This window comes from Telluria sp. LT2P80 (genome assembly GCF_059685955.1).
Genome location: NZ_JCASIO010000010.1, coordinates 1 through 115,343 on the forward strand (window position 1 = coordinate 1; position 115,343 = coordinate 115,343).

General features: G+C 63.5%; 102 protein-coding genes, 1 tRNA gene and 1 pseudogene (1 of these 104 running past the window's edge). 72 read left to right on the forward strand and 32 right to left on the reverse strand.

From position 1 onward, the window contains the following. Positions 1-192: pseudogene (locus AC56LW_RS20955) on the reverse strand (IS1595 family transposase); the annotation flags it as partial. A gap of 178 nt (positions 193-370) precedes the next feature. Here AC56LW_RS20955 and AC56LW_RS20960 point away from each other — a divergent pair. Continuing rightward, on the forward strand, positions 371-898 hold the full coding sequence (locus AC56LW_RS20960) for a hypothetical protein (protein ID WP_499637293.1): 528 nt from the start codon (positions 371-373) through the stop codon (positions 896-898). A gap of 20 nt (positions 899-918) precedes the next feature. On the opposite strand, the gene AC56LW_RS20965 is transcribed toward AC56LW_RS20960, so the two are convergent. Next, positions 919-2,136, reverse strand: a complete 1,218-nt coding sequence (locus AC56LW_RS20965) for an MFS transporter (protein WP_499637295.1) — start codon at positions 2,134-2,136, stop codon at positions 919-921. Continuing rightward, a complete protein-coding gene (locus tag AC56LW_RS20970) occupies positions 2,133-3,452 on the reverse strand; it encodes an ATP-binding protein (RefSeq protein WP_499637297.1) in 1,320 nt (439 codons plus the stop codon). Before AC56LW_RS20970 ends, AC56LW_RS20965 begins: the two co-directional genes overlap by 4 nt. 351 nt (positions 3,453-3,803) lie before the next feature. Here AC56LW_RS20970 and AC56LW_RS20975 point away from each other — a divergent pair, with 351 nt between their 5' ends. Then, positions 3,804-4,643 carry a MipA/OmpV family protein gene (locus AC56LW_RS20975; RefSeq protein WP_499637299.1) on the forward strand — a complete coding sequence of 280 codons (840 nt, stop codon included), beginning with the start codon at positions 3,804-3,806 and terminating at the stop codon, positions 4,641-4,643. Continuing rightward, entirely contained in the window at positions 4,643-5,338 is a 696-nt protein-coding gene (locus AC56LW_RS20980; RefSeq protein ID WP_499637301.1) for a hypothetical protein, read from the forward strand. Before AC56LW_RS20975 ends, AC56LW_RS20980 begins: the two co-directional genes overlap by 1 nt. A 194-nt stretch (positions 5,339-5,532) precedes the next feature. Here the strand turns inward: AC56LW_RS20980 and AC56LW_RS20985 are convergent, their stop codons facing one another. Next, positions 5,533-6,219, reverse strand: a complete 687-nt coding sequence (locus AC56LW_RS20985) for a response regulator (protein WP_332533397.1) — start codon at positions 6,217-6,219, stop codon at positions 5,533-5,535. Positions 6,220-6,363: 144 nt separating this feature from the next. After that, complete coding sequence (locus AC56LW_RS20990; protein ID WP_499637303.1) at positions 6,364-7,932, reverse strand: alpha-amylase; 1,569 nt, start codon at positions 7,930-7,932, stop codon at positions 6,364-6,366. Positions 7,933-8,184: 252 nt separating this feature from the next. On the opposite strand from AC56LW_RS20990, the gene AC56LW_RS20995 reads away from it, so the two are divergent. Beyond that, positions 8,185-9,003 carry a UCP032817 domain-containing protein gene (locus AC56LW_RS20995; RefSeq protein WP_499637305.1) on the forward strand — a complete coding sequence of 273 codons (819 nt, stop codon included), beginning with the start codon at positions 8,185-8,187 and terminating at the stop codon, positions 9,001-9,003. Between the two features lie 85 nt (positions 9,004-9,088). Here AC56LW_RS20995 and AC56LW_RS21000 read toward each other — a convergent pair whose 3' ends face one another. Further along, positions 9,089-9,664, reverse strand: coding sequence for a superoxide dismutase (locus AC56LW_RS21000; RefSeq protein WP_499637307.1), 576 nt, complete (start codon positions 9,662-9,664; stop codon positions 9,089-9,091). A gap of 110 nt (positions 9,665-9,774) precedes the next feature. Next, on the reverse strand, positions 9,775-11,136 hold the full coding sequence (xseA, locus tag AC56LW_RS21005; RefSeq protein WP_499637309.1) for an exodeoxyribonuclease VII large subunit: 1,362 nt from the start codon (positions 11,134-11,136) through the stop codon (positions 9,775-9,777). A 1,064-nt stretch (positions 11,137-12,200) separates the two neighbouring features. On the opposite strand from xseA, the gene AC56LW_RS21010 reads away from it, so the two are divergent. The 14 genes from AC56LW_RS21010 (at position 12,201) to AC56LW_RS21075 (ending at position 27,788) form a co-directional block, all read left to right on the forward strand. Continuing rightward, positions 12,201-12,809 carry a MotA/TolQ/ExbB proton channel family protein gene (locus tag AC56LW_RS21010; protein ID WP_183550160.1) on the forward strand — a complete coding sequence of 203 codons (609 nt, stop codon included), beginning with the start codon at positions 12,201-12,203 and terminating at the stop codon, positions 12,807-12,809. Then, positions 12,809-13,246 carry an ExbD/TolR family protein gene (locus tag AC56LW_RS21015; protein ID WP_332533441.1) on the forward strand — a complete coding sequence of 146 codons (438 nt, stop codon included), beginning with the start codon at positions 12,809-12,811 and terminating at the stop codon, positions 13,244-13,246. Before AC56LW_RS21010 ends, AC56LW_RS21015 begins: the two co-directional genes overlap by 1 nt. 39 nt (positions 13,247-13,285) lie before the next feature. Beyond that, positions 13,286-14,320 (forward strand): tetraacyldisaccharide 4'-kinase, encoded by a 1,035-nt coding sequence (gene lpxK, locus AC56LW_RS21020; RefSeq protein ID WP_499637310.1) that lies wholly within the window; start codon positions 13,286-13,288, stop codon positions 14,318-14,320. Continuing rightward, a complete protein-coding gene (locus AC56LW_RS21025) occupies positions 14,301-14,471 on the forward strand; it encodes a Trm112 family protein (RefSeq protein WP_332533402.1) in 171 nt (56 codons plus the stop codon). Before lpxK ends, AC56LW_RS21025 begins: the two co-directional genes overlap by 20 nt. A 9-nt stretch (positions 14,472-14,480) precedes the next feature. Further along, positions 14,481-15,233: a 3-deoxy-manno-octulosonate cytidylyltransferase gene (kdsB, locus tag AC56LW_RS21030; RefSeq protein WP_183550167.1), complete on the forward strand. Its 753-nt coding sequence runs from the start codon at positions 14,481-14,483 to the stop codon at positions 15,231-15,233. Between the two features lie 186 nt (positions 15,234-15,419). After that, entirely contained in the window at positions 15,420-16,076 is a 657-nt protein-coding gene (adk, locus tag AC56LW_RS21035; protein WP_258836150.1) for an adenylate kinase, read from the forward strand. Positions 16,077-16,255: 179 nt separating this feature from the next. After that, positions 16,256-16,825, forward strand: coding sequence for a hypothetical protein (locus AC56LW_RS21040; RefSeq protein ID WP_499637313.1), 570 nt, complete (start codon positions 16,256-16,258; stop codon positions 16,823-16,825). Between the two features lie 108 nt (positions 16,826-16,933). Next, positions 16,934-17,692, forward strand: a complete 759-nt coding sequence (locus AC56LW_RS21045; RefSeq protein ID WP_499637315.1) for a 3-hydroxyacyl-CoA dehydrogenase — start codon at positions 16,934-16,936, stop codon at positions 17,690-17,692. A gap of 107 nt (positions 17,693-17,799) precedes the next feature. After that, positions 17,800-19,572 (forward strand): gamma-glutamyltransferase, encoded by a 1,773-nt coding sequence (gene ggt, locus AC56LW_RS21050; RefSeq protein ID WP_499637316.1) that lies wholly within the window; start codon positions 17,800-17,802, stop codon positions 19,570-19,572. A gap of 24 nt (positions 19,573-19,596) precedes the next feature. Beyond that, positions 19,597-19,944, forward strand: coding sequence for a hypothetical protein (locus AC56LW_RS21055; RefSeq protein ID WP_499637318.1), 348 nt, complete (start codon positions 19,597-19,599; stop codon positions 19,942-19,944). A gap of 542 nt (positions 19,945-20,486) precedes the next feature. Beyond that, entirely contained in the window at positions 20,487-24,785 is a 4,299-nt protein-coding gene (locus tag AC56LW_RS21060; RefSeq protein WP_499637320.1) for a hybrid sensor histidine kinase/response regulator, read from the forward strand. Between the two features lie 44 nt (positions 24,786-24,829). Next, positions 24,830-25,492 (forward strand): response regulator, encoded by a 663-nt coding sequence (locus AC56LW_RS21065; protein WP_499637321.1) that lies wholly within the window; start codon positions 24,830-24,832, stop codon positions 25,490-25,492. Between the two features lie 126 nt (positions 25,493-25,618). After that, a complete protein-coding gene (locus AC56LW_RS21070) occupies positions 25,619-27,256 on the forward strand; it encodes an AMP-binding protein (protein WP_499637323.1) in 1,638 nt (545 codons plus the stop codon). Positions 27,257-27,263: 7 nt separating this feature from the next. Continuing rightward, on the forward strand, positions 27,264-27,788 hold the full coding sequence (locus AC56LW_RS21075; protein WP_332533409.1) for a MarR family winged helix-turn-helix transcriptional regulator: 525 nt from the start codon (positions 27,264-27,266) through the stop codon (positions 27,786-27,788). A gap of 1 nt (position 27,789) precedes the next feature. On the opposite strand, the gene AC56LW_RS21080 is transcribed toward AC56LW_RS21075, so the two are convergent. Further along, a tRNA-Arg gene (locus AC56LW_RS21080) sits at positions 27,790-27,864 on the reverse strand. 228 nt (positions 27,865-28,092) lie between these two features. Between AC56LW_RS21080 and AC56LW_RS21085 the strand changes: the two genes are divergently transcribed. The 14 genes from AC56LW_RS21085 (at position 28,093) to AC56LW_RS21150 (ending at position 46,297) form a co-directional block, all read left to right on the forward strand. After that, positions 28,093-29,994 (forward strand): ATP-binding cassette domain-containing protein, encoded by a 1,902-nt coding sequence (locus AC56LW_RS21085; RefSeq protein ID WP_499637325.1) that lies wholly within the window; start codon positions 28,093-28,095, stop codon positions 29,992-29,994. 39 nt (positions 29,995-30,033) lie between these two features. Then, positions 30,034-30,771, forward strand: a complete 738-nt coding sequence (locus AC56LW_RS21090; RefSeq protein WP_499637327.1) for a CAAX prenyl protease-related protein — start codon at positions 30,034-30,036, stop codon at positions 30,769-30,771. Positions 30,772-30,807: 36 nt separating this feature from the next. After that, entirely contained in the window at positions 30,808-32,022 is a 1,215-nt protein-coding gene (gene epsL, locus AC56LW_RS21095) for an XrtB/PEP-CTERM-associated polysaccharide biosynthesis outer membrane protein EpsL (protein ID WP_499637329.1), read from the forward strand. 185 nt (positions 32,023-32,207) lie between these two features. Then, positions 32,208-33,008, forward strand: a complete 801-nt coding sequence (gene epsE / locus AC56LW_RS21100; RefSeq protein WP_332533413.1) for a polysaccharide export protein EpsE — start codon at positions 32,208-32,210, stop codon at positions 33,006-33,008. 119 nt (positions 33,009-33,127) lie between these two features. Continuing rightward, the gene (locus AC56LW_RS21105) at positions 33,128-33,610 is read left to right on the forward strand and encodes an MgtC/SapB family protein (RefSeq protein WP_332533442.1); all 483 of its coding nucleotides are present in this window, start codon (positions 33,128-33,130) and stop codon (positions 33,608-33,610) included. A gap of 482 nt (positions 33,611-34,092) precedes the next feature. Next, positions 34,093-36,087 carry a heparinase II/III family protein gene (locus tag AC56LW_RS21110; protein ID WP_332533414.1) on the forward strand — a complete coding sequence of 665 codons (1,995 nt, stop codon included), beginning with the start codon at positions 34,093-34,095 and terminating at the stop codon, positions 36,085-36,087. Between the two features lie 604 nt (positions 36,088-36,691). Then, entirely contained in the window at positions 36,692-37,690 is a 999-nt protein-coding gene (gene galE / locus AC56LW_RS21115) for a UDP-glucose 4-epimerase GalE (protein WP_499637332.1), read from the forward strand. Positions 37,691-37,706: 16 nt separating this feature from the next. Continuing rightward, a complete protein-coding gene (locus tag AC56LW_RS21120; protein ID WP_499637334.1) occupies positions 37,707-38,873 on the forward strand; it encodes a nucleotidyltransferase family protein in 1,167 nt (388 codons plus the stop codon). Then, positions 38,870-40,288: a mannose-1-phosphate guanylyltransferase/mannose-6-phosphate isomerase gene (locus tag AC56LW_RS21125; protein ID WP_499637336.1), complete on the forward strand. Its 1,419-nt coding sequence runs from the start codon at positions 38,870-38,872 to the stop codon at positions 40,286-40,288. Before AC56LW_RS21120 ends, AC56LW_RS21125 begins: the two co-directional genes overlap by 4 nt. Positions 40,289-40,638: 350 nt before the next feature. Beyond that, positions 40,639-43,617 (forward strand): ExeM/NucH family extracellular endonuclease, encoded by a 2,979-nt coding sequence (locus tag AC56LW_RS21130; RefSeq protein WP_499637338.1) that lies wholly within the window; start codon positions 40,639-40,641, stop codon positions 43,615-43,617. A 12-nt stretch (positions 43,618-43,629) separates the two neighbouring features. Further along, entirely contained in the window at positions 43,630-44,232 is a 603-nt protein-coding gene (locus tag AC56LW_RS21135) for an NF038129 family PEP-CTERM protein (protein WP_499637340.1), read from the forward strand. A gap of 158 nt (positions 44,233-44,390) precedes the next feature. After that, positions 44,391-45,098, forward strand: a complete 708-nt coding sequence (locus AC56LW_RS21140; protein WP_332533443.1) for a winged helix-turn-helix domain-containing protein — start codon at positions 44,391-44,393, stop codon at positions 45,096-45,098. Further along, complete coding sequence (locus AC56LW_RS21145; RefSeq protein WP_499637342.1) at positions 45,095-45,805, forward strand: LuxR C-terminal-related transcriptional regulator; 711 nt, start codon at positions 45,095-45,097, stop codon at positions 45,803-45,805. The genes AC56LW_RS21140 and AC56LW_RS21145 overlap by 4 nt, the downstream gene beginning before the upstream one ends. A gap of 81 nt (positions 45,806-45,886) precedes the next feature. Next, positions 45,887-46,297: a hypothetical protein gene (locus AC56LW_RS21150; protein ID WP_332533421.1), complete on the forward strand. Its 411-nt coding sequence runs from the start codon at positions 45,887-45,889 to the stop codon at positions 46,295-46,297. Between the two features lie 81 nt (positions 46,298-46,378). Here AC56LW_RS21150 and AC56LW_RS21155 read toward each other — a convergent pair whose 3' ends face one another. Together AC56LW_RS21155 and AC56LW_RS21160 are read right to left on the reverse strand one after the other, a co-directional pair. Then, entirely contained in the window at positions 46,379-49,519 is a 3,141-nt protein-coding gene (locus tag AC56LW_RS21155) for a S8 family serine peptidase (protein WP_499637344.1), read from the reverse strand. Between the two features lie 31 nt (positions 49,520-49,550). Further along, positions 49,551-50,276, reverse strand: coding sequence for an NF038120 family PEP-CTERM protein (locus AC56LW_RS21160; RefSeq protein WP_332533423.1), 726 nt, complete (start codon positions 50,274-50,276; stop codon positions 49,551-49,553). 427 nt (positions 50,277-50,703) lie between these two features. Between AC56LW_RS21160 and gspG the strand changes: the two genes are divergently transcribed. Genes gspG through AC56LW_RS21215 form a run of 11 tightly spaced genes read left to right on the forward strand, consistent with a single transcriptional unit; the run spans position 50,704 to position 60,222 of the window. Beyond that, positions 50,704-51,141 carry a type II secretion system major pseudopilin GspG gene (gene gspG, locus AC56LW_RS21165; protein ID WP_258836125.1) on the forward strand — a complete coding sequence of 146 codons (438 nt, stop codon included), beginning with the start codon at positions 50,704-50,706 and terminating at the stop codon, positions 51,139-51,141. Positions 51,142-51,191: 50 nt separating this feature from the next. Continuing rightward, entirely contained in the window at positions 51,192-52,379 is a 1,188-nt protein-coding gene (locus AC56LW_RS21170) for a type II secretion system F family protein (protein WP_499637346.1), read from the forward strand. Next, on the forward strand, positions 52,376-54,061 hold the full coding sequence (locus AC56LW_RS21175) for a GspE/PulE family protein (protein WP_499637347.1): 1,686 nt from the start codon (positions 52,376-52,378) through the stop codon (positions 54,059-54,061). The genes AC56LW_RS21170 and AC56LW_RS21175 overlap by 4 nt, the downstream gene beginning before the upstream one ends. After that, positions 54,054-54,875: a hypothetical protein gene (locus AC56LW_RS21180; RefSeq protein WP_499637349.1), complete on the forward strand. Its 822-nt coding sequence runs from the start codon at positions 54,054-54,056 to the stop codon at positions 54,873-54,875. Before AC56LW_RS21175 ends, AC56LW_RS21180 begins: the two co-directional genes overlap by 8 nt. Then, positions 54,872-55,417: a PilN domain-containing protein gene (locus AC56LW_RS21185; RefSeq protein ID WP_499637351.1), complete on the forward strand. Its 546-nt coding sequence runs from the start codon at positions 54,872-54,874 to the stop codon at positions 55,415-55,417. The genes AC56LW_RS21180 and AC56LW_RS21185 overlap by 4 nt, the downstream gene beginning before the upstream one ends. Beyond that, the gene (locus AC56LW_RS21190; RefSeq protein ID WP_499637353.1) at positions 55,414-55,989 is read left to right on the forward strand and encodes a hypothetical protein; all 576 of its coding nucleotides are present in this window, start codon (positions 55,414-55,416) and stop codon (positions 55,987-55,989) included. The genes AC56LW_RS21185 and AC56LW_RS21190 overlap by 4 nt, the downstream gene beginning before the upstream one ends. Beyond that, the gene (locus AC56LW_RS21195; RefSeq protein WP_499637355.1) at positions 55,986-56,528 is read left to right on the forward strand and encodes a hypothetical protein; all 543 of its coding nucleotides are present in this window, start codon (positions 55,986-55,988) and stop codon (positions 56,526-56,528) included. Before AC56LW_RS21190 ends, AC56LW_RS21195 begins: the two co-directional genes overlap by 4 nt. Beyond that, on the forward strand, positions 56,528-58,597 hold the full coding sequence (locus AC56LW_RS21200) for a secretin GspD/PilQ domain-containing protein (RefSeq protein WP_499637357.1): 2,070 nt from the start codon (positions 56,528-56,530) through the stop codon (positions 58,595-58,597). The genes AC56LW_RS21195 and AC56LW_RS21200 overlap by 1 nt, the downstream gene beginning before the upstream one ends. 11 nt (positions 58,598-58,608) lie before the next feature. Continuing rightward, entirely contained in the window at positions 58,609-59,082 is a 474-nt protein-coding gene (locus AC56LW_RS21205; RefSeq protein ID WP_499637359.1) for a type II secretion system protein, read from the forward strand. 7 nt (positions 59,083-59,089) lie between these two features. Continuing rightward, positions 59,090-59,488 (forward strand): type II secretion system protein, encoded by a 399-nt coding sequence (locus AC56LW_RS21210; RefSeq protein ID WP_499637361.1) that lies wholly within the window; start codon positions 59,090-59,092, stop codon positions 59,486-59,488. Next, a complete protein-coding gene (locus tag AC56LW_RS21215) occupies positions 59,482-60,222 on the forward strand; it encodes a type II secretion system protein (protein ID WP_499637363.1) in 741 nt (246 codons plus the stop codon). The genes AC56LW_RS21210 and AC56LW_RS21215 overlap by 7 nt, the downstream gene beginning before the upstream one ends. A gap of 177 nt (positions 60,223-60,399) precedes the next feature. Here AC56LW_RS21215 and AC56LW_RS21220 read toward each other — a convergent pair whose 3' ends face one another. After that, the gene (locus AC56LW_RS21220; protein ID WP_499637365.1) at positions 60,400-60,627 is read right to left on the reverse strand and encodes a hypothetical protein; all 228 of its coding nucleotides are present in this window, start codon (positions 60,625-60,627) and stop codon (positions 60,400-60,402) included. A gap of 298 nt (positions 60,628-60,925) precedes the next feature. Next, positions 60,926-61,477 carry a GNAT family N-acetyltransferase gene (locus AC56LW_RS21225; RefSeq protein ID WP_499637367.1) on the reverse strand — a complete coding sequence of 184 codons (552 nt, stop codon included), beginning with the start codon at positions 61,475-61,477 and terminating at the stop codon, positions 60,926-60,928. 339 nt (positions 61,478-61,816) lie between these two features. Between AC56LW_RS21225 and AC56LW_RS21230 the strand changes: the two genes are divergently transcribed. Together AC56LW_RS21230 and AC56LW_RS21235 are read left to right on the forward strand one after the other, a co-directional pair. After that, the gene (locus tag AC56LW_RS21230; RefSeq protein WP_499637369.1) at positions 61,817-62,296 is read left to right on the forward strand and encodes a nuclear transport factor 2 family protein; all 480 of its coding nucleotides are present in this window, start codon (positions 61,817-61,819) and stop codon (positions 62,294-62,296) included. 31 nt (positions 62,297-62,327) lie between these two features. Beyond that, a complete protein-coding gene (locus AC56LW_RS21235) occupies positions 62,328-63,863 on the forward strand; it encodes a dienelactone hydrolase family protein (RefSeq protein ID WP_499637371.1) in 1,536 nt (511 codons plus the stop codon). Between the two features lie 7 nt (positions 63,864-63,870). Here the strand turns inward: AC56LW_RS21235 and murJ are convergent, their stop codons facing one another. Further along, positions 63,871-65,421, reverse strand: coding sequence for a murein biosynthesis integral membrane protein MurJ (gene murJ / locus AC56LW_RS21240; RefSeq protein ID WP_499637373.1), 1,551 nt, complete (start codon positions 65,419-65,421; stop codon positions 63,871-63,873). 209 nt (positions 65,422-65,630) lie between these two features. Between murJ and rpsT the strand changes: the two genes are divergently transcribed. Next, on the forward strand, positions 65,631-65,897 hold the full coding sequence (gene rpsT, locus AC56LW_RS21245; RefSeq protein ID WP_183550274.1) for a 30S ribosomal protein S20: 267 nt from the start codon (positions 65,631-65,633) through the stop codon (positions 65,895-65,897). Positions 65,898-66,311: 414 nt separating this feature from the next. Next, positions 66,312-68,543, forward strand: coding sequence for an NADP-dependent isocitrate dehydrogenase (locus AC56LW_RS21250; protein ID WP_499637374.1), 2,232 nt, complete (start codon positions 66,312-66,314; stop codon positions 68,541-68,543). A gap of 52 nt (positions 68,544-68,595) precedes the next feature. Here AC56LW_RS21250 and AC56LW_RS21255 read toward each other — a convergent pair whose 3' ends face one another. Further along, positions 68,596-69,162 carry a pseudouridine synthase gene (locus AC56LW_RS21255; protein ID WP_499637375.1) on the reverse strand — a complete coding sequence of 189 codons (567 nt, stop codon included), beginning with the start codon at positions 69,160-69,162 and terminating at the stop codon, positions 68,596-68,598. Positions 69,163-69,355: 193 nt separating this feature from the next. On the opposite strand from AC56LW_RS21255, the gene icd reads away from it, so the two are divergent. Next, on the forward strand, positions 69,356-70,609 hold the full coding sequence (gene icd / locus AC56LW_RS21260; RefSeq protein WP_499637376.1) for an NADP-dependent isocitrate dehydrogenase: 1,254 nt from the start codon (positions 69,356-69,358) through the stop codon (positions 70,607-70,609). An 84-nt stretch (positions 70,610-70,693) separates the two neighbouring features. Here icd and AC56LW_RS21265 read toward each other — a convergent pair whose 3' ends face one another. Further along, entirely contained in the window at positions 70,694-70,897 is a 204-nt protein-coding gene (locus AC56LW_RS21265; protein WP_171084635.1) for a cold-shock protein, read from the reverse strand. A 317-nt stretch (positions 70,898-71,214) separates the two neighbouring features. Between AC56LW_RS21265 and clpS the strand changes: the two genes are divergently transcribed. The 3 genes from clpS to AC56LW_RS21280 all read left to right on the forward strand — a co-directional run bounded on the left by clpS (position 71,215) and on the right by AC56LW_RS21280 (position 75,573). Beyond that, positions 71,215-71,517 (forward strand): ATP-dependent Clp protease adapter ClpS, encoded by a 303-nt coding sequence (gene clpS / locus AC56LW_RS21270; RefSeq protein WP_137175749.1) that lies wholly within the window; start codon positions 71,215-71,217, stop codon positions 71,515-71,517. Continuing rightward, entirely contained in the window at positions 71,514-73,814 is a 2,301-nt protein-coding gene (gene clpA / locus AC56LW_RS21275; protein ID WP_258836105.1) for an ATP-dependent Clp protease ATP-binding subunit ClpA, read from the forward strand. Before clpS ends, clpA begins: the two co-directional genes overlap by 4 nt. Before the next feature lie 193 nt (positions 73,815-74,007). Beyond that, complete coding sequence (locus tag AC56LW_RS21280) at positions 74,008-75,573, forward strand: methyl-accepting chemotaxis protein (protein WP_499637378.1); 1,566 nt, start codon at positions 74,008-74,010, stop codon at positions 75,571-75,573. Between the two features lie 27 nt (positions 75,574-75,600). Here the strand turns inward: AC56LW_RS21280 and AC56LW_RS21285 are convergent, their stop codons facing one another. From AC56LW_RS21285 to prpR, 3 genes are all read right to left on the reverse strand, one after another. Continuing rightward, positions 75,601-76,800 carry a trans-sulfuration enzyme family protein gene (locus tag AC56LW_RS21285; RefSeq protein WP_499637380.1) on the reverse strand — a complete coding sequence of 400 codons (1,200 nt, stop codon included), beginning with the start codon at positions 76,798-76,800 and terminating at the stop codon, positions 75,601-75,603. Further along, entirely contained in the window at positions 76,797-78,176 is a 1,380-nt protein-coding gene (locus AC56LW_RS21290) for a pyridoxal-phosphate dependent enzyme (protein WP_499637382.1), read from the reverse strand. The genes AC56LW_RS21285 and AC56LW_RS21290 overlap by 4 nt, the downstream gene beginning before the upstream one ends. A gap of 163 nt (positions 78,177-78,339) precedes the next feature. After that, a complete protein-coding gene (gene prpR / locus AC56LW_RS21295) occupies positions 78,340-79,962 on the reverse strand; it encodes a propionate catabolism operon regulatory protein PrpR (RefSeq protein WP_499637384.1) in 1,623 nt (540 codons plus the stop codon). 174 nt (positions 79,963-80,136) lie between these two features. On the opposite strand from prpR, the gene AC56LW_RS21300 reads away from it, so the two are divergent. From AC56LW_RS21300 to AC56LW_RS21330, 7 genes are all read left to right on the forward strand, one after another. Beyond that, positions 80,137-80,445: a DUF485 domain-containing protein gene (locus AC56LW_RS21300; protein WP_499501538.1), complete on the forward strand. Its 309-nt coding sequence runs from the start codon at positions 80,137-80,139 to the stop codon at positions 80,443-80,445. Further along, the gene (locus AC56LW_RS21305; RefSeq protein WP_499637386.1) at positions 80,442-82,109 is read left to right on the forward strand and encodes a cation acetate symporter; all 1,668 of its coding nucleotides are present in this window, start codon (positions 80,442-80,444) and stop codon (positions 82,107-82,109) included. Before AC56LW_RS21300 ends, AC56LW_RS21305 begins: the two co-directional genes overlap by 4 nt. A gap of 235 nt (positions 82,110-82,344) precedes the next feature. Further along, positions 82,345-83,235 carry a methylisocitrate lyase gene (gene prpB, locus AC56LW_RS21310; RefSeq protein WP_332533780.1) on the forward strand — a complete coding sequence of 297 codons (891 nt, stop codon included), beginning with the start codon at positions 82,345-82,347 and terminating at the stop codon, positions 83,233-83,235. An 11-nt stretch (positions 83,236-83,246) separates the two neighbouring features. After that, positions 83,247-84,407 carry a bifunctional 2-methylcitrate synthase/citrate synthase gene (gene prpC, locus AC56LW_RS21315; RefSeq protein ID WP_499637388.1) on the forward strand — a complete coding sequence of 387 codons (1,161 nt, stop codon included), beginning with the start codon at positions 83,247-83,249 and terminating at the stop codon, positions 84,405-84,407. 4 nt (positions 84,408-84,411) lie between these two features. After that, positions 84,412-87,012 carry a Fe/S-dependent 2-methylisocitrate dehydratase AcnD gene (gene acnD, locus AC56LW_RS21320; protein WP_499637390.1) on the forward strand — a complete coding sequence of 867 codons (2,601 nt, stop codon included), beginning with the start codon at positions 84,412-84,414 and terminating at the stop codon, positions 87,010-87,012. Continuing rightward, positions 87,009-88,202 (forward strand): 2-methylaconitate cis-trans isomerase PrpF, encoded by a 1,194-nt coding sequence (gene prpF / locus AC56LW_RS21325; RefSeq protein ID WP_499637392.1) that lies wholly within the window; start codon positions 87,009-87,011, stop codon positions 88,200-88,202. The genes acnD and prpF overlap by 4 nt, the downstream gene beginning before the upstream one ends. 74 nt (positions 88,203-88,276) lie before the next feature. Next, positions 88,277-90,925: a bifunctional diguanylate cyclase/phosphodiesterase gene (locus AC56LW_RS21330; protein WP_499637394.1), complete on the forward strand. Its 2,649-nt coding sequence runs from the start codon at positions 88,277-88,279 to the stop codon at positions 90,923-90,925. Here AC56LW_RS21330 and xth read toward each other — a convergent pair. Beyond that, positions 90,922-91,689, reverse strand: coding sequence for an exodeoxyribonuclease III (gene xth / locus AC56LW_RS21335; RefSeq protein WP_499637396.1), 768 nt, complete (start codon positions 91,687-91,689; stop codon positions 90,922-90,924). The genes AC56LW_RS21330 and xth overlap by 4 nt on opposite strands. A 457-nt stretch (positions 91,690-92,146) precedes the next feature. On the opposite strand from xth, the gene AC56LW_RS21340 reads away from it, so the two are divergent. The 3 genes from AC56LW_RS21340 (at position 92,147) to AC56LW_RS21350 (ending at position 93,207) form a co-directional block, all read left to right on the forward strand. Further along, entirely contained in the window at positions 92,147-92,494 is a 348-nt protein-coding gene (locus AC56LW_RS21340; RefSeq protein ID WP_183550317.1) for a phiTE_015 family protein, read from the forward strand. 13 nt (positions 92,495-92,507) lie between these two features. Beyond that, entirely contained in the window at positions 92,508-92,696 is a 189-nt protein-coding gene (locus AC56LW_RS21345) for a DUF1653 domain-containing protein (RefSeq protein ID WP_499637398.1), read from the forward strand. Positions 92,697-92,820: 124 nt separating this feature from the next. Continuing rightward, positions 92,821-93,207: a hypothetical protein gene (locus AC56LW_RS21350; protein ID WP_499501548.1), complete on the forward strand. Its 387-nt coding sequence runs from the start codon at positions 92,821-92,823 to the stop codon at positions 93,205-93,207. A 345-nt stretch (positions 93,208-93,552) separates the two neighbouring features. On the opposite strand, the gene AC56LW_RS21355 is transcribed toward AC56LW_RS21350, so the two are convergent. After that, the gene (locus AC56LW_RS21355; RefSeq protein WP_499555434.1) at positions 93,553-95,046 is read right to left on the reverse strand and encodes a leucyl aminopeptidase; all 1,494 of its coding nucleotides are present in this window, start codon (positions 95,044-95,046) and stop codon (positions 93,553-93,555) included. A 63-nt stretch (positions 95,047-95,109) separates the two neighbouring features. Here AC56LW_RS21355 and lptF point away from each other — a divergent pair, with 63 nt between their 5' ends. The 3 genes from lptF to AC56LW_RS21370 are packed head-to-tail and all read left to right on the forward strand — an operon-like array spanning position 95,110 to position 97,846. Continuing rightward, positions 95,110-96,264, forward strand: coding sequence for an LPS export ABC transporter permease LptF (gene lptF / locus AC56LW_RS21360; RefSeq protein ID WP_332533537.1), 1,155 nt, complete (start codon positions 95,110-95,112; stop codon positions 96,262-96,264). Next, complete coding sequence (gene lptG / locus AC56LW_RS21365; protein ID WP_258836089.1) at positions 96,261-97,445, forward strand: LPS export ABC transporter permease LptG; 1,185 nt, start codon at positions 96,261-96,263, stop codon at positions 97,443-97,445. Before lptF ends, lptG begins: the two co-directional genes overlap by 4 nt. Before the next feature lie 11 nt (positions 97,446-97,456). Then, entirely contained in the window at positions 97,457-97,846 is a 390-nt protein-coding gene (locus AC56LW_RS21370) for a sirohydrochlorin chelatase (protein WP_258836088.1), read from the forward strand. A 47-nt stretch (positions 97,847-97,893) separates the two neighbouring features. Here AC56LW_RS21370 and cobA read toward each other — a convergent pair whose 3' ends face one another. Genes cobA through AC56LW_RS21400 form a run of 6 tightly spaced genes read right to left on the reverse strand, consistent with a single transcriptional unit; the run spans position 97,894 to position 103,870 of the window. Next, the gene (gene cobA / locus AC56LW_RS21375) at positions 97,894-98,613 is read right to left on the reverse strand and encodes a uroporphyrinogen-III C-methyltransferase (RefSeq protein ID WP_258836087.1); all 720 of its coding nucleotides are present in this window, start codon (positions 98,611-98,613) and stop codon (positions 97,894-97,896) included. A 16-nt stretch (positions 98,614-98,629) separates the two neighbouring features. Further along, positions 98,630-99,955, reverse strand: a complete 1,326-nt coding sequence (locus AC56LW_RS21380) for a sulfate adenylyltransferase subunit 1 (protein WP_499637401.1) — start codon at positions 99,953-99,955, stop codon at positions 98,630-98,632. Continuing rightward, a complete protein-coding gene (gene cysD / locus AC56LW_RS21385) occupies positions 99,955-100,887 on the reverse strand; it encodes a sulfate adenylyltransferase subunit CysD (protein WP_499637403.1) in 933 nt (310 codons plus the stop codon). Before cysD ends, AC56LW_RS21380 begins: the two co-directional genes overlap by 1 nt. Positions 100,888-100,911: 24 nt before the next feature. Next, positions 100,912-101,628, reverse strand: a complete 717-nt coding sequence (locus tag AC56LW_RS21390) for a phosphoadenylyl-sulfate reductase (RefSeq protein ID WP_499637405.1) — start codon at positions 101,626-101,628, stop codon at positions 100,912-100,914. A gap of 9 nt (positions 101,629-101,637) precedes the next feature. Next, positions 101,638-102,189, reverse strand: coding sequence for a DUF934 domain-containing protein (locus tag AC56LW_RS21395; protein WP_499637407.1), 552 nt, complete (start codon positions 102,187-102,189; stop codon positions 101,638-101,640). Then, positions 102,182-103,870 (reverse strand): nitrite/sulfite reductase, encoded by a 1,689-nt coding sequence (locus tag AC56LW_RS21400; protein WP_499573543.1) that lies wholly within the window; start codon positions 103,868-103,870, stop codon positions 102,182-102,184. Before AC56LW_RS21400 ends, AC56LW_RS21395 begins: the two co-directional genes overlap by 8 nt. 165 nt (positions 103,871-104,035) lie before the next feature. Here AC56LW_RS21400 and AC56LW_RS21405 point away from each other — a divergent pair, with 165 nt between their 5' ends. From AC56LW_RS21405 to AC56LW_RS21430, 6 genes are all read left to right on the forward strand, one after another. After that, positions 104,036-104,974 (forward strand): CysB family HTH-type transcriptional regulator, encoded by a 939-nt coding sequence (locus tag AC56LW_RS21405; RefSeq protein WP_499637409.1) that lies wholly within the window; start codon positions 104,036-104,038, stop codon positions 104,972-104,974. Positions 104,975-105,003: 29 nt separating this feature from the next. After that, complete coding sequence (locus AC56LW_RS21410; protein WP_499637411.1) at positions 105,004-105,672, forward strand: class I SAM-dependent methyltransferase; 669 nt, start codon at positions 105,004-105,006, stop codon at positions 105,670-105,672. After that, positions 105,669-106,193 carry a GNAT family N-acetyltransferase gene (locus AC56LW_RS21415; protein WP_499637413.1) on the forward strand — a complete coding sequence of 175 codons (525 nt, stop codon included), beginning with the start codon at positions 105,669-105,671 and terminating at the stop codon, positions 106,191-106,193. The genes AC56LW_RS21410 and AC56LW_RS21415 overlap by 4 nt, the downstream gene beginning before the upstream one ends. A gap of 30 nt (positions 106,194-106,223) precedes the next feature. Beyond that, complete coding sequence (locus AC56LW_RS21420; RefSeq protein ID WP_499637414.1) at positions 106,224-106,670, forward strand: YaiI/YqxD family protein; 447 nt, start codon at positions 106,224-106,226, stop codon at positions 106,668-106,670. Positions 106,671-106,820: 150 nt separating this feature from the next. Further along, a complete protein-coding gene (locus AC56LW_RS21425) occupies positions 106,821-107,390 on the forward strand; it encodes a hypothetical protein (RefSeq protein ID WP_499637416.1) in 570 nt (189 codons plus the stop codon). 133 nt (positions 107,391-107,523) lie between these two features. After that, a complete protein-coding gene (locus AC56LW_RS21430) occupies positions 107,524-107,814 on the forward strand; it encodes a hypothetical protein (RefSeq protein ID WP_499637417.1) in 291 nt (96 codons plus the stop codon). 117 nt (positions 107,815-107,931) lie between these two features. Here AC56LW_RS21430 and AC56LW_RS21435 read toward each other — a convergent pair whose 3' ends face one another. Beyond that, the gene (locus AC56LW_RS21435; RefSeq protein ID WP_499637419.1) at positions 107,932-108,825 is read right to left on the reverse strand and encodes a LysR family transcriptional regulator; all 894 of its coding nucleotides are present in this window, start codon (positions 108,823-108,825) and stop codon (positions 107,932-107,934) included. 145 nt (positions 108,826-108,970) lie between these two features. Here AC56LW_RS21435 and AC56LW_RS21440 point away from each other — a divergent pair, with 145 nt between their 5' ends. Next, a complete protein-coding gene (locus tag AC56LW_RS21440; protein ID WP_332533550.1) occupies positions 108,971-109,408 on the forward strand; it encodes a PACE efflux transporter in 438 nt (145 codons plus the stop codon). 116 nt (positions 109,409-109,524) lie between these two features. Here AC56LW_RS21440 and AC56LW_RS21445 read toward each other — a convergent pair whose 3' ends face one another. The 5 genes from AC56LW_RS21445 to AC56LW_RS21465 form a co-directional block, all read right to left on the reverse strand. Further along, positions 109,525-110,979, reverse strand: a complete 1,455-nt coding sequence (locus AC56LW_RS21445) for an ATPase domain-containing protein (RefSeq protein WP_499637422.1) — start codon at positions 110,977-110,979, stop codon at positions 109,525-109,527. Continuing rightward, positions 110,976-111,386, reverse strand: a complete 411-nt coding sequence (locus tag AC56LW_RS21450) for a hypothetical protein (RefSeq protein ID WP_499637424.1) — start codon at positions 111,384-111,386, stop codon at positions 110,976-110,978. Before AC56LW_RS21450 ends, AC56LW_RS21445 begins: the two co-directional genes overlap by 4 nt. Positions 111,387-111,495: 109 nt before the next feature. Next, positions 111,496-112,731: a hybrid sensor histidine kinase/response regulator gene (locus tag AC56LW_RS21455; protein ID WP_499637426.1), complete on the reverse strand. Its 1,236-nt coding sequence runs from the start codon at positions 112,729-112,731 to the stop codon at positions 111,496-111,498. A 256-nt stretch (positions 112,732-112,987) separates the two neighbouring features. Further along, entirely contained in the window at positions 112,988-113,578 is a 591-nt protein-coding gene (locus tag AC56LW_RS21460; protein ID WP_499637428.1) for a class I SAM-dependent methyltransferase, read from the reverse strand. A gap of 374 nt (positions 113,579-113,952) precedes the next feature. After that, the gene (locus AC56LW_RS21465; protein WP_332533555.1) at positions 113,953-114,375 is read right to left on the reverse strand and encodes a hypothetical protein; all 423 of its coding nucleotides are present in this window, start codon (positions 114,373-114,375) and stop codon (positions 113,953-113,955) included. 413 nt (positions 114,376-114,788) lie between these two features. On the opposite strand from AC56LW_RS21465, the gene AC56LW_RS21470 reads away from it, so the two are divergent. Beyond that, on the forward strand, positions 114,789-115,343 hold the 5' portion of the coding sequence (locus tag AC56LW_RS21470; protein WP_332533556.1) for an IS1595 family transposase. Its footprint extends 414 nt past the window's final position; the window shows 555 of its 969 coding nt (coding positions 1-555); its start codon is at positions 114,789-114,791; its stop codon lies off the right edge, out of view.

A 115,343-nucleotide genomic window follows, 5' to 3' on the forward strand; every position in this document is an offset into this window, starting at 1 on the left:
GAACCCATGCCGGTAGCAGTGCCCGTTGCCGCATCTGGGGCAACAACGGCCTGGCGCTCTGACCTCAGTGATGAGCGCAACCACCTGATCGAGCCCGGCTGCAGGATGCAGGGCATCCAGCACTTGCCGGCGCTGCGGCTGGTTCAGCGAAGGCAGTTTTGCGAACCAGCCTTTGAAACGTGGCGCTTTCATGATCGACTCCTGACGTTGGGGACAGGGGTTGGACTACTGGACTACTCGTCAGTTCAAAGCTAGTCTCTATTTAACGTTGACTGCGCCTTTTTCATGGCATGCCCATAAGATCGGAGCACGTGTGACACCAGTAGGTAAATGTCCGATGCGATTGACACGACGGTGCGACAGGTTATTCATGGCAATCATGCTGCTGGCAAGCATGTCCCCTGCGCTGGCATTTCCGCCACCGCCGGACAAACCACCCTTGCTGCGCCAGGCCAGCATGACGGTCACCGTGACATTGATCGAGGCAGCCAACGGGCAAGTCTTCAGGATCACCGAGCTTTGCAAGGTCAGCGGCAAGATTCCCGTGTACGCCGACGGCGGCAACGCTGCTTCCTGGCACCTCGCGCAGATTCACGGCTGTCACATGTTAAAAAAGGGCAAAAAGCTCCCTGTAGCGGTATCAGGCGTCATGGCAGTGTCGAAAAAGACCGGCACGTATGCCCGCGCCTTTGTGCAAGTCGTCCCGCCCGATGCGGTTTCTCTGTGCCCCGACCTGTGCGGGCCACAACCGCTGGCTGATTCCGACGCCGAGATACGCGTCTCCGGTTCGCCCAGGTCATTGAAGTTCAAGTTGGACGTGAACCCCGTGTCGATGCTGAACGCGAAGCCAACGGTCTGGCTCGACGCCGAGGTGGAGATGGTCGACACAGTCAGGTAGCCTGGTGTGATGGCGCTTTATTATTCCACCGGCGATACCGCGGGCATGGTCCGGGCGCTGGCACTCCAGCGCCGCAGCGCCACCGAGGCGCACGCCGCCAGGACACCCCCGACGACCAGCACCAGTCGCGTGTCGATCAGCGTCAGCACGGCGCCCAACAGCGCCATCAGGATATTGGCCAGGCAGAAAATGGTCGACAGCAGCGCCATGACCGAACCCTGGCCGTACTCCGCAAACGTATCGGCCGACCAGGTTTGCAACGCCGTGTTGTAGAACGCATGCGGCACGCCGAACAGGACGATGCCGGCGATCCCGAGCCCCAGGTTGCCAAAGCCCACGCACAGGATCGCCGTGGCGCCCACCGCTGCAAACCAGCCGGCGCGCAGGCGGCCCTCGACGAGGCTGGCGTGGCCGGCAAACAGCGCGGCAGTGGTCATCAACGCGCACATGCCCATGTTCACCAGCGAAATCTGGCGCGCATCGTAGCCGCCGATATCGACCAGCCACAACGGGAAGTACTCGTACAGCGACGCGACGCCGCAGCAATAGCCCAGATGGATGATGAACAGCGTGCGCAGCGGCCCGTGGCGCAGCAGCGTCAGCGCATGGCGTTCACGCGCCACGGTCCACCAGCGCAGGCCGTGCGTGGCCGGTGGCGTCGCCGGGATCGTCAGGAACACGCCGAGCGTACCCAGCAGCAGCGCGACCGCGGCGATGCCGAACGGGACTTCTGCGCCATAGGCCATCGTGAAACCGCCCAGCAGCGGCCCGACGAGCCAGCCCAGATTAAAGGCACCATTGAGCCAGGACAGCGCGTGATTGCGCAGCGGCCCCTTGACGCGTTCGATCACGAGGGCGCGCATGACGGCGCCATTGCCTTCGAGCAGGCCGGTGAAGAAGCGCGCTGCGAGGAACAGCAGATACGATTCCATGACCATCGCGGCGGCCGTGAGCAAGTGGCCGAACGCTGCGCCCACGGTCGTCAGCAGCAGCGCGCGGCGCCGGCCGAAGCCATCCGACAGGGGCCCCAGCACCGCGCTGCCGATCAGCAGGCCCAGCGGATTGATCATCAGCGCAATACCCAGCAACAGCTTGGGCGGCAAGCCAAGGAAGCTGTTCAGGCCGTGGATGCTGCCGTCGGCAAACAGCGGCGCCAGCATCGGGTAGGGCAGGGATGCGCCGACGGTCGACAGCAAGGCCAGCGCGCACAGGGTCGTGATGAGGAAGCGTTCGTTCATGCGGGAGCCTCGATGGACAGCGGCAGCCGCATGACGAAGCGCGCGCCGCCAAGACCGGACGTCGCCACCTCCAGCGTCCCGCCGTGCAACAGCACCGCCTTGCGCGCGATCGACAAGCCGAGGCCGAAGCCGCCGGTGGCGCGGTCGCGGCTGCGGTCGAGCCGGTAGAACGGCTCGAACACCTTGTCGCGCTCGGCGTCGGGGATGCCGGGGCCGTCGTCGTCGACGGTCATCTCGATGCCGGTTGGTCCCCGTGTGGCCGACAGCACGACCCGGCTGCTGGCATATTTCTGGGCGTTGCGCAGCAGGTTGCCGATGGCGCGCGCCAGCAGGCGGGCGTCGCCGTCGATCGTACCGAGCCCGTCCGCGAGCTGACAACTGACGTCCTGGGGCGACGGCGGCAGCGTGGCGCAGCAGTCGCGCAGCAGCGCGGCCAGATCCACCGTGGCGCCCTGCAGCGTGCCGGCGCTGTCGAGTTTGCTCATATCGAGCAGCTCTCTCACCAGGTCGTTCAGTTCGCGCACGTCGCCCTCCATCGCGGCGATGCGGCGGCGCAGGTCCGGATCGTTGGCGCGCGCGTCCAGCAATTCAAGGCCGAATTCGAGGCGCGCAATCGGCGTACGCAATTCGTGCGAGACCGAATGCAGCAGGCTGCGCTGCGCGCCCATCAGCGCTTCGATGCGCCCGGCCATATCGTTGATGCGTTCGGCCAGCGGATAGACGATCTCGGAAGGGGCGAGCTGGGCGCGTGCCGACAGCTTGCCAGCGCCAAACTCGTCGGCCATCCGTGACAGCGATTGCAGTGCGCGCCAGTGCGAACGCGACCACAGGGCAATCGGCAGCAGCAGGGCGAGGGCGACGATGACGAAGCGCAGCAGCTCCTTCTTGAGCTCCTTGCCGATATCGATCGGCAGGTTTTGCGCATGCAGCACGTCATCGTTGCTGCCGATATAGCGTTCGCCCGCCAGGTCGACGCGCCGATACAGGGCGCGTTCGCCGATATCCAGGACAATCGCGCCGCGATCGAGCGCCGCACGCCGGGCGCCATCGAAGCGGGCGCGCGCGGCGGCCAGCGGCAGCAGGTCATAGCGCACCGGCGAGACTTCACGCACATTGTTCAGACGCGTGAGCCACTCGTCGCCGGGCGCTTCGTCCACATAGTGTTCGATCAGGAAAATCTGGCCCGCCGCCTGGCGCCGTGCAATGTCTTCCAGCGGATCGCCGAACAGGCGCGCAAAGGCGAAGTAGATGAGGAAGGTCGCGGCCGTGATCGCCAGCATGACGACCACGAAAAACCGGAAAAATAGCCGGTTCACGGGTGCATCCCGGGTGACTGTCGGTGATGAAGCGCGGCCAAAAGCATGGTTTCTCCTGAGCCGGAGATTGTACAGCGGCAAGGGCGCAACCGTCAGCATCCACGCCGGCGCACGGGCATCGCCTTACAAATTGACGACAATTGGTGGACATCTGAAGGGTGATTCACAGCGGCGCAACGCTTACCATCAGTCGCATCATCAGGGTTTCCGTTTGCCCACTGATGCGCAAGTGTCAGTGGGTTTTTTTATTTGTGCCAGAGCGAAAGCGTCTGCGTTGCCATCATGCGATTGGGAGAGCGAAGCTTGCTCGACGTAAAATATCAGCACACGAACTCCCGGAACGCCATCACGATGAAACAGTTCTTCGCCCTGGCCCTCGCTGCAGCAAGTGGTGTTGCGAGCGCGCAGACGCCGGCCACCAACCCGATGCCCGACGGCAGCCACGATATGTATGCGGGGCTGGGCGCTGTGTCACGGGCGCGCTATGAGGGCGCGGCAAATACGAAGACATCGGTCCTGCCAGTGCTGCAGGTGCAGTGGAGCAATGGGATATTCATTTCCGGCATGAGCGCCGGGATGCACATGTCGACCGATCCCACGCTTGAATTCGGGCCATTGATATCGCTCCACGCCAGCCGCGACGAGTCCGGCTCGGGCGGCATCGTCGATGGCGTCGGCGTTGCGACCATGATGCCGCTCGCGGCGCGCATGCGGCGCGACAACCCGCTGGCCGGCATGCCGGACGTGGATGCACGTATCGAAGGCGGCGCGTTCCTCAACTATTACCTGAATCCCGCGTGGCGTCTCACCAGCAGTGTGCTGATCGGCTCCGGTAGCGAGCGCGATGGTGCGCGCATGACGGTGGGCGTGCAGCGCCTGGCCGTGGCCATTGCGCCACAGCACACGGTCTCGTTCAATGCGGGGCTCACGCTGGTCAACCGCGACTATAACCAGAGTTATTTTGGCGTGAGCGAGAACGACGCCTGGACCAGCGACAATCCCGTGTACCGCCCTGGAGGCGGCCTGAAGGATGTGCACGCCGGCGCGCGCTGGAACTGGGCGCTCGGTCCGTCCTGGATGCTCACCACCAACGTGCAAGCGACGCGCCTGACCGGCAGCGTTCGCCATAGCCCGCTCGTCGAGCGGCCCACCAACGTGACGGTTTCGACCGCCTTCGCTTTCCGCTTCTGATGATGCAACGCGTACACCTCTCCGCCTGCGTGACCCTGCTGCTGACGGCAGGCGTTGCCGTCGCGCAGGTGCGTGCCGACGAATGGGTGAGCTATCGGGACGCCTACCGCGCGATGGTGGTATTCGACAAATATGGCGGCCCCAAGCATCTGCTGCAGAATCAGCTGCAGGTACGCCCGCGTGCCAAAGGGATGCTGGAAGATGGCGCGAGCCTGCTGATCAAGGGCCGCACGCTGCAGACCAGCCTGGCACTCGATCCACTTGGCCGCACGACGCTGCCGCTGCTCAAGGCCGCCTACGACGAGAACGCCGTGCTGGCACCCAACCGGCCGCTGGGCGGCTTCACGGTGCGCCCGCGCATCTCGCTGGCACTGCGCGCCGATGGCTCGTACGACGCGACCGAACTGCGCGCCGCCTGCGAGCAGGCGCTGGGCTTTGCCCGCCACGTCGACGCCTCGGCGCGCAGCCAGGCGTGCGTGGGCGTGCGGCTCGTGTTTCCCAAGACAAGTACCGATGCCGGCGCCCGGGTGCGGTCCGGTAGCGCCGAGACCGTCCTGCCAGTCACACGCGCGCCAGCGTTCACCGGCGACATCGATGACGATTTCCCGGCCGTCACCTACCGCTTCGCGCCAACAGACGCGACCCAGCTCGTCACGTACCACGCGCCGCTAGCGATCGTGCCGGTGTTCGAATAAGTAAAAAAGCGGGGGTCAGGTCTGACATTCGGACACGAGCTCGACAATCAGGTAGTCGGAACTAGCTGGTGCCGGGCCATGCGAATACTGGGCAAGGGACTATAAGAAATGGCTAAGGCTGAGGCCGTGTCTGAATGTCAGACCTGACCCCAGCTTTTTACGGGTGCGTAATCGCGTTGCGGGCTGAAGCGCCGTCAATTCCAGGCCGATGGCGAAAACAGGTAGCCTTCGCCCCACACCGTCTTGATCTTTTCTGAATCGGCATCGTCGAACTTGCGGCGCAGCTTCGAGATGCAGTTGTCGATACTGCGGTCGAGGCCATCGAACTCGATCCCGCGCATCTTCTTGAGCAGGGCGTCGCGCGAGAGCACGCGGCCGGCCGCCTCGGCCAGTACCAGCAGCAATTTGTATTCGGTATTCGACAGGATGCACGGCTGACCGCGCCAGACGACGCTGCGGTCGCTCGTGACGATGCGCAGCGCGCCAAATTGCAGGATGCGCGAATCGACACCTGACTTGGCCTGGGCGCGCCGCATCAGCGCGCGCAGGCGTGCCAGCAGCACGCGCGGCTGGACCGGCTTGTTGACGAAATCGTCAGCGCCTTGCTCCAGGCCCGAGACTTCATCGTACGAATCTTCGCGCGCGGTCAGGATCAGGATCGGGACGTCCGAATGCTCGCGGATCTGGCGGCATACCACCATGCCGTCCAGGCCCGGCAACATCAGGTCAAGGATCACGACGTCGGGCGACAGTTCCTTGAAACGCTCGAGCGCGATGTCGCCGCGGGTGACGAGGTCAACCGCGAACTCGTAACTGGACAGGTATTCGGAGACGAGCTCGGCCAGGCGCGCATCGTCTTCCACCAACATTACACGGTGCATTCAATTTCTCCTCGATCGGCCATTGTAGCGGCCAGTGCGCCGGAATGGCAGATCCTGCGAGAAGCGAGACAAGTCATTACAGTTTGACGACAACCGGGCGCATCAGATGCGCCCGGTTGTCCGATCAAGGCGCGCACACGATCCTCAGTTGGCACCATTCGTGCTGCGTGACGCGCTGGCGCCGACCTTCTGGTTGGCGTGCAGTGCCAGCGCCGGCACGGCCGCCCCATGTACGCTGCCCAGCGTGAACTTGATGACGCCATTGGCCGGGACCACCACGGCGTCGCCGCTGCAACCAGTTTTGGCGGCATTGAGCTGGCCATTGATGACGTTGCAATAGGTGCCAGGCGGCAGGCCGGTCGCATGCGTCGTGGTCCAGGCCGCTGAGTCGTTATTGATCGCGACAAAGCCCTTGCTGCCACGCGAAAAGGCGATCTGGTTGCGCGTGCCGGTGACAAAATTATCGACGCCCTGGCCCGATGTGGCCGCGCGAAACCCGACCATGTTCGAGATCTCGGGCCAGCGGTGGATGAAGTCCCATGCCTGGTTGATCAGCGGCTTGCCATTCGCGTCGAACGGGCTGGTGGCTGGTGGCGGCTGTTCGGTCCGGGTAAAGCGAAAGCCCGAATGCACTTGCGCCGCGCCGTAGGGCCAGGCCAGCATCAGGACATTGGCCAGCTGGTAGCGCTTGGTGCCTTGCGTGTCGTTGGGAACGCCCGTGAAGTTGCTGGCCACGAGCGAACTCGGGGCATGTTCGCCGCGTTCCGAATCCCAGTTGTTGATGAACACGGTCGCCTTGTCGCTGGGGATGAAGCCCCAGGTCCCGCCCCAGCCGGCGCTTGGCGAACCCATCAACCTGGGCAGGTCCGCCACGGCGGCGCCATTCACATTCTGGAACATTTCCTTCATCGCATAGACGTAATGGAACTCGTTGACCGAGCCAGTGGCCAGATAGGCATTTGCCTTGACGCCACTGTCCGGGATCACCTCCTGTGTGAACCACAGGGGCTCACCGGCCTTGGTCGTCCGGGATACGCCATTGAGGAAGCCGGCAATGTCGCCCGGCGCCATGTGCTTGGCGGCGTCCAGCCGCACACCGTCCACGCCCATGGCCACGAGCTTGTTCAGATAGTTGCGGATCTGGCCCTGCACATAACTGGCGCCGGTATTCAGGTCAGGCAGGTTGTTGAGGCGGCAGCTCGTCACCTTGGTGCGGTCGGCCAGGCTGTAGTCACCGCCCTGGATAACGCATGCGGCATGGAAGTCGGGTGCGCTGAAATGGGGGTAGCTTTGCGTGGCGGCATTCCAGCTGCTGCCATCGGTGGCCGTGCCGGTGCCGGCGCCGTCGGCCATCTGATTGACGACCACGTCGGCGTAGATGCGCACCTTGGCCGCATGGCAGGTGTTGATCATGGCCTGCAACTCGGCTTCCGTGCCCATCCGGCTGTCGAGCCTGGTGTAATTGACGGCCTGATAGACGTCGTACCAGAAGTCCAGCTTGCGCGATGCATGCGGTGGCGAGATCTGCACCGCGCCGTAGCCCTGTGGCCCGAGCCAGTTCGTGCACTCCCTGGCGATGTCGTTCCACTTCCAGCGGAACATTTGTACCGAGGTATCGGCAGGGTTGAAGTCGGCTGCGGCCGCTGGCGTGCTGAACGCCATGGCGATGCAGGCGATGCTGCAGAGACGCGCTGCGCGGGGCAGACGGTGCACCAATTGCCTGGTTCGGATGAATTCCACGTTGATTCCCGGGTTGTGACGCGTTGACGATAGATGACCGCACGGTGGACGCATTGCATGACCAATGTTGCTACGACGGAAATTATCACGGAACGTCAGGGCGTAGATTCAGACTTGCTTCAGAACCAGGCAGGCTGGTCATGAGGGTTTCCGACTTGACGAACAGGGATCCGTCGTCGAAGATTCCGGTCATCCAACCACGTCCTGACACCCTTGGAAAACGCCATGAACCTGGTCGTCAAAGTACGCGTGCTGCGGCACATCCGGCAGTCCGGCTATCGGCCGCAGCTGGAGGATCTCTCGCCTGGGCTGTTTCCGTTCTGGCAGCGCACTAGCGGGAAAGAATTTCCCGGCATACCGGACAACGCACTCTTTTTCATGCATGCAGCGACCGGACTGATGCGCTTTTTCGAGGTCGCGGCAGACCGGCGCGAGCCGTGCGCGTTGCCATCGCTGGCCGCCGACTCGGTCTGGCATGCGTGGATGGCATGGGATCCCGTGAATCTGGCGCACTTCTGCCGCCGCCACTTCGGCAAGCCGATCGACCATCTTCCCCACACCATGCTCGATGCGCTGGCATTGCCGCGTGTGCTCGTTGGTTGTCGTGAACACGAAGACGCGCGCTCGCGGGTACGGGGCTTGCCCGCATTGTTCCGCCTTGATGCCACGTTGCGCATGCCATATGGTCATGGCTACGCGTTGCAAGATGAGGACATCGTGTACAGCCGCCTGGATGCGAACGGCAGGATGGCCGGACGCGCACGGCCGCATCCCGAGCTGACACTGCGGGCGCTGCTGCTGGCAAACCTGATCAGCCAGGCAGACTATGCCGCGGCCCTGCGGGAAAAACGGGGGCTGGATACGGGGTCAGGCACCTATTACGTCGGTGATGGTGGCAGTGACAACGCGATGCGCGACTGTGACGCCGACCTCAACTGCCACGGCGGCGGAAGCGATGGTGGCGATAGTGGTGGCAGCAGCAGCAGCAGCAGCAGTTGTGGCGGTGGCAGCAGTTGCGGCGGCGGTGGCGGCGGGGGAGACTGAGCGCCAGCATGCAAACGGCCCGCTTGCGCGGGCCGTTGCACATCGTCACGCCGGACAGCGCGTGACCTTCAGTGACTCATTTACTTCAAGCCATGTTCTGGTTGACGAAGTCCCAGTTGGCCACGTTCCAGAACGCTTCCAGGAACTTTGCGCGCGCGTTGCGGTAGTCGATGTAGTACGCGTGTTCCCAGACATCGGCCGTCAGCAGCGGCTTGTCGGTCGTGGTCAGTGGCGTGGCGGCGTTCGACGTATTAACGATGTCGACGCTGCCGTCGGCCTTTTGCACCAGCCAGGTCCAGCCCGAACCGAAGTTACTCAGTGCCGATTTGTTGAACTCTTCCTTGAACTTTTCGACCGAACCCCATTTGGCATTGATTGCGTCCAGCCCCTTGCCGCTCGGTGCGGCGCCGTTCGGGGTCATGCAGTGCCAGAAGAAGGTGTGGTTCCAGACCTGTGCCGAATTGTTGAACACGCCGCCCGACGACTTCTTGACGATCTCTTCCAGTGGCATCTCTTCGAACTCGGTGCCCTTGATCAGGTTATTCAAGTTGGTCACGTAGGTCTGGTGATGCTTGCCGTGGTGGTATTCCAGGGTCTCGGCCGAGATATGCGGTTGCAGGGCGTCCTTGGCATACGGCAGTGCTGGCAGGGTGTGTTCCATGATAAATCCTTGTTGGGTTGGAAAGGTTGCAGTTCTGATAGCGGCGCTATTCTAAACCGGCTGCAGCAATATTGCATGACTGCATTCTCTTTCCTTTCGGACAGGATTCGTTACTCGAGCACGCTCTGCACCTGCGCTACACCAACCTCGGCGCTGCCATCGGCCAGGCGGATGTGCAGCGTGTCGCGTGCGTGGATCTGCGCCGGGTCGCGCACAATCTGGCCTTTGCCATCGCGCACGATGGCGTAGCCGCGCTCGAGGGTGCGCTGCGGGTTGAGCAGTTCGAGCTGCGCCGCCAGGCCCATCAACGCATCGCGACGGCCCTTGAGGTTGTTGCGCAGGCTGGTGTGCAGGTGACGCCCGTCCGAGGCGAGTTGCGCCCGCAGTGCGCGCATGTCGGGCCGGTGCCGGCTCCAGCGCTGCTGCAATTGCGCCAGCACGAGTCCCTGGCGGTTGATGGGCAGCTTGACCGCATGCGTTATGGCCGTGGCCAATGCCAGTAACTTCAGGCGCTGGTGGCCGATCTGCGCTGACGGGCTCAGCAGGCGGCGGCTCAGGTTATCCAGGCCCTGGCTGGCGTCGGACAAGCGGCGGTCCATCGCGCGCTGCAGGTCGAGCGCGTCGCCATGGAGCGATGCGAGCCAGTCGGCGCGGGGCGTGGCGGCCAGTTCGGCGGCGGCAGTTGGCGTCGCGGCGCGCACGTCGGCAGCGAAGTCGGCGATGGTCACGTCGGTTTCGTGGCCCACGCCCGAGACCACGGGAATGGCGCAGGCATCGATCGCGCGCGCCACGCATTCTTCGTTAAAACTCCACAGGTCTTCGATCGAGCCGCCGCCGCGGCACACCAGCAACACGTCGACTTCGCCACGGCGCGAAGCCGTCATGATCGCCTCGGCAATCTTGTCCGCAGCGAACTGGCCCTGGACCGGGGTGGGGTAGAGCACCACGTGTACGTGGGGCGCGCGTCGGCGCAGCGCCGTGAGCACATCGCGCAGCGCCGCGGCGCCCGGGCTCGTGACGATGCCGATGCTGCGCGGGAACAGCGGCAGCGGCCGCTTGCGGTCGGCGTCGAACATGCCTTGCGCCGCCAGCTTTTCCTTCAGGCGCAGGAATGCCTCGTACAACTGGCCAACGCCGGCGCGCCTGATCGCCTCGACATTGATCTGGTAGTCGCCGCGCGCGCCGTACAGCGTCACGAGGGCGCGGACCTCGACCTTGTCGCCTTCGCGCGGGATGAAGCCGGCCGACTGTGCGCGGCCACGGAACATCACGGCGCGCACCTGGGCCGCATCGTCCTTGAGCGTGAAATACCAGTGGCCCGACGCCGCACGCGTGAAATTGGAAATTTCGCCGCCGATCCAAGTCAGTGGAAAAGTACGCTCGAGCAGGCGCGTCACTTGCTGGTTCAGCGCAGTAACGCTCAGAACGGCAGAGGGCGTGTAGGCGGAGTCGGCGTCGCTGGTCGGGAACATGGTCGGTCGCGAAAAATCGGAGAGGACGATTATAGCCGCCCTGGCGATGTGTCCGGGTTCGATGGCAATCCGGTCGCTGAAGCCGATTATTGCTGCTTTTCAATGCAATCTATTGAAATGGGTTTGAAATCAAGAGGTTGCAGGGTCAGTAATGTCGTTTGAGAGCGGTTTATCCACACAAACTGTGGGGAACTCATTCATAGGACATGACGCTGCGCGCGGATTGAGCAGGAGAGGTGGATTTATTACAAAACAATGACTTAGGGCCATTACAGCAGGCTTGATCACAAAGTTGTCCACAGAATCTGTGCACACCTTTTGTTTGTGGCTGGACGGCTTTTTACGCCGGAAAGTTGTATTGCGAATCCACCCGATCGATACCAACCAAGCTGCTTAATTTTAAAGCAGTACGATTGGTTGTTAATGAAATCAATGACTTACACTCCTAACTTTATGCTTCCTCACACTCTTATCCACATAAAGTGTGCACAGGGCGAATATTCTGTGAACAACGGGCGCTAAGGCCGAATAAACATGGCAATGGTAGGGAATACGACGTGTTTCAGGCGTGATTCAGGCCATATGCTCAAATTTTAAGCGCTACGTGTTTGCTGATTAAAATCAATAGCTTAGTGTCATAAACGACGTCTTGCGCACACTTTTGTCCACAATAAGTGTGTGGAACTACACAGCTATACGTGTTGAGCAAACTGATGCAACACTGCCTCCAAAACAGGCGCGTAAACGAAATCCTTTGAAATCAACAGCTTAGATGTTGTTCAGGGGCCTTGCGCACAATTTTGTCCACAGAATGTGTTCGCAACTACACGTGCCCGCAGAAGCGTTGTCGAAAAAACCATGGTGTCATTGCATAACGGCACCGAGTCATGAGACTGCCATTTTCTTGCGCAGGCGCAGAAAGCCCTTTGAAATCAACGTGCTTGGGTGGTGTCACGCGCCTTGCGCACAATTTTATCCACAGAAGGTGTGCAGAACTCTACTTGCCGCTTCGCTGCCAACTTGCTACATTGCCGGATTGACTTTTATCCTCTCAGGAGTATCTCTTGCTCGCCATTTTTCAAGCCGCAGGCTGGCCTATCTGGTTCCTGCTGTTCGCGTCGATCGTTGCCGTCGCCCTCATCGTCGAACGCCTGATCACGCTGCGCCGCGAGAAAATCCTCCCACGCAACCTTCTCGACGAAGTCATCCGTGTACACCATACGGGCAAGGCCACGCCGGACGTCATCAACAAGCTGGAACAGAATTCGCCGCTGGGCACCGTGCTGGCGGCTGCGCTGCGTAACGTCGACGCGCCACGCGACGTCATGAAGGAGTCGATCGAGGAAGCCGGCCGCGGTGTGGCCCAGAACCTCGAACGTTTCCTGACCACGCTCGGCACCATCGCGTCGCTCGCGCCGCTGATGGGCCTGTTCGGCACGGTGGTCGGCATGATCGAGATCTTCGGCGCCTCGGCCCCGACCGGCGGCAACAACCCGGCGCAACTGGCGCATGGCATCTCGGTGGCGCTGTACAACACCGGTTTCGGCCTGGCCATCGCCATGCCGGCCCTGGTCGCCTACCGTCACTTCCGCAATCTGGTCGACACCTATATCGTCGACATGGAACTGCAGGCCGTGAAATTTGTCGACGTCGTCCACGGTGCCCGCAAATGATGGACTTTCGCCGTGGCCGCAAGCGTGAGGATCCGGAGATCAACCTGATCCCGTTCATCGACGTGCTGCTCGTGGTCCTGATCTTTTTGATGGTCTCGACCACCTACAGCAAGTTCACCGAGCTGCAGATCACCTTACCGACGGCCGAGGCCGAGAAGCAGGCGCAAAAGCCGTTCGAGATCAATGTCACGGTCGACGCCAAGGGCAACTACACGGTCAATAACACGCCCGTGGCGTTCACCAGCGTGGCAGGCCTGGCGCAGGACATGCGCACGGCGGCGCGCACGCCGGACGGCCAGGTGGTCGCCAGCCCGGTCGTCATCGTCAATGCCGACCAGTTCGCCATGCACCAGATGGTGATCAATGTGCTGGAAGCAGCGCGTGTGGCCGGCTACGACAAGCTGACCTTCGCTGCCCAGACCGGCACCGGCAAGTAACCTCACCGGCCCGCGTCAAGCGGGCCGGCATCCTCCCGCATGGCATCTTCCCTCGAAACAACCCTGACCCGTGCGTGGTTGCGGCGCGGCCCGCTTGCCGTCGCGCTGTTGCCGGTGGCGCTGCTATTCGGGGCGCTGGCCGCCCTGCGCCGCCGGCTGTTCCAGTCCGGCATCAAGGCGTCAGAGCGCTTGCCCGTGCCCGTCATCGTCGTTGGCAACATCTTCATTGGTGGCACTGGCAAGACCCCGCTGACGATCTGGCTGGCCGAGGCCCTGCGCGCGGCCGGCATGCGGCCGGGCATCATCTCGCGCGGTCACGGTGGCGATGCTGGCAAGGATGGCGCGCCGCGCGCCGTCACGCCAGGGTCCGATCCGCGCGTCGTGGGCGACGAGCCGCTCCTGATCGCCCAGCGCACCGGCTGCCCGGTCGTCATTGGCCGCGAGCGCGCCGAGGCGGGCAGGGCGCTGCTGGCGGCGCACCCGGACGTGGACGTGCTCATCACCGACGATGGCCTGCAGCACTATGCGCTGGCGCGCGACATCGAGATCGTCCTGTTCGACGGGCGTGGCGTGGGCAATGGCTGGCTGCTGCCGGCCGGGCCGCTGCGCGAGCCGCCGTCGCGCCGCCGTGATTTCACCGTGGTCAATGTCCCCGAGATCACGCCGGCGCTGGCCCGGGCCGTCGGCGGCGCCCCGTACCGCATGCTGCTGTCGGGCCAGTACGCCGAGCCATTGAACGGTGGCGAACGCGTGCCGCTGGCCGAACTGCGCGCCAAACGCATCGTCGCCGCAGCCGGCATCGGCAATCCGGGGCGCTTCTTCACGATGCTGCGCGCGGCGGGCCTGGCGCCTGGCGAACTGGCCTTGCCCGACCATCACGACTTCCTGGACGACCCGTTCGCCGCTCTGGACGCCGAGATCATTCTGATCACGGAGAAGGATGCAGTAAAATGTCGGAAAATTGAACATCTGAAGGACGATCCGCGCTTGTGGGTCGTGCCTGTGACGGCGCAGCTCGACCCTGCGCTGGCTGAACAAATCGTGGAGAAATGTCGTGGACGCTCGCCTGCTTGATATCCTGGTCTGCCCGTTGTGCAAGGGTCCGCTCGAACTCGACAAGAAGGCGCAGGAGCTGACCTGCCGCGCCGACCGTCTCGCCTATCCGATCCGCGACGGCATCCCGATCATGTGGGCCGACCAGGCGCGCAAGATCGCGCCTGTCTGATCGGCCTGCATGAACTTTACCGTCATCATCCCGGCGCGCCTGGCGTCGACCCGCCTGCCGAACAAGCCGCTGGCCGATCTGGGCGGCAAGCCGATGGTGGTGCGCGTGGCCGAACGGGCGCGTGAATCAGGCGCAACCCGGATCATCGTCGCCACCGACCACGCGGACATTGCCGCCGCCTGCGCCGAGCATGGCGTGAGCGCCGTGCTCACGCGCGCCGATCACCCGTCGGGCACCGACCGCATCGCCGAAGTGGCGCACGTGCTGGGCCTGGCGCCGGATGACGTCGTCGTCAACCTGCAGGGTGACGAACCATTGATCGACCCGCGCCTGTTGGCGGCCTGTGCCGCCCGGATCAGCGCCGACGTCCCGATGGCCACCTGCGCGCATCCGATTCTCGATGCGGCCGACGTGTTCAACCCGAACGTCGTCAAGGTCGTGCTCGACAAGAACGGGCGCGCACTGTATTTCTCGCGCGCCACGATTCCCTGGCACCGCGATGCGTTCGCCCAGACGCTCGAGTCGCTGCCTGCCGGCTATGCGCCGCTGCGTCACATTGGCCTGTATGCCTACAGCAATGCGTTCTTGCAGGCGTATCCCGCCATGGCAGTGTCGCCGCTCGAGTCGATCGAGGCGCTGGAGCAGCTGCGCGTGCTGTGGCACGGTGTGCCGATCGCCGTGCATATCACGGATAGCGCACCGCCAGCGGGCGTCGACACCCCCGACGATCTGGCGCGCGTACGCCTGCATTACACGTCTTGACGCACGTCGCAAGGGTATAGCCGGGCCGTCTGCGCAGGATCAAATATCCTCACTGCAACGGCTTGCGGCTGGCTTTTACGCCAACTTTTGTGGTAACTTCCGTGTCAACGAAGTCTGCGCCATATCAAAAAGATCACCGTATTCGCCATTTTACTTTTCTCTATTTTCTAGAATCTCAGGAAACTCATGCGTCTCATTCTGTTAGGAGCACCCGGTGCCGGCAAGGGCACCCAGGCCAACTTCATCAAGGAAAAGTTCGGCATCCCCCAAATCTCGACCGGCGACATGCTGCGCGCGGCGATCAAGGCAGGGACTGAACTGGGCCTGGCCGCCAAAAAAGTGATGGATGCCGGCCAGCTCGTGTCGGACGACATCATCATCGGCCTGGTCAAAGAGCGCCTGAAGGACGCAGACTGCCAGAACGGCTATCTGTTCGACGGCTTCCCGCGCACCATCGCGCAAGCCGAAGCGATGAAGGACAGCGGCGTGAACATCGATTACGTTCTCGAGATCGATGTCCCGGATGACATGATCCTTGAACGCATGACCGGCCGCCGCTCGCACGCTGCGTCGGGCCGCGTGTACCACGTCAAGTTCAATCCGCCAAAAGTCGACGATACCGATGACATCACGGGCGAGCCGCTGATCCAGCGCGACGACGACAAGGCAGAAACCGTCTCGAAGCGCCTCGAGGTATACCACAACCAGACCAAGGTGCTGCTTGGCTACTACGGCAAGTGGGCCGAGTCGGGCCTGCCAGGCGCGCCAAAATACCGCCGCATCTCGGGCGTCGGCCCGGTCGAGCAGGTGCGTGACAACGCGTTTGCCGCGCTGGCCGAATAAGTCGTCCGTCCAGTACCACCCCAGCGATCCCGCGCCGGCCCTGCCTGCGCGGGATCGCTGCATTTCAGGCCTGTGATTGTCATTACGCCGTACAATTGTGAGCAATTGTTTCCCGTGCGCCGTGTGCGGGTTGGCAAGACGATAATAAGTTATCTGTCTACAACCCTGAGAGGTCTCCCATGAACAAGAACAACACCATCCTCGCCATGCTGCTGGCGCTTGCCGCTGCCAGCGCCGGCGCCCAGACGACAGGTGCTACCCAGGGTCAGCCCGCCACGGGCGAGACATACCGTCCATCCCTCGACGGCCAGCAAACCTCGACGCCGGCCGCGCCGATCGACATGCAGCCGAAAACCCAGGAAGAAAAAGCCACGGGCCGCCAGGAGCCATCGCGCCTGAAGGACATCGACCCGGCCACGCATCCGGCGCCGCAGAACGTGCGTCCACAGCCAACGCCAGCACCGAAGACCCAGCAGGAGCAGGGCGTGCAACCGGTCGCCCGTCGTTCGGTCCAGCAGCAGATCGATAGTGCGGGGCGCCTGGCGTCGCCGAATGCCCCGACGGTTGTCGCTCCGGCCACGGGCGCGCCGACGCCGGTCGTGCCAACGACCAGCCAGGTCGCCCCGTGCATCGGCGCAACCTGCACCGACACCACCGGCGCCACCACGGCAGGTGCTGTCGGCAGCTCGAGCGTGAACAGCGCCGGTCGCCTGTGCAACCGCAGTGGCACCACGGTGCAGTGCTTCTGAACTGACTGCACTCGTCGTCCCGAACGTTCTTGATGTGCCCACTTTACGTTTACGTAAACGTTAAAGCCGGGCAAAATAGCGGTACAAGAATTTTCACAAGGGACAACCATGCACATCCAGGATAACGTTTTCATTGTCACCGGCGGCGCGTCCGGTCTTGGCGCGGCCACCGCGCGCATGCTCGCCGCGAATGGCGCGACCGTCGTCATCGCTGACGTCCAGGCCGAAGCTGGCCAGGCACTGGCCGACGAGTTGAAGGGGCAGTTCGTTCGCTGTGACGTCACCCAGGAAGCCGATGCCCAGGCTGTCGTAGATGCGGCCGTTGGGCTGGGCGTGCTGCGCGGCCTGGTCAACTGCGCCGGCGTCGCGCCGGCCGTCAAGACCGTCGGCAAGGATGGCGCGCACCCGCTGGACGTGTTCCAGCGCGCCGTGAACATCAATCTGGTCGGTACCTTCAATATGGCGCGCCTGGCTGCCGAGGCCATGGGCAAGACCGAGCCGGCCGAGTACGGCGAGCGCGGCATCATCATCAACACCGCATCGGTTGCCGCCTTTGACGGCCAGATGGGGCAGGCAGCCTACGCGTCGTCCAAAGCGGCCGTGGCCGGTCTGACGCTGCCGATGGCGCGCGACCTGTCGCGCAACGGCATCCGCGTGATGACGATCGCGCCGGGCATTTTCGAGACGCCAATGCTGATGAACATGCCGCAAGAGGTCCGTGATTCGCTGGGCAAGATGGTGCCGTTCCCGCAGCGCCTGGGCCTGCCAACGGAGTTTGCCCACCTGGCCCGCGCCATCATCGAAAACGTGATGCTCAACGGCGAGACGATCCGTCTGGACGGCGCGATTCGCATGCAGCCAAAGTAGTTCTTCGGGGACGTGTCCTGAAAGCATGTCGAAGATGCTGTAGCATGTCTTCGATGTCGGGCGCCTGGCCTAAGGTCACGCGCCCGTTTGCTATTTTGGAGAACCGTTTGAACACACTCAGCAAGCTTGCGCTCGCCCTGGCATTGGCCGGTGCGACGACGCCCCTGTGGGCCCAGGATTCACTGCAGGCCGCGCCCGAAGCGGCGACCGGCTACACCGAGAAAAATGGCTGGCAGGCCAAGAAGTACATGGTCACCGCCGCCAATCCGCTGGCGGTCGAAGCCGGCTACCAGATCCTGCGCCAGGGCGGGGCCGCCATCGATGCCGCGATTGCCACGCAACTGGTGCTGACGCTGGTCGAGCCGCAATCGTCCGGCATCGGCGGCGGCGCGTTCATGGTCCATTACGACGGCAAGCAGACTCAGGCGTTCGACGGCCGCGAAACCGCGCCAAGCAAGGCCGACGAGCACCTGTTCGAACGGCCCGACGGGACGCCGCTGTCGCGCACCGAAGGCGTGGTCGGTGGCCGCTCGGTCGGCGCGCCGGGCGTGCTGCGCATGCTGGAACTGGCGCACCGCCAGCACGGCAAGCTGCCGTGGAAGGCGCTGTTCGCCCCAGCGATCCGCTTGTCGGAGCAGGGCTTCAAGGTCAGCCCGCGCATGCACAAGATGCTCGCTGGCGAGACCTTCCTGATCAAGGACCCGGTTGCCGCTGCCTATTTTTATGACGCGGCCGGCAAACCATGGCCGGTTGGCCACGTCCTGAAGAACCCGGCGCTGGCCGCTACGCTGCGCGAGATCGCCGCCGGCGGCGCCGACGTGTTCTACACGGGCCGCTTCGCGCGCGACATTGCAGCCAAAGTGGCCGCGCACCCGACCAATCCGGGGCTGCTGACGGCCAAGGACATCGCCGATTACCGCCCCAAGGTCCGCAAGCCCGTCTGCAGCGACTACCGCGCCTACACCGTGTGCGGCATGCCGCCGCCATCGTCGGGCGGGATCGCCGTGGCGCAGATGCTGGGCATGTTCGAGACCTTCGACATGAAGGCGCTTGCGCCGAAAGACGGCGTGCCGGGCGCGGACGCTGTGCACGTGTTCTCGGAAGTAGGACGCCTGGCCTATGCCGACCGCAACCGCTACGCCGCCGACGCCGACTTCGTGCCGCTGCCGGGCCGTGGCATCCCGAGCCTGATCGACAAGGGCTACCTGACGGCGCGCGCCGGGATGGTGGGCGCACGCTCGATGGGCGAGGCCAAGGCCGGCAAGCCGCCCGGGATGGAAGTAGCGTGGGGCACCGACAACGCGATCGAGACGCCGTCGACCTCGCACGTCTCGGTCGTCGACGGCAATGGCGCCGGCCTGGCCATGACGACGACGATCGAAGACGCGTTCGGCTCACGCCAGATGGTCGACGGCTTCATGCTGAATAACCAGTTGACCGACTTCTCGTTCAGCGCGCGCGACGCCGATGGCCCGGTGGCCAACCGCGTCGAAGCGAACAAGCGGCCGCGCAGTGCGATGTCGCCGACGATCGTGTTCGACCGCGCCAGCGGCAAGCTGGTGCTCGCCATCGGCTCGCCGGGCGGCCCGGCCATCATCAATTATGTGGCCAAGGTGCTGGTGGGTACGCTCGACTGGGACCTGAACGTGCAGCAGGCGATCGCGCTGCCGAACTTCGGCAGCCGCAACGGTCCTACCGAACTGGAGCGGGGCCGCTTCCCCGACGCCACGCTCGACGTGCTGCGCGCACGTGGCCACGCGATCCGGGTCAGCGAGCAGACGTCGGGCCTGCACGGCATCGAGCGTGTGATGGTAAAAGGCGTGCCGATGTGGTTCGGCGGTGCCGATCCGCGCCGCGAAGGTGTTGCCAGGGGCGAATGACGTAGCGCTCGAGAGGGAGCCGGCTTGAATGTGCCGGCTTTTTTATTTTGTGAGACGCAGAGTTCTGAATGCGTAGCGAAGCACTTGCGGCAGCGTATCCAGATCGACGTATTGGTTCAGGAGTTCGATCCGGAGCTTCTTTTTGCCGCCGAAGGCCGCGGAAAGCCGGGCGGCGAAGTCGATTGCCAGCCTCTGATGTATATCCTGGGGATATTCGTCATTGAAAACCGGACTCCTGAATGTTTCTCTGGCATCGTTATCGATGATCAGGCATTCCGGACCCCGGACCATCACGATCAATCCATGGCCACCAGTCGAATACTTGGGGAAATGAGGAGGCTCGGGGTTGTTCCGGATTTCGTACCCATGTAGCAGATAAAAGATTCGGCACGCATTGTCGCTTGTCCAGTTCAAGGAGCGGGTCGTGAAGGATTCCTGGCAGCGACTGTGCAAGTAGAATACCGCTCGTGCTGCTGAGCAATGCGACGGCGATGAGTTGCTGAAGGACGGTAGAACGCATGAGGTGGCCTCTTGATGCGGTAAATTGGACCTGACCAGAAGTCGCGTTGCTTGAAGTCCGAGATCCAGATTCGTCCATCCCACTCCAAGGTTGGATGAAAGACGGGATTCTCGGCCGGTACAAGCGTCACGATATTGGCGTTTCGCAAGACCAGGCGTCAGGTGGCAGCGATCCAGCGCGGTTGGGGCACACAAGCGACAATCTGCGATAAATTCTTGCCATTTCTATCCCATATTTGCCTCAAGACAAGCAGAATTTGCTAACCTGCTGGCGTGACGAACAAACAGAAAACCAGACCGGGCGTGACAGAAGAAGGTGCGCGCGACGCCTGCCGGGGCGGGATTCTGCACGCCGCGCGGCGCGGCGATGTGCTGGCCTTGTTTGCGGCGTGACGATGCTGCGCACGTTCCTGCTCCTGGCGCTGCTGGCGCTGACCGCGCTGTGCGCACCCCTCACGCGCGCTGCGGCTCCCGAACCGACGCTGCGTTTCGAGCACCTGTCGGTGCAGCACGGTCTGGCGCAGGAGTCGGTGCTGTCGATCCTGCAGGATGCGGACGGCTTCATGTGGTTCGGCACCCAGTCCGGCCTGTCGCGCTATGACGGTTACCGCTTCGTCAACTACCGCACCGAGATCGGCAACCCGCGCAGCCTGGCCAGCAACTGGGTGCGCGCGATGCTGCTCGATCGCCACGGACGCATGTGGGTGGGCACCGACGGCGGCCTGAATCGCTACGATCCGGCTACCCGCAGCTTCACGCTGTATGCGCCCAACGAGCCGGCGCGGCGCGGGGCCGGCAACCGCCAGATCAAGACGATGATCAGCGATGGCCAGGACGGTCTGTGGATCGGCACCGCCGACGGGTTGCAGTATTTCGACATCGACACCGGCAAGTTCACCGTCTGGCACCATGTCCCGAACGATCCGCGCACGCTGCGCGGCGACGGGATCCAGGCGCTGGCGCTGGGCGGCGACGGGCGCCTCTGGATCGGCAGCGCAGCAGGCCTGGACAGTTTGAGCGCGGACCGCCAGCGCATCGAGCACCATGCGTCGGACCTGGCCGGGCGTGCGGTTCCCGTACACGCACTGCTGGTCGACAGCCAGCAGCGGCTGTGGGTAGGCCGCTATGGCGGGCTCGAACGCCACGGCCCGGGCGGGCCGGGCAAGGGCGCGCCGCGCCGCTTCGGGGCAGGCGATGGCGTCGGCAACGAATGGATCACGACCCTGCGCCAGGATGCCGATGGCACGGTGTGGGCGGGCACGCATGACGACGGGCTGTATCGCTGGCGTGCGCAGGGCGACCGCTTCGACGTGTTTCGCCATGCGGTCGCCGATCGCCACAGCCTGGGCGACAATTATGTCTCGGCACTGTACCGCGACGACGTCGGTACGTTCTGGGCCGGCACCTGGTATGGCGGCGTCTCGCGCGTCGACCTGGGCGGCGGTGGATTTGCCCGCATCGTCGGCCGTCCCGGCGATGCCCATTCGCTGGCCGACAACAAGATCCGCGCGCTGCTGCAGGACGGCGACCATCTGTGGCTCGGTTCGTCCACGGCGCTGCACCGGTTCGATCCGGCCACCGGCAGGGCCGACGTGTACCGGCACGAGAAGGACAATCCCAACAGCCTGATCGACGTGCCGGCAGCGGCCATCGTGCGCGATCGCGCCGGCCTGTTGTGGATCGGCAGCCGCTCGGGCGTGACGAGCTTCGATCCCGCCACGCGGCGCTTCCGGCGCTACATGCTGCCGGGCGACGCCGACGCCAACCAGGTGCGCTCGATGCTGGTCGATCGCGACGATGTGATCTGGATCGGCACGCGCGGCGGCATGCATCGCATGGCGGCCGGCACCCGCGCACTCACGAGTCTGCGGCATGACCCGGCCAAGGCGACCAGCCTGTCGGACGACACCGTGCGGCCGCTGCTGGAAGACCGCCGCGGACGCTTCTGGGTCGGCACGGTCTCGGGCCTGGAATTGCTCGATCGCGCCAGCGGGCGGTTCCGCCACTTCCGCCACGATCCATTCGACCCGAATAGCCTCAGCCACAACGAAGTGCAGTCGCTGTTCGAAGACAGCCGCGGCGACATCTGGATCGGCACCGGCGTGGGCCTGAATCGCATGGCCACCGGACCGGACGGCGCTCTGAGTTTCACGCGCTACACCACGCGCGATGGCCTGGTCGACGATTCGGTGTCGGCCATCCTGGAAGATGCGGACGGACGCATCTGGACCAGCACGTCGAGCGGCATCTCGAGCTTCGACCCAGCCAGTGGGCGCTGGCGCAGCTACACGGCCGCCGACGGCATCAGCGAGGGCGCATTCTTCGACACGGCGGCGCTCAGGACGAGCGACGGCACGCTGTATTTCGGCGGCTTCAATGGCCTGACCGCGTTCGATCCACGCGCGATTCACGACAACCGCATCCCGCCGCGCCCGACCATCACCGGGCTGCAGGTATTCAACCAGCCGGTCGAGAAGGTATTCCCGGGCCTGTTGCCGGGACCGATCGAGCACGCGAGCGCGATCACGCTGCCGTCCGACGCCGCCGTGATCACGGTCGAATTCGCGGCGCTGCATTTCGCCGCGCCCGAGCGCAACCGCTTCGCCTACCGTCTCGACGGTTTCGATGCAGGCTGGGTCAATGCCGGCGCCGACAAGCGCTTTGCCACTTACACCAATCTCGATCCGGGCACCTATGTGTTCCGGGTGCGGGCGGCCAACAAGGACGATGTCTGGAGCGAAGACGTGGCCGCGCTGGCGATCACGATCGAGCCACCGCCCTGGGGTACGGCGTGGTTCCGGATCGGGATGATCATCCTGATTTGCGGCGCAATCTATCTGGGCATGCGCATCCGCTTTGCGAGCCTGCGCCACCAGAAGGAGCGTCTCGAGCACCAGGTGAGCGCGCGCACCGAGCAGGTCGAGCAGCAGAACCGCATGCTCGAACTCCAGACGGAGGAACTGCGCGAGCAAGAGCGGCGTGGCCGCCACCAGAGCAACGAGCTGGCGCGCGCCTACCGCGCCTTGCAGGACAACGAGGAAGTGCTGCGCCAGGCCAAGGAGCGCGCCGAGGATGCGACGCGCCAGAAGTCCGAATTTCTGGCCAATATGAGCCACGAGATGCGTACGCCGCTGGCCGGCGTGATCGGCATGCTGGGCTTTGCGCTGCGCGACCTGGCGCTGCGCGAGAACACGCGCGAGCAGATCCTGCGCGGCCAGGCCAATGCCCAGGCCCTGCTGGGGATCATCAACGACCTGCTCGATTTTTCCAAGATCGAGGCCGGCAAGCTGACCCTGGAACGGATCGACTTCGACCTGCACGCCAAGATACGCAATGTGGCCAGCCTGTTCGACGAGCAGGCGGCCATGATGGACCTGGCGTTTTCGGTGCTGGTCGATGACAACGTGCCGCGCTACCTGGCGGGCGATCCGACCCGCGTGCGCCAGGTGCTGGTCAACCTGGTGGGCAATGCCTTCAAATTCACCAACCGGGGCGGTGTGACGATCCATGTCGAATGCCGGCCCAGCGACCAGCATGGGGTGAGCAACCACCACATGATCCGCTTCACGGTGCGCGATACCGGCATCGGCATTCCGGCAGCGGCCTTGCCGCGCCTGTTCCAGAAATTCGAGCAGGCCGACACCACCACCACGCGCCGCTACGGCGGCACGGGCCTGGGCCTGGCGATCTGCCGCCAACTGGTCGAGCTGATGGGCGGGACCATCGGCGTGAGCAGCGTCGAAGGCGAGGGCAGCGTGTTCTCCGTGCTGCTGCCGCTGCGCGACGGCGTCGCGCCGGCCCACGTTCCGCACGTGACGCGCGCGCCGCACAGCCACCGGCTGGCGATTTTATGCGCCGAGGATTTCCCGACCAACCAGATCATCGCGCGCCTGATGGTCGAGGAGATGGGGCATGCGATCGACATCGTCGACAACGGCATCGAAGCGGTGGCAGCGTGCGCCCTCAAGCGCTACGATTTGATCCTGATGGATGGCCGCATGCCCGAGATGGACGGTGCCAGCGCCACGCGCCTGATCCGCGCCGGCGGCCCGCACGATGCGCCGGTGCTCGACCAGCACGTGATGATCGTGGCGCTTACCGCCAACGCCAGCGGCGAAGACCGCGCGCGCTACCTGGCCTGCGGCATGGATGCGTTTTTGACCAAGCCGATCGACGAAGCGGCGCTGCACCTGCAACTGGCGCGGGCGATCGAACGTCAGTTGCAGCGCGGGTTCGTGCTGCCGCTGATCGAGGACGGGCCTGTACCTGTACCTGTACCTGTACCTGCACCTGCGCCGGCTTCACCTACGCCGGCTGCACCTACGCCGGCCGCACCTACGCCGACTGCACCTACGCCGGCCGCCCTCGATGCGCTGTTCGGTGTGGCGGCGCCGGCGCCGCCTGCCGCGCGCGCCGACACTCTGGGGCTGCGCCTGCGCGCTGCATTCTGCAACGACCTGCCGCGCCGGCGCGCCGAGCTGGACGCCGCGCTGGCAAGCGACGATTTCGAGGCCGCGGGCCGGGTCCTGCACGGGCTGCGCGGCAGCGCCACCTATCTGGCCGAGCCGGCGCTGGAAACACTGTGCGCCGAACTGGAAGCGGCCGCCGACGGGCGCGACGCGCAGCGCCTGCGCGCGGGCTTGCCGGTCCTGGCCAGCTTCCTCGATGCCTTCGAAACGGGCGCCCCGTCCTGACACCTGCTTATAATGCAGGTTCTGACGAATCTGGTGGAGACGTGATGAACGTGCTGGTGGTCGACGATGACGTGGTGGCGCGCATGATGCTGATGCATCTGGTGGACAGCTGCGGCAGCCATGCGATCGTCGAAGCCGACGATGGCGCCGATGCCTGGCGTCAGCTCGAAGCGGGCCTGCGGCCCGATATCGTGTTCTGCGACCTGCGCATGCCGCACCTGTCGGGCCTGGAACTGCTGCAGCGCGTGCGTCACGACCCGCTGCTGGCGGCGCTGCCGTTCGTGCTGGTCTCGGCGGCGTCCGACAGCGCCACGATGGACGAGGCGGCGCAGGCCGGCGCCAGCGGCTACATCGTCAAGCCGTTCCGCCACGACGACGTGCGCGTCCAGTTCGAGCGCATGTTCCCGCCGGCCGATGCAAACGACGCGAATGACGAGGCTCCGGACGCCGTCGTGCGCCGGCTTGGCATCGACATCGAGCGTCTACGCGTGTATCTGGATGGCCTGGCGCGCCAGGTGCAGGCGGCGCAGGGTGGTTTGGCCGAAGGCGCAGAGGGCGCCGAACAGCTTGCGCGCCTGCGCGCCGGCTGTACCATGCTCGGCCTGCACGGCGCCGCCGAAGCGTTGGGCCGGGCGCCGCTGGCGGCAGGCCTGGCGCAGGCGCAGGCAGCGGTGATGCGCCAGATCGAGCGCGCGGCGCGTGCATGATGCCGACGGCCTGTCTGCCCGACAAAGTTCCTTGCTGCCGGTGTGCTTTGGACTTACAGTATCCTGCGGGTGTTGCCTGACCGGCGCTGCCGGTCGACTGCTTCGTTGTCAGCCGGGGATCACGCCATGAACGACGTCATCAGTGCAGCGCTGTGCCCCTCCGGCCACACCGATGGCTTCGCGCGCGCGCACTTGCCGCCGCGGGACACCTGGCCCGACTTTCTGTTCGATCTCCCCGAGCTGCAGTACCCGGAGCGCCTGAACTGCGCGAGGGCGCTGCTCGATGACGCCATCGCGCGCGGCTGGGGCGCGCGCACGGCGCTGATCGGCGCGCGCGAACGCCTGACCTACGCCGAATTGCTGGCGCAGGCCGACCGCATCGCCCACGTGCTGCGCCACGATCTTGGGCTGGTCACCGGCAGCCGCGTGCTGGTGCGCGGCGCGAACTGTCCGATGATGGCGGCCTGCATCCTGGGCGTGATCAAGGCCGGCTGCATCGTGCTGCCCACCATGCCGCTGCTGCGCGCACGCGAACTGGGCGCCATCGCCGACAAGGCGCGCATCAATGCGGTACTGTGCGCCGATGGTCTGGTGGACGAAGTCGATGCGCTCGGCCTGAAGGTGCCGGTCGTGGTGTTCGGCACGCCGGCGCCCGCTGCACCCGATGCGCTGGAAGAACGCATGGCCCGCCACGACGCCCCGTTCATCGCTGCCGACACTGCGCGCGACGACGTGTGCCTGATCAGTTTCACCTCCGGCACCACCGGCATCCCGAAAGGGACCATGCACTTCCACCGAGACGTGCTGGCCGTGTGCGACTGCTTCCCGCGCCACATGCTGGAGGCGCGCGCCGACGATATCTTCATCGGCACGCCGCCGCTGGCGTTCACGTTCGGGCTGGGCGGCCTGCTGCTGTTTCCGCTGCGCGTCGGTGGCGCGGGCGTGTTGCTTGAGCGCCTGAGCCCCGAGGCGCTGCTGGCGGCCATTGCCGACTACCGCGCCACCGTGTGCTTCACGGCGCCGACCTTTTATCGCCTGATGGCGGCGCAGGCGGACAGTTTCGACCTGACCAGCCTGCGCGCCAGCGTGTCGGCCGGCGAGCCGCTGCCGCTGGCCACGCGCGCGGCCTGGCAGACGGCCACTGGGCTGGCGATGATCGATGGGATCGGCGCGACCGAACTGCTGCACATTTTCATTGCCAGCGCGGGCGCGGCCATTCGGCCAGGCGCGACCGGCAAGCCGGTGCCGGGCTACCAGGCCTGCATCCTCGATGCCGACGGCGTACCTGTCGGCCCAGGCGTGATCGGCCGTCTGGCCGTGAAAGGCCCGACCGGCTGCCGCTACCTGGAGGACGAGCGCCAGCTCGACTACGTGCAGGATGGCTGGAACATCACGGGCGACGCCTACGAAATGGACGCCGACGGCTATTTCTACTACCGCTCACGCACGGACGACATGATCATCTCGGCCGGCTACAACATCGCCGGCGCCGAAGTCGAAGAAGTGCTGCTGCACCATCCGGCGGTGGCCGAGTGCGCCGTCGTCGGGCGGCTCGACCCCGAGCGCGGGCAGGTGGTCGAGGCCCACGTCGTGCTGCGCGCAGGGCAGGTGGGGTCGGCGGATCTGGCCTGCGAACTGCAGGAATTCGTGAAGGCGCAGATCGCGCCGTACAAGTACCCAAGGGCCATTTTGTTCAAGGAAAAACTGCCTCGCACCGAAACCGGTAAACTACAACGCTTTAAATTACGCACGAACGCAGATTGAGGACAGCATGCAGGAAGTGGATGGACGTGAACAAGACCCAGCGATGGGCGGGGCAGCCGAGCTGGACATGGAAAGCCGCCTGACGGACGAACATCACCAATCGCTGCGCCTGTGGCTGCGCATGCTGTCGTGCACGACGCGCATCGAGAACGAAATTCGCAGCCGCCTGCGCACGACGTTCGACATCACGCTGCCGCGCTTCGACCTGATGGCGCAGCTCCAGCGGCATCCGGACGGCCTGCGCATGGGCGAACTGTCCAAGCGCATGATGGTCACCGGCGGCAATATCACGGGGATTACCGATCAGCTCGAGCGCGAGCAGCTCGTGGTGCGGGTGCAGGATGTGAACGACCGGCGCGCATCGGCGGTCAAGCTGACGCCAGCGGGGCGCGCGGCGTTCGACGAGATGGCGGCCGTGCATGAGCGCTGGATCGAGGAAATGCTGGCCGACGTGGCGGCGGAAGACAAGGCGACGATGATCGCGTTGTTGTCGACGATGAAGCGCAGTTTGCGGGTAGATGACGGCGTGTAGCTGGTCCCCCCGACTGGAATCGAACCAGTATCCCACGCTTAGGAGGCATGTGCACTATCCATTGTGCTACGGGGAGGACGCCCGCGCCGCCAGGTACTGACGGCGCGAAGCAGGGCAAGCCTGCAGTCCGGCGGGCAGGCCCCGCAGGGCGGGCTGGTACCGTGAACCGGTTGCAATTATAGCCGGGATCGAAATAGAAATGCAGGTTCATGCCCGGCAGTCGGTACAATGTGCCCCTTAATCAATCAACGCACCTTTTCTTCCCGCGCCAAGAATTTTTCGCGCGACGAAACGCATACCGATCATGGCTGTCATCTCCATTAGTTCCGCTCAACTTGCTTTCGGCCACGTGCCGCTGCTCGACCACGCTGATTTTTCCCTCGAGACCGGCGAACGCGTCGGCCTCATCGGCCGCAACGGCACCGGCAAATCCTCGCTCCTGAAAGTCATCTCGGGCCGCTCGCGCCTGGACGATGGCTTGCTGGTCATGCAGCAGGGCGTCACCATCGCCTATGTCGAGCAGGAACCGGTGTTTGACCTGAGCATGACGGTGTTTGCCGTGGTTGCCGGCGGCATGGGCGACCAGCAGGCGATGCTGACCGAATACGAAGAACTCACCGGCAAGTTCGGCCAGGGCGACGACGACGCGCTGATGGAGCGCATGCATGTGATCCAGACCAAGCTCGATGCGAACGACGGCTGGAACCTGGCGCACAAGGTCGAGACCACGCTCGATCGTCTGAACCTGTCGGGCGACGCGCTGATGGGCACGCTATCGGGCGGTATGCAAAAGCGCGTCGCGCTGGCCGTGGCGCTGGTGTCGGCGCCGGACGTCCTGCTGCTCGATGAGCCGACCAACCACCTGGACTTCACGTCGATCAAGTGGCTCGAAAGCCTGCTGCGCGAATTCCGCGGCTCGGTCCTGTTCATTACCCACGATCGTAGTTTCCTGGACAACGTTGCTACCCGCATCATTGAACTCGACCGCGGCCGTCTGCTGTCATTCCCGGGCAATTTCACGACTTACCAGGCACGCAAGCAAGAGCTGCTGGCCAATGAAGAAGTCGAAAACGCCAAGTTCGACAAATTCCTGGCGCAAGAAGAAGTGTGGATCCGCAAGGGCGTGCAGGCACGCCGTACCCGCGACGAAGGCCGCGTGCGCCGCCTGGAAGCACTGCGTTCGCAGCGCGCGGTGCGCCGCGACCAGCAGGGCCAGATCAAGCTGGACGTCGCCACGGGCGAACGCTCGGGCAAGATCGTTGCCGATCTCGAGAACATCTCGAAGATGTATGGCGACAAGGTCATCGTCGACAACTTCACCGGCACGCTGATGCGCGGTGACAAGGTCGGCCTGATCGGACCGAACGGCGCCGGCAAGACGACGCTGCTCAAGATCATCCTGGGCGAAGAAACGGCCGACAGCGGCAAGGTCCGCCTGGGCACCAAGCTCAACGTCGCGTACTTCGACCAGATGCGCACCCAGCTCAATGAAGAAGCCAGCCTGGCTGACACCATTGCACCGGGCAGCGACTGGGTCGAGATCGATGGCCAGCGCCGTCACGTGATGACGTACCTGAACGACTTCCTATTCTCGCCGGAACGTGCACGTTCGCCGGTCAAGTCGCTCTCCGGTGGCGAGCGCAACCGCCTGCTGCTGGCGCGTCTGTTCGCCAAGCCGGCCAATTGCCTCGTGCTCGATGAGCCGACCAACGATCTGGACATCGACACGCTCGAGCTGCTCGAAGAACTGCTCGAGGAATACACGGGCACCGTGTTCCTGGTCAGCCACGACCGCACGTTCCTCGACAACGTCGTCACGCAGGTGATCGTGGCCGAAGGCGCCGGCAAGTGGCGCGAATTCGTCGGTGGTTATACCGACTGGGAACGCGTCAAGGCGGCCACGCCGGTGGTCCAGGCACCGGTCAAGACCAGCGCGCCGAAAGCGGACGACACGGCGGCCCCGGCCGCCAAGAAGGTCAAGCTGAGCTACAAGGAGCAACGCGAGCTGGAAGAGTTGCCGAAGCTGATCGCGACGCTGGAAGACGAACAGTCGGCCATCACCGCGCAGCTCAATGGCCCGGACTTCTACAAGCAGAACCCGGCCGATGCCAAGCGCATCAATGCGCGCTTTGCCGAAATCGAAGATTTGCTGCTCGACGCACTCGAGCGCTGGGAAACGATCGAAGCGCGCTCGCGCGGCGTGTAAGCAACAGGGGCGGCCAATGACCAGGCGGAGCGACTTTTCATGATCGACAACAACGAATCGCGCGCCGCCCGCCCAGCCGGCCCGGGGTCTGCGGCCCCTGCGGCCGACGAACCCTTCCTGACCCGCGCCGCCTGGGCGCGGATTCTGCCATTCGGCACCTATATCCTGTTCATGGTGATTGGCGACCTGCTCGAACGCATGGGCATGAGCCGGGCCGACCTGCGCTGGCTGTATCCGGTACAGGCCGGCGCCGTGCTGGCGCTGCTGGCCGTGTTCTGGCGCCAGTACGACGAGCTGCACCGGTTCAGTTTGCGCCTCTCGCACACGCTTGTTGCCATGGTCGTCGGCGTGATCGTGCTGGTGCTATGGGTCAATCTGACGCTGCCCTGGATGACGCTGGGCAGCTCGCCCGGCTACGATCCACGCACGCATGGCGAGATCGACTGGCTGATGGTGACGCTGCGTATCGCCGGCGCGGCGCTGGTCGTGCCCGTCATGGAGGAATTGTTCTGGCGCTCGTTCCTGATGCGCTGGATCGAACAGGCCAACTTCACACTCGTTGATCCGGCGCGTATCGGATTCAAGGCGTTCGTGATCCCATGCGTGCTGTTCGGCTTTGAGCACACGCTGTGGCTGGCCGGTATTGTGGCCGGCGTGGCGTATGGCGTGTTGTATATGAGGCACCGCAACCTGTGGTCGCCCATCCTGGCCCACGCTGTCACGAATGGGTTGCTGGGCGTCTGGGTCGTCTACACAGGGGGCTGGCAATTCTGGTGATTCCTCCGGTAGTACGACCCGTGGAAGACGACGACCATGCCAGCCCCTTCAGCGTTGCATCGCCTTTCTCCGGTCGCGCTGTGCGCCGGTGCCCTCTGGTGCTTTCCTGCAGGCGCGGCGTCCACGGCGCCAGCTGAAGGCATACAACTGCTCGCCGGCATCGGCTGGGCCCACGACGACAACCTCCTGCGCCAGGCTGACGGTGCGCCCGCGTTCGGCGGCGGGCGCAGCGACAGCTACCGCACGTTCGAAGCGGGTGTGGCGCTCGACCAACACATCAGCCGCCAGCGTATCGCGGCCACCGCCAAGGTGTCGAAGAATGCGTTCGATCGCTTCAGGCAGCTCGACTACACCGGCCACGACCTGCAAGCGACGTGGTTCTGGCACATCGGCACCCAGTTCGACGGCCGCGTCGAGGCGCTGGATATCCGCACACTCGCGCCGTATACCGACTTCAACAGCGACCAGCGCAACCTGCGCCAGCAGCGCCGCCAGGCATTCGATGCCGGCTGGCAGCTGCACCCGAGCTGGAAACTGCGCGCAGGCGCCGAGCGCGACAAGGCAAGCTACGACCTGGCGATCCAGCGCTTCAACAACCGCACCGAAAAGGCATTTGAAACCGAACTGCTGTACCAGCCGAGGGGCGGCAGCGCTCTGGGCCTGGTCGCACGCCGCGTTAAGGGCAGTTATCCGTACCGGCGGCCAGCCACCGCGACGATGCTGACAGACGATTTCACGCAGGACGAACTCAAGCTGCGTGTGAACTGGCTCGCCACTGGCTCGACCACGGTGCAGGGTCTGGCCGGTTACGTGCGGCGCGAGCAGCCGTCGTACGGCGAAGGCGTCACGAGCGGCGTCAACGGCCGCATCAATGCGTTCTACACGCCGCGCGGCGAGGTCAGCTATCAGGCGGGCGTGTGGCGCGAGTTCGCGCCTATTGAAAGCCCGTTGGTCAGTTACACGCTGAACAAGGGCGTCAGCATTGGCGTCAACTGGGCTGCCAGCGCCAGGCTGGCGCTCGAGGCCAGCGCGACCTACGAGCGCCGCAACTACACGGGGCGGGGGGACTTTTCCGGCGCCGACGCGCTGCGTGACGCGATCCGGTCGGCCAGCGTGCGCGCCGTGTGGCAGGCCCGGCCCGGGGTGAAGGTCGTTGCCGCGGTTGTCCACCAGGCGCGCACCGCGTCCGGGCTCGGCACTGGCAAGTTCGATGCGAACGTGGTGCAGGTCAGCGCCAATGTGTTGTTCTGATGCCGATCCTGCGGCCGTGATGTTGATGTTTTTTTTTTGCGGGAAAACGCGGATTGGTTGCGCTGGCGCTAGCGCAATCAGGCCAGTGGCTTTTCAGTGGAACCGATGGGTTGCTGACGCATCGAATGGCATGTCGGGCATGTGTTTGCCGCCCCGTTGCAACGATCAACGATGCTGGAGGAATCATGAAACGTATCGTCACATGGATGGTGGCCCTGGCGTTGATGCTGGGCATGGGCATGGGCATGGTCACAGCTGGCGCGGCCGAGGTGCTGCTGGGGCCGGGGGATGTGGTCAAGCTGTCGGTGTATGGCAGTCCCGACCTGTCAATCGAGACCCGCGTCAGTGAAAGCGGCCATCTCACGTTTCCGTGGCTGGGGCAGGTGGCCGTCGGCGGCATGCCGGTGGCGACGGCCGAGAAGACCATCGCAAGCCTGCTCGAAAAGGGCGGCTACCTGAAGCAGGCCCAGGTCAATATGCTGGTAACGACCCTGGCGAGCCAGCAGATTTCGGTGCTGGGCCATGTAAACCGGCCCGGGCGCTATCCGGTAGACGGCCGCCGGCGCGTGCTCGACATGCTGGCGCTGGCGGGCGGCATTCATAGCGATGGCGGCGACATGATCAGCCTGGTGCGCACGCGCGATGGCAAGACCCTGCGCGAGACCATCGATGTGGTCGACATGGTGCGCAAAGGCGAACTCGACAGGGATGTGGAAGTGGCCGGCGGCGACATCATCTTTGTCGAACGCGCGCCACGGGCGTATATCACGGGCGAAGTCAGCCGCCCGGGACCATTCCGGCTCGAGCGCGGCATGACGGTCCAGCAAGCCTTGTCGGCTGGCGGCGGCCTGAGTCCGCGCGGCAGCAGCAATGGCATCCGCATCACGCGCAAGGCAGACGGCGGGCAGCCAATCTCCCTGGACGCCCGTGCCAGCGACATCGTCCAGGTCGATGACGTGATCGTCGTGCGCGAAAGCTGGTTCTAAACGTCCATCGCCTTCGCGCCTACTTCGACGTTGCCACCAGCCCAACAGGGCCAGCGTGGCGACACACTTCTTGCATGGATGGCATCATTTCCTTGAAAACATTGATCAAGGATAGAGGCATGCAAGCGTGGTGGACAGAAAGCTGGGAGACGATTCAACACGAATTTTCCGATCTGGGCGATGCCGAGGATGTGACGATCATCGTCGTGCGTCTGCTGGTGGCGGCGGTGCTGGGTGGTTTGCTTGGCTATGAGCGCGAAACGAAAGGGGCTTCGGCCGGGTTACGCACGCACATGCTGGTCTCGGTTGGCTCGGCATTGTTCGTCTTGATTCCATTGCAGGCCGGCATGACGATCCAGGACCTGTCACGCGTGTTGCAGGGTGTCACAGCTGGTATCGGTTTCCTTGGCGCTGGCGCGATTCTCAAGCAGCGCGATCAGAACGATATCAAGGGATTGACCACTGCCGCCAGTGTCTGGATGACGGCGGCCATCGGCGTTTCCGCCGGCATGGGGCGCGAAGGCACGGCAGTGCTGAGCGCAATGTTTGGACTGGTGATCCTCGCGTTTGTTCGCTCGCCCAGCAAGCGCAACGCTGACTGACAGTGGGACGGCTGCGTACGCCAGTGACCCGGGTGTACGCGCCAGTGCGCCGAGGTCTCATGTGCGGTTCAAAGTATCAGCGCCGATGACAACTGCCTGATCATGCGATTCGCTGACCCGCTGTTGCACCGGCTATCTTGTTGTTGTTTGCCAACTTCTTGCTGCGGCAATGGCAAATGTGCCCTCGTTTGCATTCTTCCAGATGACAGCGTGGCGACCCACGCGGCATTCTCAAGCCCGGTCAAAACTGCCCGATTTTGTACCATCGTGGCAAGCTGCCCGTCCGCGAATACGCACCCCGAATCGTGCGTAGCTCGCGACACACTTGAATGTATTATCGGAAAAATTGTGCCTTTACCAAGTGCTTGAGCGCGAGGGTGCGGCGTTCATCGCCCCTACACCGGAGGTACGCTGCGATCCACGGACGCTTGGCGGCGGATGGCAATCGGTTGATGAGGCAGATTCTGCATGAAGGAAGCGCAATGAACGGAACAAACATGGTGTGGCTGGTCAACCGCCTGCGCTGCATGTCGGTGGCTGAGATGGGGTACCGGGTCCAGCAGGCCACTGCGATCCGGCTGGGGCGGAGCCTGGCGGGCCGCACGCAGTTGGCGCTGGCGCGCTCGGCGCCGCCGGCCGTGCCGACACTCAACTTGGGCGTGCGCGGTGCGCCCGAGCTCGATCCAGGCGAGGTCGAGGCGCTGCTGCTCGACGCCGAGCGCATCTGCGCAGGGCACGTCGTGCTGTTTGCCGATGGCCGCTTTGACGTGGGTGTGCCAACCGCGTGGAACCGCGACCCCGATACCGGTGTGACCGCGCCGGCCGTGTACCGGGGCGACCTCGCCATTACCGACCGCGAACTGGTGGGCGACATCAAGCATGTCTGGGAACTGAATCGTCACTTGCACCTCGTGCGGCTGGCACAGGCCTGGACGCTCACGCGCGATGCGCGCTGGATGGATGCGCTTGCGCAAAACCTGCGCAGCTGGCTCGAGCAGTGTCCACCGCTGACCGGCCCCAACTGGACCAGTTCGCGGGAACTGGGCATCCGGCTCATCAACTGGAGTCTGATCTGGCAATTGATCGGTGGGGACCGCAGCGCGCTGTTCGAGGGCGATGCCGGGCAGCGCCTGCGCGCGGACTGGCTCGGCAGCATCCACGCCCATTGCCGTACGATCGCGCGCCATCTGTCGCGCCATTCGTCAGCCAACAACCATCTGATCGGTGAACTGGCCGGACTGTACATGGGCGCCGTCACCTGGCCGTGCTGGAAAGAATCGCGCGATTGGCAGACGCTGGCGCAGAACGAGCTGGAAGTGGAAGCCCAGGCGCAATTCTCGCGCGATGGTGTCAACCGCGAGCAGGCCTTTGGCTACCACTTGTTCGTCTGCGAATTCCTGTTTGTTGCCGGCTTGCTGGCCCAGACCGGCGGCCACAGCCTGCGACCGTTTTCGCGTGCTTACTGGGGTAGTCTGCAGCGCGCGCTGCGCTTCTTGCGCTCGGTACGCGACGTCGGTGGGAATGTGCCGGCCGTAGGCGACGCCGACGATGGCTGTGTATTCCGCCTGGACGCCTCGGGCATGGACCGCGCTGCGCAGTTGCTGGCGCTGGGCGATACCGTCTTCGGCGGCCATGCCGACAGCCACCCCGGCGTGCGCTGGCTGCTGCACACGCTGCCGGGCGGGCGGCCCGATTGCGATCCGCACGAGGTCGATACGGGATGGGCCTTCCCCGATGGTGGCTATCTGCTGTTCGGCAATCGCTTTGGTGAAGCGGACGAAATCAAGGGCTTGCTCGACTGCGGCCCACTGGGCTATCTGGGCGTGGCTGCCCACGGTCACGCCGATGCGCTGGCGCTGGCCCTGTCGATCGCGGGTGAACCCTGCCTGGTCGATCCCGGCACCTATTCGTACGGCCAGGACGACAAATGGCGCGATTATTTTCGCGGCACGTCCAGCCACAATACGGTGCGCATCGACGGTGTTGATCAATCGGTTTCGGGTGGGCGTTTCATGTGGCTGCGCAAGGCCGTCGCCAGCATCGAGCGCATGCCGGCCTCGCCCCACGAATTCGATTTCCGTGGGTCGCACGACGGCTATGCGCGTCTGCCCGATCCAGTCCGCCATGTACGCAGTGTCCGCTTCGAGAGCGCCAGCAACACGCTGACCGTGCGCGACGAGGTGTCCGGCAAGAAGCCACACAAGGTCGAGTTGTTCTGGCACTTCGCGCCCGGGCTGGACGTGCGCCTGACCAGCAACGGCCTGGCCGTAAGGGGCCGCCGCTTCGTGCTGCAGATGCAGGCCAGCGGCGAGGACTTGCATCTGGAGCTGGTGCGCGGCGCCGAAAATCCGCCGCTCGGATGGTACTCGGCCACATACCAGTCCAAGGTGCCGTGCGACGTCTTGCGGATCTCGACCGTGTCGTCTGCCGTGCCGGTGGAGTGCAAGTTTTCCATCACGTTCATCGACGAAAAGTAGCGCACTGCCCGCAGCAAAGGCACACCGCGCCCGCGCTTGGTCGCCGCACCTCGCTCCACTTCGCTGCACCCGCTGATTGCTTGACGAACGGCATGTTGTTGCGAAAACCCCGGGAGCAGGGCGCGCTCTGAACTTCATGTTGCAGTGCAATCTTGAGCACGGGAACGAGTGTTGCCCGTGCACACGCGTGCGTGCGCACAGAATCGGTTAATGCATTGTAAAATAGATAAGCTTTAGCTGCGGTATATCCCGAACCGTGTTGCTGCGCCTCTTTTACAGGGTCCAGCCACATCCGGTGAACTCGATCCGTACTGCGGCGCCGGGCACGTGCAAGGGGCGGGCAGGCACGAATTCTCGTTGGGTACTCACGAAGATATCGTGCGCGGGTCGGGCAGATGTATTCTAGGCATGGTGCGCCGCAACCGCGGCAACCGGCTATCGCGCCGGTCCCGTTGTTCGAAGCACAATGGTTGCCACGTTCCGAGAACGCGCGCATCAGCAGAGAACAGCAACAAACAGCAGTAACTGGCATCAAGCACTGGCTGGAAGCATCACGGCTATTGCACACAATCGATCACAAAAAGTGAAGGCAGAGAGCAAACACATGAAGATTCTCGTTACTGGCGGTATCGGTTACATCGGTTCGCACACCGTCGTTGAGCTGCAAAGCGCAGGGTACGACGTGGTGGTGCTCGACAACCTGTCCAATGCCCAATTGTCGGTACGCGACCGCGTGCAGCGCATCAGCGGCAAGCCATTCGCCTTTGTCGAAGCGGACATCCGCGATCGCGCGGCGCTGGAAGCGGCGTTCGCCGAGCACAAGCCGGAAGCCGTTATCCACTTCGCTGGCCTGAAGGCGGTAGGGGAATCCGTGGCCGAGCCGCTGCGTTACTACGACAACAATGTTTCGGGCAGCGTCGTGCTGTTTGAAACGATGGCCAAGTTCGGTTGCAAGTCGCTCGTGTTTTCGTCGTCGGCCACCGTGTATGGCGATCCGGCCTCGGTGCCAATCCGCGAAGACTTCCCGCTCTCGGCCACGAACCCGTACGGCCGCAGCAAGCTGATGATCGAAGAGATCCTGCAAGACCTGGCCAAGGCCCAGCCCGACTGGCGCATTGCGCTGCTGCGCTACTTCAATCCGGTGGGCGCCCACGAGAGCGGCCTGATCGGCGAAGAGCCAAGCGGCATTCCAAACAACCTCGTGCCCTACATTGCCCAGGTTGCCAATGGCCAGCGCGAGAAACTGTCGGTCTTCGGGGGCGATTACAACACGCCCGACGGTACCGGCCAGCGTGACTACATCCACGTCGTCGATCTGGCCATCGGCCACGTCAAGACGCTGGACCGCCTGGCCAAGGGCCCGGGCATCGTCGCCTACAACCTTGGTACAGGGCGCGGCAACAGCGTCCTGGAAATGATTCGCGCGTTCGAAGCGGCCAGTGGCCGCACGGTCGCCTACCAGATCGTCGACCGCCGCCCAGGTGACGTGGCGAAATGCTACGCCGACCCGGCCAAGGCACGCGACGAACTCGGCTGGACCGCCGAACGCGATGTCGCTCAAATGTGCGCCGATGTATGGCGCTACCAAACCACTGCCAAATAATTCAAAGGAACATCGAATGAAAGCCATGATTCTCGCCGCAGGCAAAGGGACGCGCGTGCGTCCACTCACCTACGATCTGCCAAAACCGATGATCCCGTTGCTGGGCCGGCCCGTGATGGCCTACCTGGTGGACCACCTCCGAAAAAACGGCGTGTCCGAAATCATGGTCAACGTCAGCTGGCTGCATGAAAAAATCGAAGAGTACTTCGGCGAAGGCGAGCAGTTCGGCGTCCAGATCGGCTACTCGTTTGAGGGTTACACGAAGGACGACGGCGAAGTCGTGCCGATGCCGATCGGCTCGGCCGGCGGCATGAAAAAGATCCAGGAATTCGGCGGCTTCTTCCACGACACCACGGTCGTGTTGTGCGGCGACGCGCTGATCGACCTCGATCTGAAGGCAGCCCTGATGGAACACCGCCGCAAGGGCGCGATGGCCACCGTCATCACCAAGGAAGTGCCATGGGACAAAGTCTCGTCGTACGGCGTGGTCGTGACCGATGAAGAAGGCCGCATCCAGGAATTCCAGGAAAAGCCAGCCGAAGCCGACGCCAAGTCCAACTTCATTTCGACCGGTATCTATATCTTCGAACCAGAAGTCATCGACCTGATCCCGTCGGGCGTCTCGTTCGACATCGGCTCGGATCTGTTCCCGCTGCTGGCCGAGCGCGGCCTGCCGTTCTATGCGCAGGGCCGGCCGTTCAACTGGCTCGATATCGGCACCATGAGTGACTACTGGGAAGTGCTGCAGACGGTGCTGACCGGCGAAGTGAACCACATGCACGTGCCGGGCATCCAGATCAAGCCAGGCGTCTGGGTTGGCCTGAACACCAGCATCGACTGGGAAGGCACGACGATCGAAGGCCCGGTGTACATTGGCTCCGGCTGCAAAGTCGAGGCGGGTACGCGCATCGTGGGCCCGACCTGGATCGGCCACGGCAGCCACATCTGCGAAGGCGCCGAAGTCGTTCGCAGCGTGTTGTTTGAATATACCCGGGTGTTGCATGATGTAACATTGAATGAAATGATTGTATTCAAGGAATACAGTGTCGACCGAAATGGCGAGATGAAGCACACTTCCGAGTATTCGTCCGAAGAGTGGCTCAATGCACGCGATCGCCGCACTTCGCGTCGCAAGGACACCCCGGACACCAACGAGTCAAAGAAAGAGAAAGTCAGCGCATGAAGATCTATCCAGTCATCCTCTCCGGCGGCGCCGGGACCCGCCTCTGGCCCCTGTCGCGTGCCGTTCTGCCAAAGCAGTTGCTGCCACTGGTTGCTGACAAAACCATGCTGCAGGACACTGCCTTGCGCGTGACGAACTGGCCTGGATTGATGGCTCCTCTGGTGGTATGCGGCAATGACCACCGTTTCATGGTGGCAGAGCAGTTGCGCGAAGTGGGCATCACGCCGCTGGGCATCCTGCTCGAGCCGGTTGGTCGCAATACGGCGCCAGCCGTGGCGGCGGCTGCGCACCATCTGCAACAGATCGATCCGGAAGCCGTCATGCTGGTGCTGCCAGCCGACCACGTCATCGAAAACGTTGCAGCCTTCCGTGAAGCGGTCGAGCGCGCGACGCGCCTGGTCGCGGCCGGCAAGCTGGCCACTTTCGGCATCGTGCCGAAGACCCCGGAAACCGGCTACGGCTATATCCGCCGCGGCGAACCGGTGGCCGATTGCAGCGATTGCTACAACGTGGCGCGCTTTGTCGAAAAGCCGGATGCCGCCACCGCCGAAGGCTTTGTTGCCGAAGGCACGTATTACTGGAACAGCGGCATGTTCATGTTCGGCGCCGCCCGTTACCTGAAAGAACTGGAAGAGCATGCGCCGGCCATCGCCGCCGCTGCCGACCAGGCCATGCATGCTGCCTACCGCGACCTCGATTTTTGCCGTCTCGACGAAACCGCCTTCTCGGCGTGCCCGTCCGATTCGATCGATTACGCGGTCATGGAGCACACGCGTGACGCGGCAGTCGTGCCGGCCGACATCGGCTGGAATGACGTCGGTTCGTGGTCGGCCCTGTGGGAAACCCAGCCGAAAGATACCAACGGCAATGCCCAGCGCGGTGACGTGTATCTGGATGGCGTGAAGAACTCGCTGGTGCGCGCCGAAAGCCGCATCGTGGCGGTCGTCGGTCTCGAAGACATCGTTGTCGTGGAAACGCAGGATGCCGTGCTGGTCACGAGCAAGAGCCAGGTGCAGCGCGTCAAGCAGGTGGTCGAACACCTGAAGTCGAAAGAGCGCACCGAGCACCTGCACCACACCAGGGTGTATCGTCCGTGGGGCCACTACGAAGGCATCGATGCGGGCGACCGTTTCCAGGTCAAGCGCATCACGGTGAAGCCGGGCGAGAAACTGTCGCTGCAGATGCACCACCATCGCGCCGAGCATTGGGTCGTGGTGTCGGGCACGGCGCGCGTGACGTGCGGCGATACGGTCAGCCTGCTGTCCGAGAACGAATCGACGTACATCCCGATCGGCATGAACCACCGTCTGGAAAACCCGGGCAAACTGCCGCTGCACATCATCGAAGTGCAGTCCGGCAGCTATCTGGGTGAAGACGATATCGTCCGCTTCGAAGATATCTACAAGCGCGCCTGATTCACCAGGCCGTACTACGCTGATACCTGGACGGTCGGCTTGACCGATCGGGTATCAGCGACAGTGGCGCCACGCGCTACTGGGTTACCAGAGCCTGTATTACCTGTCCAACCCCGGCCAGGTCCACGCTTTTTCCACACCGACGAATGCTACCTGCCGCGCGCTGGTGGCAATGGGCTCGTCTGTCAGAGGTCGTCCTACGACTTAATTCCCAATTGTGTTGTATGCATGCTGAAGATTAGTTCCTTCGGACTAATGCAGCGTCATCATGTTGTCAATTTGCGCATTTACTATGATTTTTGTTAATGAATGCCGCAAGCATGTCTTGCACGACAACCAACAGGGAATCCATGACCACCTTTGCATCTTTCATGCCACGGCGCACGCTGCTGGCGACCTTGATCGCGGGCTTTGCTGCGACAGCCTCGGCTGCCCCGGGCGACGTTGTGATCAGCCAGCTGTACGCCCATTCGAATAATGCCGGCGGTCAGTGGAGCCACGACTTCGTCGAGCTGTTCAATCGCAGTTCCTCGCCGGTCAGTCTGGATGGCATGAGCTTGCAATACCAGTCCGCGGGCGGCACTACCTGGAATTCGGTCACGCGTTTGCCGCCGGTGGAACTCAAGCCCGGTCAGTATTTCCTGATGGTCGGCCGCACCGGCACCCAGGCCAACGCCATGCCAGTGGGCACGGGCGACGTCACCAGCGCCAGCTTTGACATGGCGGCAGGTGGGGGCAAGGTGGCGCTGTCCGGTAGCATCACGCAGATGCCGGCGGGCAATGGCACGAACCTGATCGACCTGGTGGGCTTCGGCAGCGCCAACCACGCCGAAGGCGCGCCAGCACCGGTCCCATCGACCGTCAATTCGATCCAGCGCGCCGCACTGGGCTGCCAGGACACCGACAACAATCGTGACGACTTTGCCGCCGCGCCCGTCACCGGCCCACGCAGCACGGGCTCGGCCATCCAGGCATGCGGCGGTCCGGTCGTGCAGCCGATCGTGCTGACCTGCCCGGCGGCGGTCCAGGTCGCGCAGGGCAGCAGTTCGTCGACCGTCCTGTCGGCCATCGACGGCGACAGCATCGTCAACAGCGCCAGCATCATCGCCGGCGCTCGTCCAGGCATCAGCCTGCTCGACTTCGCAGCAGCCGGGGCCGTTGGCGGACGTGCCCAGGCGCAGCTCGTCATTGCCGACACGCTGGCCGCGGGCAGCTATCCGGTCCAGATCCAGTTCGGCAATGCCGCCGGTGACGCCGCAACCTGCTCCGTCAACGTCAATGTCGCCGGTGAATTGCGCATTCCTGCCATCCAGGGCTCGGGCGCAACCAGCCCGTATGTCGGCACGGTCCAGTCCACGCAAGGCGTGATCACGGCCAAGGTCGGCAGCGGCTTCTTCATCCAGGATGCCGCCGGCGATGGCGACCCGTCGACGTCGGATGGCCTGTATGTCTTTGGTGCCTCGACCGATGCGCCGATCGGCGAACTGGTGCGCGTGACCGGAACGATCATCGAATACCGTCCGACCGGCGCCACCCGCAGCTATACCGAATTTTCCAACGTCACCGGCGTACAGCGCCTGGGTACCGGTCCGACCGTTACGCCGACCAATATCGTGTTGCCGAACACCGATCTGGCCAGTGTCGAAGCCATGCTGGTGCGCTTCACGTCGCCATTGACGGTGAATGGCAACCGCAACGTCGGTGACCGTGGTGAACTGATCCTTGCCAATGGCCGCCGCGAAAATCCGACCAACCGCTTCCTCCTCGGTTCGCCCGAAGCGCTGGCCCTGTACCAGGAACACCAGGCCAACCAGATCGTGCTGGACGACGGCATCTTTGTCGCGCCAGCCGTGATTCCGTACCTGGCCGACGATGGCACCGTGCGCGTCGGCGACACCGTCACCGACCTGACCGGCGTGATCGACTATGGCGCGCTGGGCGGTGGCGGCGCCGGCTTCAAGCTGCAGCCGACCATGGCCCCGACCTTTGCCCGCACCAATGAGCGCACCGCTGCGCCGATCCTGCCTGCGGGCATCAAGGTCGGTAGCGCCAACGTGCTCAACTTCTTCACGACCTTCACCGACGGGCGCGATGCCTGGGGCCGCACCGGCCAGGGCTGCACGATCGGCAACTCGACGTCCGCCGGCAACTGCCGCGGTGCCGACAACACGGCCGAATTCATCCGCCAGCGCGACAAGATCGTCAAGTCGCTGGCCGCACTCGATGCCGATGTCGTGGGCCTGATGGAAATCCAGAACAACCGTGACATCGCAGTTGGCTACCTGGTCGAGCAGCTCAACGCGGCCACGGCGCCGGGCAAGTACGCCGTCGTGCCGCAGCCGGTCGCGCTGGGCACCGATGCGATCCGCGTGGCGATGATCTACAAGCCATCGGTCGTGTCGCTGGTGGGCGGTGCGCTGTCTGACGGCAACGCCGTCAACAACCGTGCGCCGATGGCCCAGACCTTCATGGCCAGCAATGGCGGGGGCAAGTTCTCGGTGGTCGTGAACCACCTGAAATCCAAGGGCGGTTGCAGCGGCGCCGGCGCCGGCGATACCGATCCGGGCAACGGCGCAGGTTGCTGGGACCGCACCCGCACCGCACAGGCCCAGCGCCTGACGTCGTACTTCATCCCGCAAGTGATCGCGGCCGCTGGCGACCCGGACGTGCTGGTCATTGGTGACCTGAACGCCTACGCCTTCGAAAGCCCGATCAACCACCTGACCGGCGTGGCCGGCATGGTCAACCTGCTCGAGCGTTTAGTGCGCCCGAACGCGATGCCGTACTCGTATGTGTTCGACGGCCTGTCGGGCTACCTCGACCACGCACTGGCAAGCAGCTCGCTGGCAACGCAAGTGGTGGGCGCCGCTGAATGGCACAGCAATGCGGATGAGCCGGAAACCATCGACTACAACCTGAACGACACCGTGCAGGATCCTTTCCGCAACAATGCCTACCGTGCATCGGATCACGATCCGCTGGTGGTGAGCCTGAACCTGACGCCGGCGTACAGCGATGTTACGAGCAGTGTCAAGGTTGCCGTCGGCGGCCTTGCGTTCAACCGCGTCACCGGCAAGTACAGCGGCAAGATCACCATCACCAACACGGGCGCGACGGTGCTGAGCGGCCCGCTGCATTTCGTGTTGCCGGGCTTGTCAGAAGGCGTCACGCTGGACAACCGCAGCGGTGTGCGCAATGGCGCGCCGTACCTGACGCTGCCGCAAGCCAGCATTGCACCAGGCGCTGTCGTCACATTCACGACCACATTCACCAATACCGACCGACGGTCCATCACTTACACGCCGCAGCTGGTTTCCGGCGCGCTTTAAAAGGAAAATGAAATGAACAACCTTTATTCCCTGTTCTTCCGCATCTTGCTGGCGCTCTCGATCGCAGTTGGTGCGCCGGCCGCGCTGGCCGGCCCGCTGTACCGCGTCTCGCTTGACACGTCGTCCCTGGCCGGCAGCACGGGCTTTCTGTCGATGGGCTTCAACGCTGTCGGCGACGCCGGGCAGAGCTTCGCCAACGCAAGCAACTTCAGTGGCAACTTCGTGGGCGCGCCCCAAGCCACGGGTGATGTCACTGGCGATGTCGTTGGCGGCGTAACGCTGGGCAATTCGACGGGCCTGAACTTGTTTGACCAGGCGGTTAACTTCGGCGGGTGGTTGTCGTTCGATGTGAGCTTCGACCTGGGCAACGACGTATTCGGTACGCTGTTCAATGTGGCGCTCTTGAACGATACCTTCGACACTTTCCTGGGCGCTGATGGCGACCTGTTCACGATTGATCTGGTGCCTGGCTTGGCAGACGAACTGATCGTGTATGCGCCAGGGGTCGCGCAAGTGGCCCAGGTTGCCGAAGTCCGGGAACCAGGCGAATGGCTGCTGCTGGCCACCGGCCTGCTGCTGATCGTCGCCACCCGCCGGATGCAACAGCGCGGTTAAACCCTGCACTGCAGGTATATACAGCGCAGCGACCAACAGGCCGCTGCGCTGTATTTATTTTATAAACATATAAATACGATAAAGAAATTGTATTTATAAACATTTGATCCTTGGGGCATAGTCATTGTATTGTCGCGCAGACATTACATATGCCTTCCATGCCAGTCCAGATTCTCGCGGTCGATCCTGACCCTGCTGTCCAGCAATTATTGAGACTCAATTTCGTCAGTGCCGGCTATCTGGTGGAGTGTTGTCCGGATGCGGAAAGTGCACTGGTACGCATGGCGCGCGGTTTGCCGAATCTGGTGCTGATCGAGTGGGAATTGCCAGGCCAGAGTGGCGAAACCCTGGTGCGCCGTCTGCGCGCGCACGCCAGCACGCGCGACATGGGCGTGATCATGCTCACAGAGCGCGGCGCCGAGGCCGACAAGGTGCTTGCGCTGGAATCGGGCGCCGACGATTACGTCACCAAACCATTCAGCACCCGCGAATTACTTGCCCGCACGCAGTCCGTGCTGCGCCGCCTGGCGCCGGCCGGCGCTGCGGCGCTGCGCGACGGTGGCCTGCACCTCGATCCGGACACGTTGCAAGTCAGTGCCGGCGGTCGTCCGATCCTGCTCGGTCCCATCGAATTTCGCCTGCTGGCGTTCCTGATGCGCCATCCCGAGCGCGTGCATTCACGGCCGCAGTTGCTCGACCGTGTCTGGGGCCGTCATGCAGTGCTCGACGAACGGACCGTCGACACCCATGTCGGGCGCCTGCGCCAGGCGCTGGGGCCGGACGGGCAGGGCGAGCGCATCCAGACCGTGCGCGGCGCCGGTTACCGCTTCACTGCCGGCCTGCCGGCGCTGGTGCGGGCAGCATGACGATCCTCGACAAGCTGGAGCAGGAATACCTGCTGCGTACGATCGAGTCGGGTGTCGGACTCACCGAGCGGCGCCAGCTGTTCCTGTGGACGCAGGGGGCGTTCCAGGCGCTGCTGCCCCACGAGATCATGCTGTGCGTGACGCTGGATGCGACCGGCGCCGTCGACCATGTCGAGTGCCTGCACCGCGCCGTGCTCGACCGCGCTGCGCTGGCGCAGCTCAAGGCCGGTGTGGCGCCGGCGCTGGTCACGCGCTGGCAGGCGGAGCGCGCCATGCCCACCGTGATCGATGCCAATGACATCGCCTTGCGCGCGACGGGCATGGACCACGCGCTCGTGCATGGCAGCGCGCAGCCGGGGACAGCCGGCACGGTATTCGCGCTGCTGGGCATGCCATCGCGGCCGGATGCGCGCCACGTCTATTTTCTGCAGTTGCTGCTGCCGTATCTGCATCTGGGATTGCTGCGCATGCCGGTCGCTGCCAGCGCCGGGCCGAGTGCCGACAGCGCGCCGGCGCGGCCCCTGAGCGGGCGCGAACTGGCCGTGCTCGACCGCATACGGGCGGGACACAGCAACGAAGAAGTGGCGCGCCAGCTTGGCATCAGCGCGCTGACGGTGAAGAACCACCTGCAGCGCAGCTACCGGGTGCTGGGCGTGGCCAACCGGGCGCACGCGGTGGCGCGCTGCATGGCGCTGCGCCTGCTCTGAGCGTCGCTGCAAGAACATCGTGGCCGGCTGGGCGGGCGCAATTCGCTTGACCGCAAGCCGAACGCACGCGAAGATAGCCCCATGAACAAACTCTTACTTTTGCTGCTCGTCAGCTGCGCCGCCTGCACGAGCCAGGCCCAAGGTCCCGTCCGCGCCCAGGTCAAGGGTGAAACCTCGATCAGCACGGCGCCAGCCACTACGCTGGCCGACATCCGGCGCCAGATCGGCACGCCGACGTGCAGCGACAACGCGCAATGCCGCACGCTGCCGGTGGGCGCCATGGCCTGTGGCGGCCCGCAGGAATACCTGCCGTATTCCACGCAAAAGAGCGACGCCAATGCGCTGCGCGCGCTGTCCGAACGTTCGTATGCCGAGACCAAGGCCGCGCTCACGGCCAGCGGCATGGTGTCGACCTGCATGCTGAAAGCCGATCCGGGCGCGGTCTGCGTGGCCGGCACCTGCCAGCTCGGCACCGGGTCCCCAGCCAATTAATCGCTTATCCGGCGAAGGTTGTAGTCGCCTGCAATGACAAAGCGCGCCGAGGCGCGCTTTGTCGTTTACCACACCATCACTTTACCGGCCCAGGTCCTTCTTGCGTGCGCCCGAGGCCGCACGTGGAATCGGGCTGTTGGTTTCCACCTGCAGCAGCGTCGTCGAGGCAACCGCGCCGCTTGGTTCAAGCAAGCGGATGGCGCCCAGGAAGCGTTTGCCGGTTGGCAGACCCGACCAGCTCGTGGTGACCGTTGCCGTACCGCCCACGTACACCTGGGCAGGCACCAGCGCCTTGAAGTTGTAGGCGCGGTCGGCCGTGGTGACGACGCCGGCATGCAGGCCGAAACCGATCACGCCGCCGTTGACGGTGTCGTAGCCGAGGGCGCAGACCGTGTAGGTGCCGGCGCTTGGCGAGGTCAGCGTGACCATTTCGTCCGACGTACCGTTGCCCGAATAGCCCACATCGGCATTCGCACCGTTGAGCACGAGCAGGTCGAGGTCGTTCGTGCCTTCGCCCGTGATGTCACGGTCGAACAGTTCGAACTTCGCCGCCATCGTGTTGCTTGGCACCACTACCTTTGACACGAACACGCCTGGTACGCTGGCCAGGCAGGCCTGGCGCATCGTTTCCCGGGTGCTGAAGATCGCCGGGTTGGCAGTGCCCACGGTGCCGGCAATGCGGTTGATTTCCTTCATGCCGCCGGCCGCCACGCCCATCTTGCCGGCGAACCCGGTGCTGATGGTGAGCGACTTGCCGCCGCTGGCGCGGTCGCTTTCCACAAGGGCAGGCGCCGAGATCAGGCGGCCCGAGCGGGCCACGATCGGGCTGCGCACGCGGTGGGTGCCGTCCGACCAGGTCAGCGAACCGAACTGCCACACATTCTCGACGGCGTTGGTGCGGGTCAGCGTCACGCTGTACTGGCGCGTCTCGCCGGCCGGCACGGTGAGCGAGGTCGGGCTGACCGTGGCGGTAAAGCCCGTGATCGCCACTGTCGGCGTGTAGGTCGATTCGCTGTCGCTGACATTGGTGACCGAGCGGGTGACGGTGACGGTGCCCAGAACGTTGCCAACCGCGATCGATGGCAGGTTCAGGTTGTAGCCGGCGATGCTACCGCCGCTACATTGCGCTGCGATGCCCGCGCCGCACATGTATTTGCGGTAATCGCGTTCGGTGATGTCATACACCAGGCCCGGATTGGCCGCAGCGTTTGGTGCCACATGGCCTGCGCCCTGGCCGAACGGCAGACGCCCGCGTGTATCGCCGGACTGGATCGCATCGGCAAAGGTGTCGGTGGCGGTCGTCATCAGTGCCGATTTGATCATGGCTGGCGACCAGGTCGGATGCTGCTGGCGCAGCAGGGCGGCCAGGCCGGCCACGTGCGGGCTCGACATCGACGTGCCCTGGTACGACGCCCAGGCCACCGGCACCGGATCGAGCGTGCCGGTCAGCAGCGCTGCGCGCTGCGCTTCGGTCATGTTCGGCGAGACGCCGGCGATGACGTCCACGCCAGGTGCGGTCAGGTCAGGCTTGAGCACGTTCGGGTCGTAGCGGTTCGGGCCGCGCGACGAGAAGCTGGCCATCATCGGTGCCGACACGCTCGACGTGCCGATCACGAAGGTCGAGATCGACGCGGTGGCGCCGGACGTTGCGGCATACGCCTTGATGAGAGCGCCATCGTTGGCGTTGACGTGCACCGACGGGACTGCATGTACTTCGGCCACCAGGCCGGAGCCGTTGTCGATCTGCACCATGCCGACACCGCCGGCGTCCTTCACGGCCAGACTCTTGTCGACACGCGCATTGCCGCCGCGGGTACAGGTCACGATCTTGCCGGCCACCTTGGCCGGATCGAGCACGGCCTGGCCGCCGTTTTCGCTGGCGCTGTAGCACCGTGCCACCAGCGTCGGATTGGCGCCAGGCAGCGCCGCCGATTCGGCGGTGATCATTGGCGCCGGGCCCACGGCCGTCGAGTTCATCGAAGCGCCGCGGAAGCTGCGGCCGTTGCCGAGGGTGACGGTGGCCTGCAGTTCGCGGTTGTGGGTCGAGGCGGCAACCGTTGCCTGCCATGGACTGATGTGGGCGACCGTGTTTGCCGGGCCGCTGTTGCCGGCTGAGGCAGCAACGAACACGCCGGCGTTCGAGGCATTGAAGAAGGCTTGCTCGACCGGGTCGATGATCGACTCACCACCGCTGATCGAGAAGTTGATCACGTGCACGCCATCGACGACCGCCTTTTCAATGGCCGCCACGCTGTCGCCGGTGAAGCAGGCATTGCGCCGGCCACTGGCCTGGCCCGAGTCCAGGTAGGTCCAGCAGACCTTGTACGAAGCGATACGCGCGCGCGGGGCCATGCCGCTCATTTCGCCGATGGCGACGCCGCCGACAATCGCGGTCGAGCGGGCATTGCCGCCGGCCGTGGTGGAGGTGTGGGTGCCGTGGCCGCCTTCGCCGGTGGTGCCGCCGATCGAATCGCGCGGCGACGAATTGAATTCGGTCCAGTGGCTCACCCGGTTGCTCGAGCGGTAGCTGGCGTCGAAATACTGGGCGCCGATCAGCTTGTTGTTGCAATCGGCGGCGGTAAAGCCTTCGCCGGTCTGGCACGTGCCTTTCCAGCGCGACGGCGGCGCATCGTACACGATGGAGCCGCTGGTGGCGAAGGTCGGCTTGCCGTTGGCGTCGACACGGTCGGCGTACGATGGATGCTCGGGCCAGATACCGCCATCGACGATGCCGATGATGATGTCCTCGCCGGCGGCGCCCTGGCCACCGAGCTGCGACCACAGGCCGCCGGGTTGATCCAGGCCGAGGAAGGTCGGGGTGTAGGTGGTGGCCAGTTCGCGCGGTACGTCCGGCGAGACCGTGACCACGTCGGTGCGCGCCATCAGCGTGCGCACTTCGGCATCGGTCAGCATGGCGGCAAAGCCGTTCAGGACCACGCTGTATTCGTGCAGCACCGGTGCGCTGGCGACGACGGCGCGCACGGCTGCCTGCTTGCGGGTCAGGTAGTTGTTGTAGAGAACTACATTCTGGGTTTCCAGGTTCAGGCGGCTGCCTGCGGTCGGCTGGGTCGCAGGCATGCCGGCGATCTCGCCGGTGTAGCCGGCGATTGGCTTGTCGGCCAGTTGAATGATGTATGGGCGGCGTACGTCGTCGGCCTGGACGGTGATCGTCAGGCTGGACAAGACCAGCAGTACTGCAGCAGAAAGCGGACGGAGTTTCATGGTGATTCGTTCCCGGGATACGTTGTGGGGGTCAGGCGCGGATGGCAAGGCTGTTGCTGCGGCGGCGGCGTGCGCTGGCGGCCAGGCCGGCGATGCCGAGGCCGAACAGCAGGGCGGTGGCCGGTTCCGGCACATCGGCGGCCGGGCCTGATTCCAGGTTGAGGTTATCGATCGCAAACTGCCCCTGATTGGTATTGAAGGAGCCGCATTCGCGCGCGGCATCGCAAACGAAGCCAAAGAGAGCGATTCTCATGAACTCCAGTCGCGAGAACGTGTCCATGTCATAGCTGCCGAATTCGAATCCAGCCCCGGATGGACCATCAAGTGCCAGGTTGATAAAAGACGATGTGCCGTCGGCTCGAAAGCCCTGCACGCGCAGCAGGCCTGAAATTGCCGGGTAGCCGCCAAGTTCGGTCGTATTGCCAATGAAACTCGCGTCCACGCCGAGCATACGGAATGGATTGCGGTCCTCGGCCGTGATCCAGACGACGCTGTCGTTGAAGGCGCCGTAGTACATGCTCGAATTATTGACCGGGCATGCCATGTCACAGGCCCATGGGTCGCTGCCATCGACAAAGGCGCCGACGCCGGTACTGCTGTCGGCTTGCGGGTTGTAGGCATCGAACCGCATCGAGAAGCCCGACTCCTGGTAGGTCTCGCCATGCGCGACAGCCCCATAGCCGCTTTCGAAGCCGATGGTGGCTGCCTGGGCCGACGCGGTCAGGACGACAGCGCCAAGCGTGGCGCTGCATAACATTGCAAGGGTGCTGCCGAGGGTCGGTGATGCCAATCGTGCTTGCCGAATCATGATGTGCCTTTGTCGTTGTGTTGGTTCCTGCCGCGATACGGCAAGACCGGTAAAAGTGCAACTATGTGTTGCGTTGTAAATAAATATATCAATGGAAATAATTAAAATGTAAAAATTCTTAACAGGAAAAATCTTGAGTTTTCGAGCATTTGATTAATTAAATTCGGTTTCCACAGCGACCAGTCTTTTTTTTACGGTTTTATGACGTTGGTATGAATTGTGGTGTTTTTGTAACGGTAATTGAACAAGGTGCTGTTTGTTTCGGGTCTACAGCTTTGACGCTGGGTGGTATCGCAAAACAAGAGTTGTCCTTCTGCTAGAGCGCGTGATACCGTTCAGAGGTATTTTTTTCGAGAAGCACATGAGGAGTCGGTTGATGTTTTTTGCCATGAAACGGGGCGCCGCGCGTCGCAGCGCCGGGTTCACGTTGCTGGAATTGCTGGTGGTGATCGTCATCATCGGTTTGCTTGCGGCCTATGTCGGCCCGAAATATTTTTCCCAGCTCGGCAAATCCGAAGTCACCGCGGCCAAGGCCCAGATCGATGCGTTCGATAAAACGCTCGATACGTACCGGCTCGATGTAGGGCGCTATCCGACCACCGAAGAAGGCCTGGCGGCCCTGATGACGGCCCCACCCAGCGCCGGCGTCAAATGGAATGGCCCGTACCTGAAGAAAGCCGTGCCGCTCGATCCGTGGGGCAATGCGTACCAGTACCGCGCGCCTGGCGCCCGGGCCGAATACGAAGTGCTTTCGCTGGGCAAGGACGGCCAGCCCGGCGGCGCTGGCGAGAACGCCGACATCACGTCGAACTGAACGACGTTGTTCGCCTCATTGTCTGCATCACCCACCTGACAGCACCGCCCATGCAGTTTGCCGTTCGTACCCTCGCGCCCGACATGTCGATCGCCAACCTCGTCGTGGATGCGCTCGATGCGCAGGATGCACGCCGCCAGATCGAGGCGCGCGGCCTGTTCGTCAGCGCCGTCGAACCGGCGCGCGGCGCACGCCTGGCCAGTTCGCGCGGCGCCAAATTATCTCTGGTCCTGTTCAGCCAGGAGCTGCTCGCGCTGCTCAACGCTGGTCTCGGCATCGTCGAAAGTCTCGAAGCCCTGCTGGAAAAGGAAAGCGCCGCGCCCACCCGCGCCGTGCTCGAACGCCTGCTCGGCGGCCTGCGTGAAGGCAAGCGTTTTTCGGCCGTGCTGGCGGCGCAGCCAGCGCTGTTCCCGCCGCTGTACATCGGCATCGTGCGCGCCGCCGAAGGCACCAGCGATCTGCCGCGCGCACTGACGCGCTACATCGATTACCAGCAGCGCATCGACACCGTGCGCGCCAAAATCGTCAGCGCCTCCATCTATCCGGTGATCCTGTTGATGGTCGGCGGGGGCGTGTCCGGCTTCCTGATTGGCTACGTGGTGCCCAAATTCGCCGAGGTCTACCAGGGCGCCGGTCGCGACCTGCCTTGGCTGTCGCAGCGGCTGCTCGACTGGGGCCAGTTCGCGTCCGGCCACGAGACGGCGATCCTGATCGGTATCGTGCTGGTGGTCGCCAGCATCGTCGCCGGCATCCGCCATCTGCGCCGCAGCGGCGGCATGGGCCGGCTGCTGCGGCGCGTGCCCGGCATCGGCGAGCGTGCGCGCGTCTATGAACTCTCACGCCTGTACCTGACGCTCGGCATGCTGACCGAAGGCGGCATCACGATCGTCGGCGCCATCGAAACCGTGCAGCAAATGGTCTCGCCGCATCTGGCAAAAAACCTGGCGGCGGCGCGCGCCGCGATCGAGTCGGGCGAGCCGATGTCGAACGCCTTCGAAGCCCATGGCCTGACCACGCCGATCTCGCTGCGCATGCTGCGCGTGGGTGAACGCACGGGCGAAATGGGGCCGATGCTGACCCAGTCGGCCGCCTTCTATGATGGCGAAATCGGGCGCTGGATCGACCGCTTCACGCGCACCTTCGAGCCGCTCCTGATGGCGGCGATCGGCCTCGTGGTCGGCGCCATCGTCGTGCTGCTGTACATGCCGATCTTCGATCTGGCAGGAGACATGTCGTGACCGCCGCGCCGTTCGATCCCGCCATCCTGGCGCAGGCCAGAGCAGCGGCCAACGTATCGCGCCGGGGCCTCGTGGCCGAGCTGGAAGCGCTGACCGGGCGCGACGCGCGTGAACTGGTCGACGACCTGGCCGGGCTGTTTGCGCTGCCCGTCATGGAAACGGGCGAGATGCTGCTGCTTGCGCCGGCGTTCGACCTGCTGCCGCTGGCGCAGGCGCTGTCGCGTCACTGCGCGCTGCTGCGCCACGCCGACGGGCGCCTCGTTGGCGTGGTGGCCGACCCGTTCGATCTCGATCTGCAGACGTGGCTCGGCGCCCAGGCGCGCGCCACACCTGGCCGGCCACTCGAACTGTGTCTGGCGCAGCAGGCCGACATCCAGGCCTACCTGTCCAAGCAGGAAGAATCGGCGCGCGCCGTCGATTCGCTCGTGGGTGGGGCAGCCGACGGCCGGCGCGACGGCAAGATCGGCACCGTGCTGTCGTTCGCCTCGGTGTCCGAAGCGGGCAGCCCGGCCGTCAAGCTGGTCAACTCCACGCTGTACGATGCGCTGAAAGCCGGCGCCTCGGACATTCACCTGGAAAGCACGGCCGGCGGCCTGGCCGTGAAATACCGCGTCGACGGCGTGCTCGATCACGCCACGACCGTGGGTGGCATCGAGCTGGCCGAGCACATCATCTCGCGCCTGAAGGTGCTGGCCGAACTCGATATCGCCGAGCGCCGCGTGCCGCAGGACGGCAGTTTCCGGGTCGAAGCGGCCGGGCGCGACATCGATTTGCGCGTGTCGATCATGCCGAGCATTCACGGCGAAGATGCGGTGATCCGTATTCTCGACAAGCGCGCGATGATCGAAGCCTACGGCTCGCTCACGCTCGAAGCGCTGGGATTCGATGCGCCATCGCTCGTCACGCTGCGCCACCTGGCGCAGGAAGCCTACGGCATGCTGCTGGTGACTGGCCCCACCGGCTCGGGCAAGACCACGACGCTGTACGCGGCGCTGACCGAAATCCACAACGGCCGCGAAAAGATCATCACGATCGAAGACCCGGTGGAGTACCAGCTGCCCGGCATCCTGCAAATCCCGGTCAACGAAAAGAAGGGCCTGACGTTTGCCAAGGGCTTGCGCTCGATCCTGCGCCACGACCCGGACAAGATCATGGTCGGCGAGATCCGCGACCGCGAGACCGCCGAGATCGCGGTGCAGTCGGCGCTGACCGGTCACCTGGTCCTGACGACCGTTCACGCCAACAATGTGTTCGACGTGTTCGGGCGCTTCACGCACATGGGCATCGATCCGTATGCGTTCGTCTCGGCCCTGAACGGCATCTGGGCCCAGCGCCTGATCCGCATGAACTGCCCGCGCTGCGGCGAGCAGCACGATCCGACGGATCTCGAACTGGCCTCGGTGCACCTGGAGCGTGCCGAGGTGGGTGACTACCTGTTCATGCGCGGGAAGGGTTGCGGCGATTGCCGCGGCACCGGCTACAAGGGCCGCCGTTCGATTGCCGAAATCCTGACCCTGAACGACGAGATCCGCGAACTGATCGTCGACAAGCAGCCGATCCGCCGCATCAAGGCCGCGGCCCACGCCAACGGCACGCGCAGCCTGCGCCTGGCTGCGCTCGACCTGGTGCGGCGCGGCGCCACCACCATCGATGAAATCAAGCGGGTGACCCTGCATGCTTAGGCGGACCAATCTGCGCTTTGGACACACCCTGCGCCTGGGCATTGCCAGCGACGGCCTGGCCCTCGTCAGGATCGACCGCCTGTTCGGCCGCGCGCCCGTGCTGCTGGCCGAGCAGCGGCTCGACCTGTTCGCGCCCGATGCGCTGGCCACGGGCCTCTCCGCGCTGTTCGCCGACCATGCGCCTGGCGGCTGGACGGTGAGTGTCGTGCTGGCCGATGAATTGATCCGCCTGTGGCAGGTCACGCCGCCGCAAGGCGCCACGCGCATGGGCGACCTGGAAGGGGCGGCCGCGCTGCGTTTCCAGCACCTGTTCGGGGCCCCGCCTTCCGAATGGGTGATCCGCGCCGACTGGGATGCGGGCAAGCCGTTCCTGGCCAGCGCCGCGCCACTGAACCTGCTCGATGGCCTGCAGCTGGCTGCCGAGAGCCACCGCTTTCACCTGGTCGACATCCGGCCGCAGTTCGTGGCCGCGCTCAATCAGTGGCGCCAGGCGCGCAGGGCAGGGGCGTGGTTCGGCCAGGTGCATGGCGGCGTGCTGTCGCTTGCAGCCTACGACGGCGCGCTCCTGATGGCCGTGCGCAGCAGCCCGATCCCGGCTGGCGCCGATCGCGACTGGCTGGAATCGCACGTGGCGCGCGAAGCGCTGCGCGTGGGCGTGGGACGGCCCGAACGGCTGCAACTGTGCGGCGCCGCGCCGGCCGCCTGGGGCAGCAGTCCGGGGCGCCTGAAATTCGCGTGCAGCCTGCTGGAGCAGAACGCCGGCGACGGCTGGTCCGACCTGGCGCGCCTGGCGCGCACGGGAGCGCCGGCGTGAAACGCACCCGCATCGATTTCGCCCCGCCGGGCCTGCGCCGCACGCTGTTTCGCACGCCGCCGCGCCTGATCTTCATGCTGCCCGCCGTGCTGGCGATGTGCGTGCCCGCAGGGTTCATGACCCAGCGCTACGTCGAGCAGCAGCAGGAGCTGACCGACTTGAAGGCGGCGCTGGCCGTGCGCAGTGCGCCGCCGCCAGTCGTGGTGGCCGCCGCGCCCAAGGTGACCCTGGCGCCGGCGCAGGTCACCGCCGTCAACGCCGCCGTGCAGCAACTGAACCTGCCATGGCGCGACCTGGCGGCGGCGCTGGCCGACGCCACGCCAGCCTCGATCGCGCTGCTGGCGCTGGAACCCGATGCGAAGCGGCGTACGTTGCGCATCAGCGCCGAGGCCAAGAACAGCGACGACATGCTGGCCTACATCACGCGCCTGCAGGCCGAGGAATGGTTCACGAGTGTGGTGCTGATGCGCCATGAAGTCATGCAGGAAGACCCGAACCGGCCGCTGCGTTTCCAGGTCAGCGTGCAATGGGGGACGCCATGACGCTCGCGACCCTGCCATTGCGCGCGCGCCTGCTGCTCGCGCGCGTCAATCCGCTGGTGGCGCTGGTCGTGGCACTGATCGTGGCCGGCGCAGCCGTGCAGTTCGCGCTGGTGCCGGCGCGCGCCCGCCTCGACGCAGACTACGAGGCGGCGCGCCGCCTCGCACGCACGCCGCTGCCACCCCGCCCGGCACCAAGCGCGCCGCCACCGAGCAGCGACCAGAACCTGGCGCAGTTCTACGCGACGCTGGGCGATGCGCGCAGCGTGGAACGCCAGTTGAAAGCGGTGTTCGCACTGGCCGCGCGCCATGGTTTGACGCTGGAGCAGGGCGAGTATCGCACCACCGTTGACCGCAACGCCAAGCTGGTCGCTTACCAGGTCAACCTGCCGGTCAAGGGAAGTTACGGGGCGATCTGGCAGTTTGCGATGGACGTGCTGCGCGCGGTCCCGCATGCCTCGCTCGACGACGTGGCGTTTCGCCGCGACGCGATTGGCGAGGCAGGCGTTGATGCGCGGCTGCGCCTGACCTTCTATCTCGCCGAGCGCAGCGCCACACCGGGAGAAGCACGATGAAGCCGCGTCACATTGCCATGGGTGGCGCACTGGCGCTGGCCGCCGGCCTGGTCGTGTTTGGCGATACGACCCCTGACAACACGCTGGCCGAACCGGCCGAGCGCGTGGCAAAGACGGCTACCACTGCGCCCGCGCGCAGCACGGCCACGGTGGTCGCCAAGCCGCTCGCAGACACCGCGATCGTGCGCCTGGTCCCGCGCGACGAGTTGATCGGCGCCGACGGCGAGCGCTTCGGCGAGGGCGAGCAGGGCCTGTTTGCGCGCCACGACTGGACGCCGCCACCGCCGCCGTCGAACGCACCGCCGCCACCACCGCCGCCGCCCGTGGCGCCACCGCTGCCGTTCACGTATATCGGCAAGTCGCTCCAGGACGGCGTCTGGGAAATCTACCTGGCCCGCAACGACCGTACCTATCTCGTGCGCGACGGCGCGACGATCGACGGCGCCTACCGCGTCGACGCGATCCGTCCGCCCACGCTGACCCTGACTTACCTGCCGCTGGACCAGGTCCAGCAGCTCAATATTGGAGTATTCGATTGATGGCTCGTTTGCCGATGCAGGGGTTGACCCTGCTGCTGTTGCCGTTTCTTCTCGCGGGTTGCGCGGCGCAGCGCGCCTACCAGGAGGGCAACGCACTGGTGGCCCAGGACAAGGTCGGCGCCGGCCTGGCCAAGTACCAGGAGGCGCTGGCCTCCGACCCCGGCAATCCCGAATACAAGGCGGCCTACCTGCGCGCGCGCGACGGCACCGTCGTGCGCATGGTCGAAGCAGCCGACCGTGCGCTGGCCGCCGGCCAGATCGATGTGGCCAGCAACGAATACCGGCGCGTGCAGACCATCGATCCGGGCAACGACCGCGCCCGCGCTGGCCTGCGCCAAGTGGAGGCGGACCGGCGCCATGCGGCCGCACTGATCGAGGCGCGCGCCGCCTTTGAAAAGGACGATATCGACACGGCGCGCAACAAGCTCGCGGCCGTGCTGACCGAGCGCCCGGCGCACGAGGCGGCGCGCCTGCTGCTGCTGGAGATCGACGAGAAGGCGGCCGCTGCGCCGTCCGGCCCGGCAGCGCTGGCGGCCAGCTACCGCAAGCCCATCAGCCTCGAATTTCGCGATGCCCCGCTCAAGCAGGTGTTCGAGATCATCGCCCGTCACTCGGGCCTGAACTTCATCTTCGACAAGGACGTCAAGGCCGATACCCGCACTTCGATCTTCCTGAAGAACAGCACCGTCGAAGCAGCCGTGTACTACCTCTTGATGACGAACCAGCTCGAGCGCCAGGTCATGGACGGCAACACGATCCTGATCTACCCGAACGTCGCGGCCAAGCTGCGCGAGTACCAGGAAATGACGGTCAAGACGTTCTTCCTGGCGAATGCCGACGCCAAGTCGATCGCCAACACGTTCAAGACCATCCTCAAGAGCCGCGACGTGGTGGTCGACGAAAAACTGAACCTGGTGATCCTGCGCGACAATCCGGAAGCGATCCGCATCGCCACGCAGCTGGTCGCGCTACAGGACGTGCCGGAGCCCGAAGTGATGCTCGACGTCGAGGTGCTGGAGATCAACCGCAGCAGCGTGATGGACCTGGGGATCAACTGGCCGACATCGCTCGGGTTCTCGCCACTGACGTCGTTCGACGGCAATGTGCTGACCATCGACCAGCTGCGTGGCCTGAACAGCAGTACGATCACGACGGGCCCGATCAGCGCCACGCTCAACGCCAGCAAGACCGACGGCGACACGACGACGCTGGCCAATCCGCGCATCCGCGTGCGCAACAAGGAAAAGGCCAAGATCGTCATCGGCGACAAGATCCCGAATATCTCGGCGACGGTATCGTCGGGGATTGGCGGCTTTGCGTCCGATAACATCACCTACCTGGACGTGGGCCTGACGCTGAACGTCGAGCCGACCATCTACCTGAACAACGAGGTGGCGATCCGCATCAACCTCGAGGTCAGCACGCTGGGCGAGCGCGTCGAGACCCGTAACGGCACCGTGGCCTACCGCATCGGCAGCCGCTCGGCGACCACCATGCTGCAACTGAAGGATGGCGAGAACCAGGTGCTCGCTGGCCTGATCAGCAATGAAGACCGCAGCAGTGGCACCAAGGTGCCGGGCGTGGGCGACCTGCCGATCGTCGGGCGCCTGTTCGGCAGCCAGACCGACAGCAACGGACGCACTGAGATCCTGCTGTCGATCACGCCGCGCATCGTGCGCGCGGTGCAGCGCCCGCCGGCGTCCGCATCCGAGTTTGGCGCCGGCACCGAGGCGAGCTTCCGCCGCCGGCCCGACAATGCCGTGCGCGCACCGGTAGCGCTGCCGACGACGGGTGTGCGGCCTGCCACGCCGGCTCTGGCGCCGCCAGTGACGGTCACCACGACCACGGTCACGACGCCCGTTGCGCCGCCACCGGCGCAGGAACCTGCGACGTCATTTTCGGTGCCGCCGTCGGCCTTGCCGGCCACGCCACAACTGGGCTCGCCGCCATCGGCGCCGCCCGGTCAGCCTGTGGCGGTGCCTGAATTCGTGCCTGCATCTGCGCCGGAGGCTATGGCGCAGCCGGCCGCCTATCCGCCAGGCGTGTCGCCGCCAGTGCCGCAGCGATGACACAGCCGGGCATGCGCGCGCGGCACGGCTTCACGCTGATCGAGCTGCTCGTCACGCTCGCGATCCTGGGCCTGCTCGGCACCCTGGTGCTACCGGTGGCCGAAGTCACGGTGCAGCGCCGTGACGAACAGGAACTGCGGCGCGGCCTGCGCGAGATCCGCGCCGGCCTGGATGCCTACAAGAAGGCCGCCGACGAAGGCCGCGTGGCCAAGGCCGCCGACGCCAGCGGCTATCCGGCGCGGCTGGAATTGCTGGTGCAGGGCGTGCCCGACCTGCGCAGCCCGAAGCAGGCCAGGATCTATTTCATGCGGCGCCTGCCGCGCGACCCGTTCACGCCGGAGCGCGATTTCGATGACGCCGCCACCTGGGGCAAGCGCAGCTACGCCAGCGAGCCGGATCAACCGCAGGAAGGCGACGATGTCTATGATGTGTATTCGCGCTCCACGCGGGTGGGGCTGAACGGCATTCCCTACAACAAATGGTGAGCACGAGATGAGCACAATGCGCATGCATGCAGATGGAAAAGGCCGCGGCTTCACGCTGATCGAACTGCTGGTGGTGCTGGGGATCATCGCGCTGCTGCTGACGGTGGCGCTGCCGCGCTTTTTCCCCAGCATCGACAGCGCGAAGGAGACCATTCTGGCCGATAACCTGCGCAACACGCGCCAGGTGGTCGATCAGTACCGCTCCGATACCGGCCGCTATCCCGAGTCGCTCGAACAGCTGGTGGAGGCGCGCTACCTGCGCGAAATCCCGCTCGACCCGGTCACCGAGGCGCGCGACACGTGGATCCTTGAAGCGCCGCACGAAGGGGAGCAGGGCGGCTTTGCCAATCTGCGCAGCGGGGCGCCGGGCAACGACCGGCGCGGCCGGCCCTATCTGGAATGGTAGTTCGGGCAGGGATACGCCGGGGGCGCCAGGCCGGGTTCACTTATCTGGGCCTGATCATCTTTGTCACCATCATCGGCCTGGTAGGCGCGGCCACGCTCAAGATCGGCGCGCTGCTGCAACGGGCGGCGGCCGAAGAAGAACTGCTGGACATTGGCGCTGCCTTCAGCGCGGCGCTGGACAGCTACGCGGCCGCGACGCCGCAAGGCGCGTCGCCGTATCCGCCATCGCTCAAGGAATTGCTGAAGGACCCGCGCGTGCCGGGCGTGCGCCGGCACCTGCGCAAGATCTTCGTCGACCCGCTGACGGGCAAGGCCGAGTGGGGTGTGGTGTATCTCGGGGATGGCACGACGGGCGTCGTTGCAGTGCATAGTCTGTCGACGGCCAAGCCGCTGAAGATCGCCAACTTCGACAGCCGGTTTGCGGGCCTGGACAATGCCGATACGATTTCGGCGTGGCGGTTCAAGGCGCGCGATCCGGCGCTGGGGCAGGCGCCTGGGCAGCCACTGTCTGCTGCGCCATCAACGCCGACTACGCAACCAGCGCAACCAGCGCCGCTTGGCCTGCCTGCGGCGGCGCCCGCAGATGTGCTGCCGGCAGAGGCGACAGAGGAGTCGAATCCCGTGCCGGATACCGCGCCGGATACCGTCCCGGATACCGTCCCGGAACCTGCGCCGGTGAATGCCCCCGAACCGGAAGCCGAAGCTTCGCCGGAAAAGCCGGCTGAAGACCGGTAGGTGTGGGCGACCATTACCATAGCGCGCGCGCATGCTTGCAGGTTAAAGCCCGGACTCCAGCTTGGCGCTCGCCGCAGTCGGTACCAGACTTTGTTCCTGGCTGAAGCGTCTTCGGGCAGGCGAGGCGGGCGATCTGATGGGCAGTCCGATGGCCGCACTCCTGGCAAAACTTACAGACTAGCGTCCAAACATGAACCACATAGAAATCATCATAACGCCCAGCACGATACCAATCAGCGATCCTATCCTGACGATGCCCTCTAACGCGTTGGTTACGAGCGCTCCGCTATAACTACTGAACTCTTGAATTCCAGCAGAATTGCGCCGATAAACCGCCCGCTTTCCAGTCCAATACAGGCCGAAAGCACCTCCAACAAGAAAGATAATTCCCACTGCAAGAGCCATTATCACTCCTCGCAAATTGAAACATCGTCGTATGGTCGACTTTTTTAAATGCTTTGTAACATTAATCGCCGCGCCATTGAAGGCCTGGCCTGTCAGGAAAAGCAATAGCAGTCTACAACTCCAATATCTGCAGAAATGCGCGAAATATCAAATTTCGTCAATTATTTACAAGACTTGTCGTAATTAAAAAGATTAATTGGAATTGGGAAGTTACCTTTTGGTAGCATAGGGTATCGAATGCGCGACAAGGGCTTTGCGTAGTGCGGAATGATGACTTGCACGCAGTAGCAGGGCAGGGTCAAGCTGGGCAGGGCAGGTCTGACATTGCCGATTCGTACAGGCTGGAGTCGTTGATTGAAAGCACAAACTGATAATTGTGCTCTATCTCTTGCTGGCGAATCACGTGTTTGATCGAGAATCCACACCGTTGGAGCACTTTTGCCGAACCTATATTTCCAGCATGTACATTGGCGACTAAAAGACTCAGGTTCCAATGTGACCGCGCCTCCAGCATCAACCGCCTGACCGCCAGTGTTGCTAATCCTTGCCCGCAAGCGCTCTCGGCAATCCGATATCCGACTTCTGCCGATCTTTCCAAAATGTTGATATCTTTCAGGTTCGCTCGGCCCACTATTTTTCCTTCAGAATCTTCGATAACGAGCGGGTGCCAGGTTCCGTTATCAAGACCTGCCAAATAAGAGGCGATATGTTCGTTAACACCTTCGAGTGAGTAGAAGGCGGAGTTGCGTGCGTCAATGTGACGTTCGAACCATTGACGGTTCTCCAATGCAAATTTCAGCAACGGCTCAGCATCGATAGGTTGCAGAGTGCGGATGCGTATCGGACCCATAAAATCGTTTACTCTCTAATAAAAATATGAGAATCGGGGCAGGCGATATGCGCACCTTTTTGTCCAGCTGACTGCTGCGACTGGCTGCTTTGGCCGAAAGCAGATCGTCAGCATTGCTCGGTGTACGTTCCTGTGGTCCCCGGAACAAGTTGCACGAGCGCTGACAGACTGCAGTTGCTGTAGCGGGCTTTCCCGTTTGGTGGCGAATTGCATTTGCACGCCACAGTAACCCAGCAGTCATATGCATCCGTTTTTAATAGGCAACGATAACGCGCATTGCTATGATCGACCGTCACCGTGACGCCGCTGCCGGCGTTGACCAACTTTACGAGGAGTCGCATGATTTCTGTCCTGTCGCACCGTTGCAGCAACACGCTATGCATTGCGGGCGCGCTTGCCTGCCTGTCGATCACGCCCGCCCACGCCGCCACACCCGAACAGTCGGTCAGCGAGCTGGTGCAGCGCTTTGCCACGGCGCAAGGCACGTTCGACCGCGCCACGCTGGAAGCGTTGACGGCAGAGAACTATACCGAGATTTCCCCAATCGGCGAGGTCGACCCGCGCGCGAAGATGCTGTCGTTCTATGTCAAGCATGACGACAAGCCGCTGCCGGCAATCACCGTCGACGAGATCATGCCGCGCGTGCTGGGCAATACCGCCATCGTGCTCGCGAAGATGTCTTACGTCATGATGGTTGGCGGGCAAACCCGCACAGCCGCGGTGCGCTCGAGTTTCGTGGCACTGCAGCAGGACGGCGCCTGGAGGCTGGTGTCAGCGCACTACACGCCGATCCGGCCATCGACCGCACCAGCCAAGTGAACAACCAATGAAGTCGCCAATGAAATCGCCAATGCGCCTCCGTCCCGTCCTGATCTTCTTCTCCATCGCCGCCAGTGTCAGTGCCAGCGCAGGCGTGCCGGCGCCTGCCGCGCCAAATCTGATCCCTGAGGCTGGCCCGCATGCAGTCGGCCTGCGCGTCATCCAGCAATACGATTACAGCCGGCTGCTCGAGCCGGCGGTCGATGCATTCGGCAAGGCCGGCAATGCTGCGCCTGGCCGGCCAATCCAGATGCTGGTCTGGTATCCAGCCAGGCGTGGTGGCGGCGCGCAGATGCTGGCCGCAGATTATCAGCAGACCAGCCTGAATGATGTCGACTTCACCGCGCCAGCCGCCGAAGCAACCAGGCAGCGGGCAGACTGGGTGTCAGGGCCGCAGCGCGCGCAGTACCGCGCGCCGACGCTGGCCGTGCGTGACGCGGCGGCTGCCGCAGGCCGCTTTCCGGTGGTGATCTACGCGCCCAGCTTTGCCGCACAAGCGCATGAAAACATCGACCTGTGCGAATACCTGGCCAGCCATGGTTATGTGGTGCTTGCCAGCCGCAGCCTGGGCGCGCGCTCGGTCATGATGACCGACGACGTCGACGGCGTCGAGGCGCAGGCCGCCGATATCGCCTTCCTTGCCAATTACGCGCAGACGCTGCCGCAGGCCGACATCGGCAATGTGGCGGCGGCAGGTTTCAGCTGGGGCGGCATGGCCAATGTGTTTGCCGCGGCGCGTTCCAGCCGCATCAAGGCGCTGGTCAGCCTGGATGGCTCCATCCGGTATCACCCGAAGGTATGGGGCGCGGCGGGTTATGTGCAGCCAGCGCGCACGGCGGTGCCGATGCTGTACCTGGGCGCGCGTGCGCCGTCCGCGGAAGTCATGGAGCGCAAGGACATGCTCGGCAAGAGTTACCTCAACACGATGACGTATTCCGACGTGTATGTCGCGACGCTGCCGCCGATGACGCATCCGGATTTCAGCGCGTGGCATGTGCGCTTTGCCGATGATGCGGCGTTCGGCGACTATGCGCGTGCCGATGTGCTGCAGGCGTATCGCAGCGGCGCGTTGTATGTGCGCCGGTTCCTGGACGCGTATCTGAAGCAGGACACCGACGCCCTTGCATGGCTGAAGCAGTCGCCGGCGCGCCATGGTATCGGCCCGCAGGTGATGTCGATGGCATTCACGCCGGCCCGGCATGCACTCCTTGGCGAAGGCGACTTCCTGCGTGCGTTCGCCAAGGCCGGCTACAAGGATGCGCAGTCGATCCATGCTGGGATGGTGGCACGCTCGCCCGACTTCAAGCTCAGCCCCTTAAGCATGAATACGCTGGGCTACCAGCTGCTGCGGGCAAAGAACGCGCGCGGCGCTGTCGAGCTTTTCAAGCTGGCCACGTTCCTCGAGCCGAAGTACGCCAACGCGTTCGACAGTGAAGGCGAGGCATATGAAGCGCTCGGTGACACCAGGTCAGCCATTGCGGCGTACGAAAAAGCCGTCGCGGCCGATCCGAACCAGCGCAATGCTGTGGCGCGGATCGCGGCGCTGCGCCGGGGTGGCGCAGGCTAAGCAGCGTTCAGGCCGCGCGGCGCCGGAAGTCGCGTGGCCGGAACCCCAGCAGCGCGAGCATCGCAAAATACGTCACGGCACTGGCCACGATGATGCCGAACAGCGCACCGATGCGCAGGCCGGGCGTCACCTTCATGGCGGCCCAGTCGAACTGCGCCTGGCCGAACCATGCGACGGCGCCCATGACCGCCACGCCGATGGCAAGCTTCAGGAAGAATTTCCCCCAGCCCGGTTGCGGCGTGTAGATGCCACGCCGGCGCAGGCCGATGTACAGGCAGGTCGCGTTGATGCAGGCGCCCAGGCCGATCGACAGCGCCAGGCCCGCCACGCCCATCAGCGGCACGAAGATCAGGTTCATCAGCTGCGTGGCGACCAGCACGCCAACGGCGATGCGCACCGGCGTCTTGACGTCCTGGCGGGCGTAGAACGCTGGCGCCAGAATCTTGACAAGGATGATGCCGAGCAGGCCGGCGCTGTACGCCATCAGCGGCATCGAAGAATTGACCAGGGCCGCATCGTCGAATTTACCGTAGTGGAAGAGGGTGGCGATCATTGGCACGGCCAGCGTGGCCATGCCAACGGCGGCCGGCAGCGCGAGCAGGAAGGTCAGGCGCAGGCCCCAGTTCAGCAGCGCCGCGTATTCGGCGGTGTCGCCTTCGCTATTGGCTTTCGACAGCGATGGCAACAGGATCGTGCCCAGGGCCACGCCCAGCATCGCGGTCGGGAACTCCATCAGGCGATCGGCATATTGCAGCGCCGAGACGGCGCCGGCGGCCAGGCTGGCGGCGATGCCGGTATTGATCAACAGGCTGATCTGGGCTGCCGACACGGCGAACACGGCCGGGCCCATCTTCTTGAGCATGCGGCGCACGCCGGCGTCGCGCAGGCCCGTCATCGGATTGAACGAGATGCGCGGCAACATGCCGATTTTCACGAGCGACGGAATCTGGATCGCCACCTGCAGCAGGCCGCCCACGCAGACAGCAATCGCCATCGCATAGATCGGCTGCTCGAGGTAATTGACCAGCACGAGCGACGCGAAGATGAACGACAGGTTCAGCAGCACCGGCGTGAACGCGGGGATCTTGAACTGGCGCCAGGTATTCAGGATGCCGCCGGCTAGCGCGACAAACGACATGCAGGCGATGTACGGGAACATCATCTGCGTCATGATGACCGACGCGTTGTAGGCGCCGGGCGTTTCGCGCAGGTCGCCGGCCAGGACCATGATCAGCAGCGGGGCGCCGATGATGCCGACAATACTGGTGAGCACCGTGGCCCACAGCAGCGATGTGGCGACATGGTCGACCAGCGTCTTGGTGGCCACGTCGCCATGCTGCGTCTTGTATTCGGACAGGATCGGCACGAACGCTTGCGAGAACGCCCCTTCGGCAAACAGACGCCGCAGCAGATTGGGCAGGCGGAACGCGATGATGAAGGCATCGGTATACGCCGAGGCGCCGAAAGCGCGCGCAAACAGGCTTTCACGCAAGAGACCGGTGACGCGCGAAAGCATCGTCATGCTGGAGATGGCGGCGAGGGTTCTGAGCAGGTTCATGGCGCGAGATTATACTGGTGCAACTCGACCGGTACAGACATCCAGCCGACAATCTTTGAATTTTGAATTGCCCAGACTTGAAAGCTTCGCTATAATCATGGGCTGTACTGAATTCTGTTAGCAGACACTAATCGTTGGGCAGGCTCCTGCGCCGGTTTAACAGTCGCTAATGTTTGCAAACGCAACTTGACCCCGATTTAGGAAATTCCATGGCAAATACCGCACAAGCGCGCAAGCGCGCTCGTCAAGCAGTTAAGCAAAACGCGCACAACTCGTCGCAGCGTTCGACCCTGCGTACCGCAATCAAGGCAGCTCGCAAAGCCATCCAGGCTGGCGACAAAGAAGCCGCGACCCTGATCTTCCAGCAGTCCGTGTCGAAAATCGACAGCATCGCTGACAAGAAAATCATCCACAAGAACAAAGCAGCGCGCCACAAGAGCCGCCTGGCTGCAGCCCTGAAAGCACTGTCGGCGTAAAGCCCGCGTGCGTGCGGCCTCCGGGCCGCGCAGGCAAGTTCTGTGCAGTGGAAAGACCCGCCCGACTTCGGTCCTGGCGGGTTTTTTTGCTTGGCGCTCCCATTTTTCCATCCGGAATGCATGACGGCGTTAGCGATAACGTAAAAACTGGTGTCTGCCGCAAAGGTGGGGCATAATATGGCGCGTCTTATGTCTTATAGAAGACTAGTGTTGAAGACAGGTTTCGCGGCCTTGCACGAAGCGGCCGCCCAACCAACGGAATGTACGCCGGTGCGCTCTGGCCCTCCCGTCGCAGACAGGGGTAGAATGTCCGGCATCGGCACCCAGTGCCCGCGGCTCATCTATTGATGGGCCGTGGCCAATTGTCAGTTTTTACTACGCGCGACGTTGTCGCGATTACCGAGGAAAATGTGCATGAGCAGTGATCAGACCATCATCTACACCCTGACCGACGAGGCGCCGCTGCTGGCGACCCACGCCTTCCTGCCTGTGGTCAGCACCTTCACGAAGCCGGCCGGCATCACCGTCACGGCCAGCGACATCTCGGTCGCGGCCCGTATCCTGGCAGCGTTCCCTGAAAACCTGACCCCCGAGCAGCGCGTGCCGGATTCGCTGGTCGAGCTGGGCAAGAAGACGCTCGAGGCGAGCGCCAACATCATCAAGCTGCCGAACATCAGCGCTTCGGTCAGCCAGCTGACCACCGCGATCAAGGAACTGCAGGACAAGGGCTACAACATCCCTGACTACCCGTCGGACCCGAAGACCGACGAAGAAAAAACCGTCAAGGCCAAGTACGGCAAGTGCATCGGTTCGGCAGTGAACCCGGTCCTGCGCGAAGGTAACTCGGATCGCCGCGCCCCGCGCGCCGTCAAGGAATACGCGCGCAAGAACCCGCACTCGATGGCCCCATGGTCGCAAGCATCGCGCACCCACGTGGCGCACATGACCGAAGGCGACTTCTACCACGGCGAAAAGTCGATGACGGTTGAGGCTGCGCGCGACGTCAAGATGGAACTGGTCACCAAGAGCGGCCAGACCATTGTGCTCAAGCCAAAGGTCTCGCTGCTGGCCGGTGAAATCATCGATTCGATGTTCATGAGCCGCAAGTCGCTGCTGGCCTTCTACGAAGCCCAGATCGAAGACGCACACGCCACCGGCATGCTGTTCTCGCTGCACGTCAAGGCAACGATGATGAAGGTGTCGCACCCGATCGTCTTCGGTCACTGCGTGCGCATGTTCTACAAGGAAGCGTTCGAGAAGCACGGCGCGCTGTTCGAGAGCCTGGGCATCAACGTCAACAACGGCATGGCCGATCTGTACAACAAGATCGCCGACCTGCCGTCGTCGCAGCGCGAAGAAATCATCCGCGACCTGCACGCGTGCCAGGAACACCGTCCTGAACTGGCCATGGTCGATTCGGCCAAGGGCATCACCAACTTCCATTCGCCGAACGACGTGATCGTCGACGCGTCGATGCCAGCCATGATCCGCGCCGGCGGCAAGATGTACGGCGCCGATGGTCGCCTGAAGGAAGTCAAGGCCGTTATCCCGGAGAGCACCTTCGCGCGCATCTACCAGGAGATCATCAACTTCTGCAAATGGCACGGCGCCTTCGATCCGAAGACGATGGGTACCGTCCCGAACGTTGGCCTGATGGCCCAGCAAGCCGAAGAATATGGCTCGCACGACAAGACCTTCGAGATCCAGGAAGACGGCGTGGCCAACATCACCGACCTCGCCACCGGCGAAGTCCTGATGAGCCAGAACGTGGAGCAGGGCGATATCTGGCGCATGTGCCAGGTCAAGGATGCGCCGATCCGCGACTGGGTCAAGCTGGCCGTGACGCGCGCGCGCAACTCGGGCATGCCAACTGTGTTCTGGCTCGACCCGTATCGTCCGCACGAAAATGAACTGATCAAGAAGGTCAAGGTCTACCTGAAGGATCACGACACGAATGGCCTGGATATCCAGATCATGTCGCAGGTGCGCGCGATGCGCTTCACGCTCGAGCGCGTCTGGCGCGGCCTGGACACCATCTCGGTGACCGGCAACATCCTGCGCGACTACCTGACCGACCTGTTCCCGATCATGGAACTGGGAACGTCCGCCAAGATGCTGTCGATCGTGCCGCTGATGGCCGGTGGCGGCATGTACGAAACGGGCGCCGGCGGTTCGGCACCGAAACACGTGCAGCAGCTGGTCGAAGAAAACCACCTGCGCTGGGATTCGCTGGGCGAGTTCCTCGCACTGGCCGTGTCGCTGGAAGACCTGGGCCTGAAAACCGGCAACCACAAGGCCAAGATTCTGGCCCGCACGCTGGATGCTGCCACCGGCAAGCTGCTGGACAACCGCAAGTCGCCATCGCCAAAGACCGGCGAGCTCGACAACCGCGGCAGCCAGTTCTACCTGTCGCTGTTCTGGGCGCAGGAGCTGGCTGCGCAGACTGACGACGCCGCACTGGCCGCCACGTTCGCGCCACTGGCCAAGAAACTGGCCGACGACGAAGCGACCATCGTCGCCGAGCTGCTGGCAGTGCAGGGCAAGCCGGTCGATATCGGTGGTTACTACAAGCTGGATGAAGCCAAGGTGACGGCCGCGATGCGTCCGAGCGCCACCTTCAATGCGGCGATCGATTCGTTCGCCTGATCTGAACGGCTGCTGTAACTGAAACCCGCCGACCGAGAGGTCGGCGGGTTTTTTATTTGTCCGCGTGGCGCGAGTAGGCTGGGACGTCGATGAATTCGCCTGGCAGCAATGGGTGCGTACTCAGGGAAAACGGGCCGATACTGCTGCGCACCAGGCGCAGCGTCGGCAAGCCCACGGCCGCCGTCATCCGGCGCACCTGGCGGTTCTTGCCTTCTTCGAGCGTGATGGCAAGCCAGCTGGTGGGCTTGTCCTGGCGCGCGCGGATCGGTGGATTGCGCGGCCACAGCCACTCGGGCTCGGCGATGCGCGCGGCGCGGCACGGCTTGGTGACGAAGTCGCCCAGGTCGAGCGGCGCCTGCAGGCGCGCCATGGCGGCGGCATCGGGCACGCCATCGACCTGCACCAGGTAGGTCTTGGCTTCCTTGTGATCCGGATGGGCGATCTTGTGCTGGAGCTGGCCGTCGTCGGTCAGTAGCATCAGGCCTTCGCTGTCGGCGTCGAGCCGGCCAGCGGGGTAGATGCCGGGAATCTTGAGATAGTCAGCAAGGCATTCGCGGCCTTCCTGGGACGAGAACTGGCACAGGACCTGGAACGGTTTATTGAAGAGGATCAGGGACATGAAGGTGCAGAGAAACGAATGAAAGGGCGGCCAGCCGGTAGCGTGGCAATATGGCAAAATACTGGGGCATAATGAAGAGCAGCCCTCGGCTGACGCTGGCCACGGCGACATTGTAGGCGAGTTCGTAACGTAGTTCGTAACGTAGTTCATAACGTCGTTCGCTCCGCCTTTCGCCACCTACCTGGAGAACTTGATGTACCAGCATATCACCGTCCCGCCTGCGGGCCAGAAGATCACCGTCAATGCCGACTGCAGCCTGAATGTGCCGGCCACGCCGATCATTCCATATATCGAGGGTGACGGCACGGGCGCGGATATCACGCCGGTGATGAAGAAGGTGGTCGACGCGGCGGTACGCAAGGCCTACGGTGGCGAGCGCAGCATCGCCTGGATGGAGATCTTCGCCGGTGAAAAGGCGACCAAACGCTACGGCGCCGATGTCTGGCTGCCCGCCGAAGCGCTGGACGTGCTGAAGGAGTACGTCGTCTCGATCAAGGGTCCGCTGACCACGCCGGTCGGCGGCGGCATCCGCTCGCTGAATGTCGCGCTGCGCCAGGAACTCGACCTGTATGTCTGCCTGCGCCCGGTGCGCTATTTCACTGGCGTGCCGTCGCCACTGAAGCAACCGGAAAAGACCGACATGGTGATCTTCCGTGAAAACTCCGAAGACATCTATGCCGGCATCGAATGGGAGGCCGGGTCGGAAGGCGCGCAAAAGCTGATCGCGTTTCTGAAAGCCGAGCTGGGCGTGTCGAAGATCCGTTTTCCGGCCACGTCGGCCCTGGGCCTGAAGCCCGTTTCGATCGAGGGCACCGAACGCCTCGTGCGCAAGGCGATCCAGTACGCGATCGATCACGACAAGCCATCGGTGACCCTGGTCCACAAGGGCAATATCATGAAGTACACCGAAGGGGGCTTTCGCGACTGGGGTTACGCGCTGGCGCAGAAGGAATTCGGCGCCGAGCTGTTCGACGGCGGCCCATGGTGCAAGCTGAAAAATCCGAAGACCGGGCGCGACATCATGATCAAGGACTCGATCGCCGACGCCTTCCTGCAGCAGATCCTGCTGCGCCCGGCTGAATACAGCGTGATCGCCACGCTGAACTTGAACGGCGATTATATTTCCGATGCACTGGCCGCCCAGGTCGGTGGCATCGGCATCGCGCCGGGCGCAAACATGTCCGATTCGGTGGCGATGTTCGAAGCGACCCACGGCACGGCACCGAAGTACGCCGGCAAGGATTACGTGAATCCCGGCTCGCTGATCCTGTCAGCCGAAATGATGCTGCGTCACATGGGCTGGAGCGAGGCGGCCGACCTGATCATCGCAGCGATGGGCAAGGCCATTGTGTCGAAAAAAGTGACGTACGATTTCGCGCGCCTGATGGAAGGGGCGACGCAGGTGTCGTGCTCGGGCTTTGGTGAAGTGCTGATCGAACAGATGTGACGTGCAGCCCGTCGTCGCAGTGACGGCAGGCGAAAAAAAACCCCACTGCGAGAGTGGGGCTTTTCACTTCCCGTAGGGGAATGATTAGTTACCCTGGATGTTGGAAGCTTGCTTGCCTTTAGGGCCTTGCGTGACTTCGAATTGGACTTTTTGACCTTCTTTGAGGGTCTTAAAACCGTTCATGTTGATTGCGGAGAAGTGTGCGAACAGATCCTCGCCGCCGTCATCAGGCGTGATGAAGCCAAAGCCTTTGGAATCATTGAACCACTTAACAGTACCAGTTGCCATAAAAGAACTTTCAAATTTAACAAATCACACGAGCCATAAAAGCAAGAAACCTCTTGCCCTCCTCAGCCTGCTAACTGCGTATCAACGAGTACATAAGTACAAAGTCGATGACTGCATTGTTGGTGGAATAATCACGCAAGTCAAGAGGTTTGGGGCGCGGGTTGTCAAATTTTTCATCGTATTCCTGTGCAGTGGGCTTGATTTCGGCAATCGAAACGCCATCTGCGCAGTTATCCGAAAACGCGTAAGATGGAAACAACAGAAAAACGGGCTGATGTTTACGCTTGGCACTAACCTCGGAAGTATTAGAATACCCCATGGCAACGAAGCACGATACTGAACAACTGCTAGAGCGGCAGACCGTCAAACCGCCTCCGCTATACCAGGTGGCGCTACTGAACGATGATTACACGCCGATGGAGTTTGTCGTGGCCGTGATCCAGGAGTATTTCAACAAGGATCGGGAAACGGCCACGCAGATCATGCTGTCGGTACACCAGAACGGCAAAGGAGTGTGCGGCGTGTTTTCCAAAGATATAGCGTGTACCAAAGTGGAGTTTGTCTTAACGCATGCACGCAAGGCAGGGCATCCCCTGCAGTGCGTGATGGAGGAAGTATGATTGCGCAGGAACTTGAAGTATCCCTACACATGGCCTTTGTCGAGGCACGCCAGGCACGCCACGAGTTCATCACCGTGGAACACCTGCTATTGGCACTGCTCGATAATCCTTCGGCCGCCGAAGTCCTGCGTGCATGCGCGGTCAATATTGAAGACCTGCGCAAGACCCTGACGAATTTCATCGGCGATAACACCCCGACCGTGCCTGGCACGGGCGAGGTCGACACACAGCCGACCCTTGGTTTCCAGCGCGTGATCCAGCGTGCGATCATGCACGTGCAATCGGCGTCCAACGGCAAGAAGGAAGTCACCGGCGCCAACGTGCTGGTGGCGATCTTCGGCGAAAAAGACTCGCACGCGGTGTACTACCTGCACCAGCAGGGCGTGACCCGCCTGGACGTGGTCAATTTCATCTCGCACGGCGTGCGCAAGGACCAGCAGGTCGACACGTCCAAGGCGCCGGAAGGCGTCGAGGAAGCGCAGGTCGAAGGCCAGGCCAAGGAAAGCCCGCTGGACCAGTTCACGCAGAACCTGAACAAAGCCGCGGCCGATGGCAAGATCGATCCGCTGATCGGGCGCGAAGAAGAAGTCGACCGCGTCATCCAGATCCTGTGCCGTCGCCGCAAGAACAATCCGCTGCTGGTGGGCGAGGCGGGCGTGGGTAAAACTGCGATCGCCGAGGGCCTGGCATGGCGCATCGTCCAGGAAGACGTGCCTGAAATCCTGCAGAACGCTGTCGTGTTCTCGCTGGACATGGGCGCGCTGCTGGCCGGCACCAAGTACCGCGGCGATTTCGAGCAGCGCCTGAAGGCCGTGCTCAAGCAGATCAAGGACACGCCAAACGGCATCCTGTTCATCGACGAGATCCACACGATCATCGGCGCCGGTTCGGCTTCGGGCGGTACGCTCGACGCATCGAACCTGCTCAAGCCCGCGTTGGCCAATGGCCAGCTCAAGTGCATCGGTGCGACCACCTTCACCGAGTACCGCGGCGTGTTCGAAAAAGACCATGCGCTGTCGCGCCGGTTCCAGAAGGTCGACGTCAACGAGCCGACCGTCGAACAGACGATCGCGATCCTGCGTGGCCTGAAGTCGCGCTTCGAAGAGCACCATGGTGTGAAGTACTCGGCCTCGGCCCTGACCACCGCCGCCGAGCTGGCTGCGCGCTTCATCAATGACCGTCACCTGCCCGACAAGGCCATCGACGTGATCGACGAAGCCGGCGCCGCCCAGCGTGTGCTGCCGAAGTCGAAGCAGAAGAAAACGATCGGCAAGACCGAGATCGAGGACATCATTGCCAAGATCGCGCGTATCCCACCGCAGTCGGTCAATCAGGACGACCGCAGCAAGCTGCAGACGATCGACCGCGATCTGCGCAACGTCGTGTTCGGCCAAGATCCGGCGATCGAGGCGCTGTCGGCCGCGATCAAGATGGCGCGTGCTGGCCTGGGCAAGACGGACAAGCCAATTGGTTCGTTCCTGTTCTCGGGTCCGACCGGTGTCGGCAAGACCGAGGTCGCCAAGCAGCTCGCCTTTATCCTGGGCATCGAGCTGGTGCGCTTCGACATGTCCGAGTACATGGAGCGGCACGCTGTCTCGCGTCTGATCGGCGCGCCGCCAGGCTATGTTGGTTTCGACCAGGGCGGCCTGCTGACCGAAGCGATCACCAAGAAGCCGCACACCGTGCTGCTGCTGGACGAGATTGAAAAAGCCCACCCGGACATTTTCAACATCCTGCTGCAGGTGATGGACCATGGCACGCTGACCGACAACAACGGTCGCAAGGCCGACTTCCGCAACGTGATCATCGTCATGACCACCAACGCGGGCGCCGAAAGCCTGACCAAGCGTTCGGTGGGCTTCGTCAACTCGCGTGAAGCGGGCGACGAGATGGGCGATATCAAGCGTATGTTCACGCCGGAATTCCGTAATCGTCTGGATGCGATCATCAGCTTCCGCGCGCTGGACGAAGACATCATCCTGCGCGTGGTCGACAAGTTCCTGATGCAGCTCGAAGAGCAGCTGCACGAGAAAAAAGTCGAAGCCATCTTCACCGAGAAGCTGCGCAAGTTCCTCGGCCAGAAAGGGTTCGATCCGTCGATGGGTGCACGACCGATGTCGCGCCTGATCCAGGACATGATCCGCAAGGCCCTGGCCGACGAACTGCTGTTTGGTCGCCTGACCAACGGTGGCCGCGTTACGGTCGACCTGAACGAGAAGGACGAGGTTGTCCTCGAATTCCCCGAGGGCGATGTCAGCCCGCCACCGGCCCCGGCCGAGACGGTCGAAATCGAGTAAGCAGGTTCGCTCCCGCAAAAGCCCGCGCACGCAAGTGCCGCGGGCTTTTTTTATGCCCAGCAGAACCCACACCTAACGTTGATTGAGGATTTCTTAGATGTAATCTAAGTTACTTGGAGGCTATTTCACATGCTTGTCATCGAAGCTTCCTACACTGTGCGCACACGCTGTTTCACTCTCACGAAGATCCCCAATGCGACTCGCACCGCGCAATACGTTTACCAAGCTTATCGGCGCCTTTGGCATCCTGTCCCTCGTCATCGTTCTCATTGCCGCCGTTGCCGTCTGGCGCATGCATGCGGCCGATGTCATCACGTCGAACCTGGTGGACGACAAGCTGGCCAAACAGCAACTGACGTCCGAGCTATTGGGCATCGCGCGCCTGAACGGCTCGCGCGCCGTGTCGATCGCGCGCAGTGACAGCCTGGAACTGGGCGATTACTTCGGCGCACAACTGGCCGAGGGCCGCAAGCTCGCCAGCGACATCGAGGCGAAGCTGGGCAAGCTGCCGGCCACGCCACAGGAACGCACGCTGATCGCCGGGGCAAGCGCAAACAAAGCCGCGCTGGCCGCGATCCAGGCCGACCTATTCAAGGCCAAGGACCTGGGCCAGACGGGTCTGGTCGAAGACATCCTCACGAAGCGCTGGGAGCCTGCCTATCGGGCGGAAGTGGCCGCGCTCGAGGGTCTGCTCACCCACGAGAGCACCGAGGCGCACCGCCTGGCCGACGCGTCGGCAGCGGAATCGAGCTTCAGCAAGGTGCTGCTGCTGGCGCTGGGCGCAGCAGCGCTGGCCGTGGCCGGTGGCCTGGCCTGGCTCCTGACCCGCAACCTGGTGGGGCCGCTCAGGCAAGCCGCCACGCTGGCCGAGCAGGTGGCCCATGGCGACCTGCGCCCGACCATCAGCCACACCCGCACCGATGAAATCGGCCGCCTCTTTGATGCACTCAACGGCATGACGCACGGCGTGTCGGGCACTGTCGCGCAAGTGCTGCAAGGAGCGCAGGCAATCGACGCCGCGTCCAGCGAAATCGCCGAAGGCAACCAGGACCTGTCGATCCGCACCGAGCGCCAGGCCGAATCGCTGCGCGAGACGGTGACGGCGATGGACGAATTGTCGGGCGCCATCGCCAGCAACAACGCCAATGCGCAGCAGGCCAATGCGCTGGCCCAGACCGCATCCGGCGTGGCCGCCGAGGGCGCGCAGGCGGTGGGTCAGCTGGTCGTGCGCATGGGCGCGATCAAGGCGTCGGCCGCGCGCATCGTGGACATCACCGGCATGATCGACAGCATTGCCTTCCAGACGAATATCCTGGCCCTGAACGCCGCGGTGGAAGCGGCGCGCGCTGGCAGCGAGGGGCGCGGCTTTGCCGTGGTGGCGTCCGAAGTGCGCAACCTGGCGCAGCACTCGGCCGGCGCCGCGAAAGAAATCAAGAAGCTGATCGGCGAATCGTCGCGCGAGATCGAGGCTGGCACCGGCATTGCCGAAGCGGCCGGCTCGACGATGCGCACGATGCTGCAGCACGTGCACGACGTGGCAGGCATCCTGGGCGAAATCCACACCGCCAGCGCTGGTCAGGCCAACGGCGTGTCGCAAGTGAGCCGCGCGATTGCCGAGATGGACCTCTCGACCCAGCAGAATGCGGCGATGGTGGAAGAAGCGGCCGCAGCGGCCGCCTCGATGCGCCAGCAGGCCGCGGAGTTGTCGGCGCTGGTGGCGACGTTCAGATTACGTCAAGAGCCTCTGTTGCTGGCGTAGGGTGCACGCTGGCGGCAATTCACCCAATCAAATCGCCGCCAGCGCCCGCCGCAAATCCTCACGCTGATCATCGATATGCTCGATCCCGACCGACAGCCGGATCAGCCCGTCGCCGATCCCCAGTTCGGCACGCCGCTCCGGCGGAATGCTCGCATGCGTCATCAGCGCCGGATGCTCGATCAGGCTCTCGACGCCGCCCAGGCTTTCGGCCAGCGTGAACACTTCGCACGCTTCGAGAAAACGCCGCGCGCCGTCGATGTCGGTGTCCAGGTCGATCGAGACGATGCCGCCATAACCGCCATGCATCTGGTTGCGCGCCAGTGCATGCTGCGGATGCGATTCCAGCCCCGGATAGTGCACCTTGCGGACCTGCGGCTGCTGCTCGAGCCAGTTCGCCAGCAATAGCGCGTTGCCGCTGCTGCGTTCCACGCGCAGGGCCAGCGTCTTGATCCCGCGCAGCACGAGGAAGCTGTCGAACGGCCCCTGGATCGCGCCCACCGAGTTCTGGATGAAGCCGAGCTTCTCGGCCAGCCCCGTCTGGTGGTCATTGGCGCCGACGATGGCCACGCCGCCGATCACGTCCGAGTGGCCGTTGATGTACTTGGTGGTCGAGTGCACGACGATGTCGAAACCGTGTTCGAGCGGGCGCTGGATGATCGGGCTGGCGAACGTGTTGTCGCACACGCACAGGATGCCGCGCGCGTGGCACAGGCTCGCGATCGCGGTCAGGTCGGCCAGCTTGAGCATCGGGTTGGTGGGCGTCTCGACCCACACCATGCGCGTGGCCGGCGTGATGGCCGCGGCCAGGGCCTCCGGGTCGGACAAATCGACGTAGCTGAACGTGTGCCCGGCGCTGTCCCGGCGCACGCGCTCGAACAGGCGGTAGGTACCGCCGTACATGTCGTCACCCGCGACGACGTGCGAGCCGCTGGGAAGCAGTTCCAGGACGGCGGCAATCGCCGCCAGGCCCGACGCAAACGCGAAGGCGGCGCGGCCGCCCTCGATGTCGGCCAGCGAGCGTTCGAGCGCAAAGCGCGTCGGGTTGTGCGAGCGGCCGTAGTCGAAGCCCTGGTGCACGCCCGGGCTTTCCTGGCGATAGGTCGAGGTGGCGAAGATCGGCGGCATCACGGCGCCGGTCGCGGGTTCGGGCGACTGGCCGCCGTGGATGACGCGGGTGGCCAGGTGGCGTTTGAATTCGATGGTGTGTTTGGTGTCCGGATGGGTCACGAGAGTGTCCTTCGCAGGTGATTGAGCAGGTCGTAGCGCGTGATCAGGCCAAAGAACTGCGGCCCGTCGGCGATCACGGCAGTGAGGCCCCGGTCGAGAATGTCGCGCAGTTGCGCCATGCTCGCGCCAGGGGGCAGGGTTTGCAGGTCGGCCGTCATCGTGGACGACACCGGCGCGCTGAAATGGTCGTTCGATTGCGTGACCTTCAGCAGCAGGTCGGATTCATCGATCAGGCCCGCCAGGCGTCCTTCGGCGTCCATCACGGGCAGTTGCTGCAGGTCGCTCGAGCGCATGCGGTTGAAGGCAGTGAGCAGCGTGTCGGATGGCGCCAGCGTGATGACTTCGCCGGCGTCGTGGCGGCGCCCGATCAGGTCGCGCAGGTCGCCCGTTTTCGGACGTGTGATCAGGCCCTGGTCGACCATCCAGCCATCGCTGTACACCTTGCTGAGATAGCGGGTTCCGGTGTCGCAGACGAACGTGACGACGCGCTTGGGGCGCGTCTGCGCGCGGCAGTATTTGAGCGCTGCCGCCAGCAGCGTGCCGGTGGACGAGCCGCCCAGGATGCCTTCCTGCTGCAGCAGCAGGCGGGCAGTGGCGAAGCTTTCTTCGTCGGTGATCGTGTAGGCCTTCTTGACGCGGGTGAGGTCGGCGATGCCGGGAATGAAATCTTCGCCGATGCCTTCCACGGCCCATGAGCCGGCATGCTGCGACACGTGGCCAGTCTCGACGTATTCGGCCAGGATCGAACCTTTCGGATCGGCCAGGATGAATTCGAGCAGGGGCGCGGCTTTCTTGAAGTAGCGCGACAGGCCCGTGAGCGTACCGGACGAGCCGACCCCGAGAACGATCGCGTCCAGCTTGTGCTTGGCCTGGTCCCAGATCTCGGGCCCGGTCGTGGTTTCGTGGGCGCGCGGATTGGCCGGGTTGTTGAACTGGTCGGCGAACCAGGCGCCGGGAATCTGCTTGGCCAGCCGCGCGGCGAGATCCTGGTAGTACTCCGGGTGGCCCTTGCCGACGTCGGAGCGGGTCAGGTGGATTTCGGCGCCGAGCGCCTTGAGGTGCAGGATTTTTTCGGGCGCCATTTTGTCGGGCACCACGAGCACGACGCGATACCCCTTGATCCGTGCCACCAGCGCCAGGCCCAGGCCCGTGTTGCCGGCAGTGGCTTCGACGACCGTGCCGCCGGGATTGAGCAGGCCGTCATGCTCGGCCTGTTCGATCATCGTCTTGCCGATACGGTCCTTGATGGAGCCGCCCGGGTTTTGCGATTCGAGCTTCAGGAACAGCTGGCAGGGCCCCGTATCGATGCGGGTCACTTCGACCATCGGGGTATCGCCAATCAGGGAAAACAGAGCCGCTTGCGACGCATGTTGCATAGTTGCCTCCGTTGGGGTCGGATGCGGCGCCGCGGATAGGGGCGCCGCGGCCGGCATGCCATGACGACCTGGCGCGGATTGGCGCCAGGCCATATCAAAGAATCATGATACGAGTTTTCGATACATGTTGCTTTGGAGCGTCTTAAGGGGCGAAGATCAGAGCTTAGCCTTCCGCCTTCAGCCGCCGCCACAGCGTCGTGCGGCTGATCCCAAGATGATCGGCCGCCAGGTCGCGCTGCCCGCCAAAGCGCGCCAGCACCGCGGCTGCCGATTCCCGGGTCGGCCCGGCCGCGGCATCGACAGGGGCAGCACCACGCGCCAGCTCCGGCGCCACCGACAGCATGAAGCCCGGCGTCAGCGCCTGCAGCGGCTCGGCCGCCAAAAACAGCGCCAGGCGCTCGGTCAGGTTGCGCAGCTCGCGCACGTTGCCGGGCCAGGCGTAGCCGGTGAGCAGCGGCGTGCAGGCTTTCAGTTCGGCCAGCAGGTTCGGGTGCGGGCGCGCATCGAGCGCGGCCAGTGCGCCCTTGAGCGACCACTCGAGCAGCGGCGCGATGTCCTGCACCCGTGCCCGCAGCGGCGGCAGGGCCAGGCGCAGCACGGCCAGGCGATAGAACAGGTCGGCCCGGAAGCGTCCGTCGCGCACGCGCGCCTCCAGGTCGCAGTGGGTGGCGCTGATCACGCGCACATCGATCGGCACCGGCCGCGTGCCACCCACGCGCATCACTTCGCGCTCCTCCAGCACGCGCAGCAGGCGCGTTTGCAGGCTCAGCGGCATTTCGCCGATCTCGTCGAGAAACAGCGTACCGCCATTGGCCGCTTCGAACAGGCCCGCGTGCCCGCCACGGCGCGCGCCGGTGAAGGCGCCGTCTTCATGGCCGAACAGTTCCGATTCGAGCAGCGACTCGGCAATGGCGCCGCAATTGACGGCCACGAAAGGGCGGTTCGCATCCCGACGCGGGCTTTCGCGGTGGATGGCCTGCGCCACGAGTTCCTTGCCGCTGCCTGTTTCGCCTTCGATCAGCACGGTGCTGGGCGAGCGCGCGTACAGCACGACCGTCTGGCGCAGCTGCTGCATCGCGGGCGAGTCGCCGCGCAGGTCGTTCAGGCCGCGCCGCAGCCGCTGCCTGTCGGGCGGCGTGCTGCCGGTTCGGCCACGGCCACGGCTGCGGTCGACCTCGAGCCGGGTCAGGCGCGCCAGTTCGAGTGCGTCGTCGAACGCTTGCCGGATCGACGCCGCCGAATACAGGAACACGGCGCGCAGGCCCGCTTCTTCGGCCAGGTCGGTCACCGAGCCGGCACCGACGATGACGGCCACGCCCAGCGCCTTGAGTTCGTCGACGGCGGCGCGCGCATCTTCCTGCGTCACGTAGCTGCGCTGGACCAGGTCCAGGCCGAAGCCGGCCGCAAAGTCGGCCAGCTCCGGGAGCAGGGCGCCGTAACTGACGACGCCGATGGCGCCGGGGGCATTGCTGGCGAGCTTGCGCGCGCGCGTGAGCGCCTGCAGCACGTCGAAGCCACTGGCCCGGGCCGCCACCACGGGCACCGACACGCGGCTCTTGAGCCAGGCCGCGTTCGAGCCGGCGGCGATCACGACATCGCAGTGTTCCGTTGCGAGCCGCTCGCGGATGTGCGTTGCGGCCTCATCGAACCCGATGTGCAGGGGCTCGATCGAGGCCAGGTGATCGTATTCGACGGTGATGTCGCGAAACAGGGCGGACAGGCGCGAGACCGACACCGTCCAGATGATGGGCTTGTCGCCAGCGGAAGAAGAACGTGGGGAATCCATGTTTCAAGTGTAGTGCAAAAGATGGCCAATGTTTCAGCCTGAAACACCAATCGGCGAACGACCGGTCGAAATTAGGCACCCGGCGTAAGAATCCGGTAAGGGCATGCCCGTAGGATGGGTCGCAGCCAAAAAGGCAGCCGAACCACGGCACTATCAAAAGAATCAGGAGACAAAGTGGATCAAGACATCGTAGAACGGGTCAAGAATGACCCCAATTACCAGAAACTCAAACGCATCCGTTCCCGCTTCGGCTGGACGCTGACCTGGGCCATGATGATCGTGTACTACGGCTTCACGCTGCTGGTCGCGTTCAACAAGGAGTTCATGGGCACCCCGATCGGCAACAGTGTCATCACCTGGGGCATTCCCCTGGGCCTGTTCGTCATCCTGTTCACTGTTCTGATTACCGGCATCTATGTGCGCCGCGCCAACCGCGAATACGACGAGTTGAGCGACGCCATCCGTGCAAAGGTGGGCGCATGATGGCCGGCGCTCGCACCTCCTCACTGCTGGCATTCGTGCTGCTGGCTGTCTCCGGCATTGCTTACGCTGCGCCCGACATGGGCCAGGCCGTTCGCCAGCCGACCAACTGGACCGCGATCAGCATGTTCGCGCTGTTCGTCGTCGGCACGCTGTTCATCACCAAGTGGGCCGCCGCCAAGACCAAGTCGGCGTCCGACTTCTACACCGCGGGTGGTGGCATCACGGGCTTCCAGAATGGCCTGGCGATTGCGGGCGACTTCATGTCGGCGGCGTCGTTCCTCGGTATTTCGGCCGCCGTGTTCCTCGACGGTTACGATGGCCTGATCTACGCCATCGGCTTCCTGGTCGGCTGGCCTGTCATCACGTTCCTGATGGCGGAGCGCCTGCGCAACCTGGGCCGCTTCACGTTTGCCGACGTGGCCTCGTACCGCTTTGCGCAAAAGCCGATCCGCGTGTTCGCGGCCTCCGGCACGCTGGTCGTCGTCGCGTTCTACCTGATCGCGCAGATGGTCGGCGCAGGTCAGCTGATCAAGCTGCTGTTCGGTCTGGAGTACTGGATCGCCGTCGTGCTGGTCGGTATCCTGATGATGGTCTACGTGCTGTTCGGCGGCATGACGGCCACCACCTGGGTCCAGATCATCAAGGCCGTGCTGCTGCTGTCGGGCGCGTCGTTCATGGCGTTCTCGGTGCTGGCGCAATACAACTTCAGCCCGGCCCTGCTGTTCCAGACCGCGACCGAAGTGCACGCCAAGGGCACCGCCATCATGGGTCCGGGCAGCTTCATCAAGGATCCGATCTCGGCCATCTCGTTCGGCATGGCGCTGATGTTCGGTACCGCCGGCCTGCCACACATCCTGATGCGCTTCTTTACCGTTCCGAGCGCAAAAGAAGCGCGCAAGTCGGTGCTGTGGGCAACCACCTGGATCGGCTACTTCTACATCCTGACCTTCATCATCGGCTTCGGCGCGATCGTGCTGGTGGGTACCAACCCGGCATTCAAGGATGCAGCCGGTGCTCTGCTGGGTGGTAACAATATGGCGGCAGTCCACCTGGCCAAGGCCGTGGGCGGCGACGTGTTCCTGGGCTTCATCTCGGCGGTAGCGTTCGCGACCATCCTGGCCGTGGTGGCGGGCTTGACGCTGTCGGGTGCTTCGGCCGTGTCGCATGATCTGTATGCGACCGTGTTCAAGAAGGGCAATGCCACCAGCGAAAACGAGCTGCGCGTGTCGAAGATCACCACCATCGCCCTGGGTATCGTGGCCGTGGTGCTGGGTATCGCTTTTGAGAAGCAGAACGTCGCCTTCATGGTGTCGCTGGCCTTCGCGATTGCCGCATCGGCCAACTTCCCGGTGCTGTTCATGTCGGTGCTGTGGAAGGATTGCACCACCCGCGGCGCAACCGTCGGCGGCTTCCTGGGCCTGGCCACGGCAGTGGGCCTGACGATCGTGTCGAAATCGGTGTGGGTCGATGTGCTGCATCATCCGGCCGCGATCTTCCCGTACGCCTCGCCAGCGATCTTCTCGATGGCAGTGGGCTTCATCGGTATCTGGCTGTTCTCGATCACCGACAAGGGTCCGCGTGCCCAAATCGACCGTGCAGGCTTCGAGGCGCAGCAAGTGCGCGCCGAGACCGGTATCGGCGCATCGGGCGCGTCGGGTCACTAAGACCGGCTCAGCTATCCGATCAACCGGGTGTGCGCCGCAAGGCGCCACCCGGTTTTTTTACGCCTGAACGTTTCATGTTTCATGCTGTTGTTTCAGCATGAAACAACAGCACGTCTCTTAAAGAGGTATTTGGGTAGAATCTGCACGCAAGTGCTTGATATGGCGGATCGGCGAATGCTGGCACGGTGCTTGCAATGAACTACACAACTTCTTCACCGTGATGACAAGGAACAGCATGAGCAAACTTTCCGCAGGCGCCGCCTTCCGCCAGGCGATCCTCGATGAATCCCCGCTGCAAGTCGTGGGCGCGATCAACGCCAACCACGCATTGCTGGCCAAGCGGGCCGGCTTCAAGGCCATCTACCTGTCCGGCGGCGGCGTCGCTGCCGGCTCCCTCGGCCTGCCCGACCTGGGCATCTCGAACCTCGACGACGTGCTGGTCGACGTGCGCCGCATTACCGACGTCTGCGACCTGCCACTGCTGGTCGACGTCGACACCGGCTTTGGCGCCTCGGCCTTCAATGTCGCGCGCACCGTGCGTTCGTTGTCCAAAGCCGGTGCCGCTGCCTGCCACATCGAAGACCAGGTCGGCGCCAAGCGCTGCGGCCACCGGCCGGGCAAGGAAATCGTCAGCAAGGAAGAAATGGTCGACCGCATCCGCGCTGCTGCCGACGCCCGCCTGGATGACGACTTCGTGATCATGGCACGCACCGATGCGCTGGCCGTCGAAGGCCTGGACGCGGCGATCGAGCGCGCCGTGGCCTGTGTGGAAGCGGGCGCCGACATGATTTTCCCGGAAGCGATGACGACGCTCGACATGTACAAGCGCTTCGCCGACGCCGTCAAGGTGCCGGTGCTGGCCAATATCACCGAGTTCGGCGCCACGCCGCTGTTTACCGTCGACGAACTGGCCGGCGCTGGCGTCGGCCTGGTGCTGTATCCGCTGTCGGCGTTTCGCGCGATGAACAAGGCCGCTGAAAACGTCTACACCGCGATCCGCCGCGACGGCACGCAGCAGCACGTGATCGACACGATGCAGACGCGCGCCGAACTGTATGACCGCATCGATTACCACAGCTACGAGCAGAAGCTCGACGCGCTGTTTGCCCAGAACAAAGTCAAGTAAGGAGACCTCACATGAATACGCAGAACCAGGAAACCCCGACCTTCAAGCCGAAGAAATCCGTCGCCCTGTCCGGCGTCGCCGCCGGCAATACCGCGCTGTGCTCGGTCGGCAAATCGGGCAACGACCTGCATTACCGCGGCTACGATATCCTCGACATCGCCACCACCAGCGAATTCGAGGAAATCGCTTACCTGCTGGTGCACGGCAAGCTGCCGAACGACGGCGAACTGCGTGGCTACAAGGCCAAGCTGCGCTCGCTGCGCGGCCTGCCGCAGGCGCTGAAAAGCGCGCTCGAAGCCTTGCCGGCCAACGCCCATCCGATGGACGTGATGCGCACCGGCGTGTCGGTCCTGGGCTGCACGCTGCCCGAGAAGGACGATCACCACATCAACGGCGCGCGCGACATTGCTGACCGCCTGATGGCATCGTTCGGCTCGATGCTGCTGTACTGGTACCACTTCAGCCACAGCGGCAAACGTATCGACGTGAACACTGACGACGATTCGATCGGCGGCCACTTCCTGCACCTGCTGCACGGCTTCGCGCCAAAAGAGTCGTGGGTGCGCGCGATGCACACGTCGCTGATCCTGTACGCCGAACACGAATTCAATGCGTCGACCTTCACCGCCCGCGTGATTGCCGGTACCGGCTCGGACATCCACTCGGCCATCACCGGCGCGATCGGCGCGCTGCGCGGACCGAAGCACGGCGGCGCCAACGAAGTCGCGCACGATATCCAGAAGCGCTACGACAACCCGGACGAAGCCGAAGCCGACATCCGCAACCGCGTGGCCAACAAGGAAGTCGTGATCGGCTTCGGGCATCCGGTCTACACGATCTCGGACCCGCGCAACAAGGTGATCAAGGAAGTGGCGCGCACGTTGTCGGAAGAGGGCGGCTCGATGAAGATGTACGACATCGCCGAGCGCCTCGAGACCGTGATGTGGGACGTGAAAAAGATGTTCCCGAACCTGGACTGGTTCTCGGCCGTGTCGTACCACATGATGGGCGTGCCGACGGCGATGTTCACGCCGCTGTTCGTCATCGCGCGCACGTCGGGCTGGGCGGCGCACGTCATCGAGCAGCGCATCGACAACAAGATCATCCGCCCGAGCGCCAACTACGTGGGGCCGGAGGATCTGCAGTTCGTGCCGCTGGCAGAGCGCAAGTAACGCCATGAATACCGATTACCGTACATCCCTGCCGGGCACGGACCTCGATTACTTTGACACCCGCGCCGCCGTCGACGCGATCGCGCCGGGTGCCTACACGACGCTGCCCTACACATCGCGCGTGCTGGCCGAAAACCTCGTGCGCCGCTGCACGCCCGCGACCCTGCGCGATTCGCTGAAGCAGCTCATCGAGCGCAAGCGCGACCTCGATTTTCCGTGGTTCCCGGCGCGCGTGGTCTGCCACGACATCCTCGGCCAGACCGCACTGGTCGACCTGGCGGGCCTGCGCGACGCCATCGCGCTGCAAGGGGGCGACCCGGCGCTGGTCAATCCGGTGGTGCCGACGCAGCTCGTGGTCGACCATTCGCTGGCGGTCGAATGCGGCGGGTTCGACCCGGATGCGTTCACCAAGAACCGCGCCATCGAAGACCGTCGCAACGAAGACCGCTTCCACTTCATCGACTGGACCAAGAAGGCCTTCATGAATGTCGACGTGATCCCGCCCGGGAACGGCATCCTGCACCAGATCAATCTCGAGCGCATGTCGCCCGTGATCCAGGCGGAGCGCGGTGTGGCCTATCCGGACACGCTGGTGGGCACCGACTCGCACACGCCGATGGTCGACGCGCTCGGCGTGCTTGCCATCGGTGTCGGCGGGCTGGAAGCCGAGAGCGTGATGCTAGGCCGCGCCTCGTGGATGCGCCTGCCCGATATCGTCGGCGTGGAACTGACCGGCAAGCCGCAGCCGGGCATCACCGCGACCGACGTCGTGCTGGCGCTGACCGAGTTCCTGCGCAATGCCAAAGTCGTCTCGACCTATCTGGAATTTTATGGCGCTGGCGCAGCCGCGCTGACACTGGGCGACCGCGCGACGATCGCGAACATGGCGCCCGAATTCGGCGCCACCGCCGCGATGTTCTACATCGACGAGCAAACCATCAAGTACCTGCGCCTGACGGGGCGTGACGACGCGACCGTGCATCTGGTCGAGACGTATGCGAAACATGCCGGCCTGTGGGCCGACAGTCTGCAGAGCGCCGAATACGAACGCACGCTGTCGTTCGATTTGTCAAACGTGGTGCGCAATATCGCCGGGCCGTCCAATCCGCACAAGCGTGTGCCGACATCCGAACTGGCCGCGCGCGGCATCTCGGGCGTGGTGGAAAACACGCCGGGCCAGATGCCCGATGGCGCCGTCATCATCGCCGCGATCACCAGCTGCACCAACACCAGCAACCCGCGCAATATGGTCACGGCGGGCCTCTTGGCGCGCAATGCCAACCGCGCCGGTTTGACTCGCAAGCCGTGGGTGAAAAGTTCACTGGCGCCCGGCTCCAAGGCCGTCGCGCTGTACCTCGACGAAGCGGGCCTGAGTCAGGAGCTGGATCAGCTGGGCTTTGGTGTCGTCGCCTTTGCCTGTACCACCTGCAACGGCATGAGCGGCGCGCTCGATCCGGTGATCCAGGACGAGATCATCAAGCGCGACCTGTACGCAACGGCGGTCCTGTCGGGCAACCGCAATTTCGACGGCCGCATCCACCCGTACGCGAAGCAGGCCTTCCTGGCGTCGCCGCCGCTGGTGGTGGCGTACGCGATTGCCGGCACGATCCGCTTCGATATCGAGAAGGACGTGCTGGGGCTGGACAACGCAGGGCGCGAAATCCGCCTGGCCGACCTGTGGCCATCGGAGGAAGAAATCGACGCCGTCGTCGCCGCGAGCGTCAAGCCGGAACAGTTCCGCAAGGTCTACACGCCGATGTTCGCGCGCGTGGCCGACGATGGCGCCGCCGTCAGCCCGCTGTACGACTGGCGGGCGCAGAGCACCTATATCCGCCGGCCACCGTACTGGGAAGGCGCGCTGGCTGGCAGCCGGCCGCTGGCGGGGATGCGGCCACTGGCGGTATTGGGCGACAACATCACCACCGACCACCTGTCGCCGTCGAACGCGATCCTGCTCGACTCGGCCGCCGGCGAATACCTGGCGAAAATGGGCCTGCCCGAAGAAGACTTCAATTCGTACGCCACGCACCGGGGCGACCACTTGACGGCGCAGCGCGCGACGTTCGCCAATCCGACGCTCAAGAACGAGATGGTCAAGGATAGCCACGGCACGGTGATGGCCGGTTCGCTCGCGCGCATCGAGCCGGAGGGGGAAGTCACCCGCATGTGGGAAGCGATCGAGCATTACATGGCGCGCAAGCAGCCGTTGATCATCATCGCCGGGGCCGACTACGGCCAGGGCTCGTCGCGCGACTGGGCAGCCAAGGGCGTGCGCCTGGCGGGCGTCGAGGCGATCGCCGCCGAGGGCTTCGAGCGCATCCACCGCACCAACCTGGTGGGCATGGGCGTGCTGCCGCTCGAATTCAAGCCGGGCGAGAACCGCATCACCCTGGCCATCGACGGCACCGAGACGTTCGACGTGATCGGTGCGCGTACGCCGCGCGCCGAGCTCACGCTGGTCATCAACCGCGCGAGCGGCGAGCGGGTCGAGGTGGCCGTGACCTGCCGGCTCGATACGGCCGAAGAGGTAGCCATTTACGAGGCCGGCGGCGTGCTGCAACGCTTCGCGCAGGATTTCCTTGAATCGACGGTGAAGGCGGCATGATGGAATCAACCACGTATTCTCCCCAGCGCCGGATCGCCGCCACCTATATGCGCGGCGGCACCAGCAAGGGCGTGTTCTTCAAGCTGGACGACCTGCCGGACGACGCCCGCGTGGCCGGCGCCGCGCGCGACGCGCTGCTGCTGCGCGTGATCGGCAGCCCCGACCCGTACGGCAAGCAGATCGACGGCATGGGCGGCGCCACATCCAGCACCAGCAAGGCCGTCATCGTCGCGGCGTCCGCGCGCGCTGAGCACGACGTCGACTACCTGTTTGGCCAGGTGGCGATCGACAAGCCGTTCGTCGACTGGAGTGGCAATTGCGGCAACCTGTCGGCCGCAGTGGGGCCGTTCGCGATTGCCGCAGGCCTGGTCGATCCGGCGCGTGTGCCGCACGATGGCGTGGCCGTGGTGCGCATCTGGCAAGCCAACATCGGCAAGACCATCCTCGCGCACGTGCCGATCGTCGCTGGCCAGGTCCAGGAAACTGGGGGCTTCGAGCTCGATGGCGTCACCTTCCCGGCGGCCGAGGTGCAGCTGGAGTTCATGGATCCGGCCGCCGAGGAAGAGGGCGGTGGGGGCGCCATGTTCCCGACCGGGAATCTGGTCGATGAACTCGATGTGCCGGGTGTGGGCGTGCTGCGCGCCACGCTGATCAACGCGGGCATCCCGACCATCTTCATCGAGGCCAGCGCGCTGGGCTACGATGGCGCCGAGCTGCAGGATGCGATCAATGGCGACCCGCGTGCGCTGGCCGTGTTCGAGACGATCCGCGCCCACGGCGCACTGCGCATGGGCCTCATCGCCAGTATCGACGAGGCAGGCAAACGCCAGCACACGCCGAAAATCGCGTTCGTGGCCAAGGCGGCCGGGTATGTGTCGTCGAGTGGCCGGCAAGTGGCGGCGGGCGAGATCGACCTGTTGGTGCGCGCGCTGTCGATGGGCAAGCTGCACCATGCGATGATGGGCACCGCGGCAGTGGCGATCGGCACGGCGGCGGCGATTCCGGGCACGCTGGTGAACCTGGCGGCCGGCGGCGGCGAGCGTTCGGCGGTGCGGTTCGGCCATCCGTCCGGCACGCTGCGCGTAGGCGCCGAAGCGGTCCTGGAAGACGGGCAGTGGCGCGTGGCGAAAGCCAGCATGAGCCGCAGCGCGCGCATCCTGATGGAAGGCTGGGTGCGGGTGCCCGGCTAGTGTCGCTTTCTCGTCGCGCGAGGCTGGAAGAACGAGCGGTTTCCGGGTTATGATTGACCTTCAGTGGTTGCTAAATGGCAACTCGCCGGATCATCATAACCAACAGCTTGCCTGCCTCGACGATGGATGGATTTTCGACCCCGTACGTTCCTGATGTACCGGCCCCCGGCGCGCCTGCGCGTGGCTTAGTGGGCGTGCGCCGCACGGTGCGCGAACAGCGCGCGATCTTTGAGCACGCACCGGTTGGCATTGCCGTTACCCAGCCCGACCAGATCCGTTCATTCAACCCGCGCCTGGGTGAAATGTTCGGCTATGCGCAGCATGAACTCGATACCATTTCGCTGCCGGACGTGTGCGTGTCGCCCGAGGCGTACCAGGCCCTGGCCACCGAAGCGTTCACCGTGCTGGGGCGGGGCGACATGTTCGAAAAGAGCGAGCAGCAGTTCCGGCGCCGCGACGGTTCGCCCTTCTGGGCGCGCCTGCGCGGCTGCTCGGTCGAACCGGGCAACCGCAGCGCGGGCACGATCTGGATCGTCGAGGATGTGACCGAGGCGCGCCAGGCGGCCAGTGAAATGCAGGCGATCATGACCAACGCGTCGATCGGCGTCATGTTCACCCGTAACCGCGTGATCCGGCGCGCCAATCCCGCCTTCTGCACGATGTTCGGCTATGCCGGCGACGAGCCGATCGGCGTCTCCACGCGCGTGCTGTACCCGGACGAAGAAGCGTACCGCGCGCTGGGCGCCGAGGCGTATCCGCAACTGGCGGATGGCCGGCCATTTCGCACCGAACGCATCCTCGTGCGCAAGGACGGCGCGCCGGCCTGGGTCCTGATGATCGGCTACCAGGTCAATCCGCTCGACCCGGACAAGGGCACGATCTGGATGCTCGAAGACCGCACCCGCGAAAAGGGCGACGAGCAGTCGCTGCGCGAGGCGCTGATGGAAAATCGCGCGATCCTGAATAATGCGGTGCTGGGCATCGCCGTCGTCGAGAACGGTCGCACACTGCATTGCAACCGCAAGATGGAAGAGCTGTTCGGCGCGCCGCCGGGCGGCATGGATGGCGCGCCGGTACGCGCGCTGTATCCGGACCAGGGCAGCTGGCTGGCGGCGCGCGCCGTGTCCGAGACGCAGTTCGCCACAGGCCAGGCCCACATGGCCGAGCATGAGATGGTACGCCGTGACGGTACGCGCTTCTGGGCGCGCCTGTCCGGGCGCCTGTTCGACGCCGCACTCACGCGCGGGCGCAGCGTCTGGCTGGTGGACGACGTGACGGCCCAGCGCGAAGCGGCCGACGCGGTGCGGCGCGCGCGCGACGAACTCGAAGTGCGCGTGGCCGAACGCACGGCCGAACTGGCTGGCGCCAATGCGCTGCTGCAGGAAGAAATCAACGAGCGGCGCCAGGCCGAGGCGCGCGTGCACCACATGGCGTACCACGACAGCCTGACGGGCCTGCCCAATCGCGCCATGCTGTCGGACCGGCTCGATGCGGCGATGCGCAGCGTGGCCAGCGGCGATGAAGCGCACAAGGGCGCGGGCCTGGCGCTGATCTTCCTCGACCTGGACCGGTTCAAGACGATCAACGATTCGCTCGGTCACCTGGTGGGCGACCTGCTGCTGTGCGAAGTCGCGCGCCGGCTGGTGCGCTCGGTGCGCCCGGGCGACCTGGTGGCCCGGCTCGGTGGCGATGAATTCGTCGTGCTGCTGCCCGGGGTCGAGGAGGGCGCTGCCGCTGCTGCCGTCGGCGACGCGATCATCGCGGCGCTGGCTTCGCCATGCGCCATCGAAGGCCGCAGCCTGCATATCTCGCCGTCGATCGGCATCTGCCTGTATCCGCAGGACGGTGGCGACGTCGATACGCTGATGCGCCACGCGGACGCGGCGATGTACCAGGCCAAGGCGGCGGGCCGCAACAATTATCAGTTTTTCACCGAGCGCATGAACCAGGCCGCGGCGCGCCACTTCGAGCTCGAATCGAGCCTGCGCGGCGCGCTGGCGCGCGACGAATTCGAGCTGCACTACCAGCCGATCATGTGCACCGCCACGCGCCGCGTGCACGGGCTGGAAGTGCTGCTGCGCTGGCGGCGCGGGGGCAATGAGCTGGTGGGACCGGACGAATTCATTCCGATCCTCGAAGAGAGCGGCATGATCATGGCGGTGGGTGAATGGGTGATCCGAACCGCGTGCGCGCAGAACCAGTTGTGGCGCAGCGAGGGGCTGGACGTGGTGCCGCTCGCGATCAACCTGTCGGCGCGCCAGTTCACGCACCACGGCCTGGTCGATTCGATCCGCGGCATCGTGCAGGAAACCGGCATCGACGCGGGCCTGGTGGAATTCGAGATCACCGAGACGGCCCTGATGCAGCATGGCGGCCAGACGCTCGAGACGCTGCATCAGATGAATGCGATGGGGATGTGCCTGTCGATCGACGACTTCGGCACGGGGTATTCGAGCCTGGCGTACCTCAAGCGTTTCCCGGTCCGCAAGATCAAGATCGACCGCGCCTTCGTGCGCGAGCTGGAAGTGAGCGCCGAGGATCGTGCAATCGTGGCGGCCGTGATGGCGCTGGCAAACAGCCTGCAGCTGGCGGTAGTGGCCGAAGGCGTGGAGACGGAAGGGCAGTATGCGCTGCTGCGCTCGTTCGGCTGCGGGTTCGCCCAGGGTTATCTGTTCGCGCGACCGTTGCCGGCCGCGCAGATCGGCAGACTGCTGGCCGGTTAGTCGGCCAGCGTCGCTACCACGGGGGCGTGGTCCGACGGCTGCTCCCATGTACGGGTTTCGCGATCGATGTGGCATGCGGTGCAGCGCTCGGCCAGTGCCTTGGACAGCAGGATGTGATCGATGCGCAGCCCGCGGTTGCGGCGAAACGCCATCTGGCGATAGTCCCACCAGCTGTACTGCTTCTCGGGCTGCTCGAACAGGCGGAAGGCGTCGGCCAGGCCCACGGCGATGAGCGCCTGCAGCGCGTCGCGCTCGGGCAGCGAGAAATGAATCCGGCCTTCCCATTCGGCCACGTCGTGCACATCGCGCGCTTCGGGCGCGATATTGTAGTCGCCGAGGATCGCGAACTGCGGATGCGCGGCCATCTCGGCCGCCACCCAGGTCTGCAGCGCCGCCAGCCAGGCCAGCTTGTAGGCGTACTTGTCTGAGCCGACTTCCTGCCCGTTGGGTACGTACGCGCAGATGAAACGCACGCCACCGATCGTCGCGGCCAGCAGGCGCTGCTGTGGATCGTCAAAGTGCGGATTGTTGCGCACGACATCTTCAATCGGCAAGCGGGACAGGATCGCCACGCCGTTGTACGTCTTCTGACCCGAGAACGCGACCTGGTAGCCGGCGGCATTGAGTTCAGCGACCGGGAACTTGTCGTCGGTCAGCTTCGTCTCTTGAATGCAGAGCACGTCAACAGGATTGGTGGCCAGCCATTGCAACAAATGTGCAAGGCGAACTTTTAGAGAATTCACATTCCAGGTGACAATTTTCATCGGTTTATCTACAGTTAACGTTGTGAAGTTGCTGATAGCTCAAGTGTGTCTAGGCGAATTGCTTGCCAACCGGCTATTATTAACGAAATTACCGGATTGATTCCGTGTCATGCATGAAATAACGATAGGGTTATCCATGTCGGGTTGGTATAATTACAACACCTGATGACACTATTCATTGGTAGCTTTCCAAAAAGTATTGCCCGATTCGCCCGCCAAGACTATAACTAGTCGGGTCCGGTACTTGTCGCAAAAAGCGACAGCATCAAGGGATTGCTTTTTGGTAATAATAAAATTGCGTAGGTGCAACTTTCATTGTACCATTGGCGGGTCGCGATGCAGCGTTGGTCGACAGCTCACACAGTTGTTTCAAGCCATCGACGTGCGCTAGTGGTACTATTGTGAAATATTGCGTTCAGGAGTTCATCATCCTGGCGCAGAATTGAAAAGGACAGAAATGCGCAGTGCATTTGAAGCATGGGCCCAGCGTGAAGGCCACATCGTTCGCCGCCGCGAAGACAAGCCCGAGGAATACCTCGTTTTCGAGACCCAGCGTCGTTGGGTGATCTGGCAAGCTGCTCTGGCGCATGGTGCCAAGACCGCGGCCGATTCGCCATCGAAGTTCGGCAAGGATGGCAGCCCTGTGCCAGCCATCGCGCCCGACGAAGCGGCAGTGCGCAACAGCGTGCTGAACGAAGTCCTGGACGCTTTCAGCGAACTGGACGAGACCGCCGGCATGGAAGGCGTGCTCAAGGTCATCCAGGGCCTGAAGAAAAAGCAGAAGGCCGAGGCCGAAAAGGTCTGACCCGGTCTGCCGGATGCATTACCGCCACTACAAAGGCGGCATCTACGAGCTGGTGTGCGAGGCGCTGCTGGAATCCGACCACACCCCGGTCATCGTGTACCGGGCTGAGGACGGCGCTGTCTGGGTGCGCCCCCGCGACTTTTTCTTCGATACCGTCACGGTCGGCGGCGCCACGCAACCGCGTTTCGCGCCGCTGGACTGATCCTTCCTCAGTATTTTCGCGCTGCTGCCGTTAAAGAAGCATCTGCTTCTCGACGGTCGCCATGTTGCCTTTTCTCCGCCCACTCGTTCTGTCCGCGCTTGCCCTCTTGGGCGGCTGCGCGACCATGTCCGATTCCCCGACGCAGCAGCTCGAAGTGCGCACGGTGCTCGACTACCGCGAGATCGGCGGGGTCGGCTGTATCCTGAGCAATGATGCCGGCCGCTGGTACGTGATCGCCCCAGGACGCGTGACGGTCACGCGCAACAAGGGACCGCTGGCGATCAGCTGCAAGAAGCAGGGCGTGGCCATCGCCGCCGAGACCGTCCAGGCGCAGCTCAATACCAGCAACCTCGTGGGCAACCTGGTCACGACCGCCGGCATCGGCCACTACGTCGACCGCTACTCGGGCGCCGGTTATGGCTACCCCTCCACGCTGACCGTACTGATGCAGCCAGCAGAAAAATCCCCCGCCGCCGCAGGCGCCGAACCGGTAGCAACAAGGATGTTCTGACCCGATTTGAGCAAAGCCGGGGTCAGGTCTGACATTCGGACACGATCTCGACAATCGGGTAGGCGGGACGAGCTGGTACAGCGCTATGCCAATACTGGGCAAGGCACCATCTGAAATGTCTACGGCTGAGCTCGTGTCCAAATGTCAGACCTGACCCCCGCTGTATGACCCCATCTGAAATGTCTACGGCTGAGCTCGTGTCCGAATGTCAGACCTGACCCCCGCTGTATGACCCCCGCTGTGTTGAGGTCGTGTCCGAATGTCAGACCTGACCCCGGCTGTGTACTCAGCGTCGAGACGAAAAAAAGCCCCGCATGCGGGGCTTTTGTGCGATGCGTGGGGTGCTTACACGCGATTCATCAGGAACGTGGTCAGGAGCGGTACCGGGCGGCCGGTGGCGCCCTTGGCGGCGCCCGACTTCCAGGCGGTGCCGGCGATGTCGAGGTGGGCCCAGGTGTACTTGCGGGTGAAGTTCTCCAGGAAGCACGCGGCCGTGATCGATGCGGCGCCCGGGGTGCCGATATTGGCCAGGTCGGCGAAGTTCGACTTGAGCTGGTCGTTGTAGATCTCGCCCAGCGGGAAGCGCCAGGCTACGTCGCCAGCCTGCTTGCCGGCCGTGAGCAGCTCGTCGGCCAGTGCGTCGTGCGCGGCGTCGTCGCGGGTGAACAGGCCGCTCGTGTGGTGGCCCAGGGCCACGATGCAGGCACCCGTCAGCGTGGCGATGTCGACCACGACAGCCGGGTTGAAGCGCTCGGCGTACGACAGCGCGTCGCACAGCACCAGGCGGCCTTCGGCGTCGGTGTTGAGGATTTCAATCGTGGTGCCGTTCATTGCGGTGACGATGTCGCCCGGCTTGGCAGCGCGGCCCGACGGCATGTTCTCGCAGGCGACGACGATGCCGATCACATTGAGCTTCAGGCCCATCTCGCCGATGGCGCGGAAGGTGCCCAGCACCGAACCGGCGCCGCACATATCGTATTTCATCTCGTCCATGCTCGGACCCGGCTTGATCGAGATGCCGCCCGAGTCGAACGTGATGCCCTTGCCGACCAGGACGACCGGCGCGTCGTTTGGCTTGCCGCCGTTGTGGCGCAGGACGATGAACTTCGGCGCTTCTTCGCTGCCGCGCGCGACGGCCAGGAAGCTGCCCATCTTGAGCGCTTCGAGCTGCTTGCGTTCCAGGACCTCGAGGCCGAAGCCGAAGTCGTCGGCCAGCTTGCGCGCCGTTTGTGCCAGGTAGGTCGGGGTGCAGATGTTCGGCGACAGGTTGCCCAGGTCGCGCGTGAGCTTCATGCCGTTGGCAATCGCGGCGGCCTGCGCCAGGGCGGCCTTGGCGCTACCGGCGTCCGGCGTGGCGATGACGACCTTGCGCACGCCGGCGGGTGCCGGTTCTTTCTTGCTTTTTTGTGCGTCGGTACGGTATTCGGCGTCGCTCGACGCGAGCACCAGCGCCTGCAGCGCCCAGTTCGCGTCGCGTTCTTTCACGCTGTCGAGCGGGAATGCGATAATGGCGTCCGTGGAACCCAGCGTGGCGAACATTTTCAGGGCGGCGGTTGCGCCCGTGGTGAAGCTTTTCTGGGAAACGATCTCGTCAGCGCCCAGGCCGACGAGCAGCACGCGCGCCGCAGTCACGCCCGCAACGCCGCGCAGCAGCAGGGTCGAACCAGGCTTGCCGCTGATGTCGCCGGACTTGACCGCCGCGCTGATCTCGCCATTCACGTCGAGTGCTTTTGCTGCAGCCGACAATTTTTTATTTTCGAACACCGCCACTGCTACACAGCCGGTCTTCGCCGCTGCCAGGGTGTTTTTTGTGTCGAATGCTTTTATGCTAAAGTCCATTTGGTTCTCCGATTCGTTGTTCGCGGCGGACTGCCTAATCTGCAATTATAACGACTCTATTGAATGATCTTCCGACGTTCCCTGCAACGTGAGTTGGCAAGCGCCGCTGGCGCGACCTTCACGGTGCTGTTTTCCATTCTTGTGACCTGGACGCTGATCGCCATCCTTGGCCGCGCGGCGGGCGGCAAGGTCGCGTCCGGCGACGTGCTGTCGCTGATCGTGTTCCGCAGCGCCGAGCTGCTGCCGATCATCCTGATCCTCACGTGCTTCATCGCCGTTGTCGCCGCTGTCACGCGCAGTTACCGCGATTCCGAAATGGTGGTCTGGTTCGCATCCGGCCAGTCGCTGCTGGCGTGGATCCGGCCCGTGCTCACGCTGGGCCTGCCGATGGTGTTCGTCGTGGCCGCGCTGTCGCTGGTCGTCACGCCATGGGCCAAGATGAAAAGCGCCGAATTCGTCGAGCGTTTCCAGAAGCGCGAAGACCTGCAGCGCGTTGCGCCGGGCCAGTTCCGCGAATCGAGTTCGAACGACCGCGTATTCTTTGTCGAGCGCAGCGCCGAAGGCACGACCGTCGTGCAGAACGTGTTCGTCAACAGCGTCGATGGCAACACGCACTCGGTCGTGGTGGCCAAGCAGGGCGTGATCGAATCGGACGGCAAGGGCGGCCAGTTCCTCGTGCTCAGTAACGGGCGCCGCTACGAAGGCATTCCCGGCCAGGCCAACTTCCAGACGATGGAGTTCGAGCGCTACAGCATGCGCGTGGCCACGCAGGCCCCGATGCTCGGCGCCGACATTCCGGTGGCGGCGCTGTCCACGCCTGCGCTGCTGCTTGCGCCGAACCGCTTTACGCAGGCCGAACTGCTGGCGCGCATCGCCGCGCCGATCACCTGCCTGATCCTGATGCTGCTGGCGATCCCGCTCGGCTTCGTCAACCCGCGCGCCGGGTCGTCGGCCAACATGATCCTGGCGCTGCTGATCTTCTTCACCTATAACAATCTGGTGCGGCTGTCCGAAGCCAGCGTCAAGCAGGGCAAGCTGGCGTTTGCCATGGGCTGGTGGCCGCTGCACCTGTTCGCGCTGCTGTGCGTGGCGGGCCTGTTCGCCTGGCGCCTGAACGTGAACCACCCGTACCACCCGCTGGTCATGCTGAGCGCTTTCAAGCGCCGCCTGCGCAAGCCGCAGCCCTTGCACAAGCGTGACGAGGCGGCCGTCGAATGAAAATCCTCCAGCGCTACTTCGCAATCAATATCTTCCAGGCGGTGGCCTTCGTGCTGGCCGCCTTCCTGGCGCTCGTCGCCTTCATGGACCTGACCAGCATCCTGCCGTCGGTCGGCAAGAACGACTTCGGCATGCAGCATGCGTTCCTGTACGTGCTGCTGCTCGTGCCGGGTAATGTGTATCAGGTGATGCCCGTGGCCGCGCTGATCGGTACCATCTACACGATGGCGCAATTTGCCTCGAGCTCCGAGTTCACCATCATGCGTGCCTCGTCGATGTCGACCCGGCATGCGGCCTGGATGCTGTTCAAGATTGGCGCCATCTTCGTCGTGGTGACGTTCATTTTCGGGGAGCTGATCACCCCGCGCACGGCGCCGATCGCCGAGCGCATGCGCCTGACCGCCAAGGGCGGCTCGGTGTCGGCCGAGTTCCGCTCGGGGATGTGGACCAAGGACAGCGTCCACGAAAACGGCGTGCGCGGCACCATCACCGGCTCGCGCTTCTTCAACGTGCGCCGCATCGCGGCCGACGGCCAGCTGGAAGACGTGCGGCTCTATGAGTTCGACAACAATATGCGCATGCGCTCGCTCGTGACGGCGGCGCGCGGCACCTATGGCGGCAACAACACGTGGCGCCTGACGGACGTGACGGAAACGATGTTCACCAACAGCCGCGAGTTGCCGGCGCCCGGTTCGGCCGTGCCGGAGGGGCAGACGATCCAGAGCACGTATGGCCAGGAAACCGCGGCCATCGCGACGCGCAAGCTGGCCACCTACACGCTGGCGTCCGAGATCACGCCGAAGATCCTGTCGGTATCGCGCTCGGATCCCGAGCGCATGTCGGCGGCCGAACTGGCGGTGTACACGCGCCACCTGGCCGAGAACAAGCAGGAGACCGAGCGCTTCAAGGTCGCGTTCTGGAAAAAGGTCATTGATCCGTTTTCGATTTTTGTCCTGATGGCACTGGCGCTGCCGTTTGCCTACCTGCACACGCGCAGCGGCGGCGTGAGCCTGAAAATCTTCATCGGCATCATGATCGGCGTGAGCTTCCTGCTGATCAATTCCCTGTTCTCGCACCTCGGTGTGCTGACCATCCTGCCTGCGTTCTTCACGGCGCTGGCGCCCAGCCTGTTATTCCTGCTCATGGCGCTTGGTGCGCTGTGGTGGGTGGAGCGACATTAAGCATGACGAGCATGACGACAATGAAACGTGGCCTGATCCTGTTTGCCCACGGCGCGCGCGCCGCGTCATGGGCGGTTCCCTTCGAGCGCTTGCGTGACCAGACGCGCGAGCGTGTCGCCGGTGCGGTCGTGGAGCTGGCATTCCTGGAACTGATGACGCCAAGCCTGCCCGATACCATCGACGCCATGCGCGCGCAGGGCATCGACGACATCACGGTAGTGCCGGTGTTTTTGGGGAAGGGTGGTCACTTGCTGCGTGATTTGCCCGCGCTGTGCGACGAGGTGCGCGCGGCGCATCCGGCGTTGACGCTCAATGTCGCCGGCGCCATCGGTGAGGATCCGGGCGTGCAGCGGGCGATGACCGATTATTGCGTCAATTCGTTGGGTACGGTGTCAATGTAGCAGGTAGGGTGGACGGGTATCCCGTCCACGCGTTCAACGACCCGCAATCAATCCGGCTGGTGCTCGCGCCGCGCCAGCGCTTCACCCATCATGACCAGCACCGGCCCGTGGCCCGGTTCCAGCCCACGTGCCAGGTCCGTCAGCGTCAAACGCAGGATGCGTTGATCGACGCGGCTGCAATTTTCCACCACGACCACCGGCAGATCGGCCCGCCGGCCCTCGGCCAGTAACCGTTCTGCGGTGGCCGCCGCTTCACGCCCACCCATGTACTGAACCAGCGTATCGGTTTCGGGCAAAGCAGGATGATCCGGTTCATCCGGCGCCGTGCTGGACGTGAAGAACGCCACGCTGCGCGCCACACCACGCTTGGTCAGCGGCTGCTTGGTGGCTGCAGCCGCCGCCACGGCAGTGGTAATCCCGGGCACGACTTCGACCTCGATGCCTTCGGCTTCGAGTGCCCGCAATTCTTCATCGGCGCGGCCAAACAGCATCGGGTCGCCGCCTTTGAGGCGCACGACCAGCGCATACTTGTGTGCGCACTCGACGATCTGGCCGTTGATCACCGTCTGCGCCATCGACCGCTGGCCCGAGCGCTTGCCGACCGAGATTTTATCGGCCCGCTCGCATAGCGCCAGCATCTCGGGCGTGACCAGCGCGTCGTACAGCACCACGTCGGCGGCTGCCAGCAGGCGCGCACCGCGCACCGTGATCAGGTCGGCTGCGCCGGGGCCTGCTCCCACCAGATAGACTTTGCCCAGTGCCGCCATACCGCCCCTTTGTTGTTTATGCGTCGATGCGGATCATACCTGCGGCCACGGTCTGGTGGGTGACTTCGTCGATCAGGATGAAGGCGCCCGTCGCGCGGATCGCGTCGTAGGCGTCGGCCGCCAGCGGCTGCTGGACGGTCAGTTGCACACGTGCGATGTCGTTGAGCTTGAGGCCCTCGGCCGGATGGCGCTGCTGCGTGTTCACGTCCAGCAGCGTGTCGATGCGCGCGAACTTGGCCGCCGTCTGGCGCGTGCCGTGCTTGAGCCAATACTTGCGGCGCAGGTCGAGCGGCTCGTCGGCCATCCAGCACACGTCGGCGGTAACCTGCTTGAGCAAGGTCGCCGGCTGCGTGCTACCGGCCAGCATGTCGCCGCGTGAGACGTCCACGTATTCGTTCAACACCAGCGTGACCGACTGGCCGGCCGTTGCCGACTGCAGCGCGCCGTCGAACGTGACGATCTCCTTGACCGTCGCGCTCTGGCCGGACGGCTGCACGACGAGCGTATCGCCCACGTTCACAACGCCCGATTCGATGCGGCCCATATAGCCACGGAAGTCCTTGGCCGCGTGGCCGTTGTGGCGCGCCACCAGCTGCACCGGGAAGCGGAAAGGCGCGCTGTGCGCTTCGTCGTAGACCGACAGCGATTCGAGCAGGTCGATCAGCGTCGGGCCGCTGTACCACGGCGTGTTCGTCGATTTGTCGACCACGTTGTCACCGGTGAGCGCCGACAGCGGGATCGCCGTGATGTCCTTCAGTCCCAGCGACGTCGCAAACTTCTGGTACTCGGCCACGATGCGGTCGTAGATCGCCTGGTCATACCCGATCAGGTCCATCTTGTTGACGGCCACCACCACGTGCTCGATCTGCAGCAGTTTCGCGATGGTCGAGTGGCGTTTGGTCTGCGTGAGTAGGTCGACGCCGCCGTCTTCGCGCAGCGTGACCTTCGACACGTCGATCAGGATGATGACGGCGTCGGCGGTCGATGCGCCCGTGACCATATTGCGCGTGTACTGCTCGTGGCCCGGTGTATCAGCGATGATGAATTTGCGCTTGGGCGTGGCAAAGTAGCGGTACGCCACGTCGATCGTGATGCCCTGTTCACGCTCGGCTTCGAGGCCGTCGGTAAGCAGCGACAGGTCGATCGTGTCGCCCACGGTGCGCTTGTGCTTGGCGCGCGAGACGGCGGCCAGCTGGTCGGCGAAGATGCCCTTGCTGTCAAACAGCAGGCGGCCGATCAGCGTGCTCTTGCCATCGTCGACCGAGCCGGCGGTGATGAAGCGCAGCAGTGAGCGGTTGGCCTTGGTGTCGCCGTTGGCGTTGAGATCAGTCATGGCGTTCATCAGAAGTATCCTGCTTTCTTGCGTTTTTCCATCGAGGCTTCGGAGGTCTGGTCATCCATGCGCGTGGCGCCCCGTTCGGTGATGTCGGTAATCGCCGTCTCGGCAATGATGTCGGCCAGGGAATCGGCGCTGGAAGCCACCGGGCAGGTGCACGAGATGTCGCCCACGGTCCGGAAGCGCACGGTGCGGTTCTCGACCGTCTCGCCATCGCGCGCCGGGGTCAAGGGCGTCAGCGGTACCAAGAGGCCATTGCGCTCGATGACGTCGCGCTGGTGCGCGAAATAGATCGACGGCAGCGCCAGTTTCTCGCGGGCGATGTATTGCCACACATCGAGCTCGGTCCAGTTAGAGATCGGGAACACGCGCATGTTTTCGCCCGGATGGACGCGGGTGTTATACAGGTCCCACAGTTCAGGGCGCTGGGCTTTCGGGTCCCACTGGCCGAATTCGTCGCGGAACGAAAAGATACGTTCCTTGGCGCGGGCTTTTTCTTCGTCGCGGCGCGCGCCGCCGATGCAGGCGTCGAAGCCGTGTTCGGCGATGGTTTCCAGCAGCGTGACGGCCTGGGCGGCGTTGCGCGAATCGGTGGCTGGATTGCGCAGGCGAACCGTGCCGCGGCGGATCGATTCCTCGACACTGCCGACGATCAGGCGTTCGCCCAGCTCAGCGGCGCGGGCGTCGCGGAAGGCAATCACTTCGTCGAAATTGTGGCCGGTGTCGATGTGCACGAGCGGGAACGGGAAGCTGCCCGGGCGGAAGGCTTTCTCGGCCAGGCGCAGCAGGACGACCGAGTCCTTGCCGCCCGAGAACAGCAGGGCAGGGTTGCTGCATTCGGCCGCCACTTCGCGCAGGATGTGGATCGCTTCGGACTCCAGCGCGTCCAGGTGGGCGGCGTTTACTTCGTTAAAAATATGTTCGGTAACAGATGTCATGGCGGTGCCTGTTGTTGTTGTGGCTTAGGCAGCCACGGATTTGATGCGGATAAGTTTGCCGTCAACCACGTGCAGCCCGCATTCCTTCGATTCCGGGTTTTCCCACCACCAGCGGCCGGCGCGCACATCTTCGCCCGGCTGCACGGCGCGGGTGCAGGGTTCGCAGCCGATCGACGGGAAGCCCCGGTCGTGCAGCGCGTTGTATGGTACTTGATGCGTGCGCAGATACTCCCAGACGTTCTCTTCACTCCAGTCGGTCAACGGATTGAACTTTTGCATGGCGTGGCTCAGATCGTCTTCCTGCACCGCCAGTTCGGCGCGGGTGGCCGATTGCGCGCGGCGCTGGCCCGTGATCCAGGCGCGCTTGCCGGCCAGCGCGCGGCCCAGTGGCTCGACCTTGCGGATGCGGCAGCATTCCTTGCGCATGTCCACGCTCTCGTAGAACGCGTTCAGGCCGTTCTGCGTAACGTAGCGCTCGACCGCCAGCGGGTCGGGACGGAACAGGGCGATATCGTAGTCGTACGTTTCCTTGACGCGATCGATCATCGCCAGGGTCTCGGCATGCAGACGGCCCGTCTCGAGCGAAAAGATCGCAATCGGCAAATTTGCCTTCAGGATCAGGTCGGTCAGCACCATGTCTTCCGCCGCCAGGCTCGATGCAAACACCGCTGGCGTGAAATCACGGGCAATACGTTCCAGGATCGCGCTGGTCTCGGCCACGCGACGATGCAGATCGCTCATGGGTTACTCCTAGCTGGCAACGTCAGCGGGCGGCGCCGGGGTTTCCCGCGGCACGCGGCGGAACAACGGCACCGGATTGTCGATCGACGCCTGGTAGGTTTCCGAAAACACCGACAAGCCCTTGAGCGCATCATGGATGCTGCGATCCTGGCGGGTGGCAAATGCATCGAAGCCGCAGCGCTGCATCTGGAACAGCTGGTCGCGCAGCACGTCGCCGATGGCGCGCAGTTCGCCTGTCCAGCCCAGGCGGCGGCGCAGGTTGAAGGCCGTCGAGTAGCCACGGCCATCGGTGAACTTCGGGAAGTCGATCGCGATGACCGCAAAGCGGCCCAGATCGTCCTTGATGCTCTCCGCGCGTTCGTCCGGTGCCAGCCATACGCCGAGCTCGGCGCGCGTCTCCAGCACGGCACGTTGCGCCAGCCAGACGGTCAGTGGCACGATGATCTTGCCGGCCGGGACCTCGATCGTCTCGGCTGCATCGGTTTCTGCAAGACGCAGCACGCTCCAGTCGTCGGCGACGACTTCGCGGCCCTTGATGATCTGTGGGTGTGCGTCAAGCATACTGATCTTCCTTCGCTGGTTCGCCGGCCGGAATCGGCGTGGCATACACATGTTCCTTGAACGGGGCGATGCCCAGGCGGCCCACGGTGTCGACGAAGCGCTCGCCCTCGATCCGACACTGGACATACGTCTCGAGCAGGCGCCCGATGACTTCCGGCATTTGCGGCGCCGAGAACGACGGGCCGATGATTTTGCCGATGGCTGACGTGTTGCCCTGCGCACCGCCGACCGACACCTGGTACCACTCGCTGCCATCCTTGTCCACGCCCAGGATGCCGATATTGCCGACGTGGTGGTGGCCGCAGGCATTGATGCAGCCCGAGATATTCAGTTCGATGTCGCCAATGTCGTGCTGGAAGTCGAGGTCGTCGAAGCGTTCGGCAATCGCCGCGGCAATCGGCAAGGACTTGGCATTGGCCAGCGAGCAATAGTCGCCGCCCGGGCAGGCAATGATGTCGGTCAGGAGGCCAATGTTCGGCGTGGCCAGGCCCTGCGATTTGAGCAATTGCCACAGCGCGAACAACTGGCTTTGCTCGACATCGGCCAGCACCAGATTCTGCTCGTGCGTCACGCGCACTTCGCCAAAGCTGAACTGGTCGGCCAGGTCCGCCACGAAATCGAGTTGCCCGTCGGTGGCGTCGCCCGGCGGCACGCCGGTTTTTTTCAGCGACAGCAGCACGGCCGCGTAACCCGGCACCTTGTGTGGCTTGACATTGCGATCGAGCCAGTTGGCAAACGGTTTGTTGTCCGGCTGCGACGCAGCCACGTCGATCGTCTCGAGCGTGCGATAGGCGTGCGGCTGGAACCACTTGGCAACGCGGTCGAATTCTTCCTGCGTCAGCGTTTCAGGGCCATCCTTCAGGTCGGCCCATTCGGCTTCGACCTGACGCGTGAATTCCTCGACGCCCATGGCTTTAAGCAAAATCTTGATACGTGCCTTGTACTTGTTGTCGCGGCGACCGTTCTGGTTGTACACGCGCATCACGGCTTCGGTGTAGGTCAGCAGGTGCTGCCACGGCAGGAACTCGCGGATGACGCTGCCCAGGATCGGCGTACGGCCCATGCCGCCACCGGCCATGAACTTGAAGCCGACTTCGCCTGCTTCGTTGTGCACAACCGTCAGACCGATATCGTGCACGGCAATGGCCGCGCGGTCTTCGACTGCGCCATTGATGGCGACCTTGAACTTGCGGGGCAGGGCGGCAAATTCCGGGTGGAAGGTACTCCACTGGCGCAGGATCTCGGCAAACGGGCGCGGATCAATGATCTCATCGGCCGCCACACCGGCAAATTCGTCGGTGGTGATGTTGCGGATGCAATTGCCCGAGGTCTGGATGGCGTGCATCTCGACCGACGCCAGGTCGGTGAGGATGTCCGGGGTCTGCTCCAGCTCGATCCAGTTGTACTGGATGTTCTGGCGCGTGGTGAAGTGGCCGTAGCCGCGGTCGTAGGTGCGGGCGATGTGGCCAAACATGCGCACCTGGGCGCTCGACAGCAGGCCGTACGGCACGGCGACGCGCAGCATGTAGGCGTGGCGCTGCATGTACAGGCCATTCTGCAGGCGCAGCGGGATGAATTCTTCTTCGAGCAACTCACCGCTCAGGCGGCGCGCCACCTGGTCGCGATACTGGGCGATGCGCTCGCGCACGATGAGATGGTCGTACTGGTCGTAACGATACATGGGCTTGTTCCGGTAAGGGCGGATAGTGCACGCCCATTCAATAATGTTCCGATGATACGGAGATCAGCTTATATTCCAAACTACGGATAATTTATTTGCTTATATACGTAACCTGAATAAGCATCTTAAAATGCTGTTCGCAGATCCAACAAGAACATTTCCAGAATGAACCTCCATCAGCTGCGCTTCGTGCGCGAGGCCGTGCGCCAGAACTACAACCTGACCGACGCCGCCAAATCGCTGTTTACTTCGCAGCCGGGGGTCTCGAAGGCGATCATCGAGCTGGAAGAAGAGCTGGGCGTCGACATCTTCACGCGCCACGGCAAGCGCATTCGCGGCCTGACCGAGCCGGGCCGGCTGGTACTGCAGTCGGTCGAGCTGATCATGCAGGAGATCGAAAGCCTCAAGCGCATCGGCAAGGAATACGCCGCCCACGACAGCGGCAGCTTCACCATTGCCACCACGCACACGCAGGCACGCTACATGCTGCCGAAAGTGGTGCAGGCCTTCATGCAGAAGTACCCGAAGGTGCGTTTGTCGCTGCTCCAGGGCAATCCGAAGCAGATCGCCGACATGGTCAAGAGCGACCAGGCCGACCTGGCCATCGCCACCGAAGCCATCACGACGATCGATGGCCTGATCACGCTGCCGGCCTACCAGTGGGAGCACGTGGTGGTGGCCCCGCCCGAGCACCCGCTGTTCAAGTCGCGGGCGATCTCGCTCGAAGAAATCGCCAGCTACCCGATCATCACGTATGATGCCGCCTTCGCCGGGCGCAGCAAGATCGATCACGCTTTCGGCCTGCGCGCCCTGACCCCGGACGTCCTGCTGGAGGCGATCGACGCCGACGTGATCAAGACCTATGTCGAACTGGGCATGGGCATCGGCATCATCGCCGGCATGGCGTTCGATGCCGAGCGCGACCGCGGCCTGCGCGCAATCCCGGTCGGCCACCTGTTCGGCATGAACACGTCGCGCGTGGCGATCAAGCAGGGCGCCTACCTGCGCAGCTATGTGTACACCTTCATCGAACTGCTGACGCCGACACTGAATCGCAAGATGGTCGAATCGGCCATGCGCGGTGGGGACAATTACGAACTTTGATGCACAACGACATTTCAATGGAAACACCGATGGACAAGAATCCGGTTATCGCCTACTACGACAGCATTGCCGCTCACTATGACAACGCCGCCGCCGAGGTGGCCGACGAGCAGCTGGAAGACCTGGACGAAGCGCGCGAGCAAATTTCCACGCTACTGGCCGGCCACCGCATCCTGGAACTGGGCTGCGGCAGCGGCGCCTGGACCGAGGTACTGGCCGAGACGGCCGAGTCGATCGTCGCCACCGACGCCAGCGCCGCGATGCTCGAGCTTGCGCAAATGCATGGCGAGGACCTGGACAATGTCGAGTACCGCCTGATGGATGCACTGGCGCTGCCGGCCGATCTGGGTACGGGCGAGGACAAGTTCACGGCCGTATTCCTGGGCGGCCTGTGGGCGCACCTGACCCGCAAGCAGCAGGACGACCTGCTGCAATCACTGAAAAAGTGCCTGGGCAAGGATGTGCTGCTGGTGCTGTTCGACGACAACTACGTCGAAGGCGAGAGCGCCGTCACCGTGCGCACCGATTTGCTGGGCAATACTCACGAATTCCAGCTCGATGCCGACGGCAAGCAGCACGAACTCGTCAAGAACTACCCGACCGACAGCGCGCTGCGCAAGCGCGTGGGCGTGGCGGGCCGCGAGATCCGCGTGGCGCGCTGGGAGTTTTACTGGGTGCTGACCTGCCGCTTGAAATGACCGTGTCTTTGCAGCCAGCCGACAGCCGCTTCACGGTCGAGCGTGCGACACGCGAGGATCAGGCGCTGTTGTTCCGCATGCTGCAGTTCTATTACTTCGAAGCGACCCAGTGGAGCGGCGAAGACTTGCTGGAAGATGGGCTGTACGAGTCCGATGCAGCTGGCGTGGCAAGCTACTGCGAGCCGGACGGCGCGGACGTAGCCTGGCTGTTGAAGGTAGACGGCCACCCGGCCGGTGTCGTGTTGGTCGAATTGATTCCGTTCGAAGGTGGACAGATCCGGGAATTGGCCGACCTGTTCGTCATGCCGAAGTACCGCCGTCTCGGCCTGGCCGAGGCGGCTACGCGCAAGATCGTGCCGGGTCACGAAGGGCCGTGGTTGTTGTCGGTGTTTCGCAAGGATGAACGTGCGCTGCATTACTGGCAGGGCGCCTTTGCGCGGCTGCCGTTCAGGTCGGTCCAGCCCGGGCCACACCATGCGCTTTTTCACCAGTTCATCATCAATGGTGATGTGCCCGACTGATCTTTCAGAACAACTTACTTCATTCTTATCATGCATATCTGGGTCGATGCCGATGCCTGTCCTGGCGTCATCAAGGACATCCTGTTCCGGGTAGCGGAACGCACCCAGTTGCCCGTCACGCTGGTGGCGAATCAGTTGATGCGCGTGCCGGGCTCGCGCTTCATCCGCGCGCTGCAGGTGCCCGCAGGCGCCGATGTGGCCGATGCCGAGATCGTCGAGCGCGTGAGTCCGGGTGACATCGTCGTCACCGGCGACATTCCGCTGGCGGCGCTGGTGCTGGAGAAGGGCGGCCTGCCGCTCAATCCGCGCGGCGACTGGTACACGAACGACACGATCGCGCAGCAACTGACGATGCGCGCCTTCATGGAAGAACTGCGTGGCAGCGGCGTCGATACGGGTGGGCCGGCGGCGTTCAGCCAGGCCGACAGCCGCCATTTCGCCAATGCCCTTGATCGCGCGCTGGCGAAGCGGAAATAAATCCTGTTTTGCCATTCAGGTTGGCCTGGATGTATATGCACAGTATGACAGCGGCATGGAATCAATCCGGGCCGTAGATTCCGGTCGTGGCTTCTGGTAGGGTAGTCCGCTTGTACCTGCAATCTGCGCCAGTGGCGGAGCGTCGTCCACTTGATCGACTTGCCATCCGGGGGAATCATGCCAACCGTTTCAGTCAGCGATCGCCGCATCCTGCTTACGTTGCTCGCGTCTGGTGCCGAAGCCGGCATCCTGGCATGGGAATATCTGAACGGTGGCGTTCGGTCCCACCACCTGCTGGCCAATCCGGATCTGCCCGCCGTCTCGAACTGGTGGGGACTGCTCCTGATTCCGCTGTTGACGTGGTGGACCATGACCCAGTTGCGCCGCCGTATTGAAAGCAGCGCTCAGTACAACGCGAAGGGGCTTGCAGCACTGGCCGCATTCGTGTGCGCCCTGGTGTATGGCCTCGCATTGTCGCTCCTGTTCTCACACGGCAGCATGCTGGTCGACTATGCTTTCTTCGGTCTCCTGGCCGTGGCTTTGGTGCTGCGCCTGTGGCATGGCGAGTATCTGCTTGGATTCGTTTTCGGCATGGGGTTCGTGATCGGGCCGGTCTTGCCAGCGCTATTCGGCGCCATGGTCGCCCTGTTTTCATGGACGGTGCATACCGCGTGGCGCGTGCTGTGGCGCAAGGTCCGCGCCAGGCGCGGTCTGGCATGACTGACCAGATCATCGCCCCATCCAACAAATGTAAGCATTTGTTAAGTCGGTCAACAACCTGGCGAGCTCATCGTTGATAGGTCAGTAGCATGGAAAACATGCACTTCCAAACCATCACCCAAGGAGCTGCACCATGAAAAAATTGACTGTTACCCTGATTGCAGGTCTGTTTGCCACCGCTGCCTTCGCCCAGACGCCAGCCACGCATTCGTCTTCAGCAACGTCAGAAGCACACGCCACGACGGATACCAAGACCCCGAAAGCTGCATTCGTCCCTAACGAGAATCTGAAGGGCAGCACGCAAACCGACGGCAAGCTGGTCAAGAAGGTCAGCAAGGACGATGCGAAAGCGGTAGCGCAAGCCGACAAGGAAGCCAAGGCGACGGCAAAAGCCCAGAGCAAGGGCGACGTCAAGGCAAAGTAAGGGCGCGGGGAGCGGTGGAAACCGGGACCCACAGAACACCTGTATCAGAGGCGGCAAGAACGGATCATCGTTTGGCCGCATGAAAAAACCCGCGAGTGTCGCGGGTTTTTTTACGCATCAATCTTCGCCCTCGTGGTACTGCGCGAACAGCAGCCCCACGAAATCGACGACCGCCCTGACGCGCGCAGTCGTTCGCACCGTGCGATGCATCGAGAGCCAGATGGCCTGATCCAACTCGGGAATATGCGCAATTGCCGGAACGAGTCCATGGGCTTCGCTTGCCAGAAACGAGGCCAGCACACCCAGCCCGGCGCCGTGCGTCACACCATCAAGGATGCCAAGGCCGTAGCTGCAGCGCATCCAGGGCGCAGGCGCACCGGGCAGCGCCCGTAACCACTGGTCGGACTGGAACTCGGCCCGTGGCTCGTCGAAGCCCACGAATGGCACGCCGGTCCAGTTCTGGTTCGCTATGGCCTCGGCATAACGCGTTGCGATCGCCTGACTGCCATATAGTCCAAACGACAGCGTGCCGACCTGGCGCGCCACGAGGTCGAGCTGTTCGGGCCGGTAAGGCCGAATTGCAATATCGGCTTCGCGCCGCGCCAGGTTATAGGGCCGGTGGGAGGTAACGATCTCGACCTCCACATCGGGGTAGGCGTCATGGAACGGTGCGAAGCGGGTAGTGAGGAAGTAGGAGAGCCATTCGTCGGTATTGATGCGTACCACGCCCGACGCAGAACTTGCATTCTGTCGCGCCTGTGCATGCTCGACTTCCAGGGCAATATCGCTCATCTGTTCGGCCAGTGCGAACATGTCCACGCCAAACGTCGTTGGAACGCAACCACCTTGATGGCGCTCAACAAGCTTCTGGCCGACCGCTTCTTCGAGCTGGTCGAGCCTTCGCGACAGTGTGGCAGGGCTCAATCCCGCCCTGCGCGCCGCACCGCGCAAGGTGCCTTCTTGCGCGATGAGTGCCAGCAAGCGCAGGTCATCCCAGTTCAAGTGTTTCATATTTGCACCATGATGCCTCAGTTTCTTGCCTATGTGTGCATTTATAGACTATGGGATGATCTTGCCTTGCTTTGCCGGTCCAGCGTTTGAACGTACTGCTCAACATCTGCTTGCCGCAAGTCCACCAACAATAACAAGGATCTACATGCGTACATTCGCCGATCGCGTGCGGCACGCGCTTCTTTTCGAGGCGGTGGCGCTGGCCATCTTTATTCCCGGATCTGCAGTCCTGTTCGACCAGCCCGTGCAGGACATGGGCGTCATCGGCATTTTCTCGGCCACCATCGCCACACTCTGGAATTTCGTGTTCAACGTTGGATTTGACCGCGCCATGCTGCGTCTGCGCGGCAGCGTCGAAAAGACGATGGCGATTCGTGTCACGCATACCTTTCTGTTCGAAGCCGGTCTGGTTGCCATGCTGATCCCGCTGATCGCCTGGTATCTGGGGATTGGCTTGTGGGCTGCGCTACTGATGGATATTGCTATCGTGACGTTTTATCTGGTTTACGGCTTTTTGTTCAATCTTGCATATGATCGCTTGTTCCCGGTCGCCAGTGTGGCGGCGCCCGCGCAGCCCTGCTGAGTATTCGAATACACGAACAGGGTCAATCGCGCGGCAACTGACGATGCGCGTCTGCGTGGAAGCCGATCGCCGCAATCTGCCACCCGCACGATCGCCTGCTCTCAATGGGTCGCTCGTCAGCTTCGCTCATGCGGGCGCGGTTGCCCCGTCAGGATGCCTTCGTAGTTTTCCAGCGTGTCGCCGACGTGGATGTCGCCGTCGCGGATGTCGTAGAAATGCAGGTGATCGCTATGTGCGCTGGCACGTACCTTGACCACCGACAGCACCCGGCGCAGACGGCCGTGCAGTTCGATATAGCGCTGCATCAAAATCGCATCGGCCAAGAAGGCGTTGCCATACGAAGAAAAGCGCAGATCGGTATAGCGGTCTTCGGTCTCGGCGGTCATCAATACCGTCACACCCAGCTGCGTCAGCGATGCCACCAGCCGGTAGAGGGACTCGCGGAAGTCTTCGCGAAAGACCGAGGCCAGCGCCATTTCAAAGCCGGACAGCGAATCGATGACGACCCGCTTCGCCTTCATCTTGACGATCATGTCGATCAGGTCATGCAGCACTTCGTCGAGCGACAGATCGAGCGTGCGTGTGTTGATCACGCCGGCGCTGCCGCTCTCGACCAGCGCATCGAGCCGCTGGCTCATCAGTTGATTGGGACTTTTTTCAAAGGCGGCGATGATTCCCGGTTCGCCGACACGGGCGCCTTCTTCGAGAAACTGGGTGGCCAATACCGTCTTGCCGGAACCCGACGGGCCGACGACCAGCATCGAATACCCGGCCGGTAGCCCACCGCCGAGCATGGTATCGATCGCGGGTACCCCCATCGACAGGCGCTGTGTCGGCTTGAAGCGCACTGGTGCGCCAAGGGCTTGCCGGACCATTGCGCGCGGGAAGATGCGCAGGCCCTGGTCGTCGATGCGAAACGTGTGCATGCCCAGGCTTTGCGCGTGGCCGCGCAGTTTGACGACCTGGATCTTGCGCACGAGTGCATCGCGGTGTACCAGCTGGGACAGCCAGATGATGCCATCGGCAACCGTGAACACGGGACTCGACTCTTCTTCGGGCACCAGGTATTCGCCAATCAGGAAGGTCGTCGCCAGCCAGCTCGTCATCTGCATGCCCAGCTGCTGGACAAAATGCTGCAAGCCTGCCGGACCGTCGTCAAGGCCGCGCGCAGTCTGCACGACGGAGCGGAACGAATCGACAAACACGAGGCTCGCGCCAAAGGCGCGGACTTCTTCCGTGATGCGGGCGAGCACGGCATCGAAATTTCCCTCAAGCAGATCGGCCGAGAGGTTGACGAACCTGATCGAGTCATCGATTTTTTCGGGATCGAAGAACGGAAACTGTTGCTGATAGCGCAGCATCTTGAGCGCGGGTTCGCCCAGCACGGTGAAGAAAATTGCACGCCGTGTCGGATTGGCCAGTGAGAACATGATCTGGTGTGCCATCGTCGTCTTGCCGCTGCCGGGCGTTCCTGCAAGCAGGTTGAACGAAAACTCGGGCACGCCGCCACCCAGCAAATCATCGAGTCCGGGTACACCGGTCGCCAGCAGGCGGATAGTTACTTTGTTCATTTTGATGGCTCCGGTACATCTTCTACAGCGAGCGTCTTCCAGGCCGAAAGGAGGATGCGATTGGTTACGAGTTCGCCGACCAGCAGGATCAGGGTGTCGGCGAAAATATGCAGCAATGCGGCGCTGGCGTGTTCCGATTCTTCGATGTCGCGGCTGGCGAGCAGGGTCGCCAGATGGGTGAGCGCGCCGGTGCCGGCGTGTTGCGCTTCAGCCAGCCATGGATGGCGTGGTACGAGTTCGTGCATGCATCTGACCAGCAGCGACGCGAAGCCCTGGTCACCAATGATCGTGCCGAGCGCTGTGGCGATGCTCGTCCACAATGTCACGCTGGATTCACCACGTTGTGCAAGCACCAGCACGGCGCGCTCGATCAGCGCGTGTCGCTGGAGGGTGAGGGGAGCCGTCATGGACATTTCCTGGAAATAATTCGGCCTGATGGTGACACAGCGAGAATGATTCTCCGATGCGTTCGGGGCAGGGCTTCAGGCTGGACGTTGATGAAACTACGCGAGACGATCACACGGAGGGCTGCGGTGCATGCGCTGTCTTGAGAGGCACGGCAGCGACTAACTGTAACAGGTTATCAATATTAATCGGCTTCACCAGATGCTCGTCGAATCCGGATGCCAGCGCGCGCGACCGGTCTTCGAGCTGGCCGTAACCCGATATGGCGACGCAGAAAGGCGCAGCTTGGGCCAGAGTGGCGCGCAAGCTCCGGACCAGATCGTAGCCAGTCATCCCTGGCAGGCCGATATCGCACAGGATCACATCGAATGCGCCGGTGCATGCCAGTGTGAGTCCGGCAATGCCATCGAACGCCTTGATCACGGTGTGGTTCTCCGAACACAACACCATCTCCAGCATCGCGCTGGCATCCCGGTTGTCTTCGACCAGCAGAATGTGGTGGCGCAATGCGGGCGGCGGGGTGACAGGCACCACGACAAGGGGCGCATCGGTCATCTCGAGCAGCGGCAGCCTGACCGTGAAGACCGTGCCTTGGCCTAATCCGGGACTGGCTGCGCTGACGCTGCCGCCATGCATCTCGACGACATTGCGGACGATATTCAAGCCGATCCCCAGGCCACCCTGGGAGCGGGCCAGTGTCCTAGGGCCCTGTGCGAACAGCGTGAAGACAGTGGGCAAGACGTCGGCAGCGATGCCGTCGCCGTCATCACCGACCGTCACGACCACGTCACTACCGATCACGCAAGCCCGAAGACAAATGCTGCCGCCAATCGGCGTGAATTTCGACGCGTTGACCAGCAAGTTCGAGAACACTTGCGCCAGCCTGACACCATCGCCGAACACCTGAATAGCGCGATCGGGTACCTCGATGATCAACTGCTGCCTGCGCTCATTGACACGCGCCTGCACGGTGTCCACCGCATTGGCTAGCTGCTCGGCAACCAGCAGCGCCTGCTTGTGCAATTCGATCTTGCCGCTGCTGATGCGCGCTGCGTCGAGCAAGTCGTCCAGTAAGCGGGAGAGTTGTCCTACCTGGCGGTCAATGATGGCTTTGATGTGCATCAGCTCGGTCGATGGGGCGGGCATCCTGCCCAGCATCGCGCTGGCCATGCTGATCGGCGCGAGTGGATTGCGCAACTCATGGGCCAGCATTGCAAGAAATTCGTTCTGGCGCCGGTTTGCGGCTTCAGCTTGCGCGCGCAAGTCTTCAGCATCGAACGTTGCCAGCAGTAGATGCTGGTTGGCGCTGCACAGGATGGCATTTTGCTCCATCAGCGCATCGTGCACGCCGTCGGCGTCGTGCAGGGGCGCTGGCGTGGTCATCGGCATAGGTAGGCTATTGATTCCTGGTTATGTTAACCATCGGCTACTATTGGTCGCAATAAACGGCCATCATACAACCTAACAGCACGTTGGGAACAGATATTGGCTGAATGATGACTTTTGCCGTGATTTCAATGCAATCGATGGCACGCTGGGGAATCAAAAATCAATCCGGGCCTCCCTCGCGGCAAATTGTCGTGGAGGCGACTTGCCACCTTACTCAATCGGTGCGAGCCGATCGTCGTACTGCGTCGAAGTAGTAATTGTCACCCTCGTCCGTGCACGTGTTGTTGAGTTGCAGGCCGGCCCCATCGAGCAATCGCTCGTAGTGCGCTTTACCAAGCGACACGGAACGCTGTCCGGTCAGCACGTCCTCCCACTCGCACTTCTGATGTGGAGCAGTAAACAAGAAACGGCCACCTGGTTCGAGTGCTTCTGCTATTTTTTCGATCAGCTTTCGCTGGTCGTCTTCCGACAGCAGAAACATCAGTCCGATTGCCACGAGGCCGTCGAAGGTTCGACCGAAAAAGGTACTGTCCTGCACGGTCTCACACGCTGCATGAGCATCCCCAAATCGCCGTGCAAACATGGACGCCAGCGTCGGAGAGGCGTCGATGCCAAACACCGTCAAACCCTCTTCGGCGAGTGTTGAGGAAACCGGGAAGCCCGATCCGCAGCCGACATCCAGGACCTCGCCGCCCGGCGGCAAAGCACTTGCCCAGCGCCGGATGACATCGCGACCGGTGTCAGAACGAACAGCGGCAAACGTTGAAGCGATATGTTCCCAGCCGTTGTCCTGATTGTTGATCACCACGAATCTCCGGTCAGATGATGGGTTAACCTTTACCAGTAACGGCAGCGTGGCAGCGATCGACCCGGCGCATCAGTCGTAAAACGCTGTCAGGTCGCGCGGTCTGGCCTGATTTGACGACCAGTTTACCTGGGCCGTGCTCAAATTGGGATTGCCGCGTGCCTTCAAGACGGGCCACTTGCCGCCGTCGTTTACAGCGAAAACACAACGCATGGGCGTTGTGTTTTCAAAGTACGCGAGATCGTTGCGGCTTACTGGAGAAGCTGGTGGCCAATCAAGCCGGAATAACGCGGCAACCCGCTGCATTGAGAGGCCGCATTGTGATTGATCCGCAGAAAGGCCCTGGCTGGAGAGTGGCCAGTCATGGTCCTTCACTAGCGCTGCGCAACGGCCGATGAGATCACCACCATATCAGCGAAGCGCGGATCTGGCGCGTAGGTCATGAGCATGTCGTCACCGAATTCACCAAGATTGAATTCCATGGTAACTCGACCATCTCCCGACGCAAATTTATAAGGGGCGACAGCAAGAAGACGCATCGGTTGCTGTTTATCGATTTTAGTGTCGATCGTGCGGGTGCCTGGTCGTACCTTGAGGCGCCAGCCATTCGCCAGATCGTAGGTTCCGGCAATTTGCCGTGCTTGTTCTTCCTGAATCCGAACCGGCTTTGCTGCTGCGCTGACAATCACGGACGTGACTGGCGCCGTGTCACTTTGTGGATACGGCCAACTCTGCGCGCCAGAAGTTGGGGCGAGAAGAAATAGGGTTGCGGGAAGCAAAACAGATGAAATGCGCATGATATCTCCTTAGGAAATATAGGCAGAGGCGCCTGTTCTGGCGTTGCGCAAGAATGGCGTGATGCCTTGTCGTCGGGAAAACATTGACCACGTCTGAGGCTGTCGTGAGTCAGAATTGAGTTTAGGTCGGGTGGGTTGAACGGCAAGCGTAAAACCATGATCCTGACTAAATTGACTATTGGCTCAAAAAGTCAGATGCAAACGACATGACACGCGATTGGTCTGGTCGTTTTCAGATTCGTATCAAATCCAAAAAGCTGAGCGGTAATATTCCGCAGAGGCGAGGCAGCCGGTGTATATCCAATCAGGCTCGCAGCCATGAAAAGGGCGCAGTCAACGTTAAATAGAGAGTAGCTTTGAACTGATGAGTAGTCCGATGGTCCAACCCCTGTCCCCAGCGTCAGGAGTCGACCATGAAAGCGCCACGTTTCAAGGGCTGGTTCGCAAAACTGCCTTCGCTGAACCAGCCGCAGCGCCGGCAAGTGCTGGATGCCCTGCATCCTGCAGCCGGACTCGATCAGGTGGTTGCACTCATCAGTGAGGTCAGAACACCAGGCCGCTGCTGCCCCAGGTGCGGCAACGAGCACTGCTACCGGCATGGTTTTGCCAACGATTTACAACGCTATCGTTGCTGCTCCTGTGGCCGCACCTTTAACGACCTGACCGGCACGCCGTTGGCGCGGTTGAGGCTCAAGGCCAAATGGCTCGCGTATTCGCAGGTGCTGCTCGATTCACTCCCCGTGCGTAAGGCCGCAGACCGGGTCGGCGTACACCGCAACACTGCCTTTCGCTGGCGCCACCGCTTCCTGCATTGGGTCAAGCTCGACCGGCCTGCGCGCCTGAATGGCATCGTCGAGGCTGACGAAACATTTCTGCTTGAGTCACAAAAAGGTTCGCGCACACTCGATCGGCCACCGCGCCACCGCGGCGGCCATGCTGCCAAACGGGGCATTTCCGGTGAACTCGAT

Excerpts from the sequence above, each read along its gene's own strand:
- gspG (WP_258836125.1), top strand. The coding sequence starts at position 50,704 with ATGTTTTTTGCCATGAAACGGGGCGCCGCGCGTCGCAGCGCCGGGTTC.
- AC56LW_RS21405 (WP_499637409.1), top strand. The coding sequence starts at position 104,036 with ATGAACCTCCATCAGCTGCGCTTCGTGCGCGAGGCCGTGCGCCAGAAC.
- AC56LW_RS21400 (WP_499573543.1), bottom strand. The coding sequence starts at position 103,870 with ATGTATCGTTACGACCAGTACGACCATCTCATCGTGCGCGAGCGCATC.
- lptG (WP_258836089.1), top strand. The coding sequence starts at position 96,261 with ATGAAAATCCTCCAGCGCTACTTCGCAATCAATATCTTCCAGGCGGTG.
- AC56LW_RS21410 (WP_499637411.1), top strand. The coding sequence starts at position 105,004 with ATGGACAAGAATCCGGTTATCGCCTACTACGACAGCATTGCCGCTCAC.
- cysD (WP_499637403.1), bottom strand. The coding sequence starts at position 100,887 with ATGACATCTGTTACCGAACATATTTTTAACGAAGTAAACGCCGCCCAC.
- prpF (WP_499637392.1), top strand. The coding sequence starts at position 87,009 with ATGATGGAATCAACCACGTATTCTCCCCAGCGCCGGATCGCCGCCACC.
- AC56LW_RS21135 (WP_499637340.1), top strand. The coding sequence starts at position 43,630 with ATGAACAACCTTTATTCCCTGTTCTTCCGCATCTTGCTGGCGCTCTCG.
- AC56LW_RS21040 (WP_499637313.1), top strand. The coding sequence starts at position 16,256 with ATGAACAAGAACAACACCATCCTCGCCATGCTGCTGGCGCTTGCCGCT.
- clpA (WP_258836105.1), top strand. The coding sequence starts at position 71,514 with ATGATTGCGCAGGAACTTGAAGTATCCCTACACATGGCCTTTGTCGAG.
- xth (WP_499637396.1), bottom strand. The coding sequence starts at position 91,689 with ATGAAAATTGTCACCTGGAATGTGAATTCTCTAAAAGTTCGCCTTGCA.
- AC56LW_RS21000 (WP_499637307.1), bottom strand. The coding sequence starts at position 9,664 with ATGGAACACACCCTGCCAGCACTGCCGTATGCCAAGGACGCCCTGCAA.
- AC56LW_RS21065 (WP_499637321.1), top strand. The coding sequence starts at position 24,830 with ATGAACGTGCTGGTGGTCGACGATGACGTGGTGGCGCGCATGATGCTG.
- adk (WP_258836150.1), top strand. The coding sequence starts at position 15,420 with ATGCGTCTCATTCTGTTAGGAGCACCCGGTGCCGGCAAGGGCACCCAG.
- epsL (WP_499637329.1), top strand. The coding sequence starts at position 30,808 with ATGCCAGCCCCTTCAGCGTTGCATCGCCTTTCTCCGGTCGCGCTGTGC.
- AC56LW_RS21350 (WP_499501548.1), top strand. The coding sequence starts at position 92,821 with ATGTCCGATTCCCCGACGCAGCAGCTCGAAGTGCGCACGGTGCTCGAC.
- prpB (WP_332533780.1), top strand. The coding sequence starts at position 82,345 with ATGAGCAAACTTTCCGCAGGCGCCGCCTTCCGCCAGGCGATCCTCGAT.
- AC56LW_RS21125 (WP_499637336.1), top strand. The coding sequence starts at position 38,870 with ATGAAGATCTATCCAGTCATCCTCTCCGGCGGCGCCGGGACCCGCCTC.
- clpS (WP_137175749.1), top strand. The coding sequence starts at position 71,215 with ATGGCAACGAAGCACGATACTGAACAACTGCTAGAGCGGCAGACCGTC.
- epsE (WP_332533413.1), top strand. The coding sequence starts at position 32,208 with ATGAAACGTATCGTCACATGGATGGTGGCCCTGGCGTTGATGCTGGGC.
- AC56LW_RS21440 (WP_332533550.1), top strand. The coding sequence starts at position 108,971 with ATGCGTACATTCGCCGATCGCGTGCGGCACGCGCTTCTTTTCGAGGCG.
- AC56LW_RS21210 (WP_499637361.1), top strand. The coding sequence starts at position 59,090 with ATGAGCACAATGCGCATGCATGCAGATGGAAAAGGCCGCGGCTTCACG.
- xseA (WP_499637309.1), bottom strand. The coding sequence starts at position 11,136 with ATGTTCCCGACCAGCGACGCCGACTCCGCCTACACGCCCTCTGCCGTT.
- murJ (WP_499637373.1), bottom strand. The coding sequence starts at position 65,421 with ATGAACCTGCTCAGAACCCTCGCCGCCATCTCCAGCATGACGATGCTT.
- AC56LW_RS21120 (WP_499637334.1), top strand. The coding sequence starts at position 37,707 with ATGAAAGCCATGATTCTCGCCGCAGGCAAAGGGACGCGCGTGCGTCCA.
- AC56LW_RS21305 (WP_499637386.1), top strand. The coding sequence starts at position 80,442 with ATGATGGCCGGCGCTCGCACCTCCTCACTGCTGGCATTCGTGCTGCTG.
- AC56LW_RS21160 (WP_332533423.1), bottom strand. The coding sequence starts at position 50,276 with ATGTTATGCAGCGCCACGCTTGGCGCTGTCGTCCTGACCGCGTCGGCC.
- prpC (WP_499637388.1), top strand. The coding sequence starts at position 83,247 with ATGAATACGCAGAACCAGGAAACCCCGACCTTCAAGCCGAAGAAATCC.
- AC56LW_RS21075 (WP_332533409.1), top strand. The coding sequence starts at position 27,264 with ATGCAGGAAGTGGATGGACGTGAACAAGACCCAGCGATGGGCGGGGCA.
- acnD (WP_499637390.1), top strand. The coding sequence starts at position 84,412 with ATGAATACCGATTACCGTACATCCCTGCCGGGCACGGACCTCGATTAC.
- AC56LW_RS21230 (WP_499637369.1), top strand. The coding sequence starts at position 61,817 with ATGATTTCTGTCCTGTCGCACCGTTGCAGCAACACGCTATGCATTGCG.
- AC56LW_RS21235 (WP_499637371.1), top strand. The coding sequence starts at position 62,328 with ATGCGCCTCCGTCCCGTCCTGATCTTCTTCTCCATCGCCGCCAGTGTC.
- lptF (WP_332533537.1), top strand. The coding sequence starts at position 95,110 with ATGATCTTCCGACGTTCCCTGCAACGTGAGTTGGCAAGCGCCGCTGGC.
- AC56LW_RS21085 (WP_499637325.1), top strand. The coding sequence starts at position 28,093 with ATGGCTGTCATCTCCATTAGTTCCGCTCAACTTGCTTTCGGCCACGTG.
- AC56LW_RS20985 (WP_332533397.1), bottom strand. The coding sequence starts at position 6,219 with ATGCACCGTGTAATGTTGGTGGAAGACGATGCGCGCCTGGCCGAGCTC.
- AC56LW_RS21355 (WP_499555434.1), bottom strand. The coding sequence starts at position 95,046 with ATGGACTTTAGCATAAAAGCATTCGACACAAAAAACACCCTGGCAGCG.
- AC56LW_RS21180 (WP_499637349.1), top strand. The coding sequence starts at position 54,054 with ATGCTTAGGCGGACCAATCTGCGCTTTGGACACACCCTGCGCCTGGGC.
- AC56LW_RS21170 (WP_499637346.1), top strand. The coding sequence starts at position 51,192 with ATGCAGTTTGCCGTTCGTACCCTCGCGCCCGACATGTCGATCGCCAAC.
- kdsB (WP_183550167.1), top strand. The coding sequence starts at position 14,481 with ATGAACTTTACCGTCATCATCCCGGCGCGCCTGGCGTCGACCCGCCTG.
- lpxK (WP_499637310.1), top strand. The coding sequence starts at position 13,286 with ATGGCATCTTCCCTCGAAACAACCCTGACCCGTGCGTGGTTGCGGCGC.
- AC56LW_RS21190 (WP_499637353.1), top strand. The coding sequence starts at position 55,414 with ATGACGCTCGCGACCCTGCCATTGCGCGCGCGCCTGCTGCTCGCGCGC.
- AC56LW_RS21370 (WP_258836088.1), top strand. The coding sequence starts at position 97,457 with ATGACGACAATGAAACGTGGCCTGATCCTGTTTGCCCACGGCGCGCGC.
- AC56LW_RS21265 (WP_171084635.1), bottom strand. The coding sequence starts at position 70,897 with ATGGCAACTGGTACTGTTAAGTGGTTCAATGATTCCAAAGGCTTTGGC.
- AC56LW_RS21250 (WP_499637374.1), top strand. The coding sequence starts at position 66,312 with ATGAGCAGTGATCAGACCATCATCTACACCCTGACCGACGAGGCGCCG.
- AC56LW_RS21070 (WP_499637323.1), top strand. The coding sequence starts at position 25,619 with ATGAACGACGTCATCAGTGCAGCGCTGTGCCCCTCCGGCCACACCGAT.
- AC56LW_RS21445 (WP_499637422.1), bottom strand. The coding sequence starts at position 110,979 with ATGAACAAAGTAACTATCCGCCTGCTGGCGACCGGTGTACCCGGACTC.
- AC56LW_RS20960 (WP_499637293.1), top strand. The coding sequence starts at position 371 with ATGGCAATCATGCTGCTGGCAAGCATGTCCCCTGCGCTGGCATTTCCG.
- AC56LW_RS20975 (WP_499637299.1), top strand. The coding sequence starts at position 3,804 with ATGAAACAGTTCTTCGCCCTGGCCCTCGCTGCAGCAAGTGGTGTTGCG.
- AC56LW_RS21330 (WP_499637394.1), top strand. The coding sequence starts at position 88,277 with ATGGCAACTCGCCGGATCATCATAACCAACAGCTTGCCTGCCTCGACG.
- AC56LW_RS21345 (WP_499637398.1), top strand. The coding sequence starts at position 92,508 with ATGCATTACCGCCACTACAAAGGCGGCATCTACGAGCTGGTGTGCGAG.
- AC56LW_RS21145 (WP_499637342.1), top strand. The coding sequence starts at position 45,095 with ATGACGATCCTCGACAAGCTGGAGCAGGAATACCTGCTGCGTACGATC.
- AC56LW_RS21435 (WP_499637419.1), bottom strand. The coding sequence starts at position 108,825 with ATGAAACACTTGAACTGGGATGACCTGCGCTTGCTGGCACTCATCGCG.
- AC56LW_RS21450 (WP_499637424.1), bottom strand. The coding sequence starts at position 111,386 with ATGACGGCTCCCCTCACCCTCCAGCGACACGCGCTGATCGAGCGCGCC.
- AC56LW_RS21110 (WP_332533414.1), top strand. The coding sequence starts at position 34,093 with ATGAACGGAACAAACATGGTGTGGCTGGTCAACCGCCTGCGCTGCATG.
- AC56LW_RS21380 (WP_499637401.1), bottom strand. The coding sequence starts at position 99,955 with ATGAACGCCATGACTGATCTCAACGCCAACGGCGACACCAAGGCCAAC.
- AC56LW_RS21390 (WP_499637405.1), bottom strand. The coding sequence starts at position 101,628 with ATGAGCGATCTGCATCGTCGCGTGGCCGAGACCAGCGCGATCCTGGAA.
- AC56LW_RS21215 (WP_499637363.1), top strand. The coding sequence starts at position 59,482 with ATGGTAGTTCGGGCAGGGATACGCCGGGGGCGCCAGGCCGGGTTCACT.
- AC56LW_RS21225 (WP_499637367.1), bottom strand. The coding sequence starts at position 61,477 with ATGGGTCCGATACGCATCCGCACTCTGCAACCTATCGATGCTGAGCCG.
- cobA (WP_258836087.1), bottom strand. The coding sequence starts at position 98,613 with ATGGCGGCACTGGGCAAAGTCTATCTGGTGGGAGCAGGCCCCGGCGCA.
- galE (WP_499637332.1), top strand. The coding sequence starts at position 36,692 with ATGAAGATTCTCGTTACTGGCGGTATCGGTTACATCGGTTCGCACACC.
- AC56LW_RS21130 (WP_499637338.1), top strand. The coding sequence starts at position 40,639 with ATGACCACCTTTGCATCTTTCATGCCACGGCGCACGCTGCTGGCGACC.
- AC56LW_RS21340 (WP_183550317.1), top strand. The coding sequence starts at position 92,147 with ATGCGCAGTGCATTTGAAGCATGGGCCCAGCGTGAAGGCCACATCGTT.
- AC56LW_RS21465 (WP_332533555.1), bottom strand. The coding sequence starts at position 114,375 with ATGCGCATTTCATCTGTTTTGCTTCCCGCAACCCTATTTCTTCTCGCC.
- prpR (WP_499637384.1), bottom strand. The coding sequence starts at position 79,962 with ATGGATTCCCCACGTTCTTCTTCCGCTGGCGACAAGCCCATCATCTGG.
- AC56LW_RS21290 (WP_499637382.1), bottom strand. The coding sequence starts at position 78,176 with ATGCAACATGCGTCGCAAGCGGCTCTGTTTTCCCTGATTGGCGATACC.
- AC56LW_RS20980 (WP_499637301.1), top strand. The coding sequence starts at position 4,643 with ATGATGCAACGCGTACACCTCTCCGCCTGCGTGACCCTGCTGCTGACG.
- AC56LW_RS21255 (WP_499637375.1), bottom strand. The coding sequence starts at position 69,162 with ATGTCCCTGATCCTCTTCAATAAACCGTTCCAGGTCCTGTGCCAGTTC.
- AC56LW_RS21150 (WP_332533421.1), top strand. The coding sequence starts at position 45,887 with ATGAACAAACTCTTACTTTTGCTGCTCGTCAGCTGCGCCGCCTGCACG.
- AC56LW_RS20965 (WP_499637295.1), bottom strand. The coding sequence starts at position 2,136 with ATGAACGAACGCTTCCTCATCACGACCCTGTGCGCGCTGGCCTTGCTG.
- AC56LW_RS21280 (WP_499637378.1), top strand. The coding sequence starts at position 74,008 with ATGCGACTCGCACCGCGCAATACGTTTACCAAGCTTATCGGCGCCTTT.
- AC56LW_RS21090 (WP_499637327.1), top strand. The coding sequence starts at position 30,034 with ATGATCGACAACAACGAATCGCGCGCCGCCCGCCCAGCCGGCCCGGGG.
- AC56LW_RS21205 (WP_499637359.1), top strand. The coding sequence starts at position 58,609 with ATGCGCGCGCGGCACGGCTTCACGCTGATCGAGCTGCTCGTCACGCTC.
- AC56LW_RS21105 (WP_332533442.1), top strand. The coding sequence starts at position 33,128 with ATGCAAGCGTGGTGGACAGAAAGCTGGGAGACGATTCAACACGAATTT.
- AC56LW_RS21395 (WP_499637407.1), bottom strand. The coding sequence starts at position 102,189 with ATGCTTGACGCACACCCACAGATCATCAAGGGCCGCGAAGTCGTCGCC.
- AC56LW_RS21415 (WP_499637413.1), top strand. The coding sequence starts at position 105,669 with ATGACCGTGTCTTTGCAGCCAGCCGACAGCCGCTTCACGGTCGAGCGT.
- AC56LW_RS21220 (WP_499637365.1), bottom strand. The coding sequence starts at position 60,627 with ATGGCTCTTGCAGTGGGAATTATCTTTCTTGTTGGAGGTGCTTTCGGC.
- AC56LW_RS21420 (WP_499637414.1), top strand. The coding sequence starts at position 106,224 with ATGCATATCTGGGTCGATGCCGATGCCTGTCCTGGCGTCATCAAGGAC.
- AC56LW_RS21060 (WP_499637320.1), top strand. The coding sequence starts at position 20,487 with ATGCTGCGCACGTTCCTGCTCCTGGCGCTGCTGGCGCTGACCGCGCTG.
- AC56LW_RS21200 (WP_499637357.1), top strand. The coding sequence starts at position 56,528 with ATGGCTCGTTTGCCGATGCAGGGGTTGACCCTGCTGCTGTTGCCGTTT.
- icd (WP_499637376.1), top strand. The coding sequence starts at position 69,356 with ATGTACCAGCATATCACCGTCCCGCCTGCGGGCCAGAAGATCACCGTC.
- AC56LW_RS21140 (WP_332533443.1), top strand. The coding sequence starts at position 44,391 with ATGCCAGTCCAGATTCTCGCGGTCGATCCTGACCCTGCTGTCCAGCAA.
- rpsT (WP_183550274.1), top strand. The coding sequence starts at position 65,631 with ATGGCAAATACCGCACAAGCGCGCAAGCGCGCTCGTCAAGCAGTTAAG.
- AC56LW_RS21015 (WP_332533441.1), top strand. The coding sequence starts at position 12,809 with ATGGACTTTCGCCGTGGCCGCAAGCGTGAGGATCCGGAGATCAACCTG.
- AC56LW_RS20995 (WP_499637305.1), top strand. The coding sequence starts at position 8,185 with ATGAACCTGGTCGTCAAAGTACGCGTGCTGCGGCACATCCGGCAGTCC.
- AC56LW_RS21155 (WP_499637344.1), bottom strand. The coding sequence starts at position 49,519 with ATGAAACTCCGTCCGCTTTCTGCTGCAGTACTGCTGGTCTTGTCCAGC.
- AC56LW_RS21045 (WP_499637315.1), top strand. The coding sequence starts at position 16,934 with ATGCACATCCAGGATAACGTTTTCATTGTCACCGGCGGCGCGTCCGGT.
- AC56LW_RS21430 (WP_499637417.1), top strand. The coding sequence starts at position 107,524 with ATGAAAAAATTGACTGTTACCCTGATTGCAGGTCTGTTTGCCACCGCT.
- AC56LW_RS21195 (WP_499637355.1), top strand. The coding sequence starts at position 55,986 with ATGAAGCCGCGTCACATTGCCATGGGTGGCGCACTGGCGCTGGCCGCC.